This is a genomic window from Paenibacillus sp. CFBP 13594, assembly GCF_014842675.1.
GTDB classification, from domain to species: Bacteria; Bacillota; Bacilli; order Paenibacillales; family Paenibacillaceae; genus Paenibacillus; species Paenibacillus amylolyticus_B.
In genome coordinates this window covers 518,427-633,769 of sequence record NZ_JACYVQ010000002.1, presented here as the reverse complement: position 1 = coordinate 633,769, position 115,343 = coordinate 518,427, and the positions used below count along the sequence as shown (strand labels likewise).

Genomic DNA, 115,343 nt, shown 5'->3' with positions numbered 1-115,343 from the left:
ACGGCCGTTGCGGGCAGCAGTGAACTGCGAAAGGGTGTAATTGTAACCTGCTCATATGCCGCTCGTAATCGAGGCATCTCAACAGGTATGGTTGTCCACCAAGCCTTGAAAAAGTGCCCTGATCTCATTGTGATTCGTCCTGATTTTCATTTATATCGTCAATATTCAAGAGCTTTCATGCAGATTGCGTATAGTTATACCCCTCAACTTGAGGCAACGTCCATTGATGAATGTTATCTTGATATTACAGGGTCAAGGCAATTCGGGAATCCAATGGAGATTGCGGAGAGCATTCAGCGTAGAATCAAGGATGAATTGGGGCTGCCATGTTCCATTGGCATTGCCCCCAATAAATTATTGGCAAAAATGGCTTCGGATCTGAAAAAACCGAACGGTATCTCCATTCTACGTATGAGGGACGTACCCCGGATTCTTTGGCACAGGCCATGTAACGAGATGTTTGGCATTGGCAAAAAAACGGCTGAAAAGCTGAAAAAACTGGGCATTGAAACGATTGGTCAATTGGCCAAGTCGGATGAGAACATGTTGACCGAACTATTCGGAATTAATGGAGCATGGCTCAAAAATTCTGCGAATGGCATTAACCATTCCGCAGTTCACGCGGAACGGGAAGCCAATAAATCCATTGGACATACAACCACTTTACCGGCGGATGTATCGGATATGAATGAGATTCATCGGGTATTCCTCAATATAAGTGACCAGGTAGCCAGAAGATTGCGCAAGCACGAAATGTTCAGCCAGGGTATTCAGATTACGATCCGCACACCGGATATGAAGACAATCACCCGATCACGTTTAATGGAAGTTCCTACGGAGGATGCAACGGTCATTTACCGTGAGGCCTGTAAACTATTTGAGAAGCATTGGGGTAGTGGCAAGCCTGTACGCATGCTGGGTGTGACACTTCAGAACCTGATTCCAAGAGAAGAATCCGCTGTGCAGATGGACTTGTTTGAATATGAGCAGAAGCCCAAGAAGGACAATCTGATTCGGATAATGGATCAGTTACGTGATAAATTTGGTGAGAATGCTGTTGTGACCGCCGGCATGCTTGGAGACGATCCTTCCGTGCTGCTTCGGAATCATAAAGTGCGCGGTACTTCCCTGCAAAAAGATAACTTGCAAAGTCTTGATTAAATAAGGGATAATAGAGACTTGTGGTTGCAAAATGATTTGTAATTATGCTTACTTTGGTTTAATATGTTTCTAGATAAAAACACTGTACGTTTTGAATTTTAGGAGGAGAGAATGTAAATGAGTAAATATACTTGGGTTGAAAAAGACACATGCATCGCATGTGGCGCTTGTGGAGCAACGGCTCCAGACATCTACGATTATGATGATGAAGGCTTGGCTGAAGTTATCTTTGACGGCGATGCTAACCATGGTGTCAAAGCTATTCCAGACGACTTGTTTGACGATATGCAGGATGCATGCGATGGCTGCCCTACAGATTCAATCAAAGTAGCGGATGAGCCTTTCAATAAAGAAGGCTAAGGTTTTCTCACTAAACATACAGCACTTTCTTTTGTCTTAACGACAAGGGAAGGTGCTTTTTTTGCATTCATTTAAATGTGATTATCCGACTATGGATCAAGGACGAACATTGTCGAACCCCCTTTTTTCCACCGGGTACTCAAGTCCTATGGATTCAACACCTGGTTATGCCGATATATAATGATATACGGAAAAAGGCGAAATAGTGGAGGATCGGATGCAAAATACTCATCTAAGAACATATGTTAAGAAACATCCCGACAATAAAATGGCTTGGTACTTGCTCGGAAAGGAGTATTTGGGCGAAGGACAGGAGGCCAAAGCCAACTATTGCTTTCAGCAAGCGGGCGAGGTTTATGAGGCATTTGAACGCAGTAAAGCTCCTGCGGACATCTGGGTCGACTATCAGGAGAAACTAGTGGAGATGTCTGAGCAAAAAGAGAAAAAACAACGTAGACGCAAAATGTGGCTTACGTTGTTCATGCTGCTTGTGCTGGCAGGTCTGCCACCTGCGGACGCTCCGGGTTTCAGTCGTGAAGCGACCGACGCACTGTCAGCAGCACTGGAATCCACAGATGACATCGCAGCGCCTGTAGAAGCGGATAAACAGGTTGGAACTGTATCCATTGCGCCAAGCAATGTGTTCACTGCTGCGGCATTTGGTGGAGGTAATCATGGTGAGGCTGCGCTCGCAGCTGCCTGGTCTGGGTCTGGTCCAAAAGTAGAGACCTCTGCTGTACTGGGTATGCAAACCTCGGATGACTGGTCTTTATGGAAGCGAAATATGCCTGTGAAATACATAGTACAAACCAATACAAGCGGGAAATTAACTGCACAGAGTTATGATGCCAAGCAATGTAACTGTGAACCTCCTGAAATTACACCGAAAATCAAAAAGATGTCCTTGGCGTGGACCGCCAAGCAGGAAGCAGCTGCATCATTATCAAGTGCAATCGTTGCCTATCGCAAAAAAAATGACGCTTGGCCCAAGAGTGTAACGCAAATGGCTCAGCCATTTCCGATCAATATTCTGGGAGAGACTGCGTCAGGGATGACCGAGATGTTTCCGAAGCTGTTAGCTTTGCATCAAGGAAAGGCACAGGAAGGAAAGAGCGACTCAAATGGTAAAGAGAACGGTTCGACGACTTCGAATTCGTCTCAAGGCAAAAATGCCGCTTTTGCAGATACGCTGGGAGGTCAGCCTTTTTTGCAGGAGCCGCTGGAGATTGTCATTGATAAGGATAAACATAAACTTGCATTAATCAGTGGGGATACGATTGTTCGGATGTATGATGTGGGACTTGGCGGTGATCGCACACCGGAGGGGTCATTTGTCATTACAGATAAAGTGGTCAATCCGAATGGACGCTCGAACGGGGAGTTCGGAAGCAGAGGTATGCAGCTCTCGAATACGAATTATGCCATCCATGGGACCAACGAGCCAGACAGTATCGGACTGGATGAGTCCCTTGGATGTGTGAGAATGCGTACGGGAGATGTAGAAGAGTTATTCGCTCTTGCTCCGCAAGGCACTCCGGTACGCATTGGAGAAGATGTACTGCCAGATCTGACGCTTGTTCCAGAAGCAAAGCAGCGTTATCAGCATACGCTTGTTCCAAAGCAGAATAATCCGAACAAAACGTATCACTGGCTGAATTGATCTGTTGATATGTAGAATCAGATGGATTCAGCCTGAATCATCTACATGTTGGCAATAATGATAAGAGCACCAATGATGATGATCAAGCCACCTACACTGGCTGCTGTCCATGCAATGGCTTTGCGATTCACTTCTTCTTTCTTTTGCTGTAATGCAGGTGGTTTACGTTTGGGAGCCATGAGTTATTCCTCCTTATTTGGAATAGAACTGGTGTAGAGTAACCATGCTCTCATTGTAAAGAATTCAACTCGTCATTACCAGTGGGCGGGTGGATTTCTTGTGAGCATTTTGTATTATTCGATTTGTGCTGTCTATGCGCAAACTACTTTCCTTTTTAATAAGAAACAGATAGACTTGTGTGTAGAGTGTTTTTTTACATATGAAAAGACGGACAACGGCTTTTTGGCGTACCGGACCAGAACGGAGTGAGTGATTTGTTATACAGAAGTCTTGCTAAACCTTTGTTGTTCAAAATGGACCCTGAACAGGCCCATCATCTGATTATTGGCGGCCTTAGTGGCGTGGGTAGCATCCGTCCGGTTCCTTCCGGACTGCGTGTGATGTACGGCGTTCGGGAAACGTTTGATCTGGCTGTTGACATGTTTGGGTGTCATTTCCCTACACCTGTTGGTCTGGCTGCGGGGCTGGACAAAAACGGGCAGGCCGTAACGGGCTTTTCTTCCATCGGATTTGGATTCATGGAAGTGGGAACCGTGACACCACTTGCACAACCAGGTAACGATCAACCACGGCTGTTCCGTTTGCCTCCAGATGAGGCGTTGGTGAACCGAATGGGCTTCAACAATCTTGGTGCGGAAGCCATGGCAGGTGAATTGGCACGTCTACAGAATCGGCGTATTCCAGTGGCTGTTAACATCGGCAAAAATAAGGCAACGTCTAATGAGGAAGCTCACTTGGACTATTCGAAGTGCATTCAGGCACTATACGATTATGCTGATCTGTTCGTGGTTAATATCAGTTCACCAAATACACCGGATTTGCGTAATCTGCAACATGGGAATGAATTGAAGGAACTGCTCGCTGCGGTTATGAACGAGATGAACGTGCAGCATGCACGAGCGGGCGGAGCGACCAAATCCGTTCTGGTGAAGATCGCACCGGATGTGAATGATCAGGAACTTGAATATATGGTTCGAACCATTGCAGACAGCGGTGTTGCTGGCATTATTGCTACGAACACAACCATCAGTCGTACAGGACTTTCCCACCAACATGCAAAAGAGACTGGCGGTCTGAGCGGTAAACCTCTACGTGACCGTTCAACGGAGATTATTCGCCAGATCTATCGCCAGACCGAAGGCAAACTTCCGATTATCGGTTCAGGTGGCATTTTCACAAGTGAGGATGCATACGAGAAAATTAAAGCCGGAGCAAGCTTGGTCGAAATATATACAGCATTGATCTATGAAGGACCTGAGGTGAATCGGCGCATTCATGCTGGACTGCGTGAGTTGCTGCGCAAGGACGGTTATCGTCATATCTCTGAAGCGGTTGGTGCGGAGCATCGTTAAGAAGGAATGTGAATCCCCGGAATGAAAATATAGAAGCATGGGAAGAGCGTAAAATGGTTCGGGACTCTTCCCCCCACCAAACATCATGTATAATGGAATAGAACAGGGGACGCTATAGAGACAGGAGGCATAAGCATGGACGGTAGAGACTGGGGTACATTTTTACTTCCTTATGAACAAGCGGTAGAGGAATTGAAAGTCAAGTTTAAGACAATGCGAGCGGAACTGAAGAAACGGGAAGAGTATGCCCCGATTGAATTCGTTACCGGTCGTGTCAAAAAAATATCCAGTATTCTGGAGAAATCCAGACGACTGAATGTGTCGCTTGATGACGTGGAAACAGGCATTGAGGATATTGCAGGTATCCGCATTATGTGCCAGTTCGTGGATGATATCCGCCGGGTTGCCGAGTATATTCGAGGCCGTAAGGATCTCACGGTGCTCATTGAGAAAGATTACATTACGAATTTCAAAGAGAGCGGCTATCGTAGCTTTCATATGATTATTGAGTATCCCGTTCAGACGGCTCTCGGACAAAAGAAAGTTTTGGCCGAGATACAGATCCGGACACTTGCCATGAATTTCTGGGCTACCATTGAACATTCGCTGAGTTACAAGTTTCGGGAAGGGTTACCTGATGAGATGAGAACCAGGCTGAAAAAAACGGCTGAGGCCGCGTTTATACTGGACAACGAGATGTCTGCAATTCGTCTACAGATTTTGGAGGCGCAGAAGGCGTTTGAGGATGATTCCAATATCGTGTCAAGAACATTGAATATCATTCATCAATTATACTTCTACCACCTTGTCAGTGAAGCAATTGAAGCACAGAAGCGATTTAACGATTACTGGGAACGTCATGATATGGAAGGACTCAAAGACTTGCTGGATGACGTGAAGAAACTTCTGAACAACGCCAGAAAGGGCGAAAACCCGGATGAGCATCTATGAGCCACTGTACGTTGACTACTTAATCTACTTCAATCGGGATCAGGATTATTTCGAGTGCCATGAGGTGCTGGAAGAATTGTGGCTTGAACGTAGTCGGGATTCGCTCTATAAAGGGTTGTTACAAATTGCAGTTGGTTTATACCACTTCAGGAATGGCAATCTCCGCGGAGGAAAGATGATGTTACAGAGCTCACTTGATCTTCTGGAACCTTATCCTGCTACGATTCTGGGCATTGACCTTGGGGCTTTGGTACGGGATGTACAGGAAATCGTGAAGCAACTGTCCCAATCAGATGTTCAGTCTGTGACTTACAGGGATTTGTCCATACGAATTGTTGATGAGGTCTTAGAACAAGAGATATCTAGAAGATCGCTTGAGCTAAAACCTAATATTCCGCAGCGCCGGAGTCCTACCAGAGGGCGAATATACGAAGAGAAGATGAAGGCGATGGATCAGAGTAACAGTTGAACCGTAATCAGCATTAACATTCAAATGAGCATCCCATGGATATGAAGTTCCATGGTTATGAAACACCCCGACGATTCCTGTAAAGGGAACGATCGGGGTGTTTTTAAATGTTGCGTTATATTCAGATGATTGCAAGTGGCACAGCCTGTCCTTCAACAGAACGTTTCTGGTGATACAAGTGCCTGATTGTAGATACTTGTGAAAACGGAACTATCAGTTAGCTTGCCGAAGGAGCGGCGCTGCCTTTATATTTTTGGAAAAATTGTTTGTAATCATCCAGCGTGTAGCCCTGGTCACTGCCATTCTCTTGCAGTCCGCCAACCATACGGTCTTTCTCGACACCAGCCTCATAATAGACGAGTGTAGGTGTGAACTCGATATTGTAATCGGTCCATCCTGCTTCGAATTCACGCAGATTGAACTGTGGAAGCTCAATACCTTCACTGTCAACGAGTGGCATCAACTGAGGTGTTGTGGCACGGCAGTGCGAGCAGTCGGAAGCAAAGAAATAAACAAAAAAGCTGTCTTTGTTATCGATTTTGGCTTTGAGATCAGTGGGTACAATAATTTGTTGATAGTTGGGATCACTCAGTAGCTCCCTTGTAGCTGGATTAAGCTTGGAAGCAGCAATGCCATAAGCATTTTCCACTGAATCCATCTGTTTCTTGGATTGCTGGTCTACGACAACCAGTGCTGCAATCATAATGATTAAAATACCCAGGAAAATAAGGATCGCAGCACTTTTCTTTTTCTTCTTGGATTTCATTGGACATCCCCCATCGATCATATCGAAATATAGTTTGGGCAAAAATAAAGGTTGGGATAATATGCATAAACACCCGAATTTTTGCTCAGGAATCAATCTACTTGCCATTATACTACATTACACGCTGTAGTGGAATAGATACGATATGATAGGAAAGCAAAGCCTGGATATGATAAAATAAAACGATATTGCAATCTTACCAAGACAGGATGAGTGGGAATATGGGTGTAAAGTTACCTTTGATATTTGCTGAGCGAATGAAAAGTTTGCTGGGTGATGAGTTTGAACAATTTATGAAATCTTATGAACAGTCGCCCCATGCGGGACTGAGAGTGAATACGCTAAAAATATCGATGGAACAATTCGATGATATTGCTCCGTTTGATCTAAGACCTATTCCTTGGTGTGAGACAGGGTTCTATGTACCTCATGGTGTTAAACCGGGGCTGCACCCTTATTATCATGCAGGCCTGTATTATATACAGGAACCAAGTGCAATGGCTCCAGTTGAATTATTGCAGGTTGAGCCTGGAGATCGTGTGCTTGATCTGTGTGCTGCTCCGGGAGGGAAAACAACACAGATTGCTGCAAAGCTGCAAGGCAAGGGTGTACTTGTGACGAACGATATCCATGCTGAACGCACGAAAGCGCTAGCCAAGAACGTGGAATTGTACGGGGTGCGTAACGCGGTTGTTTTGAATGAGTCACCAGAGCGGATCGCGAATGCATTTCCTCATTATTTTGACAAAGTATTAATTGATGCGCCTTGCTCAGGTGAAGGCATGTTCCGCAAGGATGAAGACATGGTGAAATCGTGGGAACATCATTCGGTGGAAAAATGTGTGCTCATGCAGCGGGATATCTTGGAGACTGCGGCACGATTGCTGGCCCCGGGAGGAACCATCGTATATTCGACATGTACCTTTGCGCCGGAGGAAAATGAAGCGATGATTGCGGAGTTCCTGAATGTAAACCGTGATTTCGTAGTAATGGACATTCCTGAAGAGACAGGGTTCGCAACAGGACGTCCGGAATGGGTACGTCAGATGATGCCGGAGAAGGCAGAAGAGACAAAAGATGTGTTGGATCTAACGCGTGGTACGGCAAGATTGTGGCCTCACCTTTTGGAAGGAGAGGGACATTATGTCGCTGTATTGCAGCATCGTGCAGGGCAAGGATTACAAACAGATCAACCTGGAGTAGTTAAAGAAGGAGCAATGGAGTATGGACAGGTCGTGGATGTGTCCAGGATTGAAGTAGAGGGGAACAAGGATCACTCTATTGCTGCTTCTTCAATTGCTATGACCAAGGCTGATCGAAAAAAGGAACGTTTATTGCGAATCGAATCCCGAGAGTCCCATGACAGACAGGCTGGCGGCGGCAAGAATTCGGGTAAACAGGGCAAAAAAGGTAAAGATCACGGTGGACGTAAATCGGAACGGGGTCAGGGACGCGGAGCTGATCCGGCAAGTATTGATCCGGTTGCGATCTACAGTCAGTTTATGAAAGAACAATTGGAGATTGAGTTAACTGGAGAGACGGTATGTTATGGAGATCGGGTGTATCAATCATCGGTTGGTGCAGCTCGGTTGGAGGGACTGAAAGTCATTCGTCCAGGCTGGTTTATGGGAACGATCAAGAATGGACGATTTGTTCCGTCCCATCCGCTTGCCTGTGCTCTGAATGCATTTGAAGCACGGCGAAGCGTAAATCTGTCATCCGCTGATGGCGAAGCCGTGAGATACCTCAAGGGTGAAACGTTAAATATTGAAGAAGAACGAGTGGTGCTCAAGGCGGATACGGTTGCCAAAGGGTACGTTCTTGTATGTGTAGATGGTTATGCCGCTGGCTGGGGAAAATGGCTGGATGGTGTACTGAAGAATGAATATCCGGCAGGGTGGAGGTGGACATCGGTATGAGTGGAAAAGGGAAACAAACGCTGCGTCTGGACAAAATATTAAGCCATATGGGTGTGGGAACACGAAGTGAACTCAAAAGGATGGTGAAACAAGGCAGAATCCATGTGGACGGCAAAGCGGTGAAAGACAGCGGTGTACAGGTGAATCCCGAGGTCAACGTCATTGAAGCCGATGGCGAGCGGATTATGTATCGGGAGATGATCTATCTGATGCTGCATAAACCTCCGGGTGTTGTGTCTGCTACCGAGGACAACAGAGATAAGACGGTACTGGATCTGCTGCGCAAAGAGGATCGGGTGTTCAATCCTTTTCCTGTGGGACGACTGGATAAGGATACGGAGGGACTGCTCATTCTTACGAATGACGGTCCACTTGCCCATGATCTGTTATCTCCACGCAAGCATGTGCCCAAAACCTATGAAGCCCGTGTTCTGGGAAACGTGGATGAAGCGGATGTGCAACGTTTCAATGCGGGCATTCAATTGGATGACGGATACGAGACATTGCCTGCTGAGCTGACTATACTTGGCCGGGAAGAGACCGAAGAAGGCACGATCTCGTCGATCTCGCTTATTATTCACGAAGGGAAATTTCATCAGGTGAAACGTATGTTTCAGGCGGTAGGCAAGCGAGTGATCTATCTGAAACGCGTTGCCATGGGTGAGCTTGAATTAGCTTCCGATCTTGCGATCGGAAGCTATCGTGAACTAACCGCAGATGAGTTGAACCTTCTGCGGAAGTAAGAGCTCCCGTCCTTCGCGAAGCGGAGCAGGGAGTCGTGGAGGGAGGCGAAGCCCCGATACGAACGCCGAAGGCGAGAAGGCTCCCGTTCTTCACGAAGCGGAGCAGGGAGCCGTGGAGGGAGGCGAAGCCCCGGTACTAACCGCCGAAGGCGAGAAAGCTCCCGTTCTTCACGAAGTGAAGCAGGGAGCCGGGCAGAAAGCGAAGCCCTGCCCGAAATGGTCCCGGTTAAGCTTGGGCGGGATCGCCGCTGAAAAGCGGTGTTCCCGGCAACAAGCGTTCCTACGCCAACCGTTACATAGCAAGCCCCGACCTACCACCGATGAGCAAGACGGGAGTCCAGAGGGCAGAGCTCTCTGGGGCCCTCCCTCGGAAGGGAGGGTTTGGGTGGGTGCGATTACTACAGAGATGAGGATGAAGCCAGATGACTTATAAATTAATTGCACTTGATGTAGATGGAACATTGCTGAATGATCATCATGAACTTACCGAATGGACTCAGGAGACCTTGATCCAAGCTTCCCGTCAGGGAGCAGAGATTGTCCTGTGTTCAGGTAGAGGTCCTGCCAACACGATTCCTTTTATGGAGCAGATGGGACTGGATGGATATGTGATTACACATAATGGTGCTGTAACTGCACAGGTAGATACTCGTGAGGTGGTTCATCACTTTGCATTAGATGGACAGGGACTGGAGCCGATCATATCCTACTGTCGAACCAATGGAGTACATTTTGACATCAATACGGCATTTGGTCTGTATGTGGATCAACCAGAAGGTCTCGGGTTGCAGGTGCGTGAGATGTATTACAACTTTATGGCAGAGCCAATGAAGTTACCCAAGTGGGTTGACATGACAGAACCGCTGGCGAAGTTCACTGCATTTGGACCAATTGAACAGATGGATGCCGTGCTTCAGGAGTGGTCTACCTGGAATCTGCCTTATTATATGACACGCAGTGGTGATTTTTTTATTGACCTGATGCATCCCGAAGCGTCCAAAGGCGCTGCACTTAAAAGACTTGCCGAATCCAAAGGAATCATGCCTTCGGAGATTATGGCGATTGGCAACTACTTCAATGATATTACGATGCTGACTTTTGCGGGCAAAGGCATTGCCATGGATAACTCACCGGACGAGGTGAAAGCTGCTGCGGACGAGGTTACACTCTCCAATAATGAGCAGGGTGTGGCACACGCAATGCAAAAATATGTGTTATCCGTCTAACCTTACATCTTATATCTGAAATGCGCGCTTTCCTCATAATCTACCGTCCTTAGGGACATCCTAAGAGAATAACGTTAGGAATGGAGGAGGACACGTGATGAAATATGATGTGGAATTGGTTGCCGACCTGCGGACATCAGGTGGAGAAGTACAGGACGTGATGGTCAATGGTCAATATGCAGGCTCACTGTTCCTTGTGTTCAGAGAAGGAGATCGTTTATCTGGTAGTCTACAGATCGAGCAGGAGTCTCTGCCAGATGATACAGAGCAACGTATCGTGGAAAAAGTGCATGCCTATGTCCAATCTCTTGCAGATGCGTTGGAAGCTGCGTATTATGAAGTGCTGGTTAGTTGTGGCTCATTACATTCGGTGTTGCATAAGCCTGAGTCAGAGACAATGTGGCCGTCTGAAGAGATGAATCATGACGAAGGCAGCTATGACGATATAGACAGCAGTGGAAGTAAGGTAATACCTGTGTCACAAACCGAATCGTTTACATATGAAGATCGGGATCAGGTTCTGGAGATGGAAATGGTAAGCGCAGGACGCAGCATATCGACGTATATATTCAATGATGTCGAAGGGCAGGAACTTGCAGAAGCTTCCTTAAAACAATATGGCGCTGATGTACAAGGTGAAATACACTGGTATGACGAGCCGGAAGAGAATCAATTGGAAGCTGCGGCAGAGTTGCTGGTCAGAGAGCTGGATGAAGATATCATCGATACGATTACAATCCGCATGTGGCATCAGGGCAACGAACTCGAAACGCTAGAGTGGGTACATCGCGATTTCTCCGAGGAATTTGAGGATACCGATGAATCGGATCTGGATGAGTTGGAAGCTGCTGAAGAAACATGTTATGTCATGCTAAAGCGTAAGGATCGGGAGTTCCGGGTATATGAGCTGTTTCTTCAGGAGCGAGGTGGATTGCCTGTGGGAACAGCAACTATAGACACTTCTCATTCGGATCTTACGGGATACATTGATTACGAGGTTACTGGTACCAGCATGCAACGAAAGAATCTGGTCGAAGTGTTGATGCAGGAGTTGGACAAGGAAATGAAGTTTGACACCTTGCACCTGACGATGTTGTATCGAAATCAGATTATTGATGAAGCCAGAATAGATGGGTAAAGGGCAACCGCCTTTTACCTTTTTTTTTGTTCTCATTTTGACGAAAAATCCATTTCCCGGTATAGTACCATTAGTTTAAAAGAGATCAGGAAGCGGAGGAGAACAATGATGCACTCATTCAGGATCAATAGCGAATATATTAACGATGGTTTTCAAGCGGTTCAGGCGAATCCTGAAGATAGGGAGGATGTGATGTCGCTTCTGGTGGAGACAGCCGAATGGTTACAGAGTCAAGGTTCTTCCCAATGGAACGCTTTGCTTAAAGGTGAAGATTCACATGATACGGCAGGGGCGATTCGCCGTGGGGATGTGTTTGTATTTAAAAAGGGGGCGGACGTAGCGGGGATGGTCATTCTTTTGGTTCAGCCAAGTCCTTGGGATATTCATCTTTGGGGTTCAAAAGCTTATGCCGAAGATGGCGCAATTTATCTGCATCGGCTAGCGATTCGAAGAAAATATGCTCAGAGCGGTCTGGGACGGTCCATTTTGCAATGGTCCAGCAGCGGGATACATTTTGAAGGCAAACATACTGTTCGGTTAGATTGCGGAGCGGGCAATGCTACGTTGAACGCCTTTTACGCGCGGAACGGGTATACTTTTTTGGGAGAGACCGATGGTTACAGTACATATGAGAAGCCCGTGCAGCCACTGAGCTGAGAATTCGGACTGTCCAATGGAAAGATTGACGACAATCGCGAGGAGTTGACTGCTGGTTTAAAGATTTTGCTTCTGAGTGGCACGTTTCATGAATATGTTGTATATACGAGTTGGTGAAAAAAAGCTTAGTCAGTTTTGCTTTGAATGAGCGGTTTAAATAGCCAAAAGTTTGCAGTATCTTTCGTAATATAGATGTTCCGGCTTCGCTATGTCATAATGGATACTATAGCCGTATCCAGATATAAATGGATCATGAATGAAGATGCATTGAAAGAACGTAAGTTAAAAAGGGGGAAACTAACGGTGAAATTGCTGCAGGCGCTTTTCTTTCCTCCGGAGCAGCCCGGAGGTGTATCCTCTATGATTCCGTATATGCAAGAGAGATTTACAGCCCCGAGGTGGGAAATGGATCTGTTCTCGTTGCCAAAGCGAATTCGCAACAAGGGCAGAGAGGAAGTTCATTTCGAAACGTTTGACTGGACGGAATATCAGGATAGTCCTGTTGTCCAAAAATATATTCAAACCTATCGTGATTATCTTTGGTGGACCAAACTGCGTATTCAGAAGCCTTATGATCTGATCCATGCCCACCACCCAATTGCAGGACTTGCGATGAGAACGGTTTTCCCGGATACACCCCTCATTCAGACGATTCACTCCAGTTATGAACGAGAATTAATACTTAATGGACGCATTGAAACGGATGGACCGGAGCATCGATTCCTGCTTGCGATATATGGTGAGCTGGAACACCAGGCAGAGCGTCTCTTAACGGTGTCGGATTCGTTCCGTCGTTATCTGGCGCCCTACGTGAAGGAACCTGATGTCATCGGTGTGATTCCCAATGGATTTGATGAGAAGCGGTTTAAGCCGATTCCTCATGATAATGCGATACCACAACTGGTCACGGTATGTCGGCTTGTTCCGGCGAAAGGGTTGGATATTCTTTTCAAAGCCTGTGCGGAACTGAAGGGCCGAGGTCATGATTATGTGTTACATATTATTGGAGATGGACCGATTCGTCCTGATCTGGAAGAATTGGCACAGCGATTGGGGATCTATAATGAGACCATCTTTTATGGTTACACACTGCACCCTGAGGAATTCATGCCATTCTTTGATATTTTTGTACTTCCTTCACGGGCAGAAGCATTTGGTTCCGTCTTCGCTGAAGCGGCGCTGAGTTGTCTTGCCCTTGTGGGTACGGATGTAGGTGGTATACCGGAACAGATCGAGAACGGTAGCAATGGGTTGCTTGTACCGGCAGAAGATCCTTCTGCATTGGCTGAAGCGCTTGAAAAGGTGATGCTGGACCCGGCTTATCGTTATGAACTTGCCCGTTCAGCGTGTGAAAAAGCCAAAACACATTACTCGCTCGGCAGATCGGTCAATGAGTTGAAGAAGATGTATTTACAGTTTCCCAGCAAGGCCTAAAAGAGAGAGCAAAAAGTGCGAGCCGCTGTGCTAAACAGCGGCTTTTTTTTCATGCAAAAGGAAGGCGCATGAGTGATGAATTATGGTATGAAGCAAACGGATGCTCATATTCATGAAGTACATCACCATTTATATATTTTTGCGTCCACGGAAGGCACCCCAGCGGTTTAATACCAATTTGGCTGCCCAGAACAGTGCCAAACTTCCGAAGATAGGATAAAGGATGGATAGTAGAGAACTGAATCCAAACTGACTGAGTGAGTAACACAGCAGCATAATGGTTAATGTAATGAAACGGGGATGAATGCGTATATGTTGTCTGAGTTGCAAGGTCATGCCGTAGATATCGGCAACAAATGTACTGAATATTTCCATGAAAATAAGGGATACATATACAGATTGTACTGCCCATCCAAGTTGAAAGGCAATGCTGCCCATCGGAATTTCGAATTGGATGATGCCGGGCATCTGTGCTGACATGGCAAAATGAGCTGCCATCAGCATGAAACCTACGCCAATTCCACCCAATACTCCGCCCCACTTCAGCACATTCCGACTGCGAATCTGGTTGCCAACGGGCACAAGAACAGCTTGAGCTAACGCCAGATTGAACGAACTATACAACAATGGAGACAGCCATACTTGAATAGGGTTTGAGTCTGTCGTCAATGTGATGAATCGGGAAGCTCCTGGATGATGGATGGTACTAGTGATCATGAGCAGAGATAACAGCAGCATCATGGGCACGACGATGCTATTCATTTGAAGGATAGCCTGGATGCCCCGACCGAGAAGCAGATATGTCCCTACAAGTGTGACGATCAGACCGGTCTGATAATGCAAACCTAGATGTTCGACAAAGACGGAACCTGCTCCGGCAAGCATGACGCTGTTCACGCCAATGAGAATGAGAAGGGTCACCCAGGTGATCCATTTGCCCGCCTTGGGCCCGAATAAATGTTTGTTCAGGTCCTCATAAGAGCGGGACCCGGTATCGTGAGCGATCAGCATCATTTTGGTACCTAACCAGACAAAGAGCATGGTGGATAAGCCTATGGTGATGGTGGCCCATTTGCCATACTGGGTAAAAAACTGCAAAATTTCCTGCCCTGTAGCGAAGCCGGCTCCGACAACCGTTCCGATGTATGTAAATGCGATCTGCAGCACCCGAAATGCCTGTTTCATGTGTTTCCCCTCTCAGGCCCCTGTATAGTTTGGACATGCGGGTACCATGGTACAAGGTATGCTTGACCCACGAAAGTCATGACAATCGATAATGAGCTTTGGCTTGAATTGCTTCTCAAGGACAGCGCCCAGGCAATTTCGCTTGAACTTATAGATAGATATATGATACTTTTACCTCATAGGATAGGCTTGGGAGGTCAAATCATGGAATTATTGAAACAACGAATTTTACAAGAAGGTGTGGTTATCTCGGATCAAGTATTAAAGCTGGATGGTCTGTTGAACCACCAGATTGATCCTGCATTAACGATGGAGATGGGACGTGAGTTTGCTGCCCGTTTTCGTGAAAGTGGAGTAACTCGGGTAATCACGGTAGAATCCTCAGGGATTCCGGTTGCGTTTGCCGCAGCCTATGAACTTGGGGTGCCCCTTGTATTCGCCCGTCGTAAAAAAACACTTCTGGCTGATCCTGATGCTTACTGTGAACGTGTACCGTCCTTTACCAAAGGAATTGTAACTGACATTATGGTATCCCGCGAGTTCATTCATGAGAATGACCGCATTTTGTTCATTGATGATATTATTGCCAATGGAGATGCGGCTCGTGGCGTCATCAAAATTATTGAGCGTTCTGGCGCGGAACTCGTCGGATTCGGCGTTGTGGTCGAGAAAAGTTTCCAGGCAGGGGCACGCACGATTCGTGAACAGGGTATTCCGGTGGAAGCCTTGGTACGCATTCGTTCCCTGAACGATGGAACAGTACAATTTGACGATAACGAAATGTGACATTTTAAAGGAATAGGGCCTATTTTTTGAACTATGCCTTTGCATGACCGCCGATTTCATTTATAATGGGGTTATGTTAGGGAGAGGAGGCAACACCATGGGGAACCAACCGGCAACAGAACAATTTTTTAATGATAAGCTGGCGGAATCGAAAGTTCATTTTGAACGTGCCCTAGATTGTAAACATACGGAATTCGATGACCTTTATCCCTATATGATTGAACATCCTCAATTTTTCTGGTACAAACGCTATGTTGCCTGGTCAGAATTACTGACGATTGTAGGCTTGTGCGAAGAGTTGTCCTTCTCTTGGAAAGAACAATTTACACCGCATCAAGTGGAGTACCTTGAAGAACGTGTGATGTCCGCCAAAGTGCTTGATTTTTGGTTCGAGAAGAACGACAGCAAAGAGCACGCGCAGCGGTAACTTTCAGTCGGGACATAATTTCGAATGACATGACAGTCTAATACAGTCACGTGAGACCTAAATGACATTTCATTTAGGTCTCTTTTTGTAAATAAATTTGGAATATAGGAGCCATGCGAATGATTAGTGATACAGAATTGGACGCCCTGCGTCTGTCAGGTGAGAAAGTTAGAGTAGTACGGGACGAGCTGGAATCGAACGATGTAACCGGGATTGTTGTTGCCTGGGATGGCGAGCAGGTACTTATCCGACGTCAGAATCGACGTGTAGTTAAGCTGGATCGCAGTTACAAATATCAGCTGTTCAGCGAGCCGCGCCAGAGTCCACTTAGTGAGTAATAGCTTATGATTATGGCAGAGCCATGAGCGTTTAAATGTTTGGAATTACCATGATATCTTGGCATAATTGGCTCACTCGGGAGAGAAGATAGGTACAGTGAGGAAGATCTGTAACTATAAGCCGAGAGGGTGTGCTACAAGCCATGACATTGATGAATGATAAAGTTCATGCCTACAAGGATCAGATTGGAGCATTAAGCGATGTACTGCCAGGTGTGGTGAAGTCGTATCATGAGTTTACCGGAGAATGTTTCCAACCTGGCGTGATTGATGCCAAGACAAAACAGCTAATTGCGCTTGGGATTGGATTATTCGCCAACAATGAGGTATGTACCTTCTACCATGTAGAAGAAGCCCGTGCCAAGGGAGCAACAGATCAGGAGATTATGGAGACCGTTGCGGTGGCCGGAGCTGTTGGAGGAGGACATGCCCTCTCTCAGGGTGCGATGCGAGTGCAGAAGGCGCTGAATTAGTAAGCGATGCAACATACATTTTTCTAAGTACAAAAAAGGCATCCGGTTAATAACCGATGCCTTTTTGTATGTGAATTACATTTTACCTAACATTTTATCATACATAAACTGTCCAGTTACCCGACGTGCTGTTACGTAACGATCATTGAAGTATGGATTCGATAACTTCGTGATGCTTACACCTTTACTGCTGGAGGCATGAGCGAATTGTCCGCCGCCGATATATACACCTGTATGTGAAATGCCTTTGCCTGTTGTATTAAAGAACACCAGATCACCTGTCCGAACATTGCTCTTGGATACTGGCGTACCTGCTTTGGCTTGCTGCTGAGAAGTACGTGGCAATTCAATGCTGTATTTGTTGAAAAGATATCTCATAAAACCAGAACAGTCGAAGCCGGCTACAGTCGTGCCACCCCATTTGTAAGGAATACCTGTCATGTTGTTCACTACGGAGTTGATACTGCTTGCCTCTGTGCTTGTTGCCCCGGATGTAAATAATACAGCTGCTCCAAAAATGGAGATAATCAGTTTTTTCAAAATCAATGTTCTCCCTTCGATGCCTACGGAGTTAGCTAAGGGTTCGGTAGAAGGTTCCCTATATTTCCTATGTATAAGAATAATTCACCCAAATTGGTTCCCCCGTTTTCAAACATGAAACTCGGCAATGAATAATTAAGTTTTTGTAACTATTTGAAACTATATTGCATAAATGCGTAATTGTCAAACCCATTTAAAACCCTTCGTAATACCTCAATGTTAGCGGAATTAAGGTTTTTATATGAAAGAAGGGATCAAGTTTGGGTACCATTCATGACAAAAACGTCATTATTGGTTCGTTTAAGACGAATTTGGATAAATAAATAGGTTTGTCATGAGTTAAAAGAACTATCCCGTTATGTAGAATTAGAGAGATTATATTCATTAAGTTGCATATATTGACAAAAATCGATTTTTTGCATATTATCTGATTATCCAATCCACATATTGGATTAAAATTGATTTTATTATGCGATAATTACGCGTTTCATAAGTAAAGTAGAAGTGGAAGATTTATAAAAACGAACATAGGAGAGTGTTACATTTGAAAGCAAAGAAAATAATTACTTTTGTCCTGGCATGTACGATGGTGTTCTCAGCAGTTGGAATGGCAGTTCTCCCTGTAGGGACGGTATCTGCTGCGGATGCTTCAGGTACTACAGCGAGTATTTCTGATATTTTGAAGAACCAGCTCCCGGATGGAGGTTGGAGAAAAGATTATAAACAGACAAGTGGAGAGTGGGCGAAGTCCACGATAGACAACAAGGCTACATACTCAGAAATTAGAAGATTGGCGAAGGAATTTAAAAAGACGAATGATCCCCGATACTCCACAGCTGCAATCAAAGGGATTAACTTTTTGATCAACATGCAGTATTCAAACGGCGGATGGCCACAAGTTTACCAAAGCTCCGGATATCACAAGCATATCACTTACAATGATGATGCCATGATTAACGTAATGATCATGCTGGATGAAGTAGCAGCACGCAAAGGTGATTTCTCGTTTATAGACAGCACACTTGCTAACCGTAGTAAAAATTCAGTTGCCAAAGGTGTGGAGGCGATTTTGAATACACAGGTCGTTTCAGGTGGTAAGCTGACAGCTTGGGGACAACAACATGATTCCAGTTCCCTTAAACCAGCGAGCGCAAGAATCTACGAAGTGCCATCGCTGACAGCTGGAGAGAGTGTAACGATTGTTAAATTTCTGAAAACCAGATCTGCTAACGCTAAAATTACCGCATCCATTAAAGGAGCGGAGGCTTGGTTTAACAAGGTGAAAATTACGGGGTACAAATATGAAAGAGCTAATGGAGATAGTAAAATTATCGCTGATTCCAAAGCTGCACCAATTTGGGCACGCTTCTATGAGATAGGAACAGATAAACCAATCTTTATTGGTCGTGACGGGGTAGTTAAATACAAATTAAGTGATATTGATAAAGAAAGAAGAGGCGGGTATGCATGGTATGGCAACTGGCCTTCCAAGCTGTAAATTGTAGTATGCTTCCGTTTTAATGAACCAAACTCTTAGTAGTTAAAGGTAAAGCCTGAATCGACATGGACGTCTGGTTCGGGCTTTATTGTTATTATTTTCAGTGTTGACATGATAGATTCCACATGATATATTACTTCTTGTCGCCGATATTGATCACGGAGATACAATATGCGGTCGTGGCGGAATTGGCAGACGCGCACGGTTCAGGTCCGTGTGGGCTAACCCCCGTGGAGGTTCGAGTCCTCTCGACCGCATCTAATAAAAAGACTCCTTAAGCGTTAGCTTAAGGAGTCTTTTTTTGCATTTTTTGATATAACACTAGATTTAGTATCCAACAGGTTAGTGTTTAGCTGCACGTACAGCAAATGTCTTCCATCAGCCATACGGAACGTTTATTGTGCTGCGGTAACATTAACGCTGTCAATATTTGGTCCTTCCGATCCAGTGGTAACCACTTTCAATGTATTGGTCCCCGTGTTCATGGGGACCTGTATTGTTTTTTCAACCCAAGTGGACCAGCTTCCCGTTGCCGGAAAGGGGTCGTTGCTAATGACTTTGGTTCCGTTCACAAAAATGTCGAGGTTACGGGTTCCGCTTTCCAGCGCATAACGAAACTTTACGTTTTTAGTACCTGTAATTGTGTTATTAATACCGTTCCATTGAATGGCTGAACCAGTCATCGCATTGAAGTTAACATACCCGGAGCCAGTGTAACCAGGGTAGATCGTTTCAATGGTAGCATCCGTAAGAGTTGTTCCGGTCTCGGCTTCATAAGTAGTGCCGCTGCCTGTATTTCCGCCGTTATTCCCGCCAGTAATGTTGGCAACAAACGTTGTTACGCTCTGAGCCGGGAGCTGTGCCGAGAAGGCCCCATTGGATACGTTAAGCGAGGCCCCGCTTGCCAGGTTACGACTGCTGTCCGTAACCCAAGAAGACACCGTGGAGGCATTACCATTCTGCAGAACGAATTTTTGGCTTGTTGCCGAAGTTCCACGGTTAATTGCTACGACAACGACCTTGTTATCCCCTTTGTAGGCAGAAACAAATGTGTTTGTATCCGGATTTTTCGTTGCATCGACCCGCAGGTAGCCAGGACGTACAAATTTGGAGAAATGGGCCATATTATATCCGCGTTTGCTTATGGTACCGTCTTCTTTCATCGGACCATACTGTCTGCGGATGTACCACCACACATAGGCCTGGAAATCACCTTCCACCATGGCATTGTGCATGTGATAGGAAACGTCTAATGCTTCAGGCCAGCGGTCTGCTGAGTTGTTGTCACTGTTCGGAACATACACCTCAGTCATCCACAGTTCTTTGCCGGCTCCTTTTTGCTTAAAGAGAGGGTAGGCAAAATTGGAAATCTGGGTTCCATACGTATGTGCTCCCAGAATGTCCATGTTGGCAAGTGCCTGCGGATCATTCAGGATGGGGTCGGATATGTTCTTTAAGTACTGGAAGGATTCAGGCGCCATGACTTTGGTACCTTGAATGGACCCGGCATTTTCTTTCATGAAACGAAGAATTTCTTGTGGAGTCCACCAGGTCCAGTCATGAGCATAATCCGGTTCATTTTGCACAGAAATGGCATACAGATCTACGCCGTTATTTTTCATATAGGTTACAAAATCATTCAGATGTTGCGCATATGCGGCATATTTGTCGTATTTCAGACGTTTGGCATTGGTGTCCCCATTGCGGTTGAACGTTTCCACCATGCTGCTCGGAGGATTCCATGGGGAGGCAAATACGATAGCCCCCTTCTCAATAGCGCGTTTCGCTGTGGCAACTTCACGATACCAGTTATTGGAATCTGGATCAACGTAGATCCTGAGAATTGAGAAGCCTAACTGATTCTGGTCATTACCAAAAGCAGTTTCACGTTGAGCGGGAGTCAGATCACCAATCCAGGCAGGAAGGTTAATGCCCCCAAAGCCCTTGATCAGCTGTTTTTCCGAGGACAAATTAATGTTGGCATCGTTGGCTGCTGACACATTTGTCGGGGTTAACATCAAAGGCAGGGCTGTTAAACAGGCCAAAAGAACATTAATCGTCTTTTTTAGTTTGAATTTCACTACTTTCATCCTCCTCGATAGTGGTAAATGGTTACATAGAGAAACCGCGACCAGAAAAACAAACAAGAATAGCGGATTGTCTGGCATTTATTTTATGTAAACCCTTTCAAAACCTCCTTCCATAAATCATAGGAAAGAAATGCAGCACATAAGCTCTTTCATTTGTTGATTCTACTAAATAATTCCTAAACTGAAAACCTGACAAATTACAGTATTTTTTCTAATTAATCTCTATTTTCTAACTGTTCAATGACAGTTCTTGTCTGAATGCTAAGGAAGAAACGGGAATGATGGAGATCTTCACTTGAGATAGAGGTCTTCAAGGGCGGGGATATTATCATTAAGGAAGGCTTTGGCTTACATATTCCTCCCTTCATTATCAAACAATGAGATCACAGAAGTTACAGGGGAGGGAATCATGATGAAGGTACAGAGAAAGAATTATCGATTCATTGCAGGTATCATGGCATTATTGATTGTGTTTTACGCAGGCTTATCGGCAGGAGGGCCTACAGCGGCAGCTTCAGAGTCCCCATCGAATCATAAACGGTTAGCAATTATCATCGATGACGTCGGAAATGACATGAAGGGAACGGCAGAGATTCTTGCGATGCCAGTTAAACTAACGGTAGCGGTTATGCCCTTTTTGCCAACAACAAAGAAAGATGCGATAGCTGCACATGAAAAGGGGATGGATGTGATTGTGCATATGCCCATGGAACCCAAGAAAGGAAGACCTGAGTGGTTGGGCCCGGGTGCAATCACATCCAATCTGACAGATGAAGAAGTACGGGAACGTGTGGAGAAAGCGATTGATGATGTGCCCCACGCCATTGGCATGAACAATCACATGGGTTCTAAAATAACGTCCGACAAACGCATCATGTCCATTGTGCTCGATGTATGCAAGGAGCGGGGCCTGTTCTTTGTCGACAGCCGTACGAACTTTCGCTCCGTGGTGGGGGAACTGGCCATATCCAGAAATATGCCACCTGTAGGTAATGACATTTTCCTGGATGATCAAAACTCCAAGCAACACATTCGCAAGCAACTGGACCTGGCTGCTCAGCGTGCGATCGATAAGGATACCTGTGTTGTCATTGGTCATGTCGGTCATTCAGGGATGAACACATCCGCAGTAATTCGTGAATCCGTCTCCCGTCTGCAAAATCAGGTTCAATTTGTTGGAATCGGTGATCTGGTTCGAGATGTGTGGCAATGGCAATCTGCTCCTACACTACCGACAGATAATAAATAATTCCATTGGCAATGGACTGGGCGATTCGTTTTTGCTCAGCGGGGTCACTCATTCTGGCTCGATCTGCCGCATTGCTCAAAAATCCGGTTTCGACGATGACGGCAGGTTGCTTCACGTAATTCAATATATAAAAGGGCTTGCCCCATACGACCCCGTGCTCCGTTCCGTACAACTTGTTCATGGCATCCTGAATGGATTGGGCCAGCAAATAACTCCTGCCTTCTTTCTGGTGCAGTACCACCGGGCCGTGTGCTGTCGATCGGGGACTCCAGTTCGCATGAATGCTGACCACGATATCTGTACTTACTTCTTCGCTAAGGCTTTTACGTTGGGCAAGATCTCTGGTATGACGGGAGCGGCTGTTCAGCCAGCGGTTCTCATCACTAAGTGCATAATCACCCAGTCGATTGATGATAACGGCATAACCTTTGCTGCGAAGCAGGAGATAGACCTTTTGGCTAATAGCCAGATTGATATCTTTTTCCAGCACACCTTGGGCTGACGTACCACCGTCAATACCGCCATGGCCTACATCAAGCAGGATAACGGGTGCTGCAAAGGCATGATGACTTGAGCGATAAGCATCTCCATCGGTCACTGGCAACATGGATGGACTGTTCTGGGACGGGGCTGCTTTTCCATAAGCGACATGGGGCAGCATGGGAAGGCAATGGAAGCTGATTAACAAGGCTACCGAAGCGGTCAGCAGCTTATGCATGGGAATACACACTCCTTCATGAAATAGGTATCGAATGCAGATTAACGACTCGATGGATACCTTTGGCATTAGACTGTGCATTCTGAGGGTTTTCATACTTCTTTCAATAAAAAAAATGTTTAACCAGTACACATCCTGCACATAATAGAACTATCGTAAGCTCCGCGAATGTGCAGGAGCGAAGGAGGCAGATCATGGCCAAAAGTGATGAATTGGTAAAATACATTACGCAGCGGGTTGTTCATTATATCGATACGCCGAAGGATGAGCGGAAAGGCCGCACCAAAAAGAAAGAGCCGTGGGCGATGAAATGGTTTGGTATGATCCCTTTCGCTGTTTCCCTGTGGGTGGGGAAAAAGGAAAAAGAATTCGATACACAGTCTCATAAACGAAGTTCTTCGGGTAAAGGGTGACTATCGCTTACCTATTTCACTAATGTAAAGCAAAAAGACGCAATCCCTTAATAAATATGGGAAGGCGTCTTATTTGTTGTCGATGTTTATAGTTTTACACGTTATCTGACTGTATGTTAAGAATTTGCTGATGATCAAGGATTTAAGAGGTAAAAATGGCCATCTTGCTGCAATGTACTCAAAGGGATAAAGCGTTGAATGGATGATTTTCCACCTAGCGCTACATATAGAATGGACTCTGCTTCCTGATCTGTATGCCACAGCTGATAACCGCTAACGGGTAAAGGACCGCCGTATACGATATTACGATCACCCGCTGAGAAAACAATCCCTTGATTCTCCCCGTGTTGTATTACATCTTTTGCCCGGTCGGCAGCAACAGGCTTGGCGGTAATCCACAACAGATTGTCAGCCGGATTAAAGACGGGTCTGAGATAAAATGGATCGACTGATAAAGATGGCGTTGTGGACAAATCAGTTATGCTGGCAGAGATCTGTTTGGAATCAGCCTCCAGCAGGTTCAGGAACTCTGACGGTAGTACATCTCCGTTCGTAGCATCAATATAAAGTGCAGGTTGACTAGGTTGTTCCACTTTCCAATATGCCAGCAGGGGAAGAGCATAACCAAGATGAAGCTCTCCTCCGGCAGCAAGTAATGCCTCAAGGTTCACATGTTGTCGATCTAAGGCTTGTCCAAGAAGTTCATTGTTGTATGGTGACTGTTCTCCTTGACCATATTCACTAAGCATCATCTGTCCCTGTTCTGTGGCGGTAATAATCATGTATCCGATAGGTTTACCCTCAAATGCAGCTTGCACCAGCCAGCTATGTGTACCCGGCCCCAGAGGATAGAAGTCCAGGTCGGCGTTCTTCCAATTTGCTTCGGCGTTAGCCGTACCGAGTGTAACTGCTTGTTGCTCTGCAAATCGTTGCACAGCAGCGGGAGCTAGCTTGTCATTCTGGAATGCATGATGTTCGGGACTATATTCTGTGGATGATTCGGGGGACAGCGAAGACGCTTTTTGTTCCTCTGCATTGGCTATCGACCAAAAAGAGAATAGGGCAAGACAACTGAGCAAGCCCAAGGTTATACAGGTTGTTTTCCGAGCGTTGTTCCAACATGTATGAAAGAATCGTTTCAAATTTACACCTACTTTTCATTTATCCGTTACCTGAGCGGGTTCTAGTTTCATTCTAGGGGACAGGCTATGCAAAGGATGCTGCAACCTGTCGGGCAGCTGATCATGAATAAACACTACTTTTGCCAGCATTTGCAGGAAAAGTAGTGTCTTCGTCTATCTTTCGTTTATCTTAAGTGAAACATACCGCTGCTAATGGCAGTCACTTTCACTTTGGGTTCATATTGCCAGATCATCTCGGTCCGGCGTGTCTCATACTGCAGTTTCATAGCCTCACGATCGATTACCGCCTGTTTTGCTTTCTCTTCTTCGGCATCTGTCTCGGAGTCGATCGGTACTGCGGCCTCTGCCGCCAGCTCTACATCTGCTCCAATGGGTTTAGCGTTAGGTATATCCAGAACTTTTCTCAGGGGTACAGGTGGCGTGCGGTCAGAAGTGACTTTCTCCATGTCTGAGGTTATGTTACCTAGTAATTCTACCTCAGGCGTATCTTCCCGGAGTACCGCCTCATAGTAGGTGTCCAACACGTCCAGCTCCAGATCAAGCCGCTCTTGGGCTTTCTCAGCCCAGCTATAATCGAGTTCCAACAAGCGGTTCGTCAAATGAGATTCCAGAGCAGCTCCGGCATCGGATAACGAAACTTTAGCTGTCTGCACATGCATGTTCTCTGCGAGCCTTGGACTGAGATCACGTCGATTAAGCTTAGTGCCGAATTTTTCTATAATCTCACCCGAGCGAAGGGAGATGCCGAGAAAATGCAATTCCTCCCGTTTCAAATCACAGGCGAATTCTACCTTGAAACAGACACCAAGCCAAGGTTCATATACGGCTGGCGCTGTAGCGCGTAATTGCCGTTTGGGAGCCTGTTCGAACAGGTTCACGAAGGCACCGCCTTCACGGGCTGCGCCGAAAATCTGTTGGAGCCTGCGACTGCCATACACCACTTCTTCACGCAATATTCGACCTGGCCCCAGCTGTGGCAGCGATGGCGTAATACCGAAGTAACGACCCAGAATGGTATCTTTCGGTGGCTCACCTGGGGTATTCCCATTGGTTACGCCATTCGTACCCGCAGGGTCAGTTACAACCGGAGGTGATGTTTGCGCTGCTTTGGCTTCTGCTGCTTCAATGGCCTGCTGATAACTGTCAGGATCGAATATAAATGTGAAAGACATGGTCTCAGCGGGTGCTCCGGTTCGTTCCACGAACCCCCAATAATAGGGGCGATTGGTCAACGCTTTGTCCGCCTCAGGCGAGAGTTTGACTGTAACATGGGCAGGGGAACGCTCCATAATCTGACAATCCAGTGCTTCCAGATAGGTGAGAACATAAGCCTGCACTTCATGGGGGGACATGGTCATGAGTTAGCTACCTCCTTTGCGAAGATCTAACAACCCGGATACGGCAGGCCCTTCATCGGAAACCTCACGTTGAATAGAGTTCAGCGATTGTCCAAGTGAATCCATTTTGCGGCGAATATCCTCATCAGTTTGTGATTCCAGCATGATTTTGTACAAACTTTTCTCAATAGACTCCTTCTTCTCCAGCCGTTCCAGAATGACATCCAGCCCGCCGATCACCATCTCAAACATATTGATCTTCTCATGCAGCAGATTCAGAATATGTTCCTCTATGGTTCCGGTCGTGGATAAATTGAAGATGTTCACGTCATTTTGCTGTCCCAGCCGGTGTACCCGACCGATCCGCTGCTCTACCCGCATAGGGTTCCAAGGCAGATCAAAGTTGACCATATGATGGCAAAATTGCAGATTAATGCCTTCGCCACCCGCTTCGGTTGCAATCATGGCCTGCACACGCCCGCGGAAGAGATCCATCATCCAGTCTTTTTTGCCTCGATTCATGCCACCCCGGTAGGGTACAGCCGTAAGCCCATTGTTGCGGAAATAGTTTAGCAGATACTCCTGCGTGGCCCGGTATTCGGTGAAGATAATTACTTTTTCATTCATGTTCCGAACCAGCTCCATCGTTTTCTCCGCTTTGGTATTCTCCTTGATCGCTTTAATATGGGCAACGAGTTCCCAAATCTTGTCCCGAAGGGGCGAGTCCAGCGGAAGTTTCTTCGACAGATTCACCAGCGTCACGAATACAGCATCTCGACTGCTGCACACTTCACGCTGCAATGTAACAAGGGAGAGCATGCTGCTCAGATTGCCGCCAGCTTCCTGGTACTGGTCTTTAACAAAGGAAGTCACGCCATCATAAAGCGCTTGTTCTTCAGACGATAGTTGCAGATTCACGTTGGAGACGTTCCGTTTGGTAAATTGAACGGGGCCTTCGCCGCGGCGGTTACGAATCATGACTTTGGATAACTCGTTCTTAAGCTGTTCCTGATTTTTCGGAACCCGTTTGTCTACAACAAAGTTGGCCGCAAAGTCACCCTGACGGCCCAGCTGACCGGGCTTCAGCAGGTTGATCAGATTGAACAACTCGCTCATATCGTTCTGCACAGGTGTAGCTGTGAGCAGCAGACAATACTTTTTGCGCAATTTCAGCATGAACTGATAGTTGGTTGTTTTCTTGTTTTTGAGCTTATGGGCCTCGTCAATAATGATCATGTCGTAATCGGTATTCAGCAGCATATCTTTATGCGGGTCACGTTTGGCTGTATCCATGGAAGCAACAACCACTTCATTCTGCCAGGAATAGGCCTTTTTCTGGGCAATGGCAGGGATGCCAAATTTCGAATTCAACTCCCGTACCCATTGCAGCACAAGAGACGCTGGCACGAGAATGAGTACCTTGGATACGAGACCCCGAACCATATATTCTTTCAGAATGAGACCAGCTTCAATGGTTTTGCCAAGACCCACCTCATCGGCGAGAATGGCCCGGCCTGACATTTCAAATAATACTCTGCGTGCAGTGTCCATCTGGTGAGGGAGTGGAGTGAGGCCTTGCAGATGCTTGAGACATTGGATCTCGTCAAAATTGGGAATCAGATTGGTTTCTTCGGCTTGAATGCCCAGTTGGAAGAGTCGATAATCCCCCCAAGGACCTCCTTTATCCAGTCGTGATTCCAATTGATTAATCCAGCTTCGATCAAATTCCAACGGAACGGGCAGCTCGGCTACAGGTTGATTGGTGTGGTGCGGGTTTTTCCGGTTCATGGTGCTTCCTCCCCTGCCATACGTGATGACGTTTTATTCGTAGGTAATAGTATGGACGAATGAGAGGTAGTTCATAACTATACAAGTTGAACTACAGTTTATTTGCACGAACACTACGATGACAGAACAACCTTCCAATCGCTGTTATCCCCAGATTTCTTTGATTCCCTTTTCTGGAGGGGAAATCCGGTGATAGCGTATGCTTTCGATGCAGCTTTCTTTCAGAAAGCTTTTAGGCGAACGCTTCGCTTTTTCAGGTTTTTTCTGTCCTCTCCGTTGATGTGCAAATGATTAGTTTAACTTATATTGAACCCAGAAATTTAGTAAAGGCACATGTTTTTTTGTCCCAAAAAATTCACAGGTTTTGTATGCGTGAGTCTAAGGGTGTGTGAAGAAGCTTGTCCGAGCAGGAGAGTCTAAAAAATAAGGTCTGTGATAAAAGTCATATAGAAAATCAATATATGGTGTAATATACTGGTTTTATATCACTATATGTGGTGTTTCATCATAATTTGCTTTTATAGTGAAAATGGAGCTTTATACCGGGGAGGTTGAATGTAGCGATGAAATCAAACCAACGATCGTACCAATTAGAAGGACTTAGCGAAAAAATATTTCTGGACCGATACGCCTGGAAGGATGCTGACTCGAATCATGCCAAGGTCGGAGATGTGGTACTCGTATTAACTAAGGATGATCCCAAGTTCCCAACCAAGGAAGTGGGCGAAATCATAGAACGTCAGGGTCAGCTTGTACAGGTAAGAACTCGAAGCGGAGAGATGATCGAGACAAACGTGGAGAAATTGACACTCAACATTGAAAAAACACCGGAAGAGATGTGGGACCGTCTTGCCAAAGCGATGGCTTCTGTCGAATCCACAGCCGATCAGCGGGCAACGTGGGAGTCCAAGTTCCGCTCCGTGTTGGAAGATTGGAAGTTAGTACCCGGAGGCCGCATTGCTGCGGGCGTGGGGGCAAGCGATGAGCTGACACTCTTCAATTGTTATGTCATTCCGTCTCCGCAAGACAGTCGGGGTGGCATCATGAAGACTTTGACCGAGATGACGGAGATTATGGCACGTGGGGGAGGTGTGGGCATTAATTTGTCTTCTTTGCGTCCTCGCCGAGCGGTAGTGAAAGGTGTGAACGGATCATCCAGTGGTTCCGTATCGTGGGGCGGATTGTTCAGTTATACGACAGGATTGATTGAACAGGGTGGAAGCCGCCGGGGTGCACTCATGCTGATGATGAATGACTGGCATCCGGATGTGCTTGATTTTATTACCGTGAAACAAACGATGGGGCAGGTGACCAATGCCAATCTGTCTGTATGTGTGAGCAACGCATTTATGGAGGCTGTCAAGAAGGACGGAGATTGGGATTTGGTTTTCCCTGATACGAACGATCCAGACTACGACACCAAGTGGAACGGGGATATGCAGCAATGGAAAGCCGCAGGTCATTCGGTAGTACACTATCGTACGCTGAAGGCTCGCGAAATCTGGCATACCATTATTGAATCAGCTTGGAAATCAGCAGAGCCTGGTGTGGTATTCATGGAGTACTACAATCAGATGTCCAACAGCTGGTACTTTAATCCGATCATTTGTACTAATCCTTGCGGGGAACAAGGCCTGCCTGGTTGGGGTGTATGTAATCTGTCAGCAATCAATCTGTCCAAATTCTACGATGAGACGAATCATGATGTGGCATGGGATGAACTGGCGGAAACCACTCGCATCTCGGCTAGATTTTTGGACAATGTCATCGATGCAACACCATATCATTTTGAGGAAAACAGACTGAATCAGCAGCGTGAACGCCGGGTGGGGCTTGGCACGATGGGGCTGGCAGAGCTGATGATTAAGCTGCGTATAAGGTACGGCAGTCCTGAATCCCTTGAATTTCTCGATAAACTGTATGGATTCATGGCGAAGGAGGCCTATCTGGCATCAGCAGAGATTGCAGCAGAGAAGGGAGCTTTCCCAGCTTTCGAAGTTGAACCGTACTTACAGAGTGGATTCATGAAAAACATGGTTGCGAGATACCCTGAAGTAGGAGAGGCCATTCGGAAACAGGGCATTCGAAATGTCACACTGATCACACAGGCGCCAACGGGAAGTACAGGTACGATGGTGGGCACATCAACAGGGATTGAACCGTATTTCGCCTTCAAGTATTTCCGTCAAAGCCGTCTAGGTTATGATGAACAGTTTGTACCCATTGCGCAAGATTGGCTGGATGAACATCCGGGTGAAGCTTTACCAGACTATTATGTGACAGCGATGGATCTGTCGGCTGAGAATCACATCCGAGTGCAGGCTGCGATTCAGCAATGGGTGGATAGTTCAATCTCGAAGACGGCCAACTGTCCGGCTGATTTTACGGTGGAGGATACGGCTGAGCTGTACGAACTGGCCTTCGACCTTGGCTGTAAGGGAGTAACGATATATCGCGACGGCAGCAGGGATGTGCAGGTGTTGTCCACGTCGAAGAAGGAAGAGACCCATTCCGAAGATCAGAACACGGCGGAAGCAAAAGAGAAGACGGACGTATCTGCAATAGATAACCCGAATAATATACGAGGGCAGGCAGGTGCTGAAGCGTTCAGTAGCGAGGTTGATGTTGAGACTCTTTCTTCTGATCAAGCCCCTTCTTCTGCTACAGTGCTGGATAAGCAATACAGAAGCCGTCCTCAAGTACTGCGCGGTGCGACATACAAAATCAATACGCCATTCGGGATGGCTTACATTACGATCAACGATCTGGAGGGAACGCCGGGTGAGATCTTCCTGAACGTGGGCAAAGCGGGATCGGACGTGTTTGCCATGGCTGAGGCACTCGGTCGAGTATGCTCTCTGTTCCTGCGATACGGAGATCATGGGCACAAGGTTGAACTGTTGATCAAACATCTCAAGGGAATTGGTGGTTCGGGAGCGATTGGCTTCGGAGCCAACCGGGTTGAATCGATTGCTGATGCAGTCGCCAAAGCATTGGAAAGTCATGTACAGAGCAATGTGCAGAAGAACGAAACTAGAGCATTACAAGAACAGAGTCAAGTGGAGAGCACGTATCCAACAGTGGAGGATCAGAAAACCTTTACCGAATCGAGAGATTTATGTCCTTCCTGTGGCTCGGCATCCCTGATGAATGTGGAAGGATGCAAAACATGCAGCAACTGTGGGTACAGTAAGTGCAATTAAATACCTTTTGAAAAAAGAGAAAAAGAAAGGCACTCCTGACTCCATTACGAAGTCCGGAATGCCTTTTCGTCATTTAGCTAACTAACACCAATCCTGGCATCGATCTGCAAGTGATTGCAGTTCATTAAATAAAACGCCAGCATGGTAGCCGTCGCACACGGCGTGATGTAACTGAACGGATAAGGGAAGATATACTTGATCGTTTTGTTGAACATATTTCCCCATCGTGAAAATAGGCAACAAGTAGGTTCCTTCATTGTAAATATTCAGATTAAATCCAGTAAAGTTCACCCAGGGAATGCTGGAAACGGGAAATGTATTTGGCGGTTCATTGGGTTTGGCAACAAATTGTTTGTGATCTTTGTAATTCTTCATATCTTCCAGATAACGAATGTGGAATGTCTCGAAATCTTCATGGAATGTCGTCCAGATCGTTGAGAAACTCTTGTGGTCCTCATGAAAAATCGTATAACTCGGAGACATTTCGTCCCAGTAGCCCAATATCCCCTCGGCATCAAAACAGGTTCTGAATTCCCTGTGTGCATTGACGACCGTAGAGATCATATGAATAAGAGCGGGATAGAACTTCAATCCTTTAAGCTTCAGTTCGTTGATCAATAGAGTGATATCCAGATTAGCAGTTATGCTGTAAGTACATCTGACCTGATTCAAGTAGTGGTCAAAGTATGGCTTTCGATCCCACTGATCTAACACGATTGAATTAAACATAAGTTATAACCTCCTAAATTTGAATATTGCCTTCATTTAGGAGGTATATTTGACTGATTTGACCATATCCTATCACATTCCCAGTATCGTATTTTTAGAAATTGACCATCTCAGTATAACATGATACTGAATGTGTCGCTTATAGCGAAATCCTCTGCAAAACGCTTTTTCAACCAGATTTTTTACTTTATAATTAAAGTTGTGTTTATAACGAAGAAGAGAGGGGATTAGATGCGTCAGCCGATAGAAGAACCCATATTTTATTCTTATCCTGGAATGGTAGCGGTGGTGACTTCACGTCATGAGGGAGTTCAGAATGTGATGGCGTCCGGATGGCATACATACATCGGATCATCACCAGGCGTATATGGCATCTCCCTTCGTAAGGAAACATACTCCTATGAACTCATTGAGAAGAGCGGCGTATTCGGTGTTCATTTCCTGCCAGGTCATCGATCGGAGTGGATTCAAGCTGCAGGAACGTTCAGTGGGAGAGATACGGATAAATTCACAAGATTCGGCATTCCGTATGAGGAAGGAATCAAGGTAAGTGTACCCATTTTGACAGATGCTTATTTTGCTTATGAATGCAAGGTTATGGAGATTACGACATATGGTGACCATGAATGGATTGCAGGCGAAGTATTGCAGCGATATCAGGATCAGAAGTACTTTCTGGAGAATGGAATGGTTGATCTGGAGAAGTTGCAAATCCCAATGTACACAGGGCGTTCAGCATACCGGATCATGGATGCGAGGACAGAAGAAAAGATTCACCCGTTCCACCTCTAGGGTCCTAGGCAAGAAGAAGCAATTATGAGCAAAACTTTCAATCCGGTCTGACATAGGTTTATAATGGATATTGGCTGCTGAGCAAGTCGGCAGCCTTTTGTTATGAATTCAATTGTTTCAATCGATGTGTGCGTGGGTATGCTGGTTTGCGCAAGCGGGACAGGTAATTTTAGCCACTCGATGAAAAGTACTATATTTAACGACAAAATTAGAGTATGATTTTACAGCTATATGAGCTGGCAGGAAAGGTTACATCGGTTTAATCGTTTGTAACTATTCCTGTAAAGTATGAGGCTTATTTCGGGCGTATAATGCTAAACGTGAACTCACGAATGAATATAAAGAATATTTTAATAATTAAACTTAATGGACAGGCAACTCGTCTTCTTTAAGATTATAGAATTCACACAGAATGTCGCATCATCGGATCGTGCTTCAAACAGAAGCTTTTCTTATGTTGTAAATGAAAGATGGAAGGTGCAATACGTATGTTAATGACAACCAGAACGATCAGGAGTTCCTTTATGCCCCCAACACCGATGTTGTTGACTCACAGTAACAAGGAGGGGCATGCATGTCACAATCGTTAAATCGTAAGAGACATATGAACGGACTTGACGGCTTGCGAGCCATCGCTGTACTTGCGGTAATCGCGTATCATCTGAATTTGGATTTTATTCCGGGCGGACTGCTCGGTGTAGGTATATTCTTTGTTCTCTCGGGATATTTGATTACAGATATTCTCGTGTCACAGTGGCAGGAACATGGACGCATTTCACTCGGTGATTTCTGGGTAAGACGGGTAAGGCGTTTGCTTCCAGGCATGCTGACCATGACAGCTGTGGTGATGATCTGGTTGGCTTGTACAGACCCGTCCCGGCTTGCTGCGCTTCGTGGTGATATCGTTTCGGGTGTATTATACATAAGCAATTGGTGGTATATCTTTCACAACGTTTCCTATTTCGAAAGTTTTGGCCCTCCATCACCGTTTGGACATTTCTGGTCACTGGCTGTGGAAGAGCAATTTTATCTTATATGGCCTCTTCTACTGATCGCAGCAATCGTAGTGTTCAAAAGAAAGGGATGGCTGGTCGTCTTCATTGTCGTCGCAGCTGAATTGTCTGCTGGCGCAATGGCCATCATGTATAATCCGGATCTGGACCCGAGCCGTGTATATTATGGAACAGACACGCGGGCATTCGCACTTCTTGCCGGTGCTGCTCTTGCCGTGGTGTGGCCTAGTCGCAAGCTGTCGAACTCTCTGTCTGGCATGAACAGGCTTGTGCTCGATGTGTCGGGACTTGCTGCGCTCGCTTTGTTAATCTACATGATGTTGAACAGCAGTGAATATGATCCGTTTCTGTATCAAGGGGGCATGGTGCTTCAGGCTATTGCAACAACGTTGCTGGTAGCGGTGTTGGCTCACCCATCGTCTTTCCTGGCACGTATCATTGGCGCGAAGCCATTACGCTGGATCGGAGAGCGATCCTACGGATTATATCTGTGGCATTATCCTGTCATTCTGTTAACCAATCCCGCGGTGGATACGGGAGGAGCACATCCTGTACGAATCATTTTACAGGTTGCTGCAACGGTTGTACTGGCCTCATTGTCCCTTAAATATATTGAAAATCCGATTCGGTACAACGGATTCCGTGATTCTTGGTCCCGATTATGGGGAAGAGGGCGGTCAACGATCGGTATACGTAACGTATGGTGGAAGCGGGCAGGCCTGTTGATGACGATTCTGTTGTTGTCCTATACGGTATCTCAGATGATGGTCTCACATGCAGCGAACTCTGACTCCCATTCGGTATCGATGTCCAACACATTGAATGGAGAGAATTCCGTGGTGGAGGAACAGGGACAGGATGTGTTGCCAGCTATTACAGCGACGTCAGGCTCTGGTCAAAAGAACGATGCTCATACCCATAAACCGGAAGCAGGGACGAAAGATGATCCGGGGAAAAACGAGAAGCCAACAGGAGAGTCTGCTCCAGACTCAAAACCTGACGACCAAGACAATGCAGTGAATGCTGGCAAGGACGGTCAGTCTGAAGATAAGCCGGCTGATGACTCCGTGACTAACGAGAATGATACACCAGATGACGCTGGAGCGAATCAATCCGATAATACGGATCATACAGATGATGCACCTGATTCATCTCAGGACAATGAAGAAACGGCTCCTCCTGCCCAGGATGGCAAGGTTCATTATACCGTCATTGGAGATTCGGTGATTTTGGATGCAAAACCGTATCTGGAGCAAAGTATATCGGGAGTGTATGTGGACGGACATGTCGGTCGTCAGATGTGGCAGGCAGGTGATGTATTGGAAGGTCTGAAGCAAAACAACCAAATGGGCAGCAAAGTGGTGCTGGAGCTCGGGACGAATGGTTCCTTTAACTCCAAAAACTTGAATGCTGTGCTTGATTATCTGAAGGATGAGGATCACGTATATCTGGTTACTGTGCGTGTACCTCGTCCGTGGGAACGAACGGTGAACAGGGCTTTGAATGAGGCAACATCCAAATACAGCAATGTCTCGTTGATTGACTGGAACAGTGCAAGTGAGGGACATGACGAATATTTTGAAAAAGACGGCGTACATCTCACTACGCAAGGGTCCGAAGCTTTTGCAGATCTGGTGAAAAACAGTATCCAATAATACGCAATCCATATTTAATACGATTTAGCACTTATTCATTATATATAGCCTGGGTTGAAGCTACCGACGGCTGCAACAAGAAAGAGCTCTCATTGTGAGGGCTCTTTTTAGTTGTTATGAACAATAAGTCAGCAAAGTAAGTTCCAAACAGGGGAACCGATATTTTTCACCCCTGCATCCGTGGATCGTCACCTTACGGTATGATAGCGTTAACATTTACAATAAGTGTATTCAAATCGCCGAGGGGGATTATAGAGATGTTGAAAAAATGGCTTTCGGGTTTCCTGGCAATAACGTTGTTCTCCATTATTCTGGCTGGCTGTGCTGGCGGGGACACTTCAGAAGGAGGCAGTGGCAATGACAAAGTAACCGTCACTCTCTGGCACAACTGGACCGGACAGGATGCAAAGGCGGTTGCGATGCGCAAAATAATTGAAGATTTTCGTGCGGCGCATCCAGATATTGAAGTTGTGGATGAAGGCCTGCCAACAGATGGTCTCAAAACCCGGCTTCGTACGGTGGCAGCTGCCAACGAGATGCCAGACCTGTTCGTGATGTGGCCGGATGCCATGACAAAGGAATTTGTGAAAGGGGATCTGTTACAGCCCATTAATGCAGAGCTGGACGCAAAGCCGGAGTGGAAAGACAACTTCATCCCGAATGCATTGGACGGATACACCGTAGACGGGAATATCTACTCCGTGCCGATGAATCTGGCGCCAAGTTCCTTCATTTATTACAATGAAGCTTTGTTCAAACAGTACAACGTAAAAGTGCCTGAGACATGGGCGGAACTGGAACAAGCGATTGCTACTTTTAATCAAAATAAAGTCATTCCCATGGCACTTGGCAACAAGGCCAACTGGGTAGCTCAATCAACGATATTCAGTACACTGGCTGATCGGATTACCGGCACAGACTGGTTCCTGAAAGCGACAGCACAAGAGGGTGCAAGCTTTACCGATCCGCAATTTATTGAAGCCTTGAACAAGATGCAGGAGCTTGGCAACACCAAGGCATTCCAGGATGGATTCAACAGTATCGATGAGACACAGATGATGCAGCTTTATTTCCAAGGTAAGGCAGCGATGGTCATGAACGGCGGATGGGCCTTGGCAAATCTGGTGAACAATGCACCTGAAGAGGTGTTGAACAACACACATATTACGATTCTTCCTCCAGTGGACGGAGGTCAGGGTGAACCAAGAACAACATCCGGTGTAGTAGGAACCGGGTTGGGTGTAAGTAAAAAGCTGAGCGGTGCACAAAAAGAGGCAGCGATGGAGCTGTTCTACGCGCTGGCAGGACCAGATGGCCAGAAGGCCACATTGGATAGCAGCACATTGGTGAGTTACAAGATTGATCTGGACAAAACCAAAGCACATCCATTGTTCGTAGAATTATATGATTTAATGCAGGAAGTGAAGATCACGCCAGTATACGATTCCAAGCTGGGATCAGCAACGGTTGAGGTTATTAATAATGCATTGCAAGAGTTGCTTATGGGTGGCAAGGCTGAAGACATTGCGGCCAAAATTCAGGCGGCTCAAGCCAATGCAGTTAGTCAGTAACCATTCGTTAAAACCCCTTCCCGGCAGGGGAGGGGTTTTAAGTATGAATGGGATAGTCAGTTGCAAGTCGGTAAAGGCATTTATGGAAGGGAAGTGAACAGATGAACGCACTGCGCAGTCGGCGTTTTATTATGCTGGGGCTGGCCCCGGCAGTCATCATTTATGCATTGTTTGTATTTGTACCGGTCGTGTGGTCGGCATACTACGGTTTCTTCAACTGGTCCGGCATTGGCGCATCCAAATATATTGGTGTGGATAATTACATTGAGATCTGGCATGATCCTGTGTTCTGGCGGGCACTGAAAAATAACGTTATTTTTGTGTTGGCATCGGTATTTGGACAAATTCCGTTAGCGCTGATGCTGGCGGTCATATTACACAAAAGCAATCCGTTACAGCGGTTTCTGCGTTCAGCCGTATTTCTACCGATGGTGTTATCCACTGTCGTTATCGGTATGATCTGGCAGTATATCTATCATCCGCAGATCGGGATATTGAACTTTCTGCTGGACGCACTGGGGCTTGAAAGTTGGAAGCTGCAATGGCTGTCCGATGACAAGATTGCAATTTTCTCATTGGTACCGCCGCTGCTCTGGAGTTTTGTCGGGTTGTATCTAATTATCTTCATCTCGGCGCTACAGAATATTCCCGGCGAGATTCATGATGCTGCCAAAATAGACGGGGCTTCAGGAATCCGGAAGCTGGTATCCGTCTCTTTGCCCATGATCTGGGGTACGGTTCAGGTAGCAATTATTCTATGTATTTCGGGTAGTCTGAAATCCTTCGATCTGGTCTACATCATGACCAAGGGTGGTCCGGCACATGCGACAGAACTGCTTGCAACGTATATGTACAATTCAACCTTTACAACATACCGATATGGTTTTGGTAGTGCAATCTCAACAACCATCGTACTGATCTCCCTGCTGCTGATCGGAACAAGCCAGTGGCTAACCAGTCGCAAACGAAAAGAGAATCAATAGAGAGGAGGAGTTATCATGCAAGTGACACCTGTATCCATGCCATCACCACGAAGCGGCTCGGGCCATCCGATTCGTCGCCTACGTAGCGGAATTGTTTGGACGCTGCTAACGGTCTATGGTATTTTAACATTGTATCCGTTCTACTGGCTCGTGATTAGTGCATTCAAAACAAATGAAGATTTTTATAGCCGGCCCTTTGGACTGCCGGAAAACTGGAATGTTGCCAATTTCAGCAATGCATGGGAAAGCTCCAGGCTGGGGACCGCTTTTGGCAATTCACTAATTGTATCGGTTGGATCACTTATTCTGACGCTGTTTATTGCAGCGCTGGCTTCATTCATCCTGGCCCGTTTCCAGTTTCGCTGGAAAGGGTTAATCATGACCTTCTTTGTTGTTGGCATGCTCATTCCGATCCATAGTACACTTGTCCCCTTATTTATTTTAATGAAACAGATGTCCCTGCTAAATACGTACTGGGCCTTAATATTACCTTATACGGCTTTTGCATTGCCTACGGCAATTTTTGTGCTTACTGCTTATCTGACAAGTGTTCCACGTGATATTGAAGAAGCAGCTTTTATTGATGGAACAGGACTTTGGGGGCTGTTTACCCGGATCATGTTACCCATGTCCGTACCTGCGTTGTCAACGGTTACGATCCTGAGTTTCTTGCATGCGTGGAATGACTTTTCATTTGCGCTTGTATTCATCAACAAAACCGGATTGAAAACGTTACCGCTGGCCATTGCGAACTTTGCGGATGGGTATCAAACCGATTACGGATTAACGCTTGCTGCCATGACTCTGTCGGTCATTCCAACCATTATCTTGTATCTCGTATTCCAGGAACAGGTTATGAAAGGTATGACAGCCGGAGCTGTCAAAGGGTAAGCGAAAGCGCATCCAGAGGAGGAGAAACGTTTGGCACGCTGGCTCACATCTTCGTTACAAAGGAAGCTATCCGTCGTTGTGACGGCTTCAATGATTGTGCCTTTGCTGGCCTTGGGCCTGTTTGCCTTTCTAATCTCTTCCCGCATCACAGAGCAAAAAACAAAGCTGTCCGGCATGGATACGCTGAAACAGGTAGAGGCCAATCTTCGTTATATGTTGCAGGATGCCGAGAATCTCTCCATTTTCCTGATTGGAGAACGGGACATCCAGCAGTATCTTAGCCATAATGAAGATCATGAGCTGGACCGGGTGGATATTTTGGGCAGGATGACCAATCTGGCAGCTTCCAAGAAATATATTGCGAACATCGCCATATATCCAAGCCGATTCGATGCCACATTGTCTACGGCTACCTGGTATGAATCCAATAATTCAAGCTTATCTTATCCACCAGTGCCGAGCGGAGAAGCAGTGAAAAAATGGACGGGGGTATATCCGGTCCAGAATTATGCGGGTATACAAAATGTGATCACATTGGTTCGGCCGATTCGCAGTATCCATGATTATCGACCCATTGGCTGGTTAGCCATTAGTCTGGATGAGAAGGCCATATCCAAGGGATGGGCCGCTCTGGGATTAGGCAGAGGGCAAGGCAGACTGGAGCTCATCGGCAGTTCTGGAGAAATTCTGTCTTCGATGGACAAATCCCGGCTTGGACTTAAGCTGGAAGGTGTCGAACCAGGGATTTCGACGTTAATTCAGGATGGCGGTAGCGGAACCACCACGTATGGCAGTGGTGACGATAAACGGACGTTGCTCTATTATCCGGAAGAATTGACGGGGTGGACGTTGGTTGGAACGGTTCCTTATGACCAGTACAAGTCGGAGAATCGGTACATTCTTATTCTTACCGGCTGCGCCGTTGCGATGTCTGCTGTGATCAGTGCTGGCTTGGTCTGGTTTACGGTGCGGCGTGTGACGAGGCCGCTTCGTGTGCTTACCCGGCATCTGTCCCGAATTGATCCGGAACGTCCGCTTCCTTTGTTTCGATCTGAAAGTGATGACGAGATTGGCAGGCTTGGGGAGAGTTACAATCTGCTCGGTGCACATATTCAGTTATTGAAGGAAGAGGTTATTCGAGGTGAAGCTCGCAAAAAAGAAGCGGATCTTAGAGTGCTTCAGGCGCAGATTAACCCGCACTTTCTGTATAACACGCTCTCTTCAATTCACTGGATTGCCTTGATGTCTGAAGAGAAGCGGATTGCGGATATGGTTGAGGGCCTGAGTGATTTTCTGCGTATCAGCTTGAACAATGGTCAGGATTACTGCCCTGTGGAACAGGAGATCGCTCATATTCGCCATTATGTGCGTGTGCAGTCGATTCGTTTCCCTGATCAATTTGTGTTGCATTATATCGTAGATCCAGCGCTTGAGAAACGAATGATGCTGAAGCTATTGCTGCAACCGCTTGTTGAGAACGCCATGATTCATGGCATTCAGCCCAAAGCAGGCGTGGGCACCATCACCATAATGATTCGCAAGGACCCGGATAATGAACAGATGAATGTGCTGGTGCTGGATGATGGTGTTGGCATGGAGCCGGACAGACTGGAGCAATTAAGAATAAGCATTAGGGAATGGAAGGGAAAACAGCCGGGAAAACAGCTAAACCAAGGCGGTTATGGGCTCTGCAATGTAAATGAGAGGCTGCTGCTCCATTATGGAGTGAATGCACAGCTTGAAGTAGACAGCAGGGTTGGGGGAGGTACCCGGATTTCGTTTTCCATTCCAATCTTGGAGGGTTCGCCATGAGACTATTAATTGTTGATGATGAAGTGATTATCCGTACAGGGCTTGCCAGCGTTATCGCTTGGCATGAACTCGGAATTGAACTTCTTCAACCTGCTGCCTCGGCAGAGGAGGCGTTAACACGCATGGCAGAGGAACGTCCGCATATCCTGATGACGGATATTCGGATGACAGGCAGATCGGGGCTGGAACTGGCAGAAGAGGGACTGCGATTGTTACCTGAGCTGGAGGTCATTATTCTGTCCGGATACGATGACTTTTCTTATGCGCAGCAGGCGATACGCCAAGGGGTTACAGATTATCTGCTCAAAACAAGCAAGCCGGAAGAGATCATCAAGACCGTATTACAGGCCAAACAACGGATCACGGAACGTTGGGCAGAGAAGTCCAGAGAGGGACAGCTTATGCGGGAGAATCGGGAGCGGTTATTTGCTGGTTGGATCATTGACGGTGACACCGCTTGGGGCCAATTTCCTTCGTTTTTGCGTTCTGATGCTGGAATAGAGGCAGCGAATGATGGTCTTGATGATGAACAGATTCGCAGACAAGTCATTGTACTTCGAGCAGAGGGTTGGGATCGATCCTCGGATGCACTATTACGATTTGCGGTGCAGAATACCCTGGAGGATATGCTACCGGGTGCCATTGCGCATATAGAGAAACAGCAAATTATATGTGTAGTTTCATGGCCGCCTGTGGAACAGGAATATCCGTTCAAGCTGGAGAGTGCATTACGTCGGGTGGAGCAATTACTGAAGTGTACTCTGCGTGCAGCAGTAGGTCTGCCTGTGCGTGGATATGCAGATCTGCACGAAAGCTACCGAACGGCTTCAACTGCTTTCCGATATCGAGGTTTGATGGATGATAAAGTATGGCATTATGAGCACGTTCAGGAGCGCAAAGGTGGTAAAACTGTACTTACGCATGAAGAAGAGACCACACTTGGTTCAATATTGTTAGATAATGATTCAGTGAGGTTAACGACATGGACGCGTGAACTGGTGGCTAATCTGACTACAGAACCGGAGGTCACGCCAGAATCGTTCAGTGCTTGTCTGCACTCTGCGGTCATTGCAGGTCATCGCTGGCTTACCCGTACAATGCGAGCGACAGGGCGTGAAGAAACCACAAGGCTTGAACCCTGGTTGCCGGAACCGGATGCCGAAGCTGTAGATCTTGGGGATATGTTGTTCCACCATCTGTATGGTCTGATGCATGTCTATCATAGCCGAATGGGTCAGGGACAGGCTGCCCATGTGCAAAAGGCTATTGGTTATATTGAATCATCACTGGCACAGGACATTAATCTGCAGCAGGTAGCTGGACATGTTCATTTGCATCCGGGTCACCTGAGTGAACTTTTTAAAAAAGAAATGGGTGTGACCTTTGGAGATTTTGTCACCGATATGCGTATCCGAAGAGCGATGGATATGCTCGCGGTGTCTCCAGCGAAGGTCAGTGAAGTCGCTGCTATCAGCGGCTACGAAGACGTGAAATATTTTAGCAGGCTGTTCAAAAAACATACCGGCAAGACCCCGAGTGAATATCGAGAAGAGGCGCTGTCGTTCAAACCTTCGGGAAGTTAGAAATGAGCAGACCAGGCAGCATGTCTTGCATTTCTGCCAAACGTTTTCGATAGGGTATTACTCAGGGTTATTGGAGAGTGAGGGTGTATTAATGAAGATCCATAGTTCAAGTCAGGATTTATCGGGACAATGGAAAATACAGCATTTTGAAGTTGGAGAGAAACGGGCAATGGATGTGGCAGCTGCTGCGCTGGATGACCGTTTTTGGATCGGGGCTGAAGTGCCTGGGGATGTACATGCTGCACTTATTGAGCGCAGTATTATTGATCCGCCCTATTACGGACATAATGATGCCAAAAGTCGCTGGATTGAACAAAAGGAATGGTGGTACCGCACAACCTTCAATCTGATGAGAGATACAGAGAGCGAGGAGCACTTTGAATTGGTGTTCGAAGGATTGGATACGTTTGCAACGGTTTACGTGAACGGCCATGAGGTCGGGAAAACGGCCAATATGCTCATGTCACATACGTTTAATGTAACGTCACTGGTACGGAGCGGCTGGAATACGATTGCTGTCAAGTTTGACCCGCTTCACCTGCATCACCGGGACAAAGAAACCTTCGACTGGTCCTCGTATACGAAGGAACGGCCATGGCTGCGCAAAGCAGCGATGAACTTTGGCTGGGACTGGGGTCCACGTATGGTTACAGTGGGGATCTGGGGTGCGGTAAGGCTGGAAAAACGAACAATCGCCAAGCTGGAAAATGTGTATGCTCGTACGGAATCAGTCAGTACAGAGCTGGCTGTCTTACATGTCACGGCGGATGTGAAGTCGGTCTTGTCTTACCGTAGCAGACAGAAACGTGAGCAGGCTGTGGTTGCGACCTGTAATGTTCGTCTGTTGGATCGCAGCGGACACGAGGCGGCATGTGCCACTGAACTACCTCTAGAAGGTTATAAGGCAGATACCACATTAAACATTACGTCACCTCAGTTATGGTGGACTCATGATCTGGGTGAGCCGTATCTGTATACACTGGAGGTTACATTATACGCAGATGGCGTTGAGGTGGATCGTTATAGCGAGCCCTATGGGTTACGAACGATTGAGCTGGCTCTTCACAATGAACGGGGTGAAGATACATTTACGTTTATTCTGAACGGAGTCAAAGTATATGCCAAGGGTGCCAACTGGATTCCGGCTGATCATCTGATTGGTGCCATCCCAAACTCCCGGTATCGTGAGCTTGTCGAGCTGTCGGTGGAAGGGCATATGAACATGTTGCGTGTCTGGGCTGGTGGTATATATGAGAAGGATGTCTTCTACGATGAGTGTGATCGGCAAGGAGTGTTGGTGTGGCAGGATTTTGCATTCGCGAACGCACTGTTCCCGGATTTCAATCGTGATTTCATGGATAATGTACGGCAAGAGGTAGAAAACAATGTCCTGCGCCTGCGTAACCGTGCCTCGCTTGCCCTCTGGTGTGGGAATAATGAAATAGATTGGCTCTATGATATGAAGTCTGCAAGTGGAGATATTACCAGTCCGTTCTACGGCGAACTTATCTATCATGAACTGATCCCTGAAGTGCTGGATCGCTTGGATCTGTCCCGTCCGTACTGGCCTTCTTCGCCGTTCGGGGATAGTAATGGTCAGGACGCGAATGATCCCGATGTCGGGGATCGTCACAACTGGCAGGTATGGCATGGCTCGGTCTATCCAAGGAAGCATGGAGAGCCGCCGTTGCTGGACTATAGTATTGAAGGTGTGACGTTCAAAAATTACAAAAAGGATCATGCGCTTTTCAGCAGTGAATTTGGTATGCATGCCTCGGCCAATCGTTACACGCTGGAGAAAAATATGCCCGCAGGGCAGTTTTACTGGGGCAGTCCGGAGATGGCCTACCGTAACAAGGATACCAATCACCAGAAAGGTATTCTGCTGATGGAGGGTTATACAGGCATTCCGCAAAATATAGAAGAATACATGAACTATTCCATGTTGACTCAAGCAGAAGGATTGCGCTATGGAATAGAACATTTCCGGCGCATCAATCACCGTAACAGCGGTGCGCTCGTGTGGCAACTGAATGATAGCTGGCCGGGTACAAGCTGGTCCATGATCGACTATGAACTGCTGCCGAAGGCATCCTTTTATTACGGGAAAATATTCTTTCATCCTGTCCTGTTGTCATTGGAGCATGAGCCGGGTGAACCGCTTGCGTTGTGGGTCGTGAACGATACACGGGACGTCTTGAAAGGTCAGCTGCTGCTCAATGTCTATGAATTGCATGGAGAGAAGATCTACTCCAGCTCACATGCTGTTGAAGTGACATCTCAATCCGCATTGTGTATTGCCGAAATAACTGAAGTAGAGGTGTTACAGGGCAGACGTGCGGAGGAAGTAATGGTTGAGTTGGTATCCGAAGGATTTGCGGCACAGAGCAATCGGTACTTCTTGCGTGATCCTAAGGATGTGACGTTGCCAGAGTCGCAATTGAGCGTACATGTGAATGAAGAGGAACAGTCTGTAACGGTTACGGCCAGTGGTGCGATTGCACGATTGGTGAAGCTGGAGCTTCCCCTTGGGCGTGTCCGATTCAGTGACAATTATTTTGATCTGCTCCCCGGTGAGAGCCGAACAGTGAGACTTCGTCATCCAGAGCAAACGTCTCTGCCTCTGACGGAACTTCGAGTTAGTGCCATGAACGGCAGAGAAGGATAAAATAATAACAGACTTCGATTCTTATTCGAGGTTCAAGGTTCATGGTGGTAATCCTGAGCAGGAATGCCACCTTTTTTACTTTTGCAGCAGGGTGAGTTCCTGTCGTTGTGTCAGGTGACCTTGGCCTTATTCCACAAGCGAAACTTCCAATCGGGTTCACATCTTGAATCGTTAAGGTTAGAATGATATAGAGAAATCGTTTTCAAAGGAGGTGGATTCATGTCATTTGTCTTTTACCCGGAGATGGTTATATTCATTCTGATGTTGATCCTGCTGATTATTGGTATTGTATATATCGTTCGTAAAAGCAAACAAGTATTGCACCGTTTAAGCAATCTGGAGAAAGCAGTATATGAAAAAGATAACATCTCATCCTATCCGAAGGACGTTGATACTGTACAAGAAGCACCCAGAGAAGACACGTTTGCTCCACGCAAACGAAAATGAAGAAGGACACGGAATTACATAAAAAAGATAAACCAACAAACCAAACAGCCGATTCTTCTCTAATGAGGAAGTGATCGGCTGTTTGGGCATATAGGCATTTTATCAGTATTAACTGGGTTTAGAGAAAGGATTCATAACGCTGTTGGAAAGAGGATTCCATCTCCACTTGTCGAGCAAGTTGCTGCTGTACCTTTGCACCGCGAATCGTCTGAAGTTCCTGAAGTTGTGCAGTGGAACTGAATTGATCTGCAGCCATTTGGACAAGTAATTCGGAGAGCACATCCGCATCTTCGAGCGCGGCATTAAGTCCAAACGCACCGGTTGGGGTCATGGTATGAGCGGCATCACCGATGAGTACAACATTGTCCTGTGCCCACGATTGGCAATAGCTGCTTTCGACAGATAACAGAACAAAATCACTCCAGCTCTGAATATTGGCAGCTACAGAATCAGACAGGCAAGGAAAAGCAGATACAAGTTTATCTACAAAAGGAGCAATCGGCTGCTCTCGCAGCTTGGAGTAAGCTCCCTCGGGAATGTTCCACCCAATCTGAACATAACCGCCGAACTGTGAGAAGAGTGCGAGCTGTTGACCATCCATGCTGGCCATCCGAACAGCGGGTTCCCAACCTACGGGTGCCGGAATGCGTGCCCAGAGCAGATCATACCCGTGCTTGCGAATCTCCGGGGTCATACCGGAATGTTTGCGTACCGCAGAGTATCTGCCATCAGCACCAACAATTACAGATGCTTCAATGGAGGCAGGAACGCCGTTCCGCCGAATGTTAATACCTACGACCTGGCCGTTCTTGTCTCGTAACAAACCGGTCATAATCGTATTGAATAGTACTTGTTTATATGAACTGTGCTGCTGAGCATGCGACACGATGGCTTCCAGGAGATGATCTTGGGGTACATGAATACCAACATGAGATTCTCCATTGCCGGGTGATACCGTATGAATAATCTGCCCATTTTCCCAATACTGAATCTGTTCCAAGAGCAGCGCTCCGCGTTCCTGAATGAGGGAATAGAGGCCGTGTTTATTCAAAATGGCTTCGCCATCCACATTGAGCAACTCCCCGCGAAAAGACTTGTGCAGGTGGGGCTGCCGCTCAATGAGCATCGTGGAGATTCCTTGTTGATTCAGTAAATAAGAAAGCAAAGCACCGCCAGGACCTGCGCCGACGATGCAAACATCTGTTTTGAGTTGAGATTGTATATTCTGATTCATGTGCATAAGTCCCTTGCATTATAATGGTGACGCTTTATTTACTTTATAACAACAGATTTATTAAAATCATTAAGTAACTAAAAGTAACTTTAAGGATATAGGTTATTATAAACAAACTCGTTGCCATAATGCAATAGGTGAAACCCGAAATAAAACAAGAGTGTGGCAGTCAACGATAGAGTGTCGGATACAAGCGCATTTTTCACAAACATCATAGTGTAAATATGTTACAATATAAGGTAGGTTATGATGAAAGGCAGGAGGAACGTTTATGAGCCCGGATACGGAGCGAAACTCTCAATTGGCAAATGTAGATCAATTGTTGGAGGCCTTCTTCAGATATAAAAATAAAGTATTGGATCAGCAGCAGAAGACCGAAACCAACTGTAAACTGAATCCGACAAAAAGTCATATATTGGGCATGATTTTACGTGAAAAACGCTGCATGGCGGTTGATGTGGCCAGACAACTCAGTTTGTCTTCCGGCGCAACCACCATTGTACTGAATCAACTGGAGACGGAAGGGTTGATCCAGCGGGTGCGCAGTGAAGAAGATCGGAGAATTGTGTGGCTGTCCTTAACGGATGAAGGCGCACAGCTTGCCAAGACACTTAATGCGAATCGCGGCCGAATGACGTGGGAATTGTTGCAAGCACTTTCCGAAGAGGAGCAACAGCAGATGTTTGGCATGTTGAAGAAAATTGAACTGAAACTGCTGGAGAACATGAAGTCGTTTGAGCAGATCCACCGGTAGTCCATATATGACTTGATCCTTGAAGACGTCAGTCCTCATGAGTTCGTCCCTAATTGCGGAGGGGTGAGCCTTGAAGACTGGCGTTTTTGAGTTTGTTCATAAATGAAAGCGAACCACATGATCCGTCATGCCTTCTTGGATCAAAATTTCTTTTTGCTTGCTGCCCATCAGGTCAAAGTGGGGAAAGGGCTGCCGCCGATGAATGTATCGCGGGTCCAGCCCATGATCGTTGCACCAACGCTCGAGACGTTCCAGATCTGCACAGCCAACTTTGGTGACACCGGTGATGTCGGGGAATCGGTTGTCAATCCAGAAATGAGTGAGGTACGCAATCTCACCCCGAGCCACTTGTTCCTTCCACGCAGCAAGCTCTTGTCGTTTAATTCCAAATGCCATAGATGCAAGTTCCTTTCCGAAGGGTATTGTCCTTAGCATATTGTAACATCTTATATACAGGATCCATCAGAATTCTTCAATCTATATAAGTTAACTAAAGATTATTTACACTGACACTACGATGACAGAATAACCTTCCAATCGCTGTTATCCCCAGATTTTTTTGATTCCCTTTTCTAAAGGGGAAAATCCGGGGATAAAGGCGAACGCTTCGCTTTTTCAGGTTTTTTCTGTCCTCTCCGTTATCGTGTAAATGAATAGTTCAACTTATATAGACTAGTCTGAGAGCAGTTGAATGGGTATATGAATATGACAACATTTTTATAATAAAGGTTGGATTATGTTAAAATAAACCTATACAACAAAGGTTTCACCACTTCTATAGCGGAAAGGGATTGTCATCATGGAAATATTTATTGCCGTACTTGTGTTACTGGTCCTGATCGGTTTATCCAATATTTTAAACCGGTTTGTACCCTTTATTCCCATTCCGCTCATTCAAATCGTGCTTGGTGTAGCTATAGCTTTGCTTCCTGCAGGTGTTCACCTGCCGTTGAATCCGGAATTGTTCTTTGTACTGTTCATCGCACCTTTGTTATACAACGATGGTAAGCGAACGCCAAGGAATGAATTATGGAATCTGCGTGCACCGATACTTCTGCTTGCACTAGGGCTTGTATTCGTGACAGTAGTCGTGGCGGGATATGCCATTCACTGGCTGATTCCTTCGATTCCGTTACCTGCTGCTTTTGCTCTTGCAGCCATATTGTCCCCGACAGATGCAGTGGCCGTTGGCGCCATGGCAGGGCGAGTACATTTGCCCAAAGGCATACATAGACTTCTTGAAGGTGAAGCATTAATGAATGATGCATCCGGCCTGGTCGCCTTCAAATTCGCAATTGCAGCCACAGTTACAGGTGTATTTTCCCTGGCGAATGCAACTTTTAGTTTTATTCTGATTGCGATTGGCGGGCTTCTTGTCGGGGCCTTGTTATCTTTTCTGTTAATCAGGCTAGGGGTATGGATCCGTAGACTGGGCATGGAAGATGTGACAATTCACATGCTGCTGCAAATCCTGACGCCATTTATCATCTATCTGGTGAGTGAAGAAATTGGGGTATCAGGTATTCTTGCGGTAGTGGCAGGCGGTATTATCCACGCCATTGAGCGTGACCGTGCTGAATCGGTTCAGTTGAAAATGCAGGTGGTATCTGCGAGCACATGGTCAGTCATTTTATTTATACTAAATGGTCTGGTGTTTGTTATTCTGGGTGTACAGGTCCCGGATGTGTTGAGTACCATATTTGAAAATGTTTCGTTTAATAATCTGCAGGTGTTGGGATATGTAGGCTTGATCTCGGTGCTACTGCTGGTTCTGCGCTTTCTCTGGATCTATCTGTTCTGGCAAGGGAATGAATGGTTGCGTACCCAATCCTCTATAGGCAGTCCCAGATTCAAGGATATTACGATCATTTCCCTCTCTGGGGTGCGGGGGGCTGTAACATTGGCGGGTGCGTTCTCCATTCCTTATGTGCTTCAGGATGGATCACCTTTCCCTGAACGGGATCTGATTATTTTCCTCGCGGCAGGAGTTATCCTCTTCTCCCTGATTGCGGCAAGCGTGTTTCTTCCGGTTCTGGCCAAGGACGATGGGAAATCCACAGAAGAAACACCGCAGAAGTCAGAACGAAAGGCACATGACATTATGCTGAATGCGGCAATACGAGCTGTCAAATCCGAAATGAACGATGAGAACAAAGCTGCCGCTCTCGCGGTTGTCTCCGACTTGTCCAAGTACATCAGACAGGCCGCAGGTCAGCTTACCGCCGATAAACGCAAAGATATTCAGAAACAAGAAACGGCTATTAACCTGATTGCCACCCGTGCGGAACGTAAAGAAGTTGAAGTAATGTTGGACGAAAATGCAATTGCTTCTGATGCGGCCTTCAAATGTGACAGCTGGTTGGATCGCAAGGAAATGATGCTGGCGAATCGCGCAAACACTCAGTTCATGACTTCGATCAGCGAGATCGGGCGTGTGTTAGGACATCTGTTCACCAACCGGTCCCAGAAGCCGAATCAACCATTCATGCTAGAAAATGCAGAACTGTTCCGTCAGGTGAAGTTACGTACCTCTGAATCGGCAATTAAGGCCATTCGTGCCCATATGAATGATGGGAATCGAGTCGTCGCACTGTCGGTCATTGCCAAGTATGAGCGTGTAATTGCCAAATTGCGCACCTGGAACCAGGGTAAAACGGAAGATCCGTTTAATCAGGAGAAATTGGAGTTGCAGATGGTGGCCATTCAGGAACAGCGTAATACGGTTCAACAGCTGTATGAAAACGGCGAAATCACCCGTGATGTGGCTGCGAAACTTCGTCGGTTTATTAACGACGTTGAAGCGACTGCGCTGAAAAACACCTAATCCGATAAATCCGATATTTTAAATATGCTAAACGGTTTGATATAATATGGACAAGAAAGACATCACAACTAAATTGTACTTATTCGATCAGTGAAGGAGAGATGAGACATGGCAGAACAACAAATTCGGTTGGGTAAAACGGATCTGGTCGTGAATCCCATTGGACTGGGTGCGAATGCAGTAGGCGGACATAATATCTATCCGGACATGCTGAATGATGAGACGGGTAAGGAAGTGGTTCGTACAGCTTTGAAACAAGGTATTAACTTTGTGGATACGGCATACATCTATGGACCTGAGCATTCCGAACGACTGATCGGCGAAGTATTGAAGGAAACCGGTCAGCGGCAGAATATCATCATTGCGACCAAGGCAGCTCATAAATTGGTGGATGGCAAGATTGTCATGGATAACTCACCTGCTTTTCTGAAAACAGCCGTGGATGAGGCGTTGAAACGTCTGCAAACCGATTACATTGATCTGTTCTACATCCACTTTCCGGATGAACATACGCCTAAGGATGAAGCGGTAGATGCGTTAAAACAATTAAAAGACGCTGGTAAAATCCGCGCCATTGGCGTATCTAATTTCTCCATTGATCAGTTGCGTGAAGCCAACAAGGACGGGCATGTAGACGTACTGCAATCTGAATATAATCTGTTCAAAAGAGATGCGGAGAAAGAGCTGTTGCCGTATACGGCTGAGCATAACATTTCTTTTGTGCCCTATTTCCCACTGGCTGCGGGACTGCTGGGCGGTAAATATAATCGCAATACAACCTTTCAGGATGGACGGGCGAAGAACCCGCTGTTTACAGGTGAAGCTTTCATTGAAAATTTGGATAAAGTTGAGCAACTGCGCAGCATGGCACAATCCAAGGATGTTGAGGTCGCTCATCTGGTTCTGGCCTGGTACCTGACACAGCCTTCCATTGATGCATTGATTCCGGGTGCCAAACGACCGGAACAGGTCATTAACAATATGCAAACATTAAATGTGGAATTAACTGCTGAGGAAATTGCAGTCGTGGATCAGATCTTTCGTTAATGAGTTCGGGTGAATCGGGAAATGCTAACAGGGAGTTTACGTATGAAGACAAAGTGAGGACACCACATGAACCTGAAGGCAGCCCGAGTCATCGGAATGTTCACGCTAATTATTTTGCTGGGTAGCAGTTCTGCCTATGCGAAGCCTGTACAGAAGAACCGTCAGTATTATGAGGAACGAGGAGAGATAGTGTGGGAAGTTCCCACACAGGATAAACTCATCGCCCTTACCTTTGATGATGGACCAGATCCGATTCAGACTCCGCAGATTCTGGCTTTGCTTCAGCAGTATCATGCCAAAGGAACTTTTTTTGTACTTGGCAAATGGGCAGATAAATTTCCTGAACTGATTAAGCAGGAACAGCTCGAAGGGCATGAAATCGCCAACCATACGTATGCGCATACGTATGCAGTTCGATCAACACGTGCGGACAAGTACATGAATGATATGAACGAAGCAGAAAGTTCCATTATTAAAGCTGGTGCGGAGCGTCCCCTGTTGTTCAGGCCACCGGGCGGCTATTACAATGACATGGTCATCCAGGCTGCCAAACAAAAAGGGTATACCATTGTACTCTGGTCTTGGCATCAGGATACACGGGACTGGGCTTCTCCAGGTGTATCGGCTATCGTTAACAAAGTGTTGAAGAATGCACGTAATGGGGATATTGTACTCTTCCATGATAAGGTGGAAGGCAAGTCCCATACGGTAGCTGCACTCAAAACAATCCTGCCGAAGTTACAGCAGCAGGGGTACCAATTCGTTACGGTGTCTGAGCTGCTTGCTGTGAAGGCACGCGAAGCCGCGAAGGATGGAACTTCGCCTTCGTCTATTTTAAAGCATGTGCAGCCCTGAACATGGTAATCCAATTAGAAACCGAAGGTCTCAGTTGAAGAGACCTTCGGTTTCTTTATCTTGGTCTTCATATCAAACATGGAATCAGGCGTAGGAGGTTATTGCCGTGTCCCTTTTGTTTTGAAACCAAAACGTCTACAATAGATGGAGCTTTGTGTTTAAGGGTTATATAGTATACAAGATATGAATTACGACATAGAGGAGAGTGAACGTATTGAATGGACAACAACGTGTAAATATTAAGCCAGGTCTGGAAGTGGACATTGTGCTGAAGCAGGATCAAGCTACAGGTAAGCTGACACGTGGTATTGTAAAGGATCTGTTAACCAAGTCACCTACGCATCCACACGGAATCAAAGTACGACTGACGAGTGGTCAAGTGGGACGTGTGAAACAGGTCATTACAGGAGGCTCGAACTAACTGTGGCCCAAAATGGGGAGATGAGTACTACCGCAGAAGTAATGGCACATCTGGCTTCGGGCAATACACGTCAGCAGGACGCCTATTATGTGTTACAGAGTAGTGGATTGCTCGAAATATTAGCTGACTATCATCCGTATCCAGCAGGAACGGTACCAATTGATATTGATATTCCGGGCAGTGATCTGGATCTGCTGTGTTATGCAGAGGATCTGGATGTGTTTGAAGCCGAGATGTACAATCGAATCGGAGCCGTTGCTGAATTTCAATGTGTACGTGGTGGGGATCTTCCAGACCAACGTCCTTATGTGACTTGTCATTTGCAAGTGGGACATTGGCCTGTGGAGATTTTTGCCCAATCCGTGCCGGTTAATAGGCAGAATGCATACCTACATATGATTGTGGAGTGGAGATTGTTACAACTTTGGGGAGACGCGGGGCACCGTGAGATCCGCAGACTGAAACAGGCAGGGTGGAAGACGGAGCCTGCATTTGCTTCTGTACTTGGATTACAGGGAGATCCATATGTGGACATGCTGCATCTGGCCGAGATGAAGCGAGAAGATCTCTGGAACTGGGCGCGTTTACGAACGTTTTTTTGAACGGATTAGCATTTAACCTTTGGTCAGATCAGAAAGATGGCTACAATTGTTGTTACCGTAAGTCCCAGCAGTACAGGCTTCAGGTTGCGTCTTGCAAGTTCAAAAGGATTGACTCCGCAGATTGCAGCAGCAGGAATCAATGCCCATGGAATCAAGGTTCCGCCACCTACCCATATAGCTGCAACCTGACCGAGTGCTGTCAGCACAGGTGCGGAATCTGCCGATCCTGCAAACATGGACGCAATCGAGCCAACCAGGGATATCCCCGAGAACCCCGAACCATCCATTCCGGTAACTGCTCCGGTCACCGTCATTGTAATGGCGCCCACCGTATCATTCAATGGCACTAGACCAGCAAGTGCGACCCCTAGATCATTCACGATCCCGTGTGAACCTTCAGGAAGAGGGTTGATGAACAACTCCGTAATCGCAGCATCTCCCAGATAAAAAAATGCGGCTATGGGAATAACCGGTCCAAACACCTTGAAACCAAACTGAAATCCTTCTATTAAATAGTTGGTCGTTTCCTCTGGTCCCGCATGTCGATGTGCGGCAAGGGTAACGGCAATCAGTATAACGACAGCAGTTCCGCCAATCAGAGCTGTTGCATCGCCGCCTTGCAATTTCAATACAAACATCAGAATCACATCAACTGCGAATAACAGAGGAATAAGCAGAGCGAACGCCTTTTGCAAACGGGGTGACATGACTTGACGTTGAACAGGCTGATCAGTGGGCAGGGAGGTGGACACAGCTTCTGATGAGGAAGAAGGTTCCGTGCTCAGGGTACCTGATATAGCGTTTGGGGAATGAACAGGTGAGCCTGATTTCATCTCTTTGCGCAGTATCCAGAAGGCTGTAAGTGTAGATACGGTGCCCATGACAATGACCAGAGGTATGCTGGCCGTCATGACGGAAGTAACGGGTATACCCGCCGCATCAGCTGTAAGTTTGGGAGCCCCCTGAATAATGTAATCTCCAGACAGTGCAATCCCATGTCCGAACAGGTTCATGGCAATAGCAGCTCCAATCGGAGGAAGACCTACACGCACGGCTACAGGAAGCAGTACTGCACCGACGAGTGCTACGGCCGGGGATGGCCAGAAAAATAGCGATACGACCATCATGATCAATCCAATACCCCAATACGCGACCTGAGGAGAACGGATAAACCGGGTGACAGGTGTTACCATGACCTCATTAATGCCTGTTCTGATCAGAACACGGCTCATTGCCACAATAATCGAGATGATGAAGATCGTACTCAACAATTCTTTTGTTGCATAGATAAAACTGCTGAAGATCCCAGCAACTGACCCGCTTAAGGTTTCGGTTGCCAGAAGTCCAATGGTCATAATACCCGCGACACAGATGATGGTGGTGTCCCTGCGCCGGATCATTACAGCAATAATCAAGACGATAAATGCCAGATAGACATAGTGTAACGCAGTGAGTTGAATATTCATCGAACAGGCCTCCCTACATCCTGGTGACTAACCCGAGGAGTGATATATCGTATGCATGTCAAGATCGGGCGTTCGTGGAGTCCGGGGCTTGCCGCAGCATTTATTTTTAGGGAGAAGCTTCAGAGTAATAAATGAAGGATTTATTTTACAACTGGAGAATTTATTACAACATGAAACTTGTTACTCTTGAAATTGGAGCGGATGAAAGTCACCAGAATTGATATGTGAAGGTCACGTGACCCCATAGACAATGGCAAGCAGGGGTGATTACAATAAACATGCCATCATAAGGAAGAAAATAGAAAAACTATGTTGAACTAAAAGGGCGGGAATCCATAATCCATGAATTTTATCCGTTCACTTCGTTTTAAATTTATAGTGGGTCTTACATTGATCATGCTGCCATTATTCATGCTGCTTTATTACAACAACGTCTACGCGATGAAAGTTGTACGTGACAAAGTATCCCTCACCAATATGAATCATCTCGCCAAGAGTGTGGAGCAGAATGAACGTGTATTACAGGAGACAAATCGGTATTTATATAGTCTGGGTGAGCGGGATCCGGATATTATCTCTCTGTTTTTTCTGAAATACGGCAGCGGTGATTATATCATTGCAAAGCAACGGATTATGAACAAATTCATGACAGATATCGGTTTTTATAATCTAATCGATTCTTTTTTTCTATATGATGCCGTGAATGATGATCTGCTGCTCGCCACTTCAGGCAATTATGATGTCAAAAAGTCGGTTGTGCAGGAGAGTATGCCAGTCCAGATGCAGCAATTGGAAGGGGATATCCAGAAGCCGGAATGGAGCATCGTGCGTGGCGGGACGTGGAATGCGCTGGTGAAAACGGTGCGAATCAACCAGCAGTTCTATGCAGGTGCACTTGTTGATATGAATGCACTGAATCATACACAACAATTCACTGAATCCGGAGATCGGGGAGGCGCAGTCATTGTTGGAACAGACGGTGGGGCACTATCGGATTCCACATTAAATACTGCACAGATTCAGCTGGCTGCAGCGCATCTTCCCGGCCTGAAGAATCCGTATCAGGTTATCTCTGAAGTTGTGAACAAGGGAGAAGCACGTCAATATTTGATGCTGGGTATTGCCTCGGCCATGTCCGAGATGAATTATATCGTGCTGCTGCCTGAGGAAGACATGATGCGTAACCTCCCGTTTTTCCAGCAGATCATTCGTCTGCTTCCCATTGGTGCGGCAGTAATTCTGGTTACTGCACTGATCTTTTTGCGGCATCTGTTATTCCGCCCGATGAATGCGTTAATCCGAGGCATGAGAAGGGTGAGCCGTGGAGATCTCGATGTGAAGCTGGACCCGCCATCTTCCTCGGAACTTGAATTTATGACACGAAGTTTCAATCAAATGACCAGTGAGATCAGGCATCTGAAGATTGATGTGTATGAGGAACAGCTGCGGACGCGGGAGGCAGAGTTCAAACAACTGCAGATGCAGATCAATCCTCACTTTTACCTGAATTCGCTCAATATTATTCATAGTCTGGCTTCCTTGCAAAAGCATGAGTTGGTGCAGCAGATGGCTGGTCATCTGGCCGATTATTTTCGATTCAGTCTGCGTGCAGGCAAACGTGTTATTCGTCTGGATGAAGAGCTCGAGCACATTCGTCATTACTTAGAAATTCAAAAGCTGAGGTTTCCAAGCAGATTCGATTTTGAACTGGATGTCGAACCGAATCTGGGACATTATTTGATTCCGCCATTAACCATTCAGCCTTTTGTAGAGAATGCCATTATTCATGGATTTCAGCGCCGGACACAAGCATTTGTCATTCGGATCGTGGCGCGCCTCGGTGAGAAGTCGTCCGGTCAGATCGATGGGACGGTGCTTCAACTGATGATTGTGGACAATGGTGTCGGATTTGAAGAGGAGTTGTTGGGGCGTCTGCAACATGGTCAATACGCTGAAGACCCGAGTGGACAGCATATCGGTATATGGAACGTGGCTCATCGGCTTTTAGTAAAGTATGGTGATCAGGCCAGTTTGCAGTTTGGCAATGAGGTGGATCATGGCGCCAAAGTCATCATTGATTTACCCGCTCAGACCGAAGAGGAAGAAGGGGGAGCCTATGCGGAACCTGTTGATCGTGGATGATGAAGTGTATGCATTACAAGCAATGGTGGAAGGAGTCGATTGGCAAGCAGCAGGTATTGACCAGGTATACAGTGCTGGTGATGCCGAAGAGGCAAGAAAGATTTTAAGGGCAGATGCTATCGATATCATGATCTGTGATATCGAGATGCCCGGTGAAACAGGGCTTGACCTGCAAAGCTGGGTGTTGAAACATGATCCAGGCATACTGACCATTTTCCTGACAGGGCATGCTTTATTCGATTATGCTCAGACAGCCATTAAGCTAAACAGCTTTGATTATGTGTTGAAGCCGGCTCCAGCTGATCAATTGATTAAGGTAGTAACTCAGGCAGTGGAAAAGATCAAGGATGGAGAGCAGCGTACCCGTACCAACGAAGTTTATGAGACCGTATACAAACGCTGGAAAACCCATAAACCGCTGCTGACGGAACGCTTTTGGAAAGATGCCATCTCTCAGCGTATCACGTTAACCGAACAACGGTTGCAAGAGCTCGCAGAACTGTATGGTGCCGAGATTGATCCGCAGGCTCGTGTGTTACCCATTGTGATCTCAGTAGAGGAATGGGTGCGTGATTTTGATTTGCGTGACGAAGAGGTATTGGAATATGCCCTTCGTAATGCAGCCAAAGAGATGTTACTTGGCGACAAACCCGGTGAGGTGTTTCAGGATCAAAGTGGATTAAATATTGTGCTTGCTTATGAGCAAGATGGCATCATTCCGAGTGCGAGCGAAGTGGCACAACGTTGTCAGGGGTATATTCAGGAATGTGGTACGTATTTCTACTGTCGGTTGTCCTGTTATGTTGGTGCCCCGGTTGCTGTAACTGAGCTGCAAGGCATGTTAAATGAACTGATGGATATGGAACGTCGCAATATTAAGGAGCTTGAAGAAGTTTTTGTCTATGATGAGCGGGGAAGAGATCAGGAAGATCGCTTTTTGCCTATTCCATGGTTTTCGGAATTATCCATTCTTTTTGAGACGGGTAAAGTAGGGGATTTGCGAGAACGTGTGGATGAGATTTTTGAGTTGCTTGCTGCCCAGGAGAGATTGTCTCCTGAAATGCTGCATCTCTACTATCATGCCATGCTGCATGTGGTCTATCCGCTGCTTCATCAGAAAAACGTATCAATACGCAGTCTATATCCGGGTGAACGGGAGCCGGAAGAGGGTATGGTGACAAGGTCGTTGCCGCAGTTGAAGCAATGGACGTCTGATCTGATTGATCGTGTTATCCCGGTGTTGTACCCGGACGATCATAGCCCCATGACCATTGTGGATCAGTTGTGTGTTTATATTGAAACTCATATTGGTGAAGAACTTATGCGAGAGGAACTTGCAGCTTTTGCCGGATTCAATCCTGCTTATCTATCCCGTCTGTTTCGGAAAGAGAAGGGCATGTCCCTATCTGAGTTTATCCTGCAGGGCAGAGTAGCCAGAGCGAAGACATTGCTGTCCCAGTCCACCGTCAAAGTGACGGATATCGCTGGCAAGGTGGGGTACTATAATTACTCGCATTTCACCAAAATGTTCAAAAAGTGCACGGGTATAACGCCACAGGAGTTTCGAAAACAGTCACGTACCGTATAGTTCAGGGCGCAGCATGCTGCGTCTTTTGTTTTTTTTGGTACTAAAGTCATAATTTGATAAGTCAACAGGTCACCACAGCAGATAGAGGTCTTACTCGCCCCGCCGTATACTTGAACCACAGGAGCCGCAACGGAGCTTCATCCTGAGGAAGAATTCAAGAGGAGTGAGGGAGAACAAGTTATGAAGACACAACCCCAGGCGGGTAAGGGAGTACGGATATCGGAAATACCGGGAGAAACAGTCCGAAAGCGCAAGTCTGTGTGGCACAATCTTGGCAAATTCAAGGTGCTGTATCTCATGTTCTTGCCAGGTGTCCTGTTTCTGCTGGTGAACAACTATATGCCGATGTTCGGCGTTCTGATCGCATTCAAAAATGTAAACTATGCTGATGGTATTTGGGGTAGCCCATGGAGTGGATGGGACAATTTTAAATATTTGTTCTCCACCAGTGATGCATGGGAAATTACCCGAAATACACTCGCGTATAACACGGTGTTCATTGCACTAAATCTCTTAGTAGGTGTCGGGCTTGCTATTCTGCTCAATGAAGTGAAGAACAAGGCAATGTCCAAGTTATATCAATCACTTATGCTATTACCGTATTTCCTGTCCATGATTGTGGTCAGTTATCTGGTACTGGCTTTCCTGGGCAAGGATTCAGGCTTCATGAACTCAACGATTCTGCAGATGTTCGGTGGTCAGCCGATCGACTGGTATTCAGAGCCGAAGTATTGGCCGTATATTTTGCCACTGGTGAACACATGGAAGAATATTGGATATTATGCCGTCATTTATCTGGCAGCTGTCGTAGGTATCGATGAAGAATATTATGAAGCAGCTGTGCTTGATGGTGCAACCAAATGGCATCAGATACGCTTCATTACCATTCCGTTTCTCGTCCCATTAATCGTCATTATGACGTTATTGCAAATTGGCCGTATATTTTATGCAGACTTCAGTCTGTTCTATCAGGTTCCATTGGAATCGGGAGCGCTGTTCCCTGTAACGAATGTACTGGATACCTACGTATATCGTACGTTCCTTATCGGTGGAGATATCGGGATGTCATCAGCAGCCGGTCTATACCAAGCAATCGTTGGATTTGTGCTGGTTCTTGTATCCAATACCATCGTAAGGCGAATAGATAAAGATAATGCATTATTTTGAGAGGAGGCAAGTCAGCTGTGAAATCACGTGATCCACTAGCCGTATCGAAGCGTTCCGCATCCGTTATTCATGCGATGTTTCTATTCTATGCCATTGCCTGTATCGTGCCGATCCTGCTTGTCTTCGCCATCTCATTTTCGGACGAGACAACTGTAATTGCCAATGGATATAAGCTTATTCCAGAGAAATTCAGCCTGACGGCTTATGAGTTTCTGTTCAGAGATATGGATCAGATCATTCACTCGTATGGTATATCCTTTATCGTTACCGTTGTAGGTACCATTACGAGTGTTGCGCTGACCGCATTGTATGCGTATCCGCTCTCACGGAGAGATCTGCCTTACCGGGGCTGGTTCGCCTTTTTCATCTTCTTCACAATGTTGTTCAATGGGGGTCTGGTACCTTGGTACCTGGTCTATGTCAACGTATTGGATCTGAAAAACTCCCTACTGGCACTCATTATGCCGCTACTGCTATCCCCATTCTTTGTACTGGTCATGCGTACATTCTTTGCGAACTCCATTCCGGTGTCTATTCTGGAATCGGCTCGGATTGATGGTGCGGGAGAATTGAGAACGTTTGCACGTATCGTGCTTCCGCTCTCTCTTCCCGTAATGGCAACCGTCGCGTTGTTCAGTACATTGAATTACTGGAATGACTGGTACCTTAGCATGATTTTTATATCAGATAACCGGACGATCAGCCTTCAGTACCTTATGTACCGGACGCTGCTCGATATTCAATATTTAACAACCAACTCCAACGTCTCTTCACAGATTTCGTCGCAGGGTGGATTGCTCAATCTGCCTAACAAAACTCTGCAAATGGCGATGGCTGTGGTCGGTATTGGTCCAATTGTACTGGCATATCCGTTCTTCCAGCGTTATTTCATCAAAGGTCTTACGGTTGGCGCTGTGAAGGGATAACTCTGAACCGGTTAGCGGAGTGGGCAAGGTAAATGAAGATGGACTGAAAGGGCATATACAGAAGTAGTTATCGGTTTAATTGTGAATTGGGGAATTCGGTTGTATGGTTCAACACATGACAGGAGGGGTTCAATTGGTTAGATCATTAAAGGTATGGTCACGCATGATGGCAACGGTTATGGCGCTGAGCCTGGTGCTGGCTGCTTGCTCATCAGACAAGGGTGGAACAACAACACCTGGCGCAGAAGGCGGAGGAGCAAGTGAAGGTGGGGGCAAACCCTATGAAGTGACACTGTTCTACCCAGGGACACCACAGAAGGATGTCGCTCTGGTGGAAGCCGAGATTAACAAAAAGATGGAACCGAAGATCGGAGCCACGCTTAAGATCAATGCGATTGACTGGGGGCAATGGGATAACAAGCTGAATCTCATGATTTCTTCAGGTGAAAAATCAGACATTATCTTCACAGCAGCTTGGCAGAACTACACGGTGAATGTAGCTAAAGGGGCATTCTTGCCCTTGAATGAACTGCTTGATGCACATGGTCAGGATATTAAGAAAAACCTGGACCCTGCCTTTCTGGAAGGTTCCCAGGTAGACGGCGTGAATTACGGCGTTCCTACGAATAAGGAACTTGCTGCCACACGTGGTGTGTTGGTACGTAAAGATCTGGCTGACAAGTATAAGCTGGACCTGACAGCTGTAAAGACATGGGCTGATCTGGAGCCACTTCTCAAAACAATCAAGGAAAACGAGCCAGCTATCACACCATTCTATATGTCCAACACCAATGGTAACGGGCTGTTGGAGAATCTGGATTGGGATTATCTCGGTGATGCTTCCGTACCTGGAGTCATCTCCAAAACAGCAGGCGGAACAACGGTGCTGAATGAAGTGGAGACCCCTGAATTCAAAGAAGCGGCCGAACTCGCCCGCAAATGGTATCAAGCAGGATATATCAATAGTGATGCTGCTACGTCCAATGTGTTCCCGAAAGACCAGGCGAAGGCTGGAAAAGCGTTTCTCTGGACCGATGGCATGAAGCCAGGCAAGGATAAAGAAGAAGAAGGGTATGTGGGTTTCCCACTGACTCAGATTGAGATGACACAGCCGACAATCACGACGGGTGATGCGTCTGGAGCGATGCTTGCAATCTCCCGTTCTTCCGAACAACCGGAGAAAGCGATGCAGGTGATTAACCTGCTGCATTCCGACAAGGAAATTAACAACTTGCTGAACTTCGGAATTGAAGGTACTCATTATGTGAAAAAAGACGGACAGGATAATATCATTGCTCTCCCTGATGGCGTAGATGCCAACAGTCGTACCTATAACCCTGGTGCCCAATGGCAGCTTGGTAACCAGTTCCTGAACTTCCTCTGGGATAATGAAGATCCACAGAAATGGGAGAAGTTCAAAGAGTTTAACGCCAAAGGTGTGAAGTCGCCAGCACTGGGCTTTACATTCAACAGCCAATCTGTCAAAAATGAAATTGCGGCGGTCAACAACGTGAACAAACAGTTCAAGCCGGGTATGACATCGGGCGCCGTTGATCCAAATGAGATGATTCCGAAATATCTGGAGAAATTGAAAGCAGCGGGAATTGATAAAATTATTGCAGCCAAACAGGAACAACTTGATGCATTCCTTGCCAAAAGTAAATAATCATTAGCTATGATCGAGGGACTTGTGATCTGCAAGCTCTTGTCGATGGCAAATATGGAGGACGTTTTCGGTGAACAACCGAAGACGTTCTTTTTATTGTTGTTTTTTGATTTGGATTGTTAATCATAAATAGGAAAAATATGATATAATAAGGTGGTTGATTAGGGGGTGTTCGTGTGTCGAGAACCAGACTTGTGTTCTCAGGGGCTTTATTGCTATTTGCTATCATCTTTACATTTAACCATCATCTTGGTTTTTCTGTTGGGGATACCATGCTGTCAGCAATAGGTATATCACCGTATACTACGTCTTATTTAAGTGGTGTACATATCACACTTTTCCTAGGATTGGGGATCTTCGCTTGCGGCTTCTACCTTACACGCAAAGAAATCGGGAAATCATTCCCCGGTCTTGCAAAAGGGTTATGGATCTTAGTTATCGCTATCGTTTTCAGTTACTCGTACATGACGGATAAATTCATGTATGTAGCCAAGTGGGGAGCTACAGGCATTAATGCGGTATCCTATGTACAGAATGCAAGCTCTTGTACCTTTAACGTGCTAAAAACGGGTGAGACCCGAGCAACCTGTGACCTGACACTCAAAAATTACGGCAGAGATTCCGTATCCGCCGTGTTATTGCCTGATCTCGCACGCAGTTATAAGTTTAAGGACGATCCACTATTGGAAGCTTTGCAGTCTGTCCAATTAAGGCCCGTACATGTTGAGATTGAACGTCATGGAACGTTTACAGGTAAGTTGGAGTTTTATGGGAAAGCGGAATCCCCTCTGTTCGTCAATGGGAAACTTATGGATATTGTGCTGGATGTAGGCGTGGATGGAGCGAATACGGTATTTGATTACGATATTCCATAGTTGATATTTTTATAGAAAAAAAGAATAATTACATAAACAGAAGTGGAATAAGGTTTGATTCGAATAGAAAGATTAAAGATATATACTGAAATTAGATAGAGAGCTGGCTAATCGCTGGCTCTTTTTGTGCGTGGAAGTTGCATTTAGTGCAGAAATATTGGTTTTATCTCCTTCCCCCTTGAATTGGTAACGCTTACGCTAGATAATGAATTGGTTTGTCTCAAAAAAATAGTTTGTCTTTAGCGCTTACATCATTACAATTAATGTCACGACAAATTAAGACAAGGTGAGATGAAAAGATGTCATATCGGACAAACCTGTTTTCCAAAATGGTCATTCTTATTCTGATTATGCTGATTCCTGTAGTGCTTTTGTACTGGTACTCCAATCACAAAACAACAGCTGTTCTCAGAGATGAGTTAAATCGATCGAATAGTAACCAGCTTGAATTTTTCCAAAATCAAGTGAACACACACATCGAACTGTTATCCTCATGGCCGAATCTGCTCATACATGATCCTGATATTGCCAGCTTCAAGCGAATCTATGCGGACAGTAACTACTTTGATCTGGATGCGATCAACCTGGTCAAACGTATTCAGAATAAGCTGAGTATTCAGGAAAGCTCATCCAATTGGGCCACGAAATTATATCTGTATTCTCCTTCGCTTGGCAGGGTGGTTTCCGAAAGGGACGCACGTTCTTACGATAAAGAAGCGCTAAGGGAAAATATCAGTTCCGGCTGGGATGTACGCAAAATTCAGGATGGGGAAGATGATCGGTTCATGTTTAGCTGGATTACGGTATCTCCATACGGTATTAAAGACCCGGCTAATAATGCGGAAACGATTATTAAACTGGAGTTTGACAGTGATAACATTCGGGATATGCTGGATAAATTCAAGGACGATGGCAGGCATGATCCCTTCTATTTCCGTGAAGAATCGGGTGTTATCTATAACCGGACGTCAGATCGTTCATTAACGAATCAGTTGATGGAAGAACTCTCCATCCATAAACTTCAGGACGTTGATAATCGTACAGTGGTGATCGGGAACGAGCCTTACATGGTCAACACGGTGAAATCCAGTACAACAGGCTGGTATTTGGTGGACTATATGCCGCTATCAGATATTCTGAAGCCCATTCATCAATCCAATATGCTGTTCTATTCTTCCATGATTTGTTTGTTGTTAATGAGTTTTGGTGTGGCGTATTTGTTCTATGTTCAGGTGCAGGTACCAGTGAAACAACTCATTCGCGGGTTCCAGCGGTTGAAGCAGGAAGATTATTCCGTGAGGATTAAGCCAAAGGGCCGCAATGAATTCAGTTTCCTGTCCGAACGTTTCAACTTGATGGTGGAGCAGATCCAGCAGTTATTTGAACACGTTTACTTGGAACAGATTCATGTGCGTGAAGCCCGGTTGAAGCAGCTGCAATCGCAGATTAACCCGCACTTTTTCTATAATTGTTTCTCCTTCATTACAAGTATGGCGAAACTCAAGCGTATGGACGCTGTTGTAGCAATGTCGCATAATCTATCGCGATATTATCGCTATACAACAAGACAGGAGCGGGACGTGGTACCGCTGACAGAAGAGATTGAATTTGTCAGCTGTTATCTGGAGATCCAACGGATGCGTATGGACCGGATTCATTACAAGATTGATCTGTCTGATGAGATGTTAAGACAGGAGGTACCGCCACTCATCGTGCAACCATTGGTGGAGAATGCAGTGATTCACGGCATCGAAGCGGACGCGGAAGCAGGAGAAATAAGAGTATCCGGGGAAAAACAGGGCGGTGTCATGGTTCTTGTGGTAGAGGATGATGGGCAAGGCATGACGCAGGAGGCACGTGAGGCGCTTCTGAGTAAGCTCAGGGGAACGATGGATCAGGAGATGGGCTGTGGCCTGTGGAATGTGAATCAGCGACTCCAGCTTCGATATGGGGAGCAGGCTGGGCTTGATATAACGGAATCGGAACTTGGCGGGTTACGCGTTACACTGTCATGGCCTGCCGAGCAGGAGTTTCTTCTGGAGAATGAAGGATAAGCACTTGGAATGTGTAGCGCATGATGCACGATGGAATCCATTTGCAGAATGAACGAAATAGGGAGTGAATCACTTGATTGATATATTGCTGGTAGATGATGAGACATACGTAACAGAAAGTCTGGAACTTACGATCCCCTGGGGAGAGCTTGGAGTAACGACCGTGCTGCGTGCCGCATCCGGTAAGGAAGCGTTGGAGATTATGGAGGAAAATGCAGTAGATATCGTAGTTACCGATATTCGCATGCCTGGCATGTCAGGACTGGATCTCATTGCAGAGGTAAGCAAGCGTTGGTCTCATATCCGCTGTATTTTACTAACGGGTCACAGTGATTTTGATTATGCTAAAAAAGCCATTCAATTGCAGGCAGCGGATTATATCCTGAAACCCGTAAACGATGATGAGTTTATGGGATCGGTGTCGGCAGCCATCACGTCTCTTCGCGATGAGTGGGATGAATTTGATAAATATCACCGGCTTTTATACAGTCGGAAGTCTGACTATAAGATTTTACGAGAAAATCTTATGCATGATCTGCTGCTAGGACGTGAGATCACGGCGCGGGCGCTTCGGGAACAACTGCAACAATATGAGATTCATATTGATCCGGAACAATCGGCTGTGATGATGCTGATTCGCCTTACAGGACGCTTCTCATCAATGGACCAGCAGTCTCTGGATCTGATGGATTTTGCGGTAGGTAATATTGCAGAGGAAGTACTCGGAGAGCAATTTAACGTGTGGTTTGGTCGCGGACCCCATGAGTGTCTGGTTATGTTCTTGCAGAATCAAGATCAGATCGTAGCTCCGCAGATGGACTTGGAGACGTTGAGAATCTCAGCTGAAACTTTCCGTGAGCATGTCATTCGATATTTACAGGGAGATCTGTCCATGGTCGTTACACCGTCATTTCCCTTTAATGAGTTGACAGCAGCTTATCGAAAAAGTCTGGGTTCGCTTGTCCTTTCAGGACCGGAAGAACACAAGATTATATATATGGACATGGATCAGGCACTCAGCAAAAGACCAGAGAATGATGCGACGCAGGCTCTCGAAGAGCTGTACAAACCGCCTGTACTTCCTCAATTGCTTGAGACCAAGCAATGGGAAGCGGCAGCGCGTAAGCTGAACGCGGTCTTTGACGCGGCAGGACAGGTTCGATTGTCCAGAGAACATGTGTATGAGATGTATCTGTCGGTAACCAATGCATTTATGTATATCGCCCATAAACAGGGGCATCTGGTGCATGAGATTGATCATGCGGGATTCGATCTGCTCCTTGCTCATCAGTTGATTCAATCCCCCGAGAAGCTGCGGCGCTGGGCAACCGAGATGCTGGCGAAGCTTCAGGAAGAGTTGTCCGATCAGGAAGGTGTGCAGAGCCGCAGACATGTGATCAAGCAGGTTCAGGAGTTGGTTACAAGAGATACAGGACAGGATCTGTCAGTGAAGATGATTGCGGACAAGGTATATTTACACCCCGTATATCTATCGAAAATTTACAAGGCAGAGACAGGGGAAGGTCTTGGGGACTACATGATTCGTATGCGCATGGAACGTGCTCTGTATCTGCTTAAGAATAGCAATAAAAAAATATACGAGATTACGAGTGAACTTGGCTATCAAAATCCGCAATATTTCAGCAAAATGTTCAAAAAACATTATGGTATGACACCCAATGAATTTCGGGATCAGGCATAATTACAACAACATTCCAGAATATAGGTTGGCAAAGGTGCAGAAATCTTGATTTCGTATCATAGGCTCAAAGGCCTGGTCAGCCTATAATGAAAGGGTAACCAAAACGATTTAAGGGGGAACAACATGAGAGCGCAATCAACGAAAAAGAGATTCTTGACGCTTCTCGCTACAACGCTGAGTCTAACTGTCGTTCTTGCAGGATGTTCAGGAGGCAGTGGGGGCGGAGATAGTGCAACACCAAGTACATCTGGAACCCAAAACGAATACAAAGAAAAGTATGATCCGGAAGTAACCATTACAACAGCATGGGGAATTGACCCTGAGCTGAAGTTTAAAAATGGCGAATCCATGGAAAATAACGTGGCTACCAAGTGGGCCAAAGATCAATTCGGGATTAATATTAGCTCGCTCTGGTCTGTAACGGATACGAATGGCGCATTTGCAACCAAACTTCGCCTGGCGATGTCTTCTGGTCAAGATATGCCTGAAATTGTAACGGTGGGTGACAACTTGCTTGCTCAGGATCTGATTGATTCCGGCATGTATCAGGAAGTTGGTCCACTGTTCGACAAATATGCTTCAGACACATGGAAAAAAGCGATGGAGCAAGATCCTAACGTATGGAACCAATATAGCCGTGATGGTAAAAGAATGGGTATCCCTGTTCTGGACTATGCATACAACAATGATTACTTGCTCTGGATTCGTCAGGACTGGCTGGATAAGCTGAAGCTGGAAGCTCCAAAAACAATCGATGAGCTGGAAACCGTTATGGAAGCTTTCAAAAACAATAACCCGGACGGTTTGGCTCCTGAAAAAGTCACTCCGCTCAGCATTGGTTTCAAAACATCCATGAATACATGGATGGGAGACCCATCCTGGATTTTCGGAGCATATGGAACATTACCGTTCCAATGGAATCTGGCTGCGGATGGCAAGCTGGAGTATGGTTCCATCAATCCCGGTATGAAGCAAGGTTTGGTCAAATTGAGCGAATGGCTTAAAAAGGGGTATATCCCACAGGAAGCAGCGCTATGGGATGAGAACAAAACAGCAGAGCCCGCAGTTGCAGGAACCGCCGGCATTATCCCAGGTCCTTACTGGATGAGTGGATGGCCGTTGACTGACACAGTGAAGAATTCGCCTGGTGCCGTTTGGAAACCGATTGAAATTCCAACGGGTCCTGAAGGTAAAGCAATGCGTCATGGAACACAATTCGTAAACGGTGTTACGTTGATCAAAGCAGATATGGAACACCCTGAGGCGTTCTTCACGTATCAGAACTACCTGTTTGACAATTATGCTGATCCTGCACCGGGTAGCCCGTATGATAACGGTCTATTCGACGGATATGACTACCAGCTGGACGCGAACGGAAAACAGAAAAAGCCAGACGAAATTGATGGCGGATATGTCAATGTCGTACGTTACCTGTTAGTTCGTGATGGTGCACGTATTCCAGATGCACAGATGAAAGCATTGCTTAATTTGGCTGATGGCAAAGAGCCTGAAAGCAAGCTGGAAAAAGACGTGGCCGTAAACTATGGACCAGAAACTCCTGCAGCAGCGAAAGTGTTGCTGAGCCAAGAAGAAATTTCCTTCAAAAACATGTTCACAGGTCCAACAACACAGACGATGAAATCCAAGTTGGACTATTTGAATAAAATCGAGAATCAAGCATTTAACGAAATTATCTATGGCAAAAATCCGGCGGATGCGTTTGATACCTTTGTACAAACGTGGAAATCGGGTGGTGGTGACCAAATCACGCAAGAGGTTAACGAATGGTATGACAGTGTGAAAAAATAGTTACAAGCAGCGCTCAGACGACTAACGTCTGGGCGCTTTTTTTGTTTATTCAAGTTAAGGCAAAGTGGTTGAATTTGTGCCATTTATATTGCTTTTATGTGCTGTTTGGGCCCCATAAAAGGTTGATATAATCGCATTATAAGCCACTCAGGGAGTACTTGAGTAGGAAGAAATACAGGGGGAGCAATCATGAGAACTTTGAAACGCACTTGGCCATTCCACGTTATGCTGTTGCCAGCCATTATCTTTCTGATTATCTTCAGTTATGTGCCTATGGGCGGGATCATTATGGCATTCCAGAACTACAAGCCATGGCTTGGGATTAGCGGTTCTGAATGGGTTGGGCTGGACAATTTTAGATATCTGTTTGAACGTGAAGACAGCTTACAGGTCATCTGGAACACATTGATTATTGCTGTACTTAAACTGATTTTTAATTTATTTGTTCCATTTGTTTTTGCCATTCTTTTGAATGAGGTTCGCAAGATGGCTATACAGCGAACGATCCAAACACTTGTCTATTTACCTCACTTCTTGTCCTGGGTCATTCTGGGCGGGATTTTGATAGATCTGTTGTCAACAGGCGGCTTGGTTAACCGGGTTCTGGGAACCTTTGGACTCGGGCCATATTTCTTCCTTGGAGACAACAGTTGGTTCCGATCTACGGTCATTCTGACAGATGTGTGGAAAGAATTTGGCTATAACATGATTGTCTTTCTGGCTGCCCTTGCCGGAATTAATCCAGCATTGTACGAAGCAGCGGAAATTGACGGAGCAGGACGCTGGAAACAGACACTGCACATTACAATTCCTTCACTTGTGCCGATGCTGATGGTTGTAGGAACACTGGCACTTGGTAACGTACTGAATGCCGGATTTGACCAGATTTTCAACTTGTATAACCCGCTCGTATATCAAACGGGTGACATCATTGATACATTCGTATATCGTTCCGCAATGCAAAATGGTGAGATGGGCTTTGCAACGGCGATCGGATTATTCAAATCGGTTATTAGCATGATCTTGATTCTTGTATCTTACAGCTTAGCCAAAAAATACGCTGGATACCGCATATTCTAAACGAATGAACAGAGAAAGAAGGGACCACGATGTATCATAAATCATTGCCTTATCGCGTGTTTAATATAGTCAATACCTGCTTTCTGATTCTAATTGCCATCATGTGTATCATACCGATGGTTCATGTACTGGCGGTATCCTTTAGTACAAAGGCTGCTGCCGATGCAAATTTGGTCAATCTCTGGCCTGTAGGTTTCTCCCTTGAGGCATACAAAAAGACAATGAACAATCCAATTTTCTTGAACTCGCTCTGGATCTCACTGTTACGTACAGTGATTGGTACAGCTATCACCTTGCTGATTACGTTCCTGGCGGCGTATCCGTTGTCCAAAGAAAATAGTGAGTTCAAGGGCAGAACGATTTACTCCTGGATTTTTGTGTTTAGCATGATTTTCAATGGAGGGCTGGTTCCATTCTATATGGTTATCCAGAAGATCGGGTTGATGGATTCCTTCTGGGTACTTGTACTCCCGGGGGCGGTTAATACATTCCTTGTCATCCTGATGCTGAACTTCTTCCGTGGTATTCCAAAAGAGCTGGAGGAAGCAGCGCTGATGGATGGAGCTAACCATTTCAGAACATTGTTCAGTATCTTCCTTCCCATTTCGATGCCGTCCATTGCAACCATTGCATTGTTCAGTATGGTGTTCCACTGGAATTCCTGGTTTGATGGCCTGCTCTATATGAATAACGCCAAGGATTACCCACTTGCTACATTTATGCAAACAGTCATTATTGGACGTGACATGAGTAGCATGAGCATGAATCCCAAAGAGATGGAATCTCTCTCTCAAACTACGGTAAGGGCAGCTCAGATCTTCATCGGAAGTGCACCGATCTTGATTGTGTATCCTTTCCTGCAACGTTTCTTTGTCAAAGGTATGACGTTGGGCTCAGTTAAAGGCTGAGCCTGTACCCCAAATTAATGGAGGTTGATACAGTGAGCAATTTGACGGAAAAGACATTCATTCTGGGAATGGATGTGTCCTTTATGGATGAAATCGAACAGCATGGCGGGAGTTATAGTGATGTGGATGGCAAGGAACAAGACTTGCTGTCCATCCTGAAGATTAATGACGCTAACGCGATACGACTTCGAATCTGGAATGATCCTGTTGGTGGATTCTGCAATCTGGAGCGGACGGTGGAGGTAGCCAAACGGATCAAGGAACAGGGGTTGAAATTTTTGCTGGATTTCCATTATTCTGATCGCTGGGCTGATCCAGCCAATCAATGGAAGCCGAAAGCATGGGAGAATCTGTCCTATGAAGAGCTTCAACGTGCGGTATGCATGTATACGGCTGACGTTCTGAGAACGTTGAAGGAACACGATGCGCTTCCAGACATGGTGCAGGTGGGCAACGAGATTACCCCAGGCATGTTATGGAATGAGGGACGTGTTGGTGGAGAAGAGCATGATACGGATGAACAGTGGGAGCGTTTTGCCGGCCTTGTGAAGTACGGAATTGCTGCGGTCAAATCCGTTGACGCGGATATTCAGATTATGATACATATTGATCGTGGTGGAGATAACGCCGAGAGCCGCAAGTTTTACGATCGCTTTGAAGCACTGGGTGTGGAGTTTGATATCATTGGTCTCTCATATTACCCTTGGTGGCATGGCACACTTGATGCGTTACGTGACAATCTTCATGATTTGGCTGAGCGTTATGGCAAACCTGTCAATGTAGTTGAAACCGCTTATCCATGGACGCTGGAGCAGCCGGAAGGTATCGAATGGATTTTCAATCAGGAAGATATGTTGTTACCAGGATACCCTGCAAGTGTAGAGGGACAGACCAAATATCTGAAGGATTTATTGCAGATTATCCGCGAAGTTCCTGGTGGTTTGGGGCACGGATTCTATTATTGGGAACCTGCCTGGATACCAAGTAAAGAAGAATGGTCCGTCGGGCACCCGAATAACTGGGGCAACCTCACCATGTTTGATTTTAAAGGTCGCAAGTTGGAATCGTTTACAGCACTTGCTACTGTTGAAGAATCAGATGTCGTGACATACGTATAATCTAGCGTAATACGTATCGTCTGTGAAGTCGTTGTTATCGTTATCGTATATAAACTAAAAAAACAGTAATTAAAGCAAGGGAGTTGTCCTTATGACATACAAATTTCCACCTGTAAGTTCCAAAGCCCCGCACATGTTGCATGGCGCAGACTATAACCCGGAGCAATGGCTCCGCTATCCTGAAGTTCTGGAAGAAGATATTCGCTTGATGAAGCTTGCCAAGTGTAACGTGATGTCCATTGGTATCTTCTCGTGGGTGTCCCTTGAGCCGGAAGAGGGTGTATACACGTTCGAATGGCTGGATCAGGTTTTGGATCGTTTTGCAGCAAACGGTATCTATGCATTCCTCGCTACACCAAGTGGCGCTAGACCTGCTTGGATGTCCGCGAAGTACCCGGAAGTGCTCCGCGTATCCGAGAAGCGTGTCCGCAATCTGCATGGTTTCCGTCACAACCATTGTTATACTTCCCCGGTATACCGTGAGAAGGTTACTGCGATCAACACAAAACTGGCAGAGCGTTATTCGGATCATCCGGCTGTAATCGGCTGGCATATCTCAAACGAATTCGGCGGAGACTGTCATTGTGATTATTGTCAGGAAGCGTTCCGTGGTTGGGTTCAGAATAAGTATAAAACACTCGATGAACTGAATCATTCGTGGTGGACCACATTCTGGAGCCATACGGTTACAGAATGGAGTCAAGTGGAATCTCCTGCTCCACACGGTGAGACACAGGTACACGCAATGAATCTGGACTGGCGCCGTTTCGTTACGGATCAGACAGCTGATTTTATCGTCCATGAAACGAAACCATTGAAAGCTCAGAATCCCGATCTGCCAGTCACAACAAACCTGATGGAATTCTATGGCGGTCTGAACTATTGGAAGTTCGCTGATATTCTGGATTTCCTCTCTTGGGACAGTTATCCCACTTGGCATGATGCAGATGACGACGCGAAACAGGCATCCCGTATCGCAATGATGCATGACATCGTTCGTTCCATCAAAGGCGGTCAGCCGTTCTTGCTGATGGAGAGTACTCCAAGTTCGACGAATTGGCAAGATGTCAGCAAGCTGAAAAAACCGGGCATGCATTTGCTCTCTTCTCTCCAGGCTGTAGCACACGGTTCCGATAGTGTTCAGTATTTCCAGTGGAGAAAGAGCCGGGGGTCCAGTGAGAAACTTCATGGTGCGGTGGTAGACCATGTAGGAACGGAACATACGCGTGTATTCCAAGATGTCACCGACGTAGGAACGGCACTTGAAGGCATGGAAGCCATTGTAGGAACAGCGGTTCCAGCAGAAGTTGCAATTATATTCGATTGGGAAAACCGTTGGGCTGTTAATGATTCACAGGGTCCACGCAATATCGGTGTGAAGTATGAGCAGACCGTGGAAGAGCATTACGAAGCGTTTTGGAAAAAAGGAGTCGCTGTAGACGTTATCGATATGGATGCAGATCTGTCCAAGTACAAGTTGTTGATTGCTCCAATGCTCTATCTGGTACGTGAAGGTGTCGGGGAACGCATTGAGAAGTTTGTAGAACAAGGCGGTACGTTTGTAGCAACTTACTGGTCTGGTATTGTTAACGAAAACGATCTGTGTTTCCTGGGTGGATTCCCGGGCCCACTTCGTAAGACACTTGGCATCTGGTCCGAGGAAATTGACGGATTGCATGACCGTGATCTGAACGGAATCATTCCGGAGAAGGGCAATGAGCTTCAGCTCAATACAGCGTATGATGCAATTGAACTGTGTGATCTGATTCATCTGGAAGGCGCGAAGTCCCTGGCTACGTACCGTTCTGACTTTTATGCCGGACGTCCGGCATTGACGGTTAACCAGTTAGGTTCAGGAAAAGCATATTATGTAGCGACACGTCTGAAAGCACCATTCTATGATGATTTCTATGCGAAACTAATCGCTGACCTGAACATTGAGCGTGGACTTGAAACCGAGTTGCCTGCCGGAACAACGGCACATACACGTACAGATGGTACAACAGATTATGTGTTTGTACAGAACTACACGCCAGATGAGAAGCTGATTGAACTAGATGGACAGTCCTATACCGATCTGCTCAGTGGTGATGCCGTGGAAGCAAGTCTCAGCTTGAAGCCATATGACATTTGTGTTCTGCGCAGACCGGCTGCCCGGAAATAATATAAGTTCTATATGCTACTAAATGAATGAAGTTAGTATTGAGAAAAGATGCCCTGAACGCCTGCATTGGTGTTCAGGGCATCTTTTTTTATTTTATGTATTTGGCTGTTGAACGACTTTTTCTGGACAAGATAAAGGATAAACGTGTCCGCGTAGCGAAGACAAACACGTAACATGTAACTCAAGACTTTCAGTCTGGGAGGAATGGAAATGAATCAAAGAAATCTGGATGGTAACAGCATTATTATTCGACTGGAAATGACAACTAAGGATATCAAGTTTGGCGAAGTGGCTTCGGCCATCTCGGAAGCTGGGGGAGACATCATTGCCATCGACGTGATTTCCACCAATCAGGATGTAAGCGTACGCGACTTGACGGTCGCCGTTACAGATGCACAAGATAACAGTAAAATTATAGAAGGTGTGCGCCAGCTTAAAGGTGTGTCCATTATTAATGTATCGGATCGGACGTTCCTGCTTCATCTGGGCGGTAAGATCGAAGTAACACCAAAGACCCCGATTCAAAACCGGGAAGATCTGTCACGTGTGTACACTCCGGATGTGGCTCGTGTATGTTCAGCCATTTCAGAAGAACCCGGTAAAGCCTTCTCATTGACAATTAAACGGAATACAGTGGCCGTCATATCGGATGGCAGTGCCGTACTTGGACTTGGTAATATTGGTCCTCGTGCAGCGATGCCCGTCATGGAAGGTAAAGCGATGTTATTCAAACAGTTTGCAGGTGTGGATGCTTTCCCAATCTGCCTGGACACACAGGATACCGAGGAAATCATACGTACTGTGAAAGCGATATCACCTGGTTTTGGCGGCATTAATCTGGAGGATATCTCATCACCGCGCTGTTTCGAGATTGAACGTCGTCTGAATGAGGAATTGGACATTCCTGTATTTCATGATGACCAGCATGGCACAGCGGTTGTGTTATATGCCGGTCTGATCAATGCGCTCAAACTGGTGGGCAAGTCCATTGAAGATGTGAAGATTGTGGTCTGCGGTATTGGTGCAGCAGGTGTAGCTTGCAGCAACATATTATTGTCCGCGGGAGCCAGCCGGCTTATAGGTGTCGATCGTGAGGGTGCGATTGTACGGACACAAACCTATGAGAATGAAGTCTGGAGTGATTATGCAGCTCGTACAAACCCGGAACTGGAAACCGGATCGCTGCGTGATGTCATTCGTGGAGCCGATGTGTTCATTGGCCTGTCCCGCGGGAATCTGTTAACTCGCGAAGATGTGCAGACCATGGCAGAAGATCCAATCGTGTTTGCAATGGCAAACCCGGTACCTGAGATTATGCCTGCCTTGGTGGAAGACATTGTGGCTGTAATGGCAACAGGACGATCCGATTATCCGAATCAGATCAACAACGTGTTATGTTTCCCGGGCATCTTCAGGGCAGTTCTGGATTGCCGAGCCACCGAAATTAATGAAGAAATGAAGCTGGCAGCCGCGCAAGCGATTGCATCGGCCATTACGGATGAAGAGCGTACACGTTATTATATTATTCCGAGTGTGTTCAATGATAAAGTAGTCAAATCGATGCGCAGTCGCGTAATTGAAGCAGCTGTTAAGACGGGTGTAGCTCGGCGTATTCCTCGTGAACAGGCCCGTGAAGGCGGGGAATCGTAAGATGTCAGAGAACCCTCTTCAACCTGGCGGGAATCTGCAAGAATTAGGGCACATGCATAATATAGATGGAATAACGGCAGGAGAGGCTGTTCTGCGCGCCGCCCGATCCTTTGTTCAAGGCGACTCATCCAAGCATAGTGATGGTCATGACTGGCCGCACATTGAACGGGTAACCGCACTTGCGGTTGAACTCGCTCACCGCATGGGTGCAGATCCATCTGTCTGCGAACTGGCTGCTTTATTACATGATGTACCGGATGAGAAGCTGAATGAGAGCTTGGAAGCCGGGATGGCCAAACTGAATGACTGGCTGGATACCCAGCCTCTTGACCCGGATATACGTAATAAGGTTGTGGGTATTATTAGCACCATCTCATATGCGGGAGGCCAGCGTCCTGCGGTTAGTTCGCTTGAAGCACAGGTTGTTCAGGATGCGGATCGACTGGATGCAATGGGTGCGATTGGGATCGCGCGAACCTTTGCCTTTTCAGGCGCCAGAGGGCGCGAGATGTACGATCCGTCCCTTCCTCCACGGGAACAGATGACCCGTGAGGAATATCGCAATGGGCGCAGCACAACGATAAATCACTTTTACGAGAAGTTGTTCAAGCTCAAGGATCTGATGAATACCTCCTATGGCAAGGAGCTGGCGGAACAGCGTCATGATTATATGGTGCAGTTTGTGGACCAGTTCAAAAGGGAATGGGAGGGCACAAACCGTTAGGCAGGCATAATAAGCATGAGTATTCCACAGAGATATATTAAGTAACAGAGGCGAATCTTTGAAGTGGAGAAATCCATTTTGAAGATTTGCTTCTTTTTGGGTTAATATTGTGTATTAACATACATAAAGAAATCAATTTCATAATACCTCTGACTTATGACATGGCAACGGAAGACCTTACATGGTACAATAAATCGTTCTCCTGAATGAATTCAGGCAAAAAAAGAAATATGGGGTAATAATGAACATGATTATCAAATGTAAAATTTCAGGTTCGGTAAAGAGGAGGGGTCACCACCATGTCGTTTGGTGCACGTGTACTTAAGACGGGGATCGCGGTCACGCTTGCCTTGTACCTAAGCAGCCTGTTCTTGAACCCGCAATCTCCCGTGCCTGCCGCAATCGCGGCTATATTCGCCATGCAGCCTTCCATCTATCGTTCCTGGAAATACTTCCTGGATCAGTTGCAAACGACCACGCTAGGAGCTATTGTCGCCCTGGTGGGGGGCATGGTGTTGTCCAATGAGCCAATCGCCGTTGGATTAATTATTGTACTTGTCATCATGATCTGTCTTAAATTGAATATGGGTGAAACGGTTGGACTGACACTGGTCACGGTTGTATCCATTATGGAGGCCTCGGGTGACTGGCATTTTGCACTCAATCGTTTTCTGTTGACACTGGTTGGTATTGTATCGGCGTTTCTCATCAACATTACGGTATTTCCTCCGAAACCGAAGGTTCAGTTCGTGAAGCAGATCCATAGTGTATTCAGCGGTATGTCGTTGCTTCTGCGAACTTCGATCTCGGATGAGATCAAGGAAGTTGTATTCCGGGAGGAGAAAAGCAACCTGGGAGGTTCCATTAAGTCTCTGTCCGACAAGTATAACTTGTTCGAAGAGGAACAGAAAAAGATGAAACGTTCGAAATTCAGCGAAACTCGTCAGATGGTGGTCTACAAACAAATGCTGCTGAGTCTGCAAAAAGGATATGAGGTGCTGGATTCGGTGGAACGCCACTATTTCCAGGCACCGCGGACAACGGCCATGGATCAGTTTTTTGACTCACATCTTGAACTGGTTATCAAATTCCATGAGCATGCACTGCTCAAGTTCGAGGATAAGCTGAAACCTAATGGGGAAGAGGCCGCACAGTTTGTATTGGATAATGACCGTTTCATGGAGCAGGCGATCACCCAGTTTGATATCGACAAGGAAGGGATGTTACGATTGTCGATCGTGGCTGCTGCGATCTATGATTACGGATATCAACTGGAACGTTTGAATCGACTTGCCGAACATGTGCATAGCGCCAGTGAAGACAAAGAATCACAGGACAAAATTTTGAATTGGCTTAAGTGGCCTTAAGTGCGAGTTCAAAAAGGCTGGTTTTCAGTACCGAGAAGATGGAATGAAGCTAGAAATGGAGTAGCGGAGCGTAGGAAGACTACGTGAGCAACTACAATGTTTCCGAAGGAAAGATACTTCGTAAGCGTCTGCTTATTCGGCTGAATTTCATATTCGATGCTGATGATGCCGTTAGGCATGATTCGTAATCAAAAGTAGACTTTTTGAACAACCTCTCTAAGTGCGAATTGCGCACCTGCTTGGCGATCATATACAATGTAGTTACAACATTGCCCGGACCATCGTGTCCGGGTTGTTTTGTCATACATAGGGCTGAAGCGCATGAATGATTTTTAACGAACTGAGGGATAGAGACATGATTATAGAGGAACTGGACGCTGAACTAATGGAATGGTTGAGTGGGACAAATCTGGAGCATAAACAGCATGAAGCCATGCAACTGCTAACCGTATCTGAGGATCAATGGCCGCATCAGGCGATGATTAGTATGGGAGAAGTGATTGCGATAAATCCGCAGCAGCTTAGACTTGCTTTATGGCCAGGTACACAGACCAGTATGAACATGAGCAATACAGGCAAGGCTACCTTGATTACGGTTCAAGGACATCGATTGCTGCATATCCGTATAGAAGTAGAACGGTTGCCTGAGATTGAGGGGGCTGTTCATCCGAGAGATCGTTTTGAAGCACAAGTGCTTCAGGTACGTGTGGATCACGCGCCATATGCGGAGATCACTTCAGGAATAACCTTTCAATTAAAAGATGAACTTGGAGCAATTACACGCTGGAAAGAGACGATTGAAGAATTACGAAAGTAGGCAGGAATTGCCAAGTCAGTTGAGGACCCGGTGATTGGGTAATAATGAAGAAGAAAACAACAAAAAACGCCTCCGCTTGCATCGGGACGTTGTCACTGGTACAATAAAAAATGGTTTTCAGAAAATTAGAACTAATTAACATATAATTAAAATGTTTACTTTCTAATAATTATACCATTGCCTTTTCGGGCTTGTCAAATGGGATTTTGAGGACACAATCCGGGGAAAGAGGGGCTATTAACATATGAGTACAGATCAGCAATGGAATGAGGAACAACAACGGGTCAACACCGTGACCGATCAGATTGAACGCAAGATCACAACGTTAGAAGATGAAGTAGGCTCCTTCCGTGACGAAGTGGTTGGAATGAGAAAAGACTTTTGGGACGAAGTCACGATGAACTTTAGTGAAGCGGACGATGTCGGAGAGACATCAACCAGCATGCGGCAGCAGTCACAGGTACTATCCGATCGGGAGCGCAGCCATCTAAATACAGCGGCTGCGTTGGACAAAATGAAACGACTGCATCACTCACCATATTTCGGCCGCATTGATTTCAAGGAAGACGGGTATCCAAATGCTGAACGCATTTATCTGGGAATTGCATCGTTGCTGGATGAGAAGGAAGAATCTTTTCTGGTCTACGACTGGCGTGCGCCGATCTCTAACCTGTATTATGACGGAGCACCGGGTCCAATCACGTATCATACACCCAGTGGAGAGATCAGCGGTGATATCGAGATGAAGCGGCAGTTTGTCATTCGGGACGGACGTATCCGGTTTATGTTTGACACGGGGGTTACGATTGGCGATGAGTTATTGCAGGCCGTGCTCAGTCGAACTTCGGATGCACAGATGAAGAGTATTGTAGCGACCATTCAGAAGGAGCAAAACCGGATTATCCGTAATGACCGGACACGCATGCTCATTGTGCAAGGCGCAGCCGGCAGTGGCAAAACATCCGCGGCGCTCCAGCGTGTAGCATATCTTCTCTATAAATACCGCGAGCATCTGCAAGCGGATCAGATGGTTCTTTTTTCACCAAATCCGATGTTCAACAGTTATGTCTCCACGGTACTGCCTGAGCTTGGGGAGGAAAACATGTTGCAGACGACCTTCCAGGAGTATTTGGAGCGCCGTTTGGGTCGTGAATATCAACTGGAAGATCCGTTTATTCAACTCGAATATGTACTTACAGGGACGGAAGATCCCGATTACGATGTGCGCATGTCCAGCATTCGGTTCAAGTCATCCGAATCTTTCCTGAAGGTGATTACACGTTATAAGGAAAGCATGTTGTCAGGTGGCATGAAATTCAAGCCGGTTCGCTTCCAGGGCCGAGCGATTGTCACGTCAGAGGCTATGGCTGAGAAATTCTATAGTTTCGAATCATCCGTTAAGCTGGTGAGTCGACTGGAGATGTTGCGGGACTGGATGCTGAAAGAACTGTCTGCCTTTGGTAAAGGTGAACTGGATGAGCCTTGGGTTGATCAGCAGCTTGATCTAATGGAGCCGGAGGATCTGCAACGTGCGTATCAACGGTTGAAGCGCAAGCAAAAAGGAAAGACGCATACGTTTAATGACTTCGAGCAGGAAAGAGAAATTCTGGCACGCATGGTGGTCAGTGACCGACTCAAACCTTTGCGAAAATGGATTAAGTCCTTACGATTCGTTGATATAAGACAATTATATGCACATCTGTTCAACGATCAGGCTCAGATGGAGCGATTGTTGGGTGATGAAGCGCTGCCTTCTCAATGGGATGAAATCTGTAAGATGACCTTACGCAGATTGAAGCTTCAGGAGTTGGCATATGAAGATATTACGCCATACTTGTACTTGCGTGAGCTTATGCTTGGATTCCATATTAACTCCAATATTCGTCATGTCATTATTGATGAAGCCCAGGATTACTCTGCGTTTCAGTTGGCATTTATGAAGAGGTTGTTCCCACGGGCGAAAATAACAGCACTTGGTGACTTTAATCAGGCCATCTATGCCCACTCTTCAGTGCTGAGTGGAACAGGACCTTTGACTAACCTGTACGGTCCAGACAATACAGAGGTCATTGAGCTGACCAGAAGTTATCGATCTACTCGGGAGATCGTGGAGTTTACCCGTGGCATGGTGCCTGGTGGGGAAGAGATTATTCCATTTAACCGTAGCGGCGAGAAGCCTAAAGTGATTGTTTCTTCTGATGCCGAGCGTCATATGAACGTCATCACGACAGATCTCAAACACTTGATTGAGGAAGGGTATGAATCAGTTGCAGTGATCTGCAAGACCGCCGAAGAGAGCAGAGACGTACATGCTGCATTGAGTAAGGCGCTGCCCACAGCACCGAAGTTAATCAAGAAAACGACGCTGGCTTTTGAACAGGGTGTTCATGTCATCCCGGCGTATCTGGCCAAAGGTGTGGAATTCGATGCTGTCCTGATCTATGACGGCTCTGCGGAGCAGTATGCTCAGGAGCATGAACGCAAGTTGTTCTATACGGCTTGCACACGAGCGATGCATCTGCTGCACGTTTACTGCGTGGGCACACCGAGTCCGTTCATTACCTCGCAGTCGGAAGAATGGTATGATCTTGGCAAGGTGTCTGCTGCGCAAGTGGACTGACATATCACATTCATGTGCATGAAGAAGGCTTCCGTTCAGTGGAACGGGAGTCTTTCTGTATATGATACATATATCGGGAAGAAGCTAACTTCACGAGGGAAGTATACATGATGAGATTCCAGCCATATAGGTGATCATATGAAATGAAAATACCTAACGTGAATTCGTGAGGATTGGGTTCTGTGGATAAATATGACTCCATAATTTGTATTGATGCACAATGGATGTAATTTTTCTTTACACCTGAAGTCCGGACTCATATAATCGTAACAATATATTTTTTTGGATCGTTTATTAAAGGAGGCAACAAAATGAACAAACCATCTTTTGAACGGCCACTTATGGCTGATTGTGTACCTGATCTGGTCGCTACAGCACGGGGAGATTTGCCAGCGACTTTGGTCATTCGGGGAGGTACGCTGGTAAACGTGATATCGGGTGAGATTTTGCCGGAGATGTCCATAGCCGTACAGGGAGCTCGAATCGCTTATGTTGGTAAAGATGTAAGCCACACCATTGGAGAACATACCCGGATTATTGAAGCAAACGGTAAGTATATCGCTCCTGGTTTGCTGGATGGACACTGCCATATTGAAAGTACACAGATGAAAGTAACCGAGTTTGCGAGAGCGGTATTGCCTTCAGGCACAACCGGAGGTTTCTTTGATCCACATGAGATCTCTAACGTGCTTGGTCTGAAAGGTCTGAGACTGATGCTGGATGAAGCACGGACCACACCGATGGCAGCCTATATGCAGGTGGCTTCCTGTGTGCCTTCCACTCATCCAGGACTGGAGACAACAGGTGCTTATATCGGGCCTGAAGAGGTAGCTGAGGCTCTTTCCTGGGGTCCGGACATGATTGGCCTTGGTGAAGTGATGAACTTCCCTGGGGTAGTCTATGGGGACGAGACGATGATCGGTGAGATACAGGCGACCCTCCGGGCAGGTAAAGTGGCTGACGGTCACTTTACCTGGGCTGCAGATGACTGGCGTCTGCCAGCGTATGCAGCGAGTGGCGTTACAGGGGATCATGAATGTGTGACCAAGGAAGATGTGGTTGAACGTCTGCGACTCGGGATGTACGCGAAGATGCGCCAAGGTTCGGCATGGCATGATGTAGCCGAGACGATCAAAGCCTGTACCGAGCTTGGACTGGATACACGCCGGATGATGCTGGTGACCGATGACCGAAGCTCTGAATCCCTGCTCAAAGAAGGACATATGGATTTTGTTGTTCGTCTCGCAATCTCCCAAGGGGTGAAGCCGGTTACGGCTTTCCAGATGGCAACCATTAACACGGCTGAGCGCTTTGGTGTTGCGCGCGATATTGGTGCGGTTATTCCGGGCAATATAGCTGATATTATTCTGCTGGACGGCCGATTGGCTGATGTACGTGTGGGCATGACAATTGCTGCCGGGCAAGTAGTAGCCGAGAACGGGAAAATGACCGCGGTATGGGACAGTTTCACGTATCCGGAGGAAGCACTGAACACGGTGAAGTTAGAAGCAAATATTCAGCCAGAAGATCTGAAGCTTGCTGCACCGATTCAAGAGGGCACGATTGGTGCCAAAATCATTCATGTGACAGAGAACCATGTGGATACAAAGGAGAAACACCTGCCTGTTAGAGTAGAGAACGAGAAGGTTGTGGTTTCAACTTCAGGGGAAGTATGCAAAATTGCGGTATTGGAGCGTCACAAACAAACCGGGAATCGAGCGGTAGCGCTTGTTGGAGGCATCGGTTTCACATCCCCTGCAGCGATTGCGATGACGGTTGCTCATGATAGTCACAACCTGTTGATTATCGGTAATGATGATGCCCTGATGGCCGAAGCCGGTAACCATGTCATTCGTATGCAGGGCGGGGTCGCCGTGGTAACGGCAGCAGGTGTAACCGAATTCCCGCTGCGGATTGCAGGTTTGATGTCAACCGAGCCATTCGAAGTCGTTGCAGCGCAATCGGCAGCAGTCAGTGAAGCTTTACAGTCCGCAGGATGTACGTTGAATAATGCGTTCATGACGCTTTCGTTGCTCGCGCTGGTTGTGATTCCAGAATTACGTTTGTCCGACAAGGGGCTTGTGCGGATTTCGGCAGAAGGTATTGAACTGGTGTCACTTTTCGATGAAGTGGTTGACAATACACCGGTAGCTCCATGGGGTAATGAATGAACGGAAATGTCGACTAGACATCATTAAATAGGGTTCCATATAAAGCCGCCTTAGGGCGGTTTTTTGGTGTGTTTTGAGAGAAAACGCTTTCTAGGTCTTCTGGAGCTTGGTGTACATATGGCAATAATGACTGAAGTCATGCTGGAATAAGGATTGAATTTGAAAATAATGAATAATTGTGACTTTTGAACTATACATACAGAACTACGAATTCCCGAAATATAGTTATATGATTCTTTCGTAGTGAGTCTTAAAGATGATATTGCATATAAAAGCAATTCAAATTCGTCGTACGTAATAAGTATCCATTAAATGAATATGAAACGACATAATTTCATCCAGATTTGCACGTCAGAGCTGATAACTTCAGAGGGAGTGTACAAATATGAAAAGCAAAAGGGGTTACCGTTTTATCTTATTACTGAGTTGTTTGATCCTGTGTGCGAGTACAGCCTGTTCTTCCAAAGCCATTGCGGATGGTTCAGTCGACAGTTATGCAACGATTCATGGAGAACTTGATGTGCCAGTGAGAGCGACTTGGGTATGGGATACCACCCAGATCCGAAGTAATCCTCAAGAAGTGTTAAATTACGCTACAGCGAACAAGATCAATACGATCTATCTGCAGTTGAACCGGGATATAAAGATTCCTGAGTATAAAAGTTTTATCCGCCAGGCGAGAGCCAAGAATATTGCGGTGGACGTCATGGATGGAAGATCAGCCTGGGGGTTGACGGAAAGTCGGGAGCAGATTGCATCTTTCCTGGACTGGATCGAGGCATATCAAGCGCAGGCATTGTCCAATGAGAAATTTGCTGGTATTCATCTAGATATTGAGCCACATGTGCACCCACAATGGAAAATCAATCAGGGCAGTGTAATTTCCCAGTGGCAAGGAAATGTGGAGTACATTGTTGAGCGAGCATCACGGATGAAAATGCCGGTAGCGGCTGATCTGCCTTTCTGGCTCGATAACTACAAAATTCCGGGTTCCACGATGGCCGTAAGCAGTTGGATGATTCGCAAGTTTGATTCCATCACGATTATGGCTTACCGCGATACAGCAGCTGCAATCTATAGTGTAGCGAAGGATGAACTTGCAGAAGCAGCTCTACTTGGCAAGACGATCTCAATCGCCGTGGAAACAAAGCAAAGCAAGGAAGGTGACTTCATTACTTTTTATGAAGAGGGATCTGCTTATATGGAAGCACAATTAAAGTTGGTCGAAAAAATGGCTTCAGTACATGCGTCCTTTAATGGGTTCTCCGTACATGAGTACACTTCATGGAAGACGCTGAAAAAGTGAGGCCAATGTTAAGCTTCAAAGCGTAAGGCTGATAGCAGCGAGTGAGATGAGTTCTAACTGAGCCAGTGTGGCTCAGATCAGAGCGTTATCTTACTCGTTGGCTGGAAAGTTGATAAAAAAGATAAAGAAGGTGTTTGCAGCTGAATAGCTGTGAGCACCTTCTTCTTTTATACCTGAACCAAGGCAGATTCCATGGCTACGTTCTCATAGAACAATTTGCGATACTGTGATGGTGTGGTGGCTTTATGCTTTTTAAATGTAGTGATGAAGTAGCTTAGATGCTCAAAACCCACATCCATGGCGATATCAACAATTTTGTGATCCGTATTCTCAAGCTGAACGCAGGCCTGTTGAACGCGGTAATAGTTAATGTAATCAACCGGGGTTTTCTGCACCATCTGTTTGAAGAAACGGCAGAAGTGTCCTTCGCTCATATTGGCTTCATCGGCCAGTTCTTTCAGCTTCAATGGTTCAGGATAACGCTTGTGGATATAGCCGAGCACGGATTTCAGGCGCTCTACCTTGTCATGACTCCCTGTAGCGATGGTGCCTTTGAGCGGAGCAGGTCTCATATGTTCGAACATACGGGCAAATATGAGATACAGGTACGCTTTCGTTGACATTTCACACGTTTCTGTTCCGGCAGCGTGGTCAGCGAATATGCGTTGCAGGTGATCCAGAATTTCTTGTCCCCAATCCTCATCTGCCTTGATATGAAAAGGGAGGATCACGGTTTTACGCACCAGTGGACCGATGAATTTCTCCTGTACCGTATCGAAGGTGCGGCTTCCAAGCAGCTCCGGATTAAATACAATGGAAGAGAATACACAGGGAATATCACCTTTCAGATAACCTGCATGAATCTCACCTCGATTGATAAAAATCGCTTCTCCAGCTTGAACCTCAATGGTGTTCATATCAATCTGAAAGACCGCACAGCCCTGAGTAACCATGGTGAACTCCATTTCATCATGCCAGTGGCAATCCAGAATGCTATCGCCGTTCAGCTGTTGTATATCGGGGTACACACTGACTGGATACATGGCATTGCCGTGAATTCGGTCTTCGCGTAATCGTTCACGTTCCATATCAACGCCTCCTTTACTTCATTTTTAATGTAATCGTTTCCAAAGTTTGGTGTTGATGTTCAAGAATCGGATGGTTATTATCAAAATCGTGATATATTTAGTCAAAATAAGAGAAGAAATTCATTATTAATATCAATATTATTATAGTATAACCAAAGGGGGAAAGAAAACATGAAATTTACTGATGGATTCTGGATGACTCGTGAAGGGTACCAAATTCAAAACCCGACTGACATTCGTGATATTGTACAAAAAGATAATTCTTTGACCGTATATGCGGCAACTAAATATATTCGCAGCAAAGGCGACACGTTGAACGGTACATTGCTTAAAGCAACATACAGCTCACCTATGCCAAACGTTATTCGTGTAACCTTGAATCACCATAAAGGCGGAGTGAAAAAAGGGCCTGTATTTGAGCTCAACACGCAAGATGCAAACGTTGACATCTCGAAAAATGAACAAGGCGCAGTTTTGAAAAGCGGTAACCTGGAAGTTCAAATCGACAAAACAAACGGTTGGGACGTTAGCTTCCTATATGGAGGAAAGCGTATTACAGGTAGTGGTCAAAGAGCGGCTGGTTATATTACAGGTCCAAGCAAGGAAGCGTACTTCCGCGAGCAGCTTGATCTCGGTATTGGTGAATACGTTTACGGACTCGGTGAGCGCTTTACACCGTTTGTTAAGAATGGCCAAATCGTCGATACCTGGAATGAGGACGGCGGTACAAGCAGTGAGCAGTCCTATAAAAACATTCCGTTCTACTTGTCAAATAAAGGATATGGTGTATTTGTAAACCATCCTGAACGCGTATCCTATGAGATTGCATCTGAAAATGTATCCAAAGTTCAATTCAGCGTAGAAGGAGAGACTCTGGAGTACTTCATTATCGGCGGTGACAATCCAAAGGATGTACTTGATAATTATACGAAATTGACAGGTAAACCAGCACTTCCACCAGCATGGACATTTGGTCTGTGGCTGACAACTTCATTCACAACGGATTATGATGAAGCAACGGTTAACCATTTTGTAGATGGCATGGCTGAACGTGATCTTCCGCTGTCTGTATTCCATTTTGACTGCTTCTGGATGAAGGAATATCAATGGTCTGATTTCGTATGGGATGAAGCGATGTTCCCGGATCCGGAAGGCATGCTTGCACGTCTGAAAGAGAAGGGTCTTAAAATCTGTGCTTGGATCAATCCATATATTGCAGAAAAATCCTACTTGTTCGATGAAGGTATGGAGAACGGTTATCTGGTCAAAACAGCCGATGGTAGCGTATGGCAATGGGATATGTGGCAAGCAGGTATGGCTCTGGTTGACTTCACAAATCCGGATGCTGTGAATTGGTATAAGAGTAAGCTCGAAGTCCTGCTTGATCAAGGTGTAGATTCCTTCAAGACCGACTTCGGCGAAAGAATTCCGACAGATGTCGTGTACTTCGATGGTTCTGATCCGGTTAAAATGCACAACTATTATACACAACTGTATAACAAAGCTGTATTTGAATTGCTCGAAGAGAAGATTGGCAAAAACGAAGCTGCTCTGTTTGCACGTTCCGCAACAGCAGGTGGTCAACAGTTCCCGGTTCACTGGGGTGGTGACTGTTCTTCCACGTATGAATCCATGGCTGAATCGCTTCGCGGTGGCCTGTCACTGGGGCTTTCCGGTTTCGGATTCTGGAGCCATGATATCAGTGGTTTTGAAAGCACAGCGAGCCCTGACGTATACAAACGCTGGGTACAATTCGGACTTTTATCTTCACACAGCCGCCTGCATGGCAGCACTTCGTATCGTGTGCCTTGGTTGTTTGACGAGGAATCCGTGGACGTTGTTCGTGATTTTACCAAACTCAAAATCAGCCTGATGCCGTACCTGTACAATTCTGCGGTAGAGTCAACGGTAAAAGGTATTCCGATGATGCGCGCTATGCTGCTGGACTTCCCAGAGGACCCAACAACATACAGCCTGGATACGCAATACATGTTCGGTGATTCAATTCTCGTGGCGCCAATCTTCAACAAGGAAGGCGATGTGCGTTACTACCTGCCTGAAGGAACTTGGACAAACTATCTGACAGGAGCGAAAGTACAAGGTGGACGCTGGATCAGTGAAAACCATGACTTCAAAACGCTTCCAATGATGGTTAAGCCAAACAGCCTGATCGCTGTTGGTGCTGTAGATCATAAACCGGATTATGACTTTGCAAATGATGTATCTCTGCACTTGTTCGAGCTGGCTGATGGTCAAACGGCTCAAGCTGTCGTTGTGAACCAAGCTGCTGAACAGGAGCTAACAGTTAACGTTACACGTAATGGATCAGTGCTGGATGTTCGTGCTGAAGGTGCAGGTAAACCTTGGAACATCGTGCTTCGTGGTATTGAAAGTGTATCCAGCGTTGAAGGTGGTTCCCAAATGTCTGGTGCAACTGGTGTTGTTGTTACGGCAGCAACAGGTGCAAGCGCGCTTACAATCCAACTGTAAAATGATATAGTAGAAGAAAAGGACGGTGCCGAAAGGTGCCGTCTGTTTGTCTACGATGATAGGAGATTGAATGAAATGAGTACAATGAATTCCGGTTTGCACTGCACGATATCAGCAGAGATGCTGCATCAACTGGTAGAGATTAATTTTGGAAGCGATACCAAAGTGAAGGAGTTTGGTCTCCTGCAAGGTGGACTTTTTAATACAACTTATCGGATTCACCTTGAACATACATCCTATACGGATGTGATTTTACGTTTGGCTCCAGAGCGGGGAGAGATGGCGGCTGGTTCTGCGAGTGACCCACTCTTTTCTTTTGAACGTACGATGATGGCGGCTGAACCGATTGTGTATGAATATTACCGTAAGGCAGGCATTCCTGCTCCCAACATTATCGCCTGTGATGATAGCGGATCCATCATTCCAAGAACGTACATGTTTATGAAGTTTATTCCAAGTAAGCAGCTGGATCACGCATCAATTTCAGACATAGACAAAGAGCGATTGTATCATCAGCTTGGCGTCTATACCGCCATCATGCATCAGATCGAGGGGACATCGTTTGGGTGGCCGCTGGGAGATGGGACGATTAGAGGCTCGGATCAATGGTCCGAGGTGCTGCACTCTTTTGCAGAAGAAACGGCACTTAAAGCGGCACAAGTCAATTATATGTCAGGTGTGGGAGAAGAGATCGCTGCTATTTTCATCCAAAATAAAGATTTATTTGATCATGTGACCCGTCCGGTACTCGTTCATAATGACCTGTGGGAAGCAAATGTGCTTGTTCATCAGGAAAAGGGTGAGCTAAACATTGCGGCCATCATTGATGGAGATCGTTCGATGTTTGCCGACAGGGAGTTTGAAGCCATATTGTCAACAGAATCAGCGGCTTTTCATGAAGGATATGATCGTCCACTGGACTCATCCGCTGAAGGACAGGCACGCAGGCTTGCGTACCGAATACTGTCTTCGTATTTTAATGCCTACGTTCATGAACATCAGGTCAATCAACCTGAAGATGGTCAGAAGTATCGCCAGCGTACGCTGGATTTACTGGAGCAATGGAAGCAACTTGGACTTCACTAATTCGTAGGAGGAATGAAGGATGAAGGAGTATCATCAATACCCGATGTGGGATGCGTCACAACGTGACCCACGCTGGGGCAGAACGGAAGAGGGATATGGCGAGGACCCGGTCCTCACGGGAGAAATGTCGGCAGCTCTCGTCAAAGGTATGCAGGGAAATGATCCTTTTTATCTGAAAAATGGTCGCAACATTAAAACACTTTTTTGCCAATAATAATGAGAAAGATCGGCTGAATTGTTCATCCAGCATCGATCCGCGCAATCTGCGGGAATATTATTTAAAAGCATTTGAGACACCATTTGTGGAAGGTGGAGCCTTGTCCATGATGACAGCTTACAATTCCATCAATGGTACACCTGCCATTGAAAGTCCATATGTGAATGATGTGGTTAAGGGTGAGTGGGCAATGCCTGGGTTTATTGTATGTGATGGCGGAGACCTGTCACAGACGGTGAACTATCATGGTTATCACACCAGTCATGCCGAATCAGCAGCAGGTGCGTTGAAGGCAGGAGTGGATTGTCTTACGGATGAAGTTGATCTTGTTGTATCTGCTCTGGAAGAGGCTCTTGATCAGGATCTGTTGGAGATCGCTGATTTGGACCGAGCTATTCGTAACATCTTCGGTGTGCGAATGCGACTTGGACAACTGGATCAGTCGGGACGTAACCCGTATGCCTCCATACCCGAGTCTGTACTATGTGCACCAGAACATGCCAAACTTAGTTATCGTGCCGCTGCCGAATCCATTGTTTTACTCCAAAATGATGGATTGCTTCCGTTGCAGCCAGAAGCATTACAAAAGATCAGTGTCATTGGACCACTTGCCGATGTGGTCTATACCGATTGGTACAGTGGCACACTGCCTTATCGTGTATCCGTCCTCGATGGATTGCGTAATCGACTACCTCATTCAGACATAACGTATTCAGATGGGAATGACCGTATTCAGCTGAAGACAACAGACGGTCAGGTTATAACCTTGGGTGCGGAAGGTACGCTCGTCGCTGTACCGGAGGATAGTGCACCTGCAGCCGCCGAGTTTGTACATCAGGATTGGGGCTCGGGAAGTCATACGCTGAGAAGTGTGAACAATCATCGATACGTTAGTTTAACCGAGCAAGGCATCTATCAGGCAAACGCACCGGAGATTGGTGGCTGGTTTGTGAAGGAAGTTGTTCGCATAGATCCTCTAACGGATGGAAGTAACACCTTGCGGACGTGGAACGGTATTCCGGTTGGACTGAGCGAATATCAGGGACAGGCTGCTGTATCACCACCACGGCCACAAGGAGAACAAACTACAGCTACAAGTACAACTCAGGACAATGTGAGTGCCTCTGGACACGCAAGTCAATCACCAGGCAATACACAGATACCTTCTGCATTCAATATTGATATTGTGACCAGCGGAATACAACAAGCCGTAGAAGCTGCACGTAGCAGTCAGGCATCTGTCGTTGTTGTTGGCAACAGCCCATATATCAACGGCAAAGAAGAAATTGACCGCCCAAGTCTGCTGCTTCCGCCGAGTCAGGTCGAGCTTGTCAAAGCCGTGTGTGAAGCCAATCCCAATACGGTGGTTGTCATTATGGGCAGTTATCCATTTGCCTTGCAGGAGTTGAAAGGTATTGCCCGCGCAATCGTTTATATGACACATGCTGGTCAGGAATTGGGTAATGCGCTTGCAGATGTGCTGTTAGGTTATTATGCCCCGGCAGGCAGATTGAATATGACATGGTATGAAGACGAATCACAGCTTCCTGACATGATGGATTATGACATCATTCAGAATGGCATGACTTATATGTATCATGAAGGACCGGTTCAATATGCATTTGGTCATGGCCTGACGTATTCCGAATTCGAATACGAAGCGATTCGTGTAAATCGTAGTGCTCCGGTGGAAGACACCACCACAGATCAATTAAAGATTGAAGTGGAGATACACAACACAGGTGAACGTGACAGTGATGAAGTCGTACAGATCTATGGATCTTCCTATACCTCCCGAGTGAAACGTGCTCAGAAGCAACTGCTTGCTTTCCGTCGTGTTCATGTCAAAGCAGGGACGCGTGTTACGATAAGTTTAGAAGTCCCTGTTCAGAAGCTGGCGCTATGGGATGTTACCCGAGATCGATACTGCCTGGAGACATCGACCTGGGCCATGCTGGCAGGGCGTTCTTCTGCAGATATACGTCAGTCGGCTGATATTGAAATTGAAGGTGAGACGATTCCGGATCGTCCGCTGCACTTGCTTACCTTTGCCGAGAATTACGATGTTTGTAGAGGTGTTCTGTTGGATGAATGTCTGGAAGGACGTTCGGCAGTTCGGGCAATTAACCAGGAAGAACCTTTATATCGAGATGGTCAGTCATCCTGGATCGCTTTCAACCATAATGCTGTTCAGGAAGTACAAGGATTTGAAGCCAGAGTGGCAGCTTATGGGGAAGAGGGCAGACTTGAGATTCGTTCTGGAGGACTGGAGGGCGAACTGCTTGGTGTGTGTGAGGTTTCTGGACCTGGTGGCAGTGTGAATGGAAAAGATATCAAGTGGACAACGGTCCAGTGTTCGCTTGAGGCGCCCCATAAGGTGAATGAGCTGTATATTATTTTCAAAGGTGGAGCAGCGTTGCGCCACTTTAGATTGTTGTAGTTGTAGACATCATGAACCAAAGGAGCTGTCTTGCATAAATTCGTGCAGGCAGCTTATTTGTGTGAACAAGCGGTAACATCCAGCATGTCCTGAATAATCAACCTCCGAAACAAGCACAATAATGCTGTTGTGTGTAGAATCTGTAAAGGTGGTTGTGGTATGAACGATAAAAAGTGGGACCTCGTCGCACTTGCTTCCATCCCTTTAATTATGACCTTGGGTAACTCCATGCTTATACCGATCCTGCCACAGATTGAACGTGAGTTGAAGGTATCTGCATTCAAGGTCAGTATGCTTATTACAGTCTACGCTGTAGTTGCCATTCTGCTTATTCCACTCGCAGGATACTTGTCGGATCGTTTTGGCAGAAAAGCAGTCATTATTCCCAGCCTTATCATTGCAGCCGTCGGGGGTGCTGTAGCTGGTGTGGCTGCATGGATTCTGAACGGAAATATAGCTTACTGGACCATATTAGGTGGCAGGTTATTACAGGGGGTTGGAGCAGCGGGGGCATTCCCGATTGTGATACCTTTGGTTGGGGACATGTTCAATGATGAAGATCAGGTATCTAAAAGTCTGGGAATCATTGAAACTTCGAATACATTTGGCAAAGTGTTAAGTCCAATTCTGGGAGCAGCACTGGCTGTGTGGTTATGGTACCTACCATTTATGGCTATTCCCGTTCTATGTGTTCTTTCGCTGATCCTGGTTATTTTCTTGGTGAAAACACCCAAGAAAAAAGAAAAACCGCCCACCTTTACAGAATTTGTGGCTTCCATTAAAGATGTACTAAAAGAAAAAGGACGATGGTTGTACGCCTTGTTTGCGATCGGTGGAATTTGTATGTTTATTCTTTTTGGTGTGCTGTATTATCTTTCCGAGACATTGGAGAGCGAGTTCGCCATGAAGGGCATTGTAAAAGGTCTCGTGCTTGCCATTCCGCTAGCGGCACTGTGTCTTTTTTCCTTTTTCGCAGGAAAGTGGATCGGAAAGAGTAAGCCTCGTATGAAGTGGATCGGATTTGCAGGTCTTTTTCTTGTAACTGTTTCGCTGGGTGTTATTGGAGTTTTCGATAATATCTACGTTGTCGTAGGTCTATTCACATTGGGAAGTGCGGGAATAGGGGCAACCTTACCATGTCTGGATGCTCTAATTACTGAGGGTGTGGACAAAAAGCAGCGAGGTACGATTACGGCTTTGTTCAGTAGCATGCGATTCATCGGTGTATCACTCGGCCCACCTGTTGTTTCTTTACTCATTGGCAAACAACATTTTTTGCTTTTTGGTGTGCTTGCCGCTTCTGCAGCTGTAGGAGGACTACTTACATTATTTGCAGTTAAGCCGGATAAGGGAGACCAACCTACTTCAGGAAGCGGACAGAAACAGGACGAACGACACATCGAGCGAATCGAGCCAAGTAGAGGGTATGCTCCTATAAGGCGCAAGAAAAGTCCATTTTAAATAGAAGGTTCTGTATGCTACGTTCATTCCCAAGCTGTCGTAAGCTTATTAGATCTTCAGATCTGTTCCAATAAAAAACGCGTTTACGCCTAAGAAAGCGGATGAATTTGCTTTCTCGGTGTAAACGCGTTTCTCGTTTCTATGAGCAGAATGACCTTAACCAATCATTCGTGTTTACTTATATTCGACTGGCTAGTTTCGGTGTTTCCAGCTCCAGATTCTGAATCCTTGTTCTGATCTTGAGGTGGTTCCGTTGCAGGGATATGAGTATGAGCGAGCAGAGCATGAGGTTCAATGGAGAAGCTGCCGCTTCGTTTTCCCTGAATCAGATATATAAGCAAGAACAGAATCATAAACATCACGGAATAACGATACATATCGGTATAACTGGTCATCGCCGCAATGGCGCCGAGAAGAAGGGCACCGGTCGCAATCCCCAGATCCAGCGAGTTCAAAAACATGCCGTTAGCCATACCCCGTTGAGTAGGAGATACAACTTGAATCATCCAGGTCTGCAGAGACGACTGCATGGAACCATAACCGATTCCGTAGATAAAGGCAGCGATGAACAGGACAGACATGGAGGTTGCATAAGAGAGCAGAATGAGGCCGACAGCAACGAATATTGCTCCTGGAATGAGCAGTGCTTTTGGACCTTTATTGTCATAGATCCGCCCTGCAAATGGTCTAACCAATAACACGGCGAGTGCATTGAACAAAAAGAACAGCGCAGGATTGGCCAGATTGGCTTCCTTACCATACAAAACGATGAATCCGACAAGCCCACCATAGGTGATGGATAATAGGCAATTCAGCACACTGGGCAGAATCAGCTTGCGGTTGAAAGGGGTCTTCTGTTTCGGGTTGGACCCTGAAGCACTTGTTGTGGCTTGTGGCATGATGGTTGTACTGTTATCGGTTCTGACTGCTTTTTTGCGTGTCAGCGAATAACTCAGTGGATAGATCACAGCGAGGACACCCGCAGTACATAACATCAGGGTTACAAATCCAGCGCCCTGGAGCAGAGTGACCCCAATGATTGGCCCCATAGACATAGCCAGACTAGTCGATAGACCAAAGTAACCCATACCTTCACCCATTCGTTTGACGGGCACAATATCCGAGGCCATCGTTGGAAAAGCGGTACTGCTCATACCAAACCCGATACCAAACAACATTCTCAGCAACAAGAGCACAGCTATACCGGCAGCAAAATAATAGCCGAGTGTTGCTAGCAGGGCTACGGACAGACCTATATAGATCATGGCGTTACGAAGACCCTTCTCCAGTGCTTTCGCGGAATAGAGACGGGCTGCTATGGCACTTAGTGCAAACAGACAGGTGAATAAACTTACTTCAAACGCATTGGCGTGAAATCGCTCCTGAACGTAAGACGGAAGCGGAGAGACAATCATGTGCAGTTGCAAGAACAACAAGAAGTTGCACAGCATCAGCAGTATAAAATCGGTAGTCCATAGTCTAACTTGTTGTGTAGATTGTTCTTTCATGATGATGTATTCCCCCTGAGTTGTGATTCATTACAAGTTGCGGTTAATGAGGGAAAGAGTATGTTTAAATGCTTCCATCTGGTCTTCGGATATACCTTCAGCAAGTTCTTTATTCATTTCTCTTTCAATCGGAACGAGGATATCAATTAACGCTTTGCCTTCCGTGGTGAGATATAACAGATAGGCTCTGCGATCCTGTTCGCTGGTCCGGCGTTCTACCCAGCCTTTTTTCTCAAGCAGATCAATGATCCGCGCAGTGGTGGGTTGGTCTTTGAAGACACGTGCAGCGAGTTCCTTCTGATTAACACCTTCACCGCGGTCAACATTAAAGAGAACAGAAAATTGCTCTGTCGTAATATCATAAGGTTTGAATCGTGTTGCAAGTAAAGCTACAGCTTTACGATGTGTGAAACCCAGCATGAATCCAACAGATTGTTCCAGTGTATAGTCCATGTGATTGCTAGACCTCGCTTCCATAATAAAATGTCCCAATTAATTAGTTGTTATAACAACTATATGTCAAACAAGTATTTTTGTCAAAATGAAATATTCTCATATCGAACTTACAGGTGCGCTGTGCAATGATCCAAAAATCCTGTTAGAATAGTGATGAAACCGCTTTTATATAATCGATTTCCAGCGTGCTTGAAGGATGGAGAAAACCAATTTGCTCTAACTGATGTTGGAGATGAACAAGGAGAGCTGTGTATGCTAAAGAATATACCCGCAATAATACCTCCAGAGTTACTCAAAATCATGTCCGAAATGGGTCATGGAGACGAGTTGGTTCTGGCGGATGGCAATTTCCCCGCAGCCAGTCATGCCAAGCGACTGGTACGCTGTGATGCACTGGGAGTCGTTGAACTGCTGGATGCCATCCTGCAATTATATCCACTGGATACCTATGCTGAGCGTCCCGCTGCTGTCATGCAGGTTGTGAAAGGGGATCAGGTGATCCCGATCATATGGGAAGACTACCGCCGATTGATTGAAGAATACGAAGGCATTACGGATGCTTTTGATCATGAAGAACGATTTGATTTTTATAAACGGGCTTCGAATGCCTATGTGATTGTTGCAACTGGTGAGCGAGCGCAATACGCCAATCTGATTTTGAAGAAAGGCGTCATTTTCCCCGATGCTGATCCTGGTCAGGAACAGCAGAATGCTGAATCGAACTGAATAATTACGGCGACGGAGCAGTGGATGCTTTGGTCGCCTTTTTATTTTTACCAATACGGAGTTAATATAACAAAACGTACAGAATTGGCATGGACTAGATAAGCACGATGCAATCTAGAAGCGCGCATGAACGTTTGTCAGATCACTGCTGAAGATACTACAAACTTTGATGCAGATGATGAATGGGGAAAATGAAAGGACTGTTTTACAATTGGAAGAAATACAAACGAGGAGACGATGGTCTCTATCCCAGAGGAGTTGAGTGAAATGCAGCACGGAATCAGACAAGCGGGTCTTCCTGATTGTAACGAAGTGGGACAATTGTTCAATGAGTACAGGATGTTCTACAACCAAAATGCTGACATTGAGGCAGCACATCAGTATATTAGAGAACGAATGGAACGCCATGAATCGGTGATTTTGGTAGCAGAAACAGATGCCGAAAGTGATCATGGGACAGATGAAAGTAATGGTATGTCACTCTCGAATGGCTTTATTTGTACAGGATTCGTTCAGCTGTATCCCAGTTTCAGTTCGGTATCGATGGGGCCTGTCTGGGTGCTTAATGATCTATATGTGCATCCTATCGTCAGCAAGGCATTGCCAGGAAGCTCTTGCAAGCAGCCAAACAATTGGCATCTGAGCGAGGAGTTCTTCGTATATCACTCTCAACCGAGTTAAGTAACAAACAAGCACAAGCTTTATATGAATCCGAAGGATATGCACAGGATACCAAATTCATGTATTATGAACTTAATGTATAGGAGGTTGCTCAAAAAGACGCACTATATGAATGAATGGCACACTCGTGTCGTCGGCAACAAGGGAGGGGAGTCACAACATGATGCAGTGGATTGCCATGATCACAATGTTAATTGATCATATAGGGGCTGTCTTTTTTCCACATATTATAGAGTTGAGGATCATAGGTCGTATCGCTTTTCCAATTTATGCTTTTGCAGTGTATATCGGTTATAAACATACACGAGACGTACAAAAATACATATGGCGGCTGTTCTGGATTGCAATCATATCACAGGTGCCGTTCATGGCGGCGTTTAATCATTATTCTCTGAACGTGGTATGGACATTGTGGTCAGCCCTGTTGGTATTATTCGTTATCGATAAAATGCCATCCAAACTACTGCGGATTCCGATTGTCATTGGAGCAGGATTGTTTATGGAAATTAGCCAGATGGATTACGGGATGTACGGGTTGTTATTGGTTCTGTTATTCCGTTATTTCCAGGGTCCTGTACTTGTCGTGGCACATGTCTTGTTAAATGCACTATATCTTCTGCTGCATAACAGCTCTGTGCAAATGTATAGTGTGCTCGCAACCGCCGGCATTGCTATTGCTCAGTATTACCAGGCGGGTTTCCGTATGAAGGGGCCGCGTTGGGTCTGGCGTTATTTCTATCCAGCTCATCTTGCCATCATTGCAATTATCCGATGGGTCTAAAAGAATGACTCGAAAATGCGAAGAAAAGAAGCCATCTTATCGTCAGTGAATGATGATAGATGGCTTCTCTTTATGTGACCTTATTTATTAATTAAATGCTAGTGATAAAGTGAACTTACTCCATTGCTGTAGAAGTGCCGTTATGGCGCCGGATTGCAGACGGGAAATATCCAATCTGAACGGCATAGTCTAACATGGCGGAGATGAAGTGATCATCTGTTTTTGCACATGAGATGCCAGCAGGTTCCACATAAGCTGTTGTGACAGGGCAAGCATAGACATATGCTGAGTCCTTCGCGCCGTCGCCTTCAAGCTGTGCAATAGCCAACTGAAGAGCTTCCGGCTCTTTGCTGATGCTGGCATCGAACAACCAACGTGTGTAATCCGCGAATGGTAGCGTTTCAACTTCGTAACCAGCCCGATTCACAGAAAGGATCAGCTCATCATAGCGGATGGGCTCCGGATTACAGATGTGGAATACACGACCGGCGGTATCCTGACGTAAGGCCAAATGAACGATAGCTTCACTTGCATAGTTGATCGGTGTAAAATCAACCATCCAGTCAGCCGCAGGAGCCTTGCCGAGCAATAACATCGCTTTGATCATACGATAAAAGGCGTTGCTATCAATATTGGACTGGAAGCGTCCAGTTTCGGAGTGGCAAGTGAGATTACCTGCACGATAGATGCTGACAGGTACACCTTGCTCGGCGGCAATCATGAGCACTTTCTCGGCTTCAAGCTTACTGTCCGAATACAGGTTGTCCACATGCAAATCAGCCGGGAACCGATCATATTGCAGGGAAGATTCCCATTGTCCGCTGAGTGCCAGATCTTCCGGAATACCCATCGTGGATACATGGTGGAAGGAAGCACCAGGTTTGCTGCGAATCAGATCCAGTAAAGCCACCGTTCCTTCCACGTTTGTTTTGGCGAACTGATCGGCATCGCCAAAATGACGTACGTCTGCAGCGCAGTGGATGACACGGTCAATTCGATCCTGAACATAAGCCGTTTGTTCAGCGGACAGACCGAGATTAGGTTGTTCGAGATCCCCTTCAATAATCTCCACACGAGTGGAGAGCTGGTCAGTCAGTTGTTTGCCGAAATAACCTTCCAGCACGTTAGTCAAACGTTCCATTGCAGTTATTCCATTGGATGGTCGACGAACGAGGGTGTAGATTCGTGTACTGGAATTCAGAATTAACTGTTGCAGCACATGAGAGCCCAGATAACCAGTCGCTCCGGTCAGTAACACATGCTCAGGTTCACGAATGAGTGGATACCCTAACTGGGTTGTTAACTCCACAGGGTGTTCGGATAATTGTGTAATCATACCATCGGTCACCACTGAATCCGTAACTTCTGCAGCACTGAGAGACAATACTTCCACACGACGAGCGAGAGCGCGGACTGTTTTCTCGGCAAAGAAGTCGGCAATTTTCAGCTGTGGATAATGTGGCTTCAGAATGACCAGTACATGAATGACCCGGAGTGAATCACCACCAATATTGAAGAAACTGTCTTCGACACCGAAGTCATCGTGCTGAAGGATTTCTTTCCATGCGTCCAGGATAATGGATTCCGTCTCCGTCTCAGGCATGACCCGGTCAGGGCGATCTTCATATCGTTCCACATGAGGCAGGGATACCATCGCTTTGCGATTGATTTTTCCAGTTGGGGCAATCGGCATTTCATCCAGCTGACAGATCCACTTTGGTACAAAATAAGAAGGTAGTTTCTCCGTCAGTTCTGCTTTGATGTCCGAAACAGAGAGGGTACTGCCATCTTTCGATGTAAAGTAACCAACCAGCATATTTTGTCCATCGGATTCTTTCTTCGGAATGACGGCAACGTTCTGGATCTGATCAAGCCGTGCAAAGTGATCTTCAATCTCCCCGATCTCAATCCGGTGACCACGAATTTTTAGCTGTGAGTCACTACGACCGACATATTCCAGTAACCCGGTATCCAGCAATTTGGCAATATCGCCAGATTTGTAGATTTTCTCACCTATCGCAAACGGGTTCTCAATGAATGCTTGCTCTGTACGTTCTGGCTGATTCAGATAACCTTTGGCCAATGCAGGGGTAGCAATATATACCTCACCAGGTACACCTGCCGGACAGAGCTGTTGTTCTTCATTCACAATGTATACTTTGTAGTTATGAATCGGTTTACCGATAGGGATGTTCACCACATGTTCGGGAACCTGCTCACTGATGCGGTGAGTAGTTGTGGCTACTGTACATTCGGTAGGTCCGTACACATTGACAATATCAATCTGGTTTCCGAATTTGCGCTGGAAGGCACGAACTTGTTCACCATAGAGCGCTTCTCCGGCTACAGTAATGATTCTGACTTTGGCCAGCTTGTGGAAACCTTCATCGGATAAGTAGGAAGCAAGCTGATTGAAGAAAATCGTAGGCAGTATCGTAATGATGTTTGTTCCTGTCCGTTCAATTGCACTTGCGAATTCTTCTACGGATACCCGTTCTTCCGCAGACAACAGATATAATTCTGCTCCATAGAACAAGGCGCCAATGGTATCCCACACGGAAGCATCAAAGCTGTATGTAGCAAACTGAGTTAATACATCACCTGGTTGAATGTCACAATCACGCTGAACCACACTGCCAAGATTGGTTACACCCCGGTGGGCAATCAGTGCACCTTTGGGTTTACCGGTCGACCCTGACGTGTAGATAATATACGCAAGATCATCTGGCTGAATATCCAGATTGGGATTACTTGCTGCAAATCCGGCTAAACGACCATCCACAGCGAGAATCTGACGGACCGTAGCTATACTGGAGAATAAGCTGGAAGCTTGGGCATAAGAAGCCTCTGTTGTCAGCACGAATGAGGACGCCGTATCTTCCACGATATAACTGTTACGTTCTTGTGGATGCTCAGGATCGATCGGAACATATGCACCACCTGCCTTCAGAATACCAAGAAGGGAGATGATGGTCTCCAGACTTCGATCCATAAAGATACTCACGAATTCACCTTTCTGCAATCCATTGGATAACAGAACACGTGCAACCTGATTAGCTCGTTCATTCAATTCCCTGTACGTATAACTTTTGGATGGCGATGTTATCGCCGGTGAATCCGGATATGCCGCGGCCGTTGCTTCGAACCAGCCATGAACCGTCTGATTCTCTGGTTCGAGAACGGAAGTATCATTCATTTCACGGTAAAGCAATCGATCTGAGGCGGAAAGAATATCTACAGTACCGATTGCTTTCTCACCGTCACGCACAAGGGCGAGTAGAAGAGTCTGATAATATTCTGCATATCTCAGCACGGTAGACTCTTTTAACAGTGAACTATCATAGAACAGATCGAGGATGAGCATGTTTTGATCACCTCGAACGTTCCAATTTAATATTTGAGGAGCTTGAGGCAACTGAACACTATTCAGCATAAAAAACGATTCAGGGTATCCACCGTTTTGCAACGTGTATTCAATCTTGAGCTGCTCTGAAACCTGATGACATAGTTGGCTGAAGGTCAATTTCCCCTGAATCTGTAATGAAAGATAGGATGCTGCCTGATCGGGAGAAAGTATACCTATGGCAAGTTCCTGTTCAGCTGACAATCGGAATAACAAGGCTGCATAAGCTGAGAGGAGTACCGGGTACACCATCTGTTCTCCATACTTCTGTTTAAGTTCACGGCTCAGAGAAGCATGTAATGTGATTTGAGCAGACTGATAAGAGAATGATTGTTGACGTCGCCCAAAATCCAGTGGAATCTGCAGAACGGGCAAGCTAGATTCCATGGAATGGGAAGAAGATGGTTGGTTTTCAATCACTTCAGTTATTCCTCCTTGGTTCAAACCGAATGTTTGTGGATTTGAATTATTGTTTGCTTACATTGAAATGAGAGATCAATTCTTGGAGTTCCTCAGACATGGTATTAAGACGTGTGGAGGAGTCTACCAGTGTAATCAAAGATGCTTTTTGCTCATCAACAGATGAGGAAATTTGTTCACTGCTGTTTGCTGTCTTACTTACGCTTGAAGACAAGTCGTCCGCTGTAGCGGTCATTTCCTCCGTACCCGCAGAGATTTCTTCCGTCGCGCTTGATACTTCCTGAATCTGATTAGATACTTTTTTCGCTGCTTCTAAAATATCTTCGAAAAGTTGTCCTGTTTGATCGGCTACGCTGAGTCCTGTATCTACTTCTGACGTACCTTGTTCCATTGCACGTACAGCTTGTTTAATTCCAGCTTGAATCTCTTGGATCAATACGCCAACCTGGCTGGTCGCTTGTTCAGACTGCTCGGCAAGTTTACGTACTTCACCTGCAACAACTGCAAATCCTCTTCCTTCTTCACCAACACGAGCTGCTTCAATGGAAGCATTAAGAGCAAGCAAGTTAGTCTGGCTGGAGATACCCGAGATGATATTGAGAATATCACCGATTTCCTGTGAACGACTCTCCAGAACCTCAATGGCAGAAGCGGTATTCTTAACTGATTCCGTAATCAGATTCATCTGTTCAGATACCTGACGGACAACGCTGTTACCTTGTTGTGAACGACGTTCCATCTCATAGGCTTCATCCGCTACACTTGCCGAGCTGCTGGCAATCGTCTGGATTACGGTAGCCATCTCGGACATGGCCCGTGCACTATCCCGGGTTGCCTGTTCCTGTGAACGAATGTTGGAAGTGATTTGAGTCACATTATTATTGATAGAATCTGCATTCTCACTGTTGCGCTCGGAAACTTCATATAGCTCTTTGGCAGACTGATTTACTTCTTGTGATGTGATTTGCACTTTAACGATAGTATCGTTGATTTTGCGAACCATGGTGTTGAACTTCTCATTAACGAGTCCCAGATCGTCTTTTCCTGTCGGAATGTTGACATTCAAATTACCCCGACTCACGTCATCAATTCCTTTGATCAAGTGACGGATAGGGGAGAGTGTGTTTTTAACGACAAGGTATTGGATAATCAGGAATAACAGCAAGAAGGCCACAAGGATGATAATTCCGTTTTTGAGCAAGGAGTTTAGTCCCGCGGGTACGGCTGATGCATCTGCATCAATGGCAAAATATGAGAAAATCTTACCGTTGCTGTCTTTGATTGGATATGCAATGGTTGTCCAAGTTCCGAAATCATCGGAATAAAATGTTGTGAATGTTGGGCGATCCGTATTAAGCATTTCTTTCAGTGCATTGGCTACAACGACCGGCTGCTCATACATGTCACCAATATTTACGTTCTCACTTTGAAAAGCCTCTCTTAGGTTGGTCGGCATCGCTACAAGGGAAGTTAATCTCTTGTTATCGCCACCGAGCTCAACACCGAAGATGTAGGCTTGTGCAATGTTAGGATAATATTCTTGCATCTCATCGAAATACGCTCGTAATTTCGTTTGTGTTGCTCCATCATAGCTACCTTCCGCAATAGCAGCTTGTACCTCGGTAGGATTGATATCTTCAGCCCACTTTTTGGTAATCTGTTCCACCTGTCCATGCAGTTGATCAACAAGAACTGTTTTTTGAAAATAGTAACTGCTTGCGATAAGTGCTACCCCGATGATAACGATATTCGTAAATGAGAGTAACAAATTTTTGGAGAAAAACGACATGCTTTTCCAACTTAATGATTTCACTAAATTCCACTCCTGATCTTCTTTAAATTAAGAAACTTTAGGGTTGCATTGGTACAGTGAACTAGATCATTCCGTGATCCCCTCCAAAGGAAATTTATGCGACCATGGTCTTGGTTTATCAGTCGCTTTCGTAGAGACTTATGTACCGTATGAACCATAGGTGTCTAATTATTAAAACACATCTATAATTAATATGTCGTATAAAATGTCGTTAAATTGAATAGTATCGTTAAATTTTTTTTAATATTTTACGTATTTATGGACATATCAGATGGTTTATAGGTATTTAGAACTGTTTATTTTAAAATTTCCCATTTTTTAGCTTCATTCTGTATTCTATAACATGGTGGGTAAAAATACATCCTTCAACAAAACAAAAATATGATGCAAAGATGCAACATAAGGCACGGATATACATCGGAAGCGGTTTTATCTATAATAACTACATATGCATTTCTCAAATTATGAGCAGCGGGGGTTTATAGATGAATCTTAAACAGATAGCAGCAGAGCGTGCGGCAGAATATGTTGAAGATGGAATGAAGGTTGGATTGGGTACAGGTTCAACAGCTTATTATGCCATCTGCCGGATCGGTGAGCGGGTACGTGATGGATTAAACATTCAAGCGGTTGCCACTTCAGAGGCTTCGGACAAGCTTGCTCGTGAATGGGGGATTCCCATTGTCCCATTTGACCAGATTGGACGTCTGGATCTGACCATTGATGGCGCTGATGAAGTGGATCCCGAATTTAACCTGATTAAAGGGGGCGGCGGGGCTCTTTTGCGTGAGAAAATCGTGGCGGCCAATAGTGACAAATTGATTATTGTAGCGGATGGCAGCAAAGCCGTGCAAAAGTTGGGGAAATTCCCGCTTCCAGTTGAGGTGGTTCCATTTGCTTCGGAGTGGACCTTCCAGGCGCTCGAAAAATTGGGGTGTCAACCACAGTGGCGGATGGATGGACAGCAACGTTATCTGACAGACAACGGAAACCTGATAGCGGATTGTCATATGGAAGCGATTGATCACGCTGCGAACCTTAATGTTCAATTGAACATGTTACCAGGTGTTGTGGATAACGGACTATTTGTGGATATGGCTAGCACAGTCATTCTTGCCAACGCGGACGGCAGTATCGAAGAGCTTCATCGTTCTTAATATGGAAGAGGGTGCGTTGCATTTCATGAAAGAACTACCAATCGTGGATGGTGAACTTGTACTCAGGTGTGTGGAGAAACAGGATCTGAAAGAACTCTATGAATTGATCTATAGTGATGATGTACCTGAATGGAAGCAATGGGATGCACCCTATTACCCACTTAAACACGAAAGTTATGAAAGTTTTGAACAAGGTATGCTCAAACGTATGGATGTAGATGCAGGCGATTCCAAACCCGTTTCAATCCGTATTATTGAATCCGACAGACAAATTGTGGGTACAATCAGCTATTACATAGAAGATGAGTTATCCATGTGGCTGGAAATGGGGATTGTAATATACAGATCTGTCCAGTGGGGACGCGGGGTTGGCACACGCTCACTTGTCATGTGGTCAAGTCATTTGTTCGAACAGATGCCTTTGGTTCGGGTTGGATTGACTACTTGGTCTGGTAATGAACGTATGATGCGTGCGGCTGCAAAAGCCGGATTACAAGTAGAGGGGCGAATGCGGAAGTGTCGTATCGTTCGCGGGCAGTACTATGATTCAATTCGTATGGGGATGCTCCGTGAGGAGTGGGAGCAGAGGCTGGCCCCTCATACGAGCCTAAATGTAAACAACTGATGGAGGATTATTGAAATGCCGAACACGGAGGACAACCGGGAACTGTCTTTACAATTATTTGTGGTTCTTGCTCGTGCCTACAATTCTGTGACCTCACGTTCCAATCGGGACATCCAGAGTCATGGTCTGAATACGACAGAATTTGGCGTGCTTGACTTGTTATATCATAAGGGACCACAGGCATTGCAAAAGATTGGTGAGAAGGTGTTAATGTCCAGTGGTAATATTACCTATGTTGTAGATAAGTTACAAAATAAAAATCTGCTGTTTCGTCGGCCATCCAAGGAAGATCGGCGTGTCATTTACGCTGAATTAACCGAGGAAGGAAGACAGTTGTTCACACAGATATTTCCTCAACATCACCAGGTTATCATTGATGCTTTGGAGGGACTTGACCCTTCCGAGAAAGTGGATGCGATTAAGATGTTGAAGAAGCTGGGACTGGCGGCAGAAGGGAAAACTGACTTGCGTTCATAACGCAGGTCAGTTTTTTTGTGGAACCTTAAAGTACAGTATACTGGCTGACTTACTTGCAAGGCCCTCCATAATATAGGAAGATTATTCTATACATGCATGGCGTTAAACACATGATCATCAGGAATTCATGTATAATGGAACAGAACTTTTAAGAGCGGAATGGATGGATTGGAACAAGTAGAAGAACCTATCCCGATTGCAAGTGAGCTAACATCGATCTCATTCTGGATTAGTCACGAATGATGATGGAGATGTGATGCGGGTAGAGGAGGGGTGCATCTATGAGTCATCAAGAAGCAGGTGAACGTTTACTCCAGGAATCGGGGAACTTAGCTGACAAAATAACGGAGAAACAGTATCTCAGACAGCCCGATTTACTTGAGCGATTTGGTGAGAACGGAAAAATGCGAACCAAACAGGATTCTCAGTATAGCTTGAACTATTTGGCAGAAAGTGCACTCGTACAGAGTCCAGGCCTGTTTACTCATTATATTGCCTGGCTGAAAGTTCTACTTGAAGGTTATAAGGTATCACAAGAAGACCTGGCGATTAATCTCAATCTGATTAGAGAGACATTGGAAGAAGAATTTGACCATCCGTCAAAGGCGCTTCTGCTCGATTATCTGGATATGGGAATATATAGAACAACACAATTGGAGTCACAGGCGGGTTACATCAACGAATCCATGCCATATGGAGATGCTGCGCAATCGTACTTGCAGTGTTTGCTTGAGAATAAACGGAAAGAAGCATTCGAAATCATTGAAGCTCAGTTAGAAGCTGGGGTGACGATTCGTGATATTTATCGATATATTTTTCAGCCTACCCAATATGAAGTTGGGCGATTGTGGCAATGCCATCGAATCAGTGTGGGGCAAGAACACTTTTGTACGGCAGCGACTCAGTCATTCATATCACGTCTCTATTCTCGCTGGTTGATTCATACAGGTCAGGGTAAAAGGTTGGTTGCCACCTGTGTAGGCAGTGAACAACATGAGATCGGACTGCGTATGCTCACAGATGTGTTCGAGATGGAAGGCTGGGATACGCACTATCTGGGAGCCAATGTTCCTAATGGAAGTGTAGTCGAGGCTATAGAGCGCTATCAGGGGGATGTTGTTGCGATTTCAGTTACGATGACGTATCACCTTCATCTGGCCAAAGAATTGATTCAACTTATTCGTCATCATCCGGCAACGGCACATGTGAAGATTATGGTCGGGGGATATCCTTTTAATATTGATCAGGATTTGTGGAAAACGATAGGAGCCGACGGTTATGCTCCGGGAGCCGATGAGGCAGTTGCGGTTGCAGAACAATTATTGGCTCAGCCAGCTACATGCAATCATCTGGATCTGGATATGGTTAGGGATTAGGAGAGGGATGATGTGATGTCTAATGAGAGCGGAGAGATACAGAGGCTACGCAGAACGATTGAGCAGTTATCGGATCAGATGATCCGAAGCAAAGAGCAAGAGGAACGGACACTTGCGGAATTCTCGGAGATGAATAATGAACTGGTGACACTCCATCGTCTGCTTGCAAAGAACAATAACAGTCTTGAAGCTGCACGTCAGCAAGCAGTAGATGCAGGTGATTCAAAAATCGCATTTATTGCAGGCATCAGTCATGATTTTCGTACGCCATTAAATGGCATATTGGGGATGGCTGAGATGCTGAAGTTGTCTCCATTGTCTGAAGAACAGGAAAATTCCGTTTCCGTTATACAGGATGCTGCCAAACTGCTGCTTAAGCTGATTCAGGATCTTCTGGATCTGTCCAAACTTGAGGCGGGGCAGATGCGACTTGAACTGGGAGAAGTGGACCTTCAAGAGACGATAAACTATATTGTTCGTTTGCTCGAACCCCAAGTCAGAAAGAACGGAAATCAGTTATCGATAGACTGTGACCCCAGAATCTCTACTCTTCTTGAAGGGGATTCAACGAGGATTACACAGATACTGATCAATCTGATTCAGAATGCGAACAAATTCACATCAAAAGGAACGGTGCGGATACGAGTCACCCTTATGAAAGATGATGAGATTACACAAATGATCCGACTTGAAGTCGAAGACACGGGGATTGGTATCTCGGAAGAAGATCAGAATCAGTTATTTCAACCCTACGTGCAGACTGAACGAGGTCGCTCAAGTGAGTATGGAGGAACGGGCCTTGGATTATCGATCTGCAGGTCGCTCGTTACACTGATGGAAGGTCAGATTGGAGTAGACAGTCAGGAGGGTGAAGGATCAACATTCTGGTTCGAACTTACACTTGGTAAGAAAGACGGTAACCAGTCCGCTAACCAGTTTGTTGCTTCCGCTCAAGAGCATCAGGGGCGTGATATGGATGATGAAGCTCCTTCTATATCTGTATTGCTAGCCGATGATAATGTTATCAACCGGCAGCTTGTTATGTTGCAACTCAAAAAACTGGGAATAACCCAAGTGGACGCTGTAGTGAATGGGGAAGAGGCAATAGCTGCTTTTCTCAGCAAAAAATACAGTTTGATTCTCATGGATTATATGATGCCATTGATGGACGGTTTACAGGCAACACGCAAAATCCGCTCGATAGAAATGGATGAAATGCGTCATACCACACCAATCATTGCAATGACAGGTAATGTCATGCAGGGAGAGAAAGACAAGTGTATGGAAGCCGGGATGAATGACTTTATTGGCAAACCCTTCACGCTGGAAATTCTGAGTAAGATGATCGAGAAGTGGCAGCAATCTTCCGAACCGACCGAGGTACTAAATATGAGCATCGTACATGAGATTGCGGAATTAAACACCGATGGTGATCGTACACTCCTTGGTATGTTGTTGGACATGTATCGTACCGATACACCTGGTAAAATTGAGGTGCTGCGCAGACATATTGTGTCCGGTGACCATGTTGCTGCAACCGAGGTAGCCCATGATCTGAAATCAGGGAGCTTGAGCCTAGGGATTCGTTATTTATCAACTTTGTTTGCCCGGATAGAGCAGTTCGCGAAGGAAGGTCAATCACGGAAGGCAGAACCATTGCTGGATGCTTTGTTACCCGCCTATCAAGCAGCATGTGAGTCACTTCAACGAGTAAGTAAAGATTGAACATATCTTAATAAGGAAAGAGGGTAGAACTCGTTCATGTTATTCTACGTACTTGCAGCACTAGTACTGATCATTCTTGCTCTTTTATCGGCTGGTGGGCTTTATTTTTTCAAAACGGCCATTCGCCGTACCCCAAAAACGTTTTTGGTGGATAATCCAAATCTGATGCCTGAACCGGACAATGAAATCATCAGTAGTGCTTCTGATCTGAAGTGGCTGGATGCTCAGCCTACAGAAGAGATATCTCTTCAATCACATGATGGATTAAAACTGTATGGTACATGGGTCGGTTCCAATAAAGGGTCGGATCAGACGGTTATTCTGGCACATGGTTATTCGGGGAAAGGTAGAGAAATGGCTGGTTTTGCCCGATTTTATGCTGAAAAACATGGGTATAACGTGTTAATGCCGGATGATCGGGGTCACGGCCGCAGCGAAGGTGACATCATCGGTTTTGGCTGGTTAGATCGGAAGGATTATGTCCAGTGGAGCAACTGGGTGCTTGAAAAAGTGGGTACAAAAGGGGAAATCTTATTGCACGGCATATCCATGGGAGGAGCAACCGTACTGATGACAGGTGGTGAAGCCCTGCCGACTCAGGTTAAAGCGATTGTGTCTGATTGTGCATATACATCCGTGGAAGAAGAACTGACGTTCCAGTTAAAGCAATTATACAAGCTTCCTGCATTTCCGTTTATACCTGTCACAAGTCTGATCTCCCGGTGGAAAGCAGGGTATTCCTTCAGAGAGGCTTCGGCACTCAAGCAACTTGCCAAAGTTAACGTTCCCGTGTTATTCATCCACGGTGAGGCTGATACGTTTGTACCGACCGAAATGGTATACAGGTTGTATGAAGCTTGCCCAACCAAAAAGGAATTGCTGACCGTCCCCCGTGCGGGTCATGGCACAGCGTTTCAAGTTGATCGCACTGGATATGAGGCGGCACTGGAATCCTTTATGAAGAAAAATCTGTTGCCTTCGTGCTTCGTACCTGAAAGTTCAGAGGCCAAGTAATGCGATGACCTTGTGTTTATAGGTATGCCCATGATCAAGGGGGCGCGGCGTTTAATTGATTTTTTTGTGACAATCTGGGTATTAAGTAGAAGATGCAAATCATTTACTAAACGATGGGGGTATCTTGATGGGAAACGAACAATTTGAGGCTGCACGAAAAGCAGAGGCAGGTTATCATTCCAACTTCTATCAGAATAATGAATTATTCGCCTCCGGTACCTGGATGTCGAGGCCCATGCCTATGGTGATGGATATGCTGGAACGTTTACTTACTCACAAGGAGGAATTGCGTGTCCTCGATCTGGGATGCGGAGTTGGGAGACATACGATACCGATTGCACAGCGCCTTGCAAAAACGAACAGTGAAGTCATCGGTGTGGATTTACTGGATGAGGCCGTAGATGGACTTCGCAAGTATGCGAAAGAATATCAGGTTGATCATATCGTGCAGGCAGTGAAAGCAGATGTTGAACATTATGCTATGGAGCCAAACTATTTTGATTATATCGCTGCTTGTTCTTGTCTGGAACATGTTTCCAATAAGCAAGCCTTTATGGAAGCGATAGACCGGTTACAGGCCGGAACTCGTACAGGGGGCATTCATTGTATTACCATGAGTACCAATGTGGAGGAAAAAGAAATCAATACAGGCAAGGAGATTAAACCATTAATTGAGCTGAACCTGCCCACAGCCGAGGCGATTGCTATACTGGAGGATGCCTACAAAGGCTGGAATATTCTGCTTCAGGAACACGTTACACAGACGATTGAAGAGGAAAAGTATGATGAACCGACACAATTTCGTTGTGAACTGCTTCGTTTCGCTGTGCAAAAGCAATAAATTCTCTGCCGGGACCTGACAATGGACCCGGCAGTCTTAATGTGTGGTCTGAAGGGAGATCGTTAAGGATGAATACATATGTAATAGGGATGGATGGAGGAGGGAGTCACACGCGTGTGGCTGTCGCAGATCAGAACGGGAAGATTTTATCCTATGTACAAAAGAATGGTTGCAACCGCTATCACGATACCAATGCTGAGCAAAATGTGCTGGAGGGTATCGCTGAAGCGATAACTGAAGCCGGGCTCAAGTCGAGTCAGATCGCCTCCATTCAGGCAGGGATGGCAGGCTTGAATGAGCCTGAAGATACAGTTTGGGCGGAGGCATTACTCGCTCGTACGGGGATTACAGGCAGGATCAGTGCGGTAAACGATACACACATCGCACATACAGCGGCCTTCGACGGTGAGCCAGGCATTGTCGCTATTGGAGGAACAGGATCTCTGATCCTTGGCAGAACCGAACAGGGAGCTTGGCTCCGCAACGATCAGTTCGGTCATTATGCGCCGACAGCAGCACGTTTTTTAGCTTATGACACAGTGCATTCCATCCTCGCGGGGCGTTATGGGCCGCAGGACCAAGCTTGGATTGAGCAGGTGTTGAAATATTGGAATGTTGCCTCAATTCTAGAGCTCGCTGCGCTGGGGATAGCCGGTTTTGCCGAAAATAAACAGGCGACCAACCGGAAATTTGGTCAGATGGCGTCTATGGTGACGGAAGCTGCTGCCCGGAATATTCCCCTCGCAGTTAGGGTGTGCGACTCGGCTGCCGATACGGCCGTTGTGGGGATCCTCATGCTGGCGTACTGTTTCGACCAGCCCACAGTGTCCATGACGCTTACCGGAAGCTGTCTGAGTTCACCATATATGGTGAAGGCTGTTCAGAAAGGACTGGATGTTGCTTACAGGCCCGATGGGAAAAGAATTCAGTACATAACCAGTGACTTGTTGGCAGTTGGGGGCGCACTGCTGGATGCTTATCATTTGGCGCAGATCAACGTATCGGATAACATCTCAACTGTGCTTCAATCGGAGCTGAATCGGCACACGACTTGAACTTTTAGAGGCTAACGACTACAATACGATAACGGAAACAAGCAAGGTATAGGAGGAATCAAGGTGTTAATTAATCTGAAATCACGCATACGGGAGCCGGAAGTACAGGAATTGCTGTCCTATTCGGTCTTTCCTGATCCGGATCACTTGAACCGTGCGTTGCAACAATATGTAGAGAAAGACGAACTGCAGATGGCCGGTTACGAAGATGAGGGACAATTGATCGGTCTCATTGGATATGAGAAGACAGGAACCAGTGAGGTTACCATTCATCATATCTCGGTTTTGCCTGAAAACCGCTTTAAAAATTATGGACGTGGTATGATCTCACAACTGTTGGCAACATACAATCCCGATAGACTGATCGCTGAGACGGAGCTGGAAGCCGTCGAGTTTTATCGGAATACGGGGTTCGTGGTATATAGTCTGGGTGAATTATACCCAGGTGTGGAGCGATTCCGTTGTGTGCTTGAAAAAGAGGAAGATACAGACGAAGAGTAGCACAGAGGCATTTTATTACTTTAAGAAATATATGGATTATAATCATTACAGGATGTTGGATTTGGCAATAAGCTGAGTCGGACGTCCTGTTTTTTTGTCGTTTTCATCTAAAAAGCAGGAAAAAAGTATTGCTTTGTGAGATTGTTTCATTATAGAATAGTTTCACAGAAGAATAGTTCGTTAAGTGAACTATATAGATTCGGGAAAGGAGAATGAAAAATGAATACACCGGATGCTAAAAGTTTGGTGAACCGCTATTTGGATGCTTCCTTTCTGGTCAATAAGCGGTTTGATACCCGGATACGTGAACAAGTGGGGCAGACCATAACGACCGATCAGTTCTGCGCACTTCGTCTGATTGAAGAGAAACCTTCCTGCACACCCTCTGATCTGGCAGAGCTTCTGTGCATAGGCAAGAGCAGCATTACCGCTTTGGTCAACAAGCTGGTGGATCGCGATCTGGTCCATCGCGCCGGGGATGAGCGTGACCGCCGTGTTGTATATCTGACACTGACGGATACCGGACGACAGGTATACAGGGAAACAGAACAGGAAATACAGCAGATTCTGGAGCCGTATCTGGTTCATTTTAAACCGGAAGAGGTTCGAATTTTCATTGAATCTTTTGAGAAGCTTGCAGCTTTGCTAACGCATGAAGGAGGACAGGAGAACGAATGAGAGCGATACTAAAAGCAAGATGGTGGTTAATGGGGCTATGGGTTGTTGTAGCTGCCGTGTTGATGTTTACCGCCCCTAACATGAGTGAACTGATTCGGGAAAAGGGACAGTTTTCGGTTCCGGAAGGGTACTCTTCCACCCAGGCAGCAGCAATTTTGAATGAAGCTGCAGCGCAAAAGGGAGAACAGCAAGGCAGCCAGATCGCTCTTGTATTTTATAATCCGGAAGGTCTGGGTACCACGGGGAAACAAGAGGCAGAGAAGGCTGTTAAAAACTTGGAGGCCGACAAGGAGAAGCTGGGCATTCTGTCCATTCTGGAACCTTTCTCTCAGCCTGAACTTTCAGAGAAGATGATCTCAGCTGATGGCAAAACGATTCTTACATCGCTATCCATTGATCAGGGAGATCGTACGGTCAAGGAAATGCGGGAAGACCTGAATGAAGCATTGAAGTCCGTCAATGTGGAGCACTACATAACCGGTAAAGGTCTGATTGATGAGGACACCATTGAGAGTTCCCAAGAGGGGCTTAAGAAATCGGAATATATTACCGTTGTCTTTATTTTGCTCATTCTGTTCCTGGTCTTCCGTTCGTTTGTAGCTCCGTTTGTCCCGCTGCTGACGGTGGGGATCAGTTACATTGTATCGCAACAGATTGTTGCATTCCTGGTGGATGGGATGGACTTCCCGATATCCACATTTACGCAGATCTTTATGGTCGCCGTCATGTTTGGGATTGGTACGGATTACTGCATCCTGTTGATCAGTCGGTTCAAGGAAGAACTGGCTCATCATGAGAATACGTGGGATGCCATCATTGCGACCTATCGTACTGCCGGTAAAACGGTACTCTTCTCAGCACTAGCTGTGCTGGTTGGATTCATTGCGATCGGATTTGCCCAGTTTATGTTGTACCGCTCTGCGGTTGCCGTAGCTGTAGGTATTGCTGTGATGATGCTCGCCTTGGTGACCATCGTACCATTCTTCATGGCGGTGCTGGGCAAGAAGTTATTCTGGCCGTCGAAGGGTTCACTTGAACATGCGGAGAGCAAGATCTATGGTGCAGCTGGTCGCTTTTCACTTAAACGTCCATGGGCTGCGCTGCTCATCGTTGCAGCGGTCTGTGTGCCTCTTCTGGCAACCTACGATGGCAAACTGTCGTTCAACAGTCTCGATGAGATTGGCGAGAAATATGATTCCGTAAAAGCATTTAACATTATCTCTGACAGCTTCGGTCCGGGTGAATCGCTGCCGGGTCAGATCGTCATCCAGAACGATGAAGCGATGGATAATGCAAAGTATATGGCCGTTGCCGAGAAAATTAGCCGGGAAGTAGAGAAAGTAGCCGGAGTCTCTGGTGTCCGTAGTATGACACGACCTACGGGGGATGAGATTAAAGATTTTGAAGTTACACAGCAAGTCGGAACATTATCGGATGGACTGGGTGAAGGCAAGACGGGTCTGGACAAAATCCGTGATGGTCTGAGTGAAGCCAGCAGTCAGCTAAGTAAAAATGAACCACAGTTAAAAGAAGCTGCTGATGGAGCAGGTGAACTTACTAAAGGAACCTCCCAGTTGCAATCGGGTATCACGCAACTCAGTCAGGGACTTGGGCAGATTGAAAAAGGCATTCGAGATGGTTCCGCAGGTGCAGGGGATCTGAAAGCAGGACTCCAGCAAGCGAAAACGAGTGCAGATCAGCTTGCGCAGGCGAACAATCAGTTGCTTGAAGCCTATCGTCAGGCGGGAGCAGGGGTCGCTGCGCTGGGGGATGGAACCCGCGAACTGGAACAACAGCTGAACGGGGTTTCAACAGCCCTAACGAGTCTGTCCGAATCCTTCACAGCACTTGAAGAGCGTTATCCTGAATTGCAGCAAGATGCTGATTACCAGCGTATCAAAGGCACGATTGGTGAAACCGGTTCTGGCACAGCGCAGCTTGCTCAAGGTTTGGGTCAGATTAAGACCAAGCTTGGAGAAGCCGCAGCTGGAATTAATCAGGCCAATGAAGGGTTTGCCTCCGCAGCAGCCGGACAAAAGGCACTTTCCGATGGCCTGAGCCAGATTGTAACGGGAATCGGTCAGTTGCAATCCGGTCTCAAACAGGCTGCGGATGGTCAGGGTAAAGTGATTAGCGAAATTCCTTCCATTCAGGATGGACTTGGCCAGCTTCAGGGTGGTCAGGAGAAAATTCAGCAAGGCTTCTCCGATCTGAGTGGTCAGCTGACACAACTGACAGATGGATTGAATCAAAGTGTCGATGGTATTAAACAGGTATCCGGGGGACTGGATTCGGCACAGGATTATCTGACCCAACTGCAAAATTCACCTGATTCGGATCTGGCAGGCTGGTACGTTCCTGAAGAAGCACTGAACAACAAAGACTTCACACAGGTGTTTGATACGTATCTGTCCGAAGATCGGAAAACGATGACGATTGATGTTATTTTCGCCGAAAATCCATACGGCACAGAAGCCATTGATCGTGTTCCTGACATTGAGGCGGCAGTACATCGCGCGGTACAAGGCAGTACGCTTGAAAAAGCAGACATCGCCGTAGGTGGCGTTACGAGTACGTTTGCAGATCTGCAGGAGATCTCGAATAACGACTATACACGTACTGTAATGTTGATGCTGGCGGGTACATTCATTATTCTGGTTGTGCTGCTTCGCTCGGTCATTATGCCATTGTATCTGATCGTTTCCTTATTACTGGCTTATTTCACATCGATGGCTTTAACCGAAGTGATCTTTGTTAATATCCTCGGATTTGCAGGCATCAGCTGGGTTACTCCGTTCTTCGGATTTGTCATGCTGATTGCACTTGGTGTGGATTATAGCATCTTCCTGATGGACCGTTTCAATGAGAACAAAGGCATGAAGGTACAGGATGCGATGTTGTACGCGATGAAGAACATGGG

General features: G+C 46.2%; 94 protein-coding genes, 1 tRNA gene and 1 riboswitch (2 of these 96 cut by a window edge). Of the genes, 77 read left to right on the top strand and 18 right to left on the bottom strand.

Annotated elements, in window-relative coordinates:
• From IFU39_RS10255 to IFU39_RS10245, 3 genes are all read left to right on the top strand, one after another.
• On the top strand, positions 1-1,161 hold the 3' portion of the coding sequence (locus tag IFU39_RS10255; RefSeq protein ID WP_192132558.1) for a DNA polymerase IV. The gene continues 141 nt to the left of window position 1, outside the view; the window shows 1,161 of its 1,302 coding nt (coding positions 142-1,302); its start codon lies off the left edge, out of view; it ends in the stop codon at positions 1,159-1,161.
• A gap of 117 nt (positions 1,162-1,278) precedes the next feature.
• Positions 1,279-1,521 (top strand): ferredoxin, encoded by a 243-nt coding sequence (locus IFU39_RS10250; RefSeq protein WP_017689369.1) that lies wholly within the window; start codon positions 1,279-1,281, stop codon positions 1,519-1,521.
• 217 nt (positions 1,522-1,738) lie between these two features.
• A complete protein-coding gene (locus IFU39_RS10245) occupies positions 1,739-3,181 on the top strand; it encodes a L,D-transpeptidase family protein (RefSeq protein ID WP_192132462.1) in 1,443 nt (480 codons plus the stop codon).
• Between the two features lie 41 nt (positions 3,182-3,222).
• Here the strand turns inward: IFU39_RS10245 and IFU39_RS10240 are convergent, their stop codons facing one another.
• Positions 3,223-3,360 (bottom strand): hypothetical protein, encoded by a 138-nt coding sequence (locus tag IFU39_RS10240; RefSeq protein WP_017689367.1) that lies wholly within the window; start codon positions 3,358-3,360, stop codon positions 3,223-3,225.
• Between the two features lie 255 nt (positions 3,361-3,615).
• Here IFU39_RS10240 and IFU39_RS10235 point away from each other — a divergent pair, with 255 nt between their 5' ends.
• From IFU39_RS10235 to IFU39_RS10225, 3 genes are all read left to right on the top strand, one after another.
• On the top strand, positions 3,616-4,713 hold the full coding sequence (locus tag IFU39_RS10235; protein WP_192132460.1) for a quinone-dependent dihydroorotate dehydrogenase: 1,098 nt from the start codon (positions 3,616-3,618) through the stop codon (positions 4,711-4,713).
• A gap of 135 nt (positions 4,714-4,848) precedes the next feature.
• Positions 4,849-5,664 (top strand): GTP pyrophosphokinase, encoded by an 816-nt coding sequence (locus IFU39_RS10230; RefSeq protein ID WP_036609636.1) that lies wholly within the window; start codon positions 4,849-4,851, stop codon positions 5,662-5,664.
• Entirely contained in the window at positions 5,651-6,133 is a 483-nt protein-coding gene (locus tag IFU39_RS10225) for a DUF309 domain-containing protein (RefSeq protein WP_192132458.1), read from the top strand. Before IFU39_RS10230 ends, IFU39_RS10225 begins: the two co-directional genes overlap by 14 nt.
• 217 nt (positions 6,134-6,350) lie before the next feature.
• Here the strand turns inward: IFU39_RS10225 and IFU39_RS10220 are convergent, their stop codons facing one another.
• A complete protein-coding gene (locus IFU39_RS10220; RefSeq protein ID WP_047842389.1) occupies positions 6,351-6,899 on the bottom strand; it encodes a thioredoxin family protein in 549 nt (182 codons plus the stop codon).
• Positions 6,900-7,120: 221 nt separating this feature from the next.
• Here IFU39_RS10220 and IFU39_RS10215 point away from each other — a divergent pair, with 221 nt between their 5' ends.
• The 6 genes from IFU39_RS10215 to IFU39_RS10190 all read left to right on the top strand — a co-directional run bounded on the left by IFU39_RS10215 (position 7,121) and on the right by IFU39_RS10190 (position 14,016).
• Positions 7,121-8,818, top strand: a complete 1,698-nt coding sequence (locus IFU39_RS10215; RefSeq protein WP_192132456.1) for an RsmB/NOP family class I SAM-dependent RNA methyltransferase — start codon at positions 7,121-7,123, stop codon at positions 8,816-8,818.
• Entirely contained in the window at positions 8,815-9,561 is a 747-nt protein-coding gene (locus IFU39_RS10210; protein ID WP_091017495.1) for a pseudouridine synthase, read from the top strand. The genes IFU39_RS10215 and IFU39_RS10210 overlap by 4 nt, the downstream gene beginning before the upstream one ends.
• A gap of 422 nt (positions 9,562-9,983) precedes the next feature.
• Positions 9,984-10,787 (top strand): Cof-type HAD-IIB family hydrolase, encoded by an 804-nt coding sequence (locus IFU39_RS10205; RefSeq protein WP_192132454.1) that lies wholly within the window; start codon positions 9,984-9,986, stop codon positions 10,785-10,787.
• A 97-nt stretch (positions 10,788-10,884) separates the two neighbouring features.
• Entirely contained in the window at positions 10,885-11,925 is a 1,041-nt protein-coding gene (locus tag IFU39_RS10200) for a hypothetical protein (protein ID WP_105598128.1), read from the top strand.
• A 108-nt stretch (positions 11,926-12,033) separates the two neighbouring features.
• The gene (locus tag IFU39_RS10195; protein WP_105598129.1) at positions 12,034-12,582 is read left to right on the top strand and encodes a GNAT family N-acetyltransferase; all 549 of its coding nucleotides are present in this window, start codon (positions 12,034-12,036) and stop codon (positions 12,580-12,582) included.
• Positions 12,583-12,885: 303 nt separating this feature from the next.
• The gene (locus IFU39_RS10190; RefSeq protein ID WP_091017490.1) at positions 12,886-14,016 is read left to right on the top strand and encodes a glycosyltransferase family 4 protein; all 1,131 of its coding nucleotides are present in this window, start codon (positions 12,886-12,888) and stop codon (positions 14,014-14,016) included.
• Positions 14,017-14,145: 129 nt separating this feature from the next.
• Here IFU39_RS10190 and IFU39_RS10185 read toward each other — a convergent pair whose 3' ends face one another.
• Complete coding sequence (locus IFU39_RS10185; RefSeq protein ID WP_192132452.1) at positions 14,146-15,201, bottom strand: YkvI family membrane protein; 1,056 nt, start codon at positions 15,199-15,201, stop codon at positions 14,146-14,148.
• A 204-nt stretch (positions 15,202-15,405) separates the two neighbouring features.
• Here IFU39_RS10185 and IFU39_RS10180 point away from each other — a divergent pair, with 204 nt between their 5' ends.
• The 4 genes from IFU39_RS10180 (at position 15,406) to IFU39_RS10165 (ending at position 17,225) form a co-directional block, all read left to right on the top strand.
• On the top strand, positions 15,406-15,987 hold the full coding sequence (locus IFU39_RS10180; RefSeq protein WP_036609617.1) for a xanthine phosphoribosyltransferase: 582 nt from the start codon (positions 15,406-15,408) through the stop codon (positions 15,985-15,987).
• Positions 15,988-16,084: 97 nt separating this feature from the next.
• Positions 16,085-16,414: a hypothetical protein gene (locus IFU39_RS10175; protein WP_036609615.1), complete on the top strand. Its 330-nt coding sequence runs from the start codon at positions 16,085-16,087 to the stop codon at positions 16,412-16,414.
• A gap of 119 nt (positions 16,415-16,533) precedes the next feature.
• The gene (locus IFU39_RS10170) at positions 16,534-16,752 is read left to right on the top strand and encodes a hypothetical protein (protein ID WP_091017488.1); all 219 of its coding nucleotides are present in this window, start codon (positions 16,534-16,536) and stop codon (positions 16,750-16,752) included.
• 143 nt (positions 16,753-16,895) lie between these two features.
• Complete coding sequence (locus IFU39_RS10165) at positions 16,896-17,225, top strand: carboxymuconolactone decarboxylase family protein (RefSeq protein ID WP_091017487.1); 330 nt, start codon at positions 16,896-16,898, stop codon at positions 17,223-17,225.
• A 75-nt stretch (positions 17,226-17,300) separates the two neighbouring features.
• Here IFU39_RS10165 and IFU39_RS10160 read toward each other — a convergent pair whose 3' ends face one another.
• Positions 17,301-17,765 carry a C40 family peptidase gene (locus IFU39_RS10160; protein WP_036609611.1) on the bottom strand — a complete coding sequence of 155 codons (465 nt, stop codon included), beginning with the start codon at positions 17,763-17,765 and terminating at the stop codon, positions 17,301-17,303.
• 5 nt (positions 17,766-17,770) lie between these two features.
• Positions 17,771-17,902, bottom strand: a riboswitch (cyclic di-AMP (ydaO/yuaA leader).
• A 407-nt stretch (positions 17,903-18,309) separates the two neighbouring features.
• On the opposite strand from IFU39_RS10160, the gene pelA reads away from it, so the two are divergent.
• Both pelA and IFU39_RS10150 read left to right on the top strand, forming a co-directional pair.
• Positions 18,310-19,263 (top strand): pectate lyase, encoded by a 954-nt coding sequence (gene pelA, locus IFU39_RS10155; protein WP_197997733.1) that lies wholly within the window; start codon positions 18,310-18,312, stop codon positions 19,261-19,263.
• Positions 19,264-19,436: 173 nt separating this feature from the next.
• Positions 19,437-19,520, top strand: a tRNA-Leu gene (locus tag IFU39_RS10150).
• A 138-nt stretch (positions 19,521-19,658) separates the two neighbouring features.
• Here the strand turns inward: IFU39_RS10150 and IFU39_RS10145 are convergent.
• Positions 19,659-21,353 (bottom strand): carbohydrate-binding protein, encoded by a 1,695-nt coding sequence (locus IFU39_RS10145; RefSeq protein ID WP_197997732.1) that lies wholly within the window; start codon positions 21,351-21,353, stop codon positions 19,659-19,661.
• A gap of 454 nt (positions 21,354-21,807) precedes the next feature.
• Here IFU39_RS10145 and IFU39_RS10140 point away from each other — a divergent pair, with 454 nt between their 5' ends.
• Positions 21,808-22,602: a divergent polysaccharide deacetylase family protein gene (locus tag IFU39_RS10140; protein ID WP_445739056.1), complete on the top strand. Its 795-nt coding sequence runs from the start codon at positions 21,808-21,810 to the stop codon at positions 22,600-22,602.
• Here IFU39_RS10140 and IFU39_RS10135 read toward each other — a convergent pair.
• Entirely contained in the window at positions 22,577-23,320 is a 744-nt protein-coding gene (locus IFU39_RS10135) for an N-acetylmuramoyl-L-alanine amidase family protein (RefSeq protein WP_105598134.1), read from the bottom strand. The two genes, IFU39_RS10140 and IFU39_RS10135, sit on opposite strands and share 26 nt — an antisense overlap.
• Positions 23,321-23,514: 194 nt before the next feature.
• On the opposite strand from IFU39_RS10135, the gene IFU39_RS10130 reads away from it, so the two are divergent.
• The gene (locus IFU39_RS10130; protein ID WP_105598135.1) at positions 23,515-23,733 is read left to right on the top strand and encodes a YqzE family protein; all 219 of its coding nucleotides are present in this window, start codon (positions 23,515-23,517) and stop codon (positions 23,731-23,733) included.
• 134 nt (positions 23,734-23,867) lie between these two features.
• Here the strand turns inward: IFU39_RS10130 and IFU39_RS10125 are convergent, their stop codons facing one another.
• From IFU39_RS10125 to IFU39_RS10115, 3 genes are all read right to left on the bottom strand, one after another.
• Entirely contained in the window at positions 23,868-24,818 is a 951-nt protein-coding gene (locus IFU39_RS10125; RefSeq protein ID WP_149846495.1) for a hypothetical protein, read from the bottom strand.
• A gap of 221 nt (positions 24,819-25,039) precedes the next feature.
• Positions 25,040-26,233 (bottom strand): YqhG family protein, encoded by a 1,194-nt coding sequence (locus IFU39_RS10120; RefSeq protein ID WP_223199909.1) that lies wholly within the window; start codon positions 26,231-26,233, stop codon positions 25,040-25,042.
• A gap of 3 nt (positions 26,234-26,236) precedes the next feature.
• Positions 26,237-28,000, bottom strand: coding sequence for a DEAD/DEAH box helicase (locus tag IFU39_RS10115; protein ID WP_149846496.1), 1,764 nt, complete (start codon positions 27,998-28,000; stop codon positions 26,237-26,239).
• Positions 28,001-28,563: 563 nt separating this feature from the next.
• Here IFU39_RS10115 and IFU39_RS10110 point away from each other — a divergent pair.
• Positions 28,564-31,203: an adenosylcobalamin-dependent ribonucleoside-diphosphate reductase gene (locus IFU39_RS10110; RefSeq protein ID WP_192132446.1), complete on the top strand. Its 2,640-nt coding sequence runs from the start codon at positions 28,564-28,566 to the stop codon at positions 31,201-31,203.
• 81 nt (positions 31,204-31,284) lie between these two features.
• Here IFU39_RS10110 and catA read toward each other — a convergent pair whose 3' ends face one another.
• Positions 31,285-31,932, bottom strand: a complete 648-nt coding sequence (gene catA, locus IFU39_RS10105) for a type A chloramphenicol O-acetyltransferase (protein WP_105598139.1) — start codon at positions 31,930-31,932, stop codon at positions 31,285-31,287.
• A 231-nt stretch (positions 31,933-32,163) separates the two neighbouring features.
• Here catA and IFU39_RS10100 point away from each other — a divergent pair, with 231 nt between their 5' ends.
• From IFU39_RS10100 to IFU39_RS10060, 9 genes are all read left to right on the top strand, one after another.
• On the top strand, positions 32,164-32,724 hold the full coding sequence (locus tag IFU39_RS10100) for a flavin reductase family protein (RefSeq protein ID WP_076318443.1): 561 nt from the start codon (positions 32,164-32,166) through the stop codon (positions 32,722-32,724).
• Between the two features lie 574 nt (positions 32,725-33,298).
• On the top strand, positions 33,299-35,392 hold the full coding sequence (locus tag IFU39_RS10095; RefSeq protein WP_105598140.1) for an acyltransferase family protein: 2,094 nt from the start codon (positions 33,299-33,301) through the stop codon (positions 35,390-35,392).
• A 257-nt stretch (positions 35,393-35,649) separates the two neighbouring features.
• On the top strand, positions 35,650-36,963 hold the full coding sequence (locus IFU39_RS10090) for an extracellular solute-binding protein (protein ID WP_091017469.1): 1,314 nt from the start codon (positions 35,650-35,652) through the stop codon (positions 36,961-36,963).
• 101 nt (positions 36,964-37,064) lie between these two features.
• On the top strand, positions 37,065-37,946 hold the full coding sequence (locus IFU39_RS10085; protein WP_091017467.1) for a carbohydrate ABC transporter permease: 882 nt from the start codon (positions 37,065-37,067) through the stop codon (positions 37,944-37,946).
• A 15-nt stretch (positions 37,947-37,961) separates the two neighbouring features.
• Positions 37,962-38,837 (top strand): carbohydrate ABC transporter permease, encoded by an 876-nt coding sequence (locus IFU39_RS10080; RefSeq protein WP_091017465.1) that lies wholly within the window; start codon positions 37,962-37,964, stop codon positions 38,835-38,837.
• Positions 38,838-38,867: 30 nt separating this feature from the next.
• Entirely contained in the window at positions 38,868-40,649 is a 1,782-nt protein-coding gene (locus IFU39_RS10075; protein WP_192132444.1) for a cache domain-containing sensor histidine kinase, read from the top strand.
• The gene (locus IFU39_RS10070; RefSeq protein ID WP_192132442.1) at positions 40,646-42,232 is read left to right on the top strand and encodes a helix-turn-helix domain-containing protein; all 1,587 of its coding nucleotides are present in this window, start codon (positions 40,646-40,648) and stop codon (positions 42,230-42,232) included. The genes IFU39_RS10075 and IFU39_RS10070 overlap by 4 nt, the downstream gene beginning before the upstream one ends.
• A gap of 91 nt (positions 42,233-42,323) precedes the next feature.
• On the top strand, positions 42,324-44,900 hold the full coding sequence (locus IFU39_RS10065; RefSeq protein WP_192132440.1) for a beta-mannosidase: 2,577 nt from the start codon (positions 42,324-42,326) through the stop codon (positions 44,898-44,900).
• A 219-nt stretch (positions 44,901-45,119) separates the two neighbouring features.
• Positions 45,120-45,347 carry a hypothetical protein gene (locus IFU39_RS10060; RefSeq protein WP_192132439.1) on the top strand — a complete coding sequence of 76 codons (228 nt, stop codon included), beginning with the start codon at positions 45,120-45,122 and terminating at the stop codon, positions 45,345-45,347.
• Between the two features lie 118 nt (positions 45,348-45,465).
• Here IFU39_RS10060 and IFU39_RS10055 read toward each other — a convergent pair whose 3' ends face one another.
• Entirely contained in the window at positions 45,466-46,581 is a 1,116-nt protein-coding gene (locus IFU39_RS10055; protein WP_192132437.1) for an FAD-dependent monooxygenase, read from the bottom strand.
• A 271-nt stretch (positions 46,582-46,852) separates the two neighbouring features.
• Between IFU39_RS10055 and IFU39_RS10050 the strand changes: the two genes are divergently transcribed.
• On the top strand, positions 46,853-47,335 hold the full coding sequence (locus tag IFU39_RS10050) for a MarR family winged helix-turn-helix transcriptional regulator (RefSeq protein ID WP_036609579.1): 483 nt from the start codon (positions 46,853-46,855) through the stop codon (positions 47,333-47,335).
• A gap of 96 nt (positions 47,336-47,431) precedes the next feature.
• Here IFU39_RS10050 and IFU39_RS10045 read toward each other — a convergent pair whose 3' ends face one another.
• Positions 47,432-47,731 carry a hypothetical protein gene (locus IFU39_RS10045; RefSeq protein WP_192132435.1) on the bottom strand — a complete coding sequence of 100 codons (300 nt, stop codon included), beginning with the start codon at positions 47,729-47,731 and terminating at the stop codon, positions 47,432-47,434.
• A 403-nt stretch (positions 47,732-48,134) separates the two neighbouring features.
• Between IFU39_RS10045 and IFU39_RS10040 the strand changes: the two genes are divergently transcribed.
• The 5 genes from IFU39_RS10040 (at position 48,135) to IFU39_RS10020 (ending at position 53,084) form a co-directional block, all read left to right on the top strand.
• Positions 48,135-50,159 (top strand): Na+/H+ antiporter, encoded by a 2,025-nt coding sequence (locus tag IFU39_RS10040; protein ID WP_149846505.1) that lies wholly within the window; start codon positions 48,135-48,137, stop codon positions 50,157-50,159.
• 108 nt (positions 50,160-50,267) lie between these two features.
• The gene (locus IFU39_RS10035) at positions 50,268-51,206 is read left to right on the top strand and encodes an aldo/keto reductase (protein WP_149846506.1); all 939 of its coding nucleotides are present in this window, start codon (positions 50,268-50,270) and stop codon (positions 51,204-51,206) included.
• Between the two features lie 66 nt (positions 51,207-51,272).
• Positions 51,273-52,061, top strand: a complete 789-nt coding sequence (locus IFU39_RS10030) for a polysaccharide deacetylase family protein (RefSeq protein ID WP_105598146.1) — start codon at positions 51,273-51,275, stop codon at positions 52,059-52,061.
• A gap of 214 nt (positions 52,062-52,275) precedes the next feature.
• Entirely contained in the window at positions 52,276-52,482 is a 207-nt protein-coding gene (locus IFU39_RS10025) for a YwbE family protein (protein ID WP_026081155.1), read from the top strand.
• A gap of 20 nt (positions 52,483-52,502) precedes the next feature.
• The gene (locus tag IFU39_RS10020; protein WP_192132433.1) at positions 52,503-53,084 is read left to right on the top strand and encodes a DUF4269 domain-containing protein; all 582 of its coding nucleotides are present in this window, start codon (positions 52,503-52,505) and stop codon (positions 53,082-53,084) included.
• 23 nt (positions 53,085-53,107) lie between these two features.
• On the opposite strand, the gene IFU39_RS10015 is transcribed toward IFU39_RS10020, so the two are convergent.
• Positions 53,108-54,550 carry a hypothetical protein gene (locus IFU39_RS10015; protein ID WP_192132431.1) on the bottom strand — a complete coding sequence of 481 codons (1,443 nt, stop codon included), beginning with the start codon at positions 54,548-54,550 and terminating at the stop codon, positions 53,108-53,110.
• 342 nt (positions 54,551-54,892) lie between these two features.
• Between IFU39_RS10015 and IFU39_RS10010 the strand changes: the two genes are divergently transcribed.
• The 21 genes from IFU39_RS10010 (at position 54,893) to IFU39_RS09915 (ending at position 84,404) form a co-directional block, all read left to right on the top strand.
• Positions 54,893-56,692, top strand: a complete 1,800-nt coding sequence (locus tag IFU39_RS10010; RefSeq protein ID WP_192132429.1) for a sensor histidine kinase — start codon at positions 54,893-54,895, stop codon at positions 56,690-56,692.
• Entirely contained in the window at positions 56,667-58,280 is a 1,614-nt protein-coding gene (locus IFU39_RS10005) for a response regulator transcription factor (protein WP_192132427.1), read from the top strand. The genes IFU39_RS10010 and IFU39_RS10005 overlap by 26 nt, the downstream gene beginning before the upstream one ends.
• 180 nt (positions 58,281-58,460) lie before the next feature.
• On the top strand, positions 58,461-59,447 hold the full coding sequence (locus tag IFU39_RS10000; protein WP_179198557.1) for an ABC transporter permease: 987 nt from the start codon (positions 58,461-58,463) through the stop codon (positions 59,445-59,447).
• Positions 59,448-59,464: 17 nt separating this feature from the next.
• Positions 59,465-60,373, top strand: coding sequence for a carbohydrate ABC transporter permease (locus IFU39_RS09995; protein ID WP_017689303.1), 909 nt, complete (start codon positions 59,465-59,467; stop codon positions 60,371-60,373).
• 133 nt (positions 60,374-60,506) lie between these two features.
• Entirely contained in the window at positions 60,507-62,039 is a 1,533-nt protein-coding gene (locus IFU39_RS09990) for an ABC transporter substrate-binding protein (protein ID WP_192132425.1), read from the top strand.
• Positions 62,040-62,215: 176 nt separating this feature from the next.
• Positions 62,216-62,914 (top strand): hypothetical protein, encoded by a 699-nt coding sequence (locus IFU39_RS09985; protein ID WP_192132423.1) that lies wholly within the window; start codon positions 62,216-62,218, stop codon positions 62,912-62,914.
• 299 nt (positions 62,915-63,213) lie between these two features.
• On the top strand, positions 63,214-64,968 hold the full coding sequence (locus tag IFU39_RS09980) for a sensor histidine kinase (RefSeq protein ID WP_091017437.1): 1,755 nt from the start codon (positions 63,214-63,216) through the stop codon (positions 64,966-64,968).
• A gap of 73 nt (positions 64,969-65,041) precedes the next feature.
• Entirely contained in the window at positions 65,042-66,670 is a 1,629-nt protein-coding gene (locus tag IFU39_RS09975) for a response regulator (protein ID WP_192132421.1), read from the top strand.
• A 123-nt stretch (positions 66,671-66,793) separates the two neighbouring features.
• Positions 66,794-68,479, top strand: a complete 1,686-nt coding sequence (locus IFU39_RS09970) for an extracellular solute-binding protein (protein WP_091017433.1) — start codon at positions 66,794-66,796, stop codon at positions 68,477-68,479.
• Between the two features lie 189 nt (positions 68,480-68,668).
• Positions 68,669-69,559, top strand: a complete 891-nt coding sequence (locus IFU39_RS09965) for an ABC transporter permease (protein ID WP_074094500.1) — start codon at positions 68,669-68,671, stop codon at positions 69,557-69,559.
• 29 nt (positions 69,560-69,588) lie between these two features.
• Positions 69,589-70,467, top strand: a complete 879-nt coding sequence (locus IFU39_RS09960) for a carbohydrate ABC transporter permease (RefSeq protein ID WP_091017431.1) — start codon at positions 69,589-69,591, stop codon at positions 70,465-70,467.
• Positions 70,468-70,499: 32 nt separating this feature from the next.
• Positions 70,500-71,585: a glycoside hydrolase family 53 protein gene (locus tag IFU39_RS09955; RefSeq protein WP_341072897.1), complete on the top strand. Its 1,086-nt coding sequence runs from the start codon at positions 70,500-70,502 to the stop codon at positions 71,583-71,585.
• Between the two features lie 91 nt (positions 71,586-71,676).
• Positions 71,677-73,749, top strand: a complete 2,073-nt coding sequence (locus IFU39_RS09950) for a beta-galactosidase (RefSeq protein WP_274599261.1) — start codon at positions 71,677-71,679, stop codon at positions 73,747-73,749.
• Between the two features lie 26 nt (positions 73,750-73,775).
• Entirely contained in the window at positions 73,776-73,922 is a 147-nt protein-coding gene (locus IFU39_RS32645) for a hypothetical protein (RefSeq protein WP_206759552.1), read from the top strand.
• Positions 73,923-73,959: 37 nt separating this feature from the next.
• Positions 73,960-75,399 carry an NAD-dependent malic enzyme gene (locus IFU39_RS09945; RefSeq protein ID WP_091017428.1) on the top strand — a complete coding sequence of 480 codons (1,440 nt, stop codon included), beginning with the start codon at positions 73,960-73,962 and terminating at the stop codon, positions 75,397-75,399.
• Position 75,400: 1 nt separating this feature from the next.
• Positions 75,401-76,123 carry an HD domain-containing protein gene (locus IFU39_RS09940; RefSeq protein ID WP_192132417.1) on the top strand — a complete coding sequence of 241 codons (723 nt, stop codon included), beginning with the start codon at positions 75,401-75,403 and terminating at the stop codon, positions 76,121-76,123.
• A 299-nt stretch (positions 76,124-76,422) separates the two neighbouring features.
• Positions 76,423-77,490, top strand: coding sequence for an FUSC family protein (locus IFU39_RS09935; protein WP_017689291.1), 1,068 nt, complete (start codon positions 76,423-76,425; stop codon positions 77,488-77,490).
• 355 nt (positions 77,491-77,845) lie between these two features.
• The gene (locus tag IFU39_RS09930; protein WP_192132415.1) at positions 77,846-78,307 is read left to right on the top strand and encodes a pyridoxamine 5'-phosphate oxidase family protein; all 462 of its coding nucleotides are present in this window, start codon (positions 77,846-77,848) and stop codon (positions 78,305-78,307) included.
• 244 nt (positions 78,308-78,551) lie between these two features.
• Positions 78,552-80,927 (top strand): RNA polymerase recycling motor HelD, encoded by a 2,376-nt coding sequence (gene helD, locus IFU39_RS09925; protein ID WP_192132413.1) that lies wholly within the window; start codon positions 78,552-78,554, stop codon positions 80,925-80,927.
• A 311-nt stretch (positions 80,928-81,238) separates the two neighbouring features.
• Positions 81,239-83,098 carry an adenine deaminase gene (locus IFU39_RS09920; protein WP_192132411.1) on the top strand — a complete coding sequence of 620 codons (1,860 nt, stop codon included), beginning with the start codon at positions 81,239-81,241 and terminating at the stop codon, positions 83,096-83,098.
• Positions 83,099-83,483: 385 nt separating this feature from the next.
• Positions 83,484-84,404: a hypothetical protein gene (locus IFU39_RS09915; protein WP_192132409.1), complete on the top strand. Its 921-nt coding sequence runs from the start codon at positions 83,484-83,486 to the stop codon at positions 84,402-84,404.
• A 167-nt stretch (positions 84,405-84,571) separates the two neighbouring features.
• Here IFU39_RS09915 and IFU39_RS09910 read toward each other — a convergent pair whose 3' ends face one another.
• The gene (locus tag IFU39_RS09910; RefSeq protein WP_192132407.1) at positions 84,572-85,492 is read right to left on the bottom strand and encodes an AraC family transcriptional regulator; all 921 of its coding nucleotides are present in this window, start codon (positions 85,490-85,492) and stop codon (positions 84,572-84,574) included.
• Positions 85,493-85,663: 171 nt separating this feature from the next.
• Between IFU39_RS09910 and yicI the strand changes: the two genes are divergently transcribed.
• From yicI to IFU39_RS09885, 5 genes are all read left to right on the top strand, one after another.
• Entirely contained in the window at positions 85,664-87,982 is a 2,319-nt protein-coding gene (yicI, locus tag IFU39_RS09905) for an alpha-xylosidase (RefSeq protein WP_192132405.1), read from the top strand.
• 75 nt (positions 87,983-88,057) lie between these two features.
• Positions 88,058-89,068 carry a phosphotransferase family protein gene (locus tag IFU39_RS09900; protein WP_192132403.1) on the top strand — a complete coding sequence of 337 codons (1,011 nt, stop codon included), beginning with the start codon at positions 88,058-88,060 and terminating at the stop codon, positions 89,066-89,068.
• Positions 89,069-89,087: 19 nt separating this feature from the next.
• A complete protein-coding gene (locus tag IFU39_RS33210; protein ID WP_192132401.1) occupies positions 89,088-89,282 on the top strand; it encodes a glycoside hydrolase family 3 N-terminal domain-containing protein in 195 nt (64 codons plus the stop codon).
• Positions 89,248-91,725 (top strand): glycoside hydrolase family 3 C-terminal domain-containing protein, encoded by a 2,478-nt coding sequence (locus tag IFU39_RS09890; protein ID WP_192132399.1) that lies wholly within the window; start codon positions 89,248-89,250, stop codon positions 91,723-91,725. The genes IFU39_RS33210 and IFU39_RS09890 overlap by 35 nt, the downstream gene beginning before the upstream one ends.
• 159 nt (positions 91,726-91,884) lie before the next feature.
• Entirely contained in the window at positions 91,885-93,186 is a 1,302-nt protein-coding gene (locus IFU39_RS09885; RefSeq protein ID WP_105598163.1) for an MFS transporter, read from the top strand.
• A 164-nt stretch (positions 93,187-93,350) separates the two neighbouring features.
• Here the strand turns inward: IFU39_RS09885 and IFU39_RS09880 are convergent, their stop codons facing one another.
• A complete protein-coding gene (locus IFU39_RS09880) occupies positions 93,351-94,694 on the bottom strand; it encodes an MFS transporter (protein ID WP_105598164.1) in 1,344 nt (447 codons plus the stop codon).
• Positions 94,695-94,724: 30 nt separating this feature from the next.
• On the bottom strand, positions 94,725-95,147 hold the full coding sequence (locus IFU39_RS09875; protein WP_017689281.1) for a MarR family winged helix-turn-helix transcriptional regulator: 423 nt from the start codon (positions 95,145-95,147) through the stop codon (positions 94,725-94,727).
• Between the two features lie 255 nt (positions 95,148-95,402).
• Between IFU39_RS09875 and IFU39_RS09870 the strand changes: the two genes are divergently transcribed.
• From IFU39_RS09870 to IFU39_RS09860, 4 genes are all read left to right on the top strand, one after another.
• Complete coding sequence (locus tag IFU39_RS09870; protein WP_036609525.1) at positions 95,403-95,876, top strand: RbsD/FucU family protein; 474 nt, start codon at positions 95,403-95,405, stop codon at positions 95,874-95,876.
• 267 nt (positions 95,877-96,143) lie between these two features.
• Positions 96,144-96,557, top strand: coding sequence for a hypothetical protein (locus IFU39_RS09865; protein WP_446740340.1), 414 nt, complete (start codon positions 96,144-96,146; stop codon positions 96,555-96,557).
• Positions 96,491-96,640, top strand: a complete 150-nt coding sequence (locus tag IFU39_RS33580; RefSeq protein ID WP_446740335.1) for a GNAT family N-acetyltransferase — start codon at positions 96,491-96,493, stop codon at positions 96,638-96,640. Before IFU39_RS09865 ends, IFU39_RS33580 begins: the two co-directional genes overlap by 67 nt.
• A 77-nt stretch (positions 96,641-96,717) precedes the next feature.
• On the top strand, positions 96,718-97,338 hold the full coding sequence (locus IFU39_RS09860; RefSeq protein WP_244660935.1) for a TraX family protein: 621 nt from the start codon (positions 96,718-96,720) through the stop codon (positions 97,336-97,338).
• A 115-nt stretch (positions 97,339-97,453) separates the two neighbouring features.
• Here IFU39_RS09860 and IFU39_RS09855 read toward each other — a convergent pair whose 3' ends face one another.
• Complete coding sequence (locus IFU39_RS09855) at positions 97,454-101,128, bottom strand: non-ribosomal peptide synthetase family protein (RefSeq protein ID WP_197997759.1); 3,675 nt, start codon at positions 101,126-101,128, stop codon at positions 97,454-97,456.
• A 79-nt stretch (positions 101,129-101,207) separates the two neighbouring features.
• Positions 101,208-102,950, bottom strand: coding sequence for a methyl-accepting chemotaxis protein (locus IFU39_RS09850; RefSeq protein WP_091017767.1), 1,743 nt, complete (start codon positions 102,948-102,950; stop codon positions 101,208-101,210).
• Between the two features lie 509 nt (positions 102,951-103,459).
• On the opposite strand from IFU39_RS09850, the gene rpiA reads away from it, so the two are divergent.
• The 11 genes from rpiA to IFU39_RS09795 all read left to right on the top strand — a co-directional run.
• Positions 103,460-104,131, top strand: a complete 672-nt coding sequence (gene rpiA / locus IFU39_RS09845; RefSeq protein WP_091017399.1) for a ribose-5-phosphate isomerase RpiA — start codon at positions 103,460-103,462, stop codon at positions 104,129-104,131.
• Between the two features lie 25 nt (positions 104,132-104,156).
• On the top strand, positions 104,157-104,756 hold the full coding sequence (locus IFU39_RS09840; protein ID WP_244660934.1) for a GNAT family N-acetyltransferase: 600 nt from the start codon (positions 104,157-104,159) through the stop codon (positions 104,754-104,756).
• Between the two features lie 15 nt (positions 104,757-104,771).
• The gene (locus IFU39_RS09835) at positions 104,772-105,233 is read left to right on the top strand and encodes a MarR family winged helix-turn-helix transcriptional regulator (RefSeq protein ID WP_091017397.1); all 462 of its coding nucleotides are present in this window, start codon (positions 104,772-104,774) and stop codon (positions 105,231-105,233) included.
• A 281-nt stretch (positions 105,234-105,514) separates the two neighbouring features.
• Positions 105,515-106,609 carry a cobalamin B12-binding domain-containing protein gene (locus tag IFU39_RS09830; protein ID WP_105598167.1) on the top strand — a complete coding sequence of 365 codons (1,095 nt, stop codon included), beginning with the start codon at positions 105,515-105,517 and terminating at the stop codon, positions 106,607-106,609.
• 15 nt (positions 106,610-106,624) lie between these two features.
• Positions 106,625-108,334: an ATP-binding protein gene (locus IFU39_RS09825; RefSeq protein ID WP_244660953.1), complete on the top strand. Its 1,710-nt coding sequence runs from the start codon at positions 106,625-106,627 to the stop codon at positions 108,332-108,334.
• A 36-nt stretch (positions 108,335-108,370) separates the two neighbouring features.
• Positions 108,371-109,348: an alpha/beta hydrolase gene (locus IFU39_RS09820; RefSeq protein ID WP_192132393.1), complete on the top strand. Its 978-nt coding sequence runs from the start codon at positions 108,371-108,373 to the stop codon at positions 109,346-109,348.
• Positions 109,349-109,475: 127 nt separating this feature from the next.
• Positions 109,476-110,189: a class I SAM-dependent methyltransferase gene (locus IFU39_RS09815; protein ID WP_105598170.1), complete on the top strand. Its 714-nt coding sequence runs from the start codon at positions 109,476-109,478 to the stop codon at positions 110,187-110,189.
• Positions 110,190-110,257: 68 nt separating this feature from the next.
• Positions 110,258-111,244, top strand: coding sequence for a BadF/BadG/BcrA/BcrD ATPase family protein (locus IFU39_RS09810; RefSeq protein ID WP_192132391.1), 987 nt, complete (start codon positions 110,258-110,260; stop codon positions 111,242-111,244).
• Between the two features lie 63 nt (positions 111,245-111,307).
• The gene (locus IFU39_RS09805) at positions 111,308-111,745 is read left to right on the top strand and encodes a GNAT family N-acetyltransferase (protein ID WP_091017388.1); all 438 of its coding nucleotides are present in this window, start codon (positions 111,308-111,310) and stop codon (positions 111,743-111,745) included.
• 219 nt (positions 111,746-111,964) lie between these two features.
• The gene (locus tag IFU39_RS09800) at positions 111,965-112,423 is read left to right on the top strand and encodes a MarR family winged helix-turn-helix transcriptional regulator (protein ID WP_091017386.1); all 459 of its coding nucleotides are present in this window, start codon (positions 111,965-111,967) and stop codon (positions 112,421-112,423) included.
• On the top strand, positions 112,420-115,343 hold the 5' portion of the coding sequence (locus tag IFU39_RS09795; RefSeq protein WP_091017384.1) for an MMPL/RND family transporter. Its footprint extends 244 nt past the window's final position; the window shows 2,924 of its 3,168 coding nt (coding positions 1-2,924); it begins with the start codon at positions 112,420-112,422; its stop codon lies off the right edge, out of view. Before IFU39_RS09800 ends, IFU39_RS09795 begins: the two co-directional genes overlap by 4 nt.

What these genes read in the sequence shown, in the direction of transcription:
- IFU39_RS10250 (WP_017689369.1), top strand. Translation starts at nt 1,279, where the DNA reads ATGAGTAAATATACTTGGGTTGAAAAAGACACATGCATCGCATGTGGC.
- IFU39_RS10245 (WP_192132462.1), top strand. Translation starts at nt 1,739, where the DNA reads ATGCAAAATACTCATCTAAGAACATATGTTAAGAAACATCCCGACAAT.
- IFU39_RS10240 (WP_017689367.1), bottom strand. Translation starts at nt 3,360, where the DNA reads ATGGCTCCCAAACGTAAACCACCTGCATTACAGCAAAAGAAAGAAGAA.
- IFU39_RS10230 (WP_036609636.1), top strand. Translation starts at nt 4,849, where the DNA reads ATGGACGGTAGAGACTGGGGTACATTTTTACTTCCTTATGAACAAGCG.
- IFU39_RS10225 (WP_192132458.1), top strand. Translation starts at nt 5,651, where the DNA reads ATGAGCATCTATGAGCCACTGTACGTTGACTACTTAATCTACTTCAAT.
- IFU39_RS10220 (WP_047842389.1), bottom strand. Translation starts at nt 6,899, where the DNA reads ATGAAATCCAAGAAGAAAAAGAAAAGTGCTGCGATCCTTATTTTCCTG.
- IFU39_RS10215 (WP_192132456.1), top strand. Translation starts at nt 7,121, where the DNA reads ATGGGTGTAAAGTTACCTTTGATATTTGCTGAGCGAATGAAAAGTTTG.
- IFU39_RS10210 (WP_091017495.1), top strand. Translation starts at nt 8,815, where the DNA reads ATGAGTGGAAAAGGGAAACAAACGCTGCGTCTGGACAAAATATTAAGC.
- IFU39_RS10205 (WP_192132454.1), top strand. Translation starts at nt 9,984, where the DNA reads ATGACTTATAAATTAATTGCACTTGATGTAGATGGAACATTGCTGAAT.
- IFU39_RS10200 (WP_105598128.1), top strand. Translation starts at nt 10,885, where the DNA reads ATGAAATATGATGTGGAATTGGTTGCCGACCTGCGGACATCAGGTGGA.
- IFU39_RS10195 (WP_105598129.1), top strand. Translation starts at nt 12,034, where the DNA reads ATGCACTCATTCAGGATCAATAGCGAATATATTAACGATGGTTTTCAA.
- IFU39_RS10185 (WP_192132452.1), bottom strand. Translation starts at nt 15,201, where the DNA reads ATGAAACAGGCATTTCGGGTGCTGCAGATCGCATTTACATACATCGGA.
- IFU39_RS10180 (WP_036609617.1), top strand. Translation starts at nt 15,406, where the DNA reads ATGGAATTATTGAAACAACGAATTTTACAAGAAGGTGTGGTTATCTCG.
- IFU39_RS10175 (WP_036609615.1), top strand. Translation starts at nt 16,085, where the DNA reads ATGGGGAACCAACCGGCAACAGAACAATTTTTTAATGATAAGCTGGCG.
- IFU39_RS10170 (WP_091017488.1), top strand. Translation starts at nt 16,534, where the DNA reads ATGATTAGTGATACAGAATTGGACGCCCTGCGTCTGTCAGGTGAGAAA.
- IFU39_RS10165 (WP_091017487.1), top strand. Translation starts at nt 16,896, where the DNA reads ATGACATTGATGAATGATAAAGTTCATGCCTACAAGGATCAGATTGGA.
- IFU39_RS10145 (WP_197997732.1), bottom strand. Translation starts at nt 21,353, where the DNA reads ATGAAAGTAGTGAAATTCAAACTAAAAAAGACGATTAATGTTCTTTTG.
- IFU39_RS10140 (WP_445739056.1), top strand. Translation starts at nt 21,808, where the DNA reads ATGGCATTATTGATTGTGTTTTACGCAGGCTTATCGGCAGGAGGGCCT.
- IFU39_RS10135 (WP_105598134.1), bottom strand. Translation starts at nt 23,320, where the DNA reads ATGCATAAGCTGCTGACCGCTTCGGTAGCCTTGTTAATCAGCTTCCAT.
- IFU39_RS10130 (WP_105598135.1), top strand. Translation starts at nt 23,515, where the DNA reads ATGGCCAAAAGTGATGAATTGGTAAAATACATTACGCAGCGGGTTGTT.
- IFU39_RS10120 (WP_223199909.1), bottom strand. Translation starts at nt 26,233, where the DNA reads ATGACCATGTCCCCCCATGAAGTGCAGGCTTATGTTCTCACCTATCTG.
- IFU39_RS10115 (WP_149846496.1), bottom strand. Translation starts at nt 28,000, where the DNA reads ATGAACCGGAAAAACCCGCACCACACCAATCAACCTGTAGCCGAGCTG.
- IFU39_RS10110 (WP_192132446.1), top strand. Translation starts at nt 28,564, where the DNA reads ATGAAATCAAACCAACGATCGTACCAATTAGAAGGACTTAGCGAAAAA.
- catA (WP_105598139.1), bottom strand. Translation starts at nt 31,932, where the DNA reads ATGTTTAATTCAATCGTGTTAGATCAGTGGGATCGAAAGCCATACTTT.
- IFU39_RS10100 (WP_076318443.1), top strand. Translation starts at nt 32,164, where the DNA reads ATGCGTCAGCCGATAGAAGAACCCATATTTTATTCTTATCCTGGAATG.
- IFU39_RS10095 (WP_105598140.1), top strand. Translation starts at nt 33,299, where the DNA reads ATGTCACAATCGTTAAATCGTAAGAGACATATGAACGGACTTGACGGC.
- IFU39_RS10090 (WP_091017469.1), top strand. Translation starts at nt 35,650, where the DNA reads ATGTTGAAAAAATGGCTTTCGGGTTTCCTGGCAATAACGTTGTTCTCC.
- IFU39_RS10085 (WP_091017467.1), top strand. Translation starts at nt 37,065, where the DNA reads ATGAACGCACTGCGCAGTCGGCGTTTTATTATGCTGGGGCTGGCCCCG.
- IFU39_RS10080 (WP_091017465.1), top strand. Translation starts at nt 37,962, where the DNA reads ATGCAAGTGACACCTGTATCCATGCCATCACCACGAAGCGGCTCGGGC.
- IFU39_RS10070 (WP_192132442.1), top strand. Translation starts at nt 40,646, where the DNA reads ATGAGACTATTAATTGTTGATGATGAAGTGATTATCCGTACAGGGCTT.
- IFU39_RS10065 (WP_192132440.1), top strand. Translation starts at nt 42,324, where the DNA reads ATGAAGATCCATAGTTCAAGTCAGGATTTATCGGGACAATGGAAAATA.
- IFU39_RS10060 (WP_192132439.1), top strand. Translation starts at nt 45,120, where the DNA reads ATGTCATTTGTCTTTTACCCGGAGATGGTTATATTCATTCTGATGTTG.
- IFU39_RS10055 (WP_192132437.1), bottom strand. Translation starts at nt 46,581, where the DNA reads ATGAATCAGAATATACAATCTCAACTCAAAACAGATGTTTGCATCGTC.
- IFU39_RS10050 (WP_036609579.1), top strand. Translation starts at nt 46,853, where the DNA reads ATGAGCCCGGATACGGAGCGAAACTCTCAATTGGCAAATGTAGATCAA.
- IFU39_RS10045 (WP_192132435.1), bottom strand. Translation starts at nt 47,731, where the DNA reads ATGGCATTTGGAATTAAACGACAAGAGCTTGCTGCGTGGAAGGAACAA.
- IFU39_RS10040 (WP_149846505.1), top strand. Translation starts at nt 48,135, where the DNA reads ATGGAAATATTTATTGCCGTACTTGTGTTACTGGTCCTGATCGGTTTA.
- IFU39_RS10035 (WP_149846506.1), top strand. Translation starts at nt 50,268, where the DNA reads ATGGCAGAACAACAAATTCGGTTGGGTAAAACGGATCTGGTCGTGAAT.
- IFU39_RS10030 (WP_105598146.1), top strand. Translation starts at nt 51,273, where the DNA reads ATGAACCTGAAGGCAGCCCGAGTCATCGGAATGTTCACGCTAATTATT.
- IFU39_RS10020 (WP_192132433.1), top strand. Translation starts at nt 52,503, where the DNA reads ATGAGTACTACCGCAGAAGTAATGGCACATCTGGCTTCGGGCAATACA.
- IFU39_RS10015 (WP_192132431.1), bottom strand. Translation starts at nt 54,550, where the DNA reads ATGAATATTCAACTCACTGCGTTACACTATGTCTATCTGGCATTTATC.
- IFU39_RS10010 (WP_192132429.1), top strand. Translation starts at nt 54,893, where the DNA reads ATGAATTTTATCCGTTCACTTCGTTTTAAATTTATAGTGGGTCTTACA.
- IFU39_RS10005 (WP_192132427.1), top strand. Translation starts at nt 56,667, where the DNA reads ATGCGGAACCTGTTGATCGTGGATGATGAAGTGTATGCATTACAAGCA.
- IFU39_RS10000 (WP_179198557.1), top strand. Translation starts at nt 58,461, where the DNA reads ATGAAGACACAACCCCAGGCGGGTAAGGGAGTACGGATATCGGAAATA.
- IFU39_RS09980 (WP_091017437.1), top strand. Translation starts at nt 63,214, where the DNA reads ATGTCATATCGGACAAACCTGTTTTCCAAAATGGTCATTCTTATTCTG.
- IFU39_RS09970 (WP_091017433.1), top strand. Translation starts at nt 66,794, where the DNA reads ATGAGAGCGCAATCAACGAAAAAGAGATTCTTGACGCTTCTCGCTACA.
- IFU39_RS09965 (WP_074094500.1), top strand. Translation starts at nt 68,669, where the DNA reads ATGAGAACTTTGAAACGCACTTGGCCATTCCACGTTATGCTGTTGCCA.
- IFU39_RS09960 (WP_091017431.1), top strand. Translation starts at nt 69,589, where the DNA reads ATGTATCATAAATCATTGCCTTATCGCGTGTTTAATATAGTCAATACC.
- IFU39_RS09950 (WP_274599261.1), top strand. Translation starts at nt 71,677, where the DNA reads ATGACATACAAATTTCCACCTGTAAGTTCCAAAGCCCCGCACATGTTG.
- IFU39_RS32645 (WP_206759552.1), top strand. Translation starts at nt 73,776, where the DNA reads ATGAAGTTAGTATTGAGAAAAGATGCCCTGAACGCCTGCATTGGTGTT.
- IFU39_RS09945 (WP_091017428.1), top strand. Translation starts at nt 73,960, where the DNA reads ATGAATCAAAGAAATCTGGATGGTAACAGCATTATTATTCGACTGGAA.
- IFU39_RS09940 (WP_192132417.1), top strand. Translation starts at nt 75,401, where the DNA reads ATGTCAGAGAACCCTCTTCAACCTGGCGGGAATCTGCAAGAATTAGGG.
- IFU39_RS09935 (WP_017689291.1), top strand. Translation starts at nt 76,423, where the DNA reads ATGTCGTTTGGTGCACGTGTACTTAAGACGGGGATCGCGGTCACGCTT.
- IFU39_RS09930 (WP_192132415.1), top strand. Translation starts at nt 77,846, where the DNA reads ATGATTATAGAGGAACTGGACGCTGAACTAATGGAATGGTTGAGTGGG.
- helD (WP_192132413.1), top strand. Translation starts at nt 78,552, where the DNA reads ATGAGTACAGATCAGCAATGGAATGAGGAACAACAACGGGTCAACACC.
- IFU39_RS09920 (WP_192132411.1), top strand. Translation starts at nt 81,239, where the DNA reads ATGAACAAACCATCTTTTGAACGGCCACTTATGGCTGATTGTGTACCT.
- IFU39_RS09915 (WP_192132409.1), top strand. Translation starts at nt 83,484, where the DNA reads ATGAAAAGCAAAAGGGGTTACCGTTTTATCTTATTACTGAGTTGTTTG.
- IFU39_RS09910 (WP_192132407.1), bottom strand. Translation starts at nt 85,492, where the DNA reads ATGGAACGTGAACGATTACGCGAAGACCGAATTCACGGCAATGCCATG.
- yicI (WP_192132405.1), top strand. Translation starts at nt 85,664, where the DNA reads ATGAAATTTACTGATGGATTCTGGATGACTCGTGAAGGGTACCAAATT.
- IFU39_RS09900 (WP_192132403.1), top strand. Translation starts at nt 88,058, where the DNA reads ATGAGTACAATGAATTCCGGTTTGCACTGCACGATATCAGCAGAGATG.
- IFU39_RS33210 (WP_192132401.1), top strand. Translation starts at nt 89,088, where the DNA reads ATGAAGGAGTATCATCAATACCCGATGTGGGATGCGTCACAACGTGAC.
- IFU39_RS09890 (WP_192132399.1), top strand. Translation starts at nt 89,248, where the DNA reads ATGGTCGCAACATTAAAACACTTTTTTGCCAATAATAATGAGAAAGAT.
- IFU39_RS09885 (WP_105598163.1), top strand. Translation starts at nt 91,885, where the DNA reads ATGAACGATAAAAAGTGGGACCTCGTCGCACTTGCTTCCATCCCTTTA.
- IFU39_RS09880 (WP_105598164.1), bottom strand. Translation starts at nt 94,694, where the DNA reads ATGAAAGAACAATCTACACAACAAGTTAGACTATGGACTACCGATTTT.
- IFU39_RS09875 (WP_017689281.1), bottom strand. Translation starts at nt 95,147, where the DNA reads ATGGACTATACACTGGAACAATCTGTTGGATTCATGCTGGGTTTCACA.
- IFU39_RS09870 (WP_036609525.1), top strand. Translation starts at nt 95,403, where the DNA reads ATGCTAAAGAATATACCCGCAATAATACCTCCAGAGTTACTCAAAATC.
- IFU39_RS09865 (WP_446740340.1), top strand. Translation starts at nt 96,144, where the DNA reads ATGCAGCACGGAATCAGACAAGCGGGTCTTCCTGATTGTAACGAAGTG.
- IFU39_RS09860 (WP_244660935.1), top strand. Translation starts at nt 96,718, where the DNA reads ATGATGCAGTGGATTGCCATGATCACAATGTTAATTGATCATATAGGG.
- IFU39_RS09855 (WP_197997759.1), bottom strand. Translation starts at nt 101,128, where the DNA reads ATGGAATCTAGCTTGCCCGTTCTGCAGATTCCACTGGATTTTGGGCGA.
- IFU39_RS09850 (WP_091017767.1), bottom strand. Translation starts at nt 102,950, where the DNA reads ATGTCGTTTTTCTCCAAAAATTTGTTACTCTCATTTACGAATATCGTT.
- rpiA (WP_091017399.1), top strand. Translation starts at nt 103,460, where the DNA reads ATGAATCTTAAACAGATAGCAGCAGAGCGTGCGGCAGAATATGTTGAA.
- IFU39_RS09840 (WP_244660934.1), top strand. Translation starts at nt 104,157, where the DNA reads ATGAAAGAACTACCAATCGTGGATGGTGAACTTGTACTCAGGTGTGTG.
- IFU39_RS09835 (WP_091017397.1), top strand. Translation starts at nt 104,772, where the DNA reads ATGCCGAACACGGAGGACAACCGGGAACTGTCTTTACAATTATTTGTG.
- IFU39_RS09830 (WP_105598167.1), top strand. Translation starts at nt 105,515, where the DNA reads ATGAGTCATCAAGAAGCAGGTGAACGTTTACTCCAGGAATCGGGGAAC.
- IFU39_RS09825 (WP_244660953.1), top strand. Translation starts at nt 106,625, where the DNA reads ATGTCTAATGAGAGCGGAGAGATACAGAGGCTACGCAGAACGATTGAG.
- IFU39_RS09820 (WP_192132393.1), top strand. Translation starts at nt 108,371, where the DNA reads ATGTTATTCTACGTACTTGCAGCACTAGTACTGATCATTCTTGCTCTT.
- IFU39_RS09815 (WP_105598170.1), top strand. Translation starts at nt 109,476, where the DNA reads ATGGGAAACGAACAATTTGAGGCTGCACGAAAAGCAGAGGCAGGTTAT.
- IFU39_RS09810 (WP_192132391.1), top strand. Translation starts at nt 110,258, where the DNA reads ATGAATACATATGTAATAGGGATGGATGGAGGAGGGAGTCACACGCGT.
- IFU39_RS09800 (WP_091017386.1), top strand. Translation starts at nt 111,965, where the DNA reads ATGAATACACCGGATGCTAAAAGTTTGGTGAACCGCTATTTGGATGCT.